Genomic DNA, 115,343 nt, shown 5'->3' with positions numbered 1-115,343 from the left:
GCACGCGCGGTGGGCAGGCCAGCGACCACCATCACACAATCACCGATTGTCTTGATCTTTTCGCAGCCGTATCGTTCCGAGAGCCGATCCGCCGCCTTGAAGAAGTAATTCAAAATTGCGAGTGTCGTTACGGCTCCGACGCTCCGCGCTCGTTCTGTGAAACCGACTATGTCGGCAAAAAGCACACTCACTTCTGCATGGTTGTCAGCAATTTTTTTGTGCGCCTTTAGCCGCTCCGCGATGGACGCCGGAAGAATGTTGAGGAGCAGGGTTTCGGCGCGATGGTATTCACGCGCCAATCCTTCCTGGCTCTTCCTCAACGCCTCGTTCGTCGATTGTAATTCCTTGTTGAGTTGACGCTCCCTCTCTTGAAGGAGGGTCATTTCATAAGCCTTTTGTTGAAGCCGCTGCCTATTGTCGCGTTCGGCAGTGGCGTCAAGAAAGAGCAGCCACACGCAGCCATTGTCAGCAAAAAAATGAAGGTCAGCGACACGCCCGCTGGGCAGTTCGACCATGGCAATGTGAAACGGAAGCTCCGGGCAAGGCAGCAAACCTTCCATGAATTCAAGCTGCTCGGCAACACGCTCGCCAATGCGAAGCGAGGAGAGCCCGTAATGCTCAACATTACCGCCCTTCGCAGCCACGCAAAGCTGAGGGTCGATTTTCAGATACGCGACGGAGTTCCCATTGTAGAAGAAATTGAAAATCCAACTGCTAACTTCTTTGGGCAATCCGTGCATGGTCTACTTGGTTACCATCAAGGCAAGTTGACGAAACGCATCATCGACATTCTCACCCGAGAGTGCACTCGTGAGATAGATTTGCCATCCACGCTGCCTGAGTTCGTTGATATCACCATCCGATATTGCCCACCGATCGGCCAGGTCGGATTTGTTGATCAGCACTACGAACGGCATTGCGCCGAATTCGGCCTCGGCCCGTTCGCGCAGCGTGAGCGCCACGGCAAGTGTCGCAGCGCGGGTTCCATCGACGACTAGCACAAGCCCGGTTGCACCTCGAACATAGCTGACGCGGAATGAGCCGATGTCGTCTTCGCCGGCCAAGTCCCACAAAATCAGATCGACGGTTTTATCCGGGAGTGCGACATTCTTCTTGTCGATTTTCACTCCCACCGTGGTCAGGTAGGTTTCTGAAAAAATGCTTTGCACAAACCTGCGAACCAGGCTCGTCTTTCCGACGGCGAACCCGCCCAGCATGCAGATCTTTCTTTGCACCATCTTGGGCTCCCCTAGTCCAGGTTTACCGTAATCGAAACCCGGCGATTGGTGGAGCTCCCGGCTTGACTGTTTTCAGGCACCAGCGGCTCAAAAGTGCCCGCGCCCCGAACCAGCAGCAGTTCCGGAGCGACGCCGCGTTTGTTGAGAAGCGCACGAACGGTCTCGGCGCGGGCTGCACTGATCGACGCGTTGGCCGTCTCACGGCCAGTGGCGTCCGAATGCCCGGTCAGCATGAAGCGCGCAGCTACGCCTGACTTGCGGGCATTTTGGGCGAATTCCTTTATCTGATCCGCCAGCCTGTCGAGAACCGGCAGCTGCTCTGGTCCCGGCACAACTTTGCCGGAAGAGAAGAAAATGTCGGTCGTCTGGATGGCCTCTCTCAAATAACTAAGTTCTGCAAGGTTCAGCTCGCGCAGCTGCGAGACATCCAGAACCACTCCGTCGGCCGAAAGCTGTTCAGCGGCGGCCTGCGCCCGGTTGATCCACGCAGCAGGCGCCTCCCCCACGACTAGGATGCGACCTTGGATGATCGAAAGCTGAACCGATTTCGGCGGGGACAGCGACGCCGTCAGCCGCTTCACCACGAACTTTGGATCAAGGCTCTGAAAGAATTGCCACTGTGAATGAACGCGGGCAGGATCAACCTGCGTTCCAGACAGCAGAGCTTGCGGGTCGGCGGCAAGCGGGTCTCTCAGACCGGAAATGTAGAACTGGCCGCCCCTAACCGTTTGCTGAGCGACGATGATCCCCGGTTGGGCCTCAAGTCGCGACACATAATACTGCCAGTGCTCGGCCTCGCGTGCTTCGGGGCTCACATCACGAACCCTGGAGATGTCGAATTCCGGTCCGCCTACCGAAAGCTGTCGGGCCGCGGCGCGCGCCCGATCTATCCAAGTGTCGGGAGCCTCACCCTCGGCAACAATGCGATTATCGACGATCGAAAGCCGAACCGATTTCAGCGGATAAAGCGACGCCGTCAGCCGCTTCAACACGAACTCCGGTTCAAGGCTCTGATAGGATTGCCATTGCGAATGGACCTTGCCGGGATCGACCTGCGTTCCCGACAGCAGGGCTTGCGGGTCGGCGGCAAGCGGGTCCCGCAGGCCGGCAATATAGAATTGGCCATCGCGTATATCTTGTTCGGCAACGATGATGCCCGGCTGGGTCTCCAGGCGCGACACATAGGCCTGCCAGTGCTCGGCCACGCGTGCTTCGGGGCTTACATCGCGGACCCTTGAGATATCGAATACCGGTCCGCCTGCCGAAAGCTGTCGGGCGGCTGCGCGCGCCCGATCTATCCAGGTGTCAGGAGCCTCACCCTGGGCAACGATGCGCCCATCGACGATGGCAAGCCGTACTGACTCCGGCGGAGCCAGCGACGCCGTCAGCCGCTTCAGCACGAACTCCGGTCCAAGGCTCTGATAGGATTGCCACTGCGAATGGACCCGGACAGGATCGAGCTGCGTTCCCGACAGCAGGGCTTGCGGGTCGACGGCAAGCGGGTCCCGCAGGCCGGCAATATAGAATTGGCCATCGCGTATTTTTTGTTCGGCAACGATGATGCCCGGCTGGGTCTCCAGTCGCGACACATAGGCCTGCCAGTGCTCTGCCGCGCGTGCTTCGGGGCTTACATCGCGGACCCTTGAGATATCGAATACCGGGCCGCCTGCCGAAAGCTGTCGGGCTGCTGCGCGCGCCTGATCTATCCAGGTGTCGGGAGCCTCACCCTCGGCAACGATGCGCCTATCGACAATGGCAAGCCGTACTGACTCCGGCGGGGCCAGCGATGCCGTCAGCCGCTTCAACACGAACTCCGGTTCGAGGCTCTGGTAAAATTGCCACTGTGAATGGACCCTGCCGGGATCGACCTGCGTTCCCGACAGCAGGGCTTGCGGGTCGACGGCAAGCGGGTCTCGCAGGCCGGCAATATAGAATTGGCCATCGCGTATCTTTTGTTCGGCAACGATGATGCCCGGCTGGGTCCCCAGTCGCGACACATAAGCCTGCCAGCGCTGCCCGGATTGCCATGAAAGAAAGAACCAACCGCCTGCCAGAACCAACAGCAGCAGGCCCAGGCCCACCACCAGCCACGGAAATCCCTGGTTTGATTCCTCCTGCTTCAGCTCGACGCAAGTCTGCAGCTGCGCCTCTATGCCGGCCAACTGCGATCCGTCGCCGTCAAACTCCATTAAAGCCTGCGAGTAGTCCTCATGGACACGGAGCAACACGTCGCGAACTATGTCATGCAATCCTTCTGGGGGGTTTCCTCGGATCACCGACACCAGGGTCGCGAACGGTCCTACTTCTGACCAGAGACGAAGGTCGCCAAAACGAATAGTGTCCAGGCCGCTCTGCTCCTTCTCGTTGAATGAGTCTTTCACAAAGTCTTGGATTGCACTCAGCATAGAAGAGATCAGTTGAGGATCTTCGCTCGTCGCATTGTCGGCAGCTACATGCGCTATCAATAGCCCAGAAGTTCGGTTAATGAGAAAGACATGTTCAACACGATAAAGAAGAGAGTGCTTAAGAACAACTTCCGAGAAGCTGGCTCCGGTTCGCCAAGCCTCAATTCTCCATTTGAGCCCGTGCCAGGTAAATAGATGTCGTAGAGTTTCATTAAGCGACTGAAATGTCTGATCGATCTTTTCCCCGATTGACTTGCGAATTGCCGGAAGAAACACGGGGTATAATATATCGGTCAGCGTGCGCGGGCTCTTCTGGATCGACCGTTGCACAGCCCTTTCGACAGCCGGCGCAAGGGCCTCACCGAGTTGCGCATGAGGGGCTCGTGCGGCCGCACTGGGAAGCACGTCGCCCACTGCAGCGGCAAGCTGCTCCGGTTCGTCGAGCAGATGCGTAACTCGTGAAAGCTCTGAAATTTCGCGGCTGACCAGCAACTGGCGCAGCGTTTCCATGCGAGGATCGGCGGATGGAACTCCGTCGAGTCGCGCACGGTAGTCCGGATCAACGTTCCGGGCAATTTCGATCAAAAGACGGGCCAGAGCCTCGCGATCAATCTCTGTATCGTTCGAGGCTGTTCTATGCGGAAGGCTGATTGGGTCGACGGTCGACGTCAAATCCGATCAACTCACTTTCCAGCTACGGTCCGAGTTGCTCTTGCTGCCGACGGGATCCTGATTCAGACATTTTGCAACCTCGACAAACAGGCCGGCCAAAAGATTTCGGTCGGTCTTGACGTTGCCGAGATCGGAAAACATTTTTTCCATCAGCATCTGAATGGCTTCATTCTTTTGCTTGATTTCCTCACGCAGCAAATGGTCGTTTCGATTTATCCGGTCGGCAATTTCGCGCTCAAGCTCATTCAATTGATCCGATAATGCGCGCACCTGCTTTTCAAGCGCCTGATTTTGTTCGCGAAGATTTCGGTCAATCTCCTTGTCGGCGTCGGCTCGCGCGTCTTTTTCGTTCCGCAACTGCGCCGCAAGCGAGTCGATCTGCTTTTTCGCATTTGACTCGTACATTTCAAGATTGCGCTTGGCCTCCGATTCGACATCCTTGAACCGCTGCAAGACCCGTTCTTCAAGCTTGGAAAAGCGGCGGTCATAGTCCTGCATCTGGTTGCCGAACAGCAGATCACGTATCTTGTCGACACCTACAGCGTCGCCGGGGGTCCCGCTCTCGCGAGCCTGGCCCGCCATGAAGGCGAGCCCGTTGGTGTCTGCATTACTTGTCAGATTTCCGTCCGCTTTATTTGCCGGAGAAGCGGTACTCGAAGATTCCTTGGCCATCCCTATACCCTTCATTTAAACAGCTACCAGCGTGCTAATTTAGCAACTAGTAAAGATGTCAGCAAAATACCCGGCTCGCAAGCCGGAATCTTCTCCGCATAAGCCGGTCACGCGTAATTTGACATGCGGCTCGAGCTCCACAATCTGCCCAGCGAACAGACCCTTTTGCGTTTTATGCGCGTAGATTGGCGGCGCCATGGATCCATGATCAACAACTGCGGCGCGCTCGCAGTTCGGCCGCGGTTCCGATTAGTTCGATCAGGATCAGCTTGCCCTCGCGTCTTCGCCCGCGATCATCCTTTGTTGCCGGGCGGCGCAGCAACTAAGGCACGGGCATGAGCGCTTGCCATTCAAGCCTGTCTTCAGGTCTTTTTTTGCTACCTAATCAGCCCCGATCTTGACAGGGCAGTGCGGCCATCCGATGCCGTTATCCGGTTTTGACATTCGGTGACTCTCCGAAGAAGACGAAAGCTCGATGATCCAGAATAATGCTACCGCAAGGCGGTGTGGTATCGATGTTCAATGTCGAGCAAAACATTCGGCACAATGCATGCCGGCATCCGCCGGCAGACCTACCGGATATTGATATAGTTATGGTCGACGATGGGCTCGAATGGATCGGCATCGATCGTGCCGACCTGCGCCGACAAAGATCAACGCAACTTGTTCTACCTGTTGCGAGCCGGGCGCGGGTGAGACACGTGGCGCATATTCCATTGGTTTCGATCGTAGTTCCTGCGCACAACGCGGAGGTAACGCTGACGCGGGCACTCGATTGCCTTGTCGATCAGGAAACCGCGGATTGGGAGGCGATCATCGTCGACGACGCCTCTACGGACCGCACCCCCGCGATCATCGCCGCTTATGTGGAACAGGATGCCCGATTTCGCGCCTTGAGTTCTTGCGCGAATAGCCCCGCCGGCGCACGTAACAACGGGATTTCGACGGCGCGCGGCCACTGGCTGATGTTCCTGGATGCCGATGACTGGCTGGATGCCAGCTTCCTTACAAAAATGCTGGCTGCGCTGAAAACCGCTCCCGATGCAGTAGCCGCCTATTGCGGTTCGCGGCGCGTGATGCCCGATGGAGCGCTCACCCCGGCGAGCATCGCGCCCGAGGTCGCAAGCCAGCCCTTCGAAACGTTAGCCCGCCGATGTGCCATCGCCACTCACGCGCTGCTGGTCGACCGGGAAACAATAGTCGAATTGGGCGGTTTTGACGTGTCGCTGCACAGCTGCGAGGATTGGGATCTATGGCAGCGCGTCGCACGTCAGGGCACAAATTGGGTGATGGTCGACGAGCCGCTCGCCTTTTGTCGAGCCGGCCCCAACGCGCTCACCCGCAATTCGAGGCAGACGCTGGCAGACGCGGAAAGCATTATCGCCCGCGGCTTTGCCACCGACCCGAGGGTCAAGCACCCAGCGCCGGCGCATGCCAATGGCGCGATCTCGGCGGGCGGCCGCACCGCTTCCGAAGCACTGGCGTGGTTCGCCCTGTGGAACGCTGCGTCGGATTGCGGCAGCGGCGGCGGCTCGATCAACCCGCAATCCCTGCGCGCGCTGCCGGCAAGGCGTAAGTGGGCGCGCGAGATCGCCAAGGTGACCTTCGACGGCCTGATGGTAGGAAGCCTATCGGTGCCAGCCCATATGGCTGCCCGGTGGGACAGGTTTGGCGGCGCCATCACAGAGTTGATCATCGAACTCGGCAAGGTCTGGGGCGACCCGGTTGCGGGTCGTCGCGTCCAGTATCATCTCGAGCAAATGCTGCTCGACGCCGACGATCTTGCCGCTCCTCGCAGGCTGGCGCGCACTTTCGGAATTCGCGTCGACGCTCGAAATCCAACGTCGACCGAGCTTTCGGAAGAAATCGATCAAATCTATGCCTACCTGATGATGGATGGGCAGATCGGGGCTATCGTACAGTTCGGCGTACTCGGGAAAGTGACAAGGCGCCATTGGATTGAACTGATCCTGAATTTCCTACCACAAAAGGACGACGACGCCGACACATCAAGCACGCTGGCAGCCGAGGCACTGTCGACGACAACGGAACGCCGGCCTGATCCGGACAGCCACTTCGGTAAACTCGCGCAATTGATGTCGGAAGCGCGGGAACTGGTTCGGTCAAGCGCTGACGCTACGCAGCCGCTTCCAGCGCCGCGCCGTGCACCCGCCTCGAGTGGCCACGACAAGGATCGTAAGTCGTTCTGGAATCGGTATTTCGCGACCGAGGATCCCTGGAGCTACAGCTCGGCCTACGAGCAGGAAAAATATGAGCGGCAGCTCGAAATTCTGCCGGCCGGTCCCATAGGACGGGCGCTTGAGCTGGCCTGTGCGGAAGGCCATTTCACGCGACAACTGGCACCCCGAGTGGGCCATTTGACCGCCACCGACATTTCCGCCGTAGCCATCGAACGGGCGCGCGCGCGCTGCTCGGGCCAGCCGAATGTCGAATTCAGTGTACTGGATTTTTTTGCGGACACGCTGCCCAATGAGATGGATCTGATCGTCTGTTCGGAAGTGCTCTACTACCTAGAAGATCTCGCCGGGTTGCGGCGCATCGCCAAAAAATTCGTTGAGGCACTGGCGCCTGGCGGCAGTTTCATCAATGCACACGCATTCGTGCTACGCGACAATATTGAAAGGACGGGCTTCGACTGGAACACTTTCGGCGCACAAACGATCTCGCAAACCTTCGCAGAGACCGAAGGTCTCGTCCTTGCGCAATCGATCCAGACCGAACTCTATCGAATAGATCGCTTCTGCCGCCTGTCGCCGGATTACGTGGCGACGGAGCCGGTGATTGATCATGTGCCGGTCCGCGCACCCATCGGCATCGGGGTCGCGCGAAACATTGTCTGGGGCGGGGCACGGGTCTTGCGCCGCGCCGTCGCTCGTAGCGAGCGGCGGCAACGTATCCCTGTCCTCATGTATCACAGCGTCGCCGATGAAGGTCCGGCCGCGCTCGCCCGTTTCCGACTCACGCCCGCCGCATTCGCGAGCCAGATGGCATGGCTGCGCGCCAATGGCTTTCACGCGATCATGTCCGAGCAACTGGAATTGTCCATCGCCAACCGTCAGCCTTTCACTGGCCGCCCGGTGCTCATCACCTTCGATGACGGATTCCAGAACTTTGCCGACCATGCCTGGCCGATCTTGCGTGCGCACGACCTGACCGCGGAAGTGTTCCTGGTGACGGACCTGGTGGGGGAAAGTGCAAAGTGGGACGCCGTCAGCGGTCCGCCGACGCGGCTTATGGACGCCGGAACGGTGCGACGTCTCGCCGCCGAGGGTGCGTTCTTCGGAAGCCATCTGGCGACGCACCGCGCCATCGATGGTCTGTCGAGCTCTGATTTGGCCGCCGAGCTCCTGCGCTCTCGTATGTTCGTCGAACGGTGGACCGGCCGGCCAACCACGGCCTTCGCGGCACCCTTCTCTGTCACCGACCGACGGCTCGGCAGGCTGGCCAAGGAGTGCGGCTACCGGATCGGCTTCGGCGGCAGACACGGACCGGCGGACCTTAATAGCGACCCCATCGACCTTCCGCGCATCGAGATTCGCGGGGATCGCTCGCTCGACGACTTTGTTGCTACCATCGAGGCCGTGCTCGTTTGAACGGTAGACAATGTCAGCATCTCCCAAGCGCTCTATTCCGCACCAGGCGTGAGCGACCCCTTGCCGGGCCACGCATTGTCGCTTTCGATGCGCCTCTTCGAGGTGTAAAGGGCGATGCAACTGTCTATCGCGTTATGCGGGGATAGACGCACACGGTGATGCTTTTGGCTGCCCTGATGTGTATAGCCTGTGTGAGGGTCCCAGATTTCCATCACATAGCCTCGGCCGGCGATGCGCAACGCGGCATACGCGCGTTCTGCTCTATCGGAAGCCGCCGTAACGCCCAGCGTCTTTGAATTGCGGATCACATGACTGATTTGCGTGACCACACCCTACGCAATTGTCTAGCTTGAACGGTGGACTCTTGTACCACAACATCGGCTCCTTCAACCTAGGAGCAATGGCGGGCATAGATGTCGTTGCTTGCCGATTTGACCGGAAGGTTAACAGCACGATGCGTCTCATCATTCGACGATTGGGAACCAGGAACCTGGCGCGCCCGACACAACCTCTCCGACACCTTGGCGCGATGTTCGTCCTGGTTGCCAGGCAGCTCATCTTTGGAACCGCCCTCTTGTTGGCTGGTCCAGCGCAGGCGCAGGCGCCGGCGACCGTCCCGCCTGAAAGGGTCAAACAGCTATTCGAACTGCTCGACGATGCGTCAGTGAAGGCCTGGATGGCCGAACAGCGAAATCAGGACGCCGGGTCAACGAGAGCGCCTGCCGGGGCAGGCGCTTCTCCGGCCGACGCATCGTCCGGCGCCGCGGCCGCATCAGGCCAGATGAATACGATGGCATCCTCGACGCTCGATATGATCAGGGATCATATCGGAAGAATCGTGCGAACTTTGCCCCTGCTGCCGGGTCAGTTCGCGCGCGTTCGGGCAGAGACCATGGAGGATATGTCCAGCAAGGGATCTGCCGGGGTACTCTTGCTGATTGCGATGTTCATCGCTGCCGGCCTGGCGCTTACTTGGGCAACGTACAAGTTGAGCCGTCCATTTCGTCTCTGGATTATCGCGCAACCGAAGGATACGCCCGTTGGGCGGGCCAAGAAGATTGGTGGCCGCACGCTTTATTCCAGCATGCTGATCGTCTCGTTCGCACTGGGCAGCGCCGGCGCGTTCATGCTGTTCGACTGGCCAATGCTTATCCGCGAGATTGTACTGACATTCTTGATGGCGGCAGTCGTTACATGGGGGGTGCGCATGTACGTCATGGCCATGCTCGTCCCTTCCTTCATGAACGTCGACAACGCCGTCGAGGTTCGTGCTTTGCCAATCACCAACGAAGCGGCTGACCATTGGTCCTATTGGCTGCCCCGGATCGTTGGCGTCTTCGCCTTCTTCGCCGCCGCGTTCATCCTCTTGCCAGGTCTCGGCATCGATCAGGACGGAATGATGGTCCTGTCGCTTGGCGCCGATTTCGTGCTGCTGTTGCTCGTGCTGCTGGCCATTTGGCGTCGGCCAAGAACGCAGCGAGACGGTGCGCGCCACAGCGTTCACACGGAAGCGACATGGCTGTTGACAGCTTATTTCCTCGTCCTGTTTCTGCAGCGCATCGCGGGCCTTTATGTATACTTCTGGTTTACCTTCGCCGCACTCTTCCTGCCTTGGGCAATCGTGACGACGCAGCGCGGGGTTAACTTCGTCCTGCGACCAGGTTCGGTAGATCTTGGCCGGCCTACGATCCCGGCGGTGGCGATCGCTGTCATCGATCGCGGAATCCGAATGATTTTCATCCTGGCGGCGGCTTACTTTCTAGCGCGTGTCTGGGGCCTGGACATGCAATCCATGCGCGGCAGCGATACGACGACGACCTTCATATTGCGCGGCCTGATCAATGTCGTGGTCATTGCCCTCGCAGCCGATTTCGGCTGGTCGATCATCAAAGCTTTGATCGAACGAAAGCTGGGCATCGAAACGGCACACCCTGTGATCGGCGACGAAGAGGTCCCGATGCTAGATCCGCAGCAGGCGCGGCTGCACACGCTGTTGCCGATCCTCCAGAACATCCTGCTCGCATCGATCATCGTGATGGCAGCGCTTATGATGCTCGCCTCGCTGGGTATCCAGATTGGCCCACTGATCGCTGGCGCCGGCGTTGTCGGCGTCGCGGTGGGCTTTGGCGCACAAACCATCGTCAAGGACATCATTTCGGGCGTGTTTTTTCTGCTCGACGACGCGTTTCGTGTCGGCGAATATATTTCCTCGGGCAATTACAAGGGTACCGTGGAAAGCTTTTCCCTGCGCTCGGTGAAGCTGCGCCACCATCGGGGTCCGCTGTTCACGATACCTTTTGGGGAACTTGGGGCCGTCCAGAACCAGAGCCGTGACTGGGTTATCGACAAATTCAACATCACCGTCGGCTATGACACCGATATCGAATTCGCTCGCAAGCTGATCAAGCGGATCGGCCTCGAATTGGCGGAAGATCCCGAGTTCAAGCACTGGGTGCTCGACCCGATCAAGATGCAGGGCGTACAGGAGTTCGGCGAGTACGGCATCGTATTGAGGGTCAAGGCCACAACCAGGCCGGGAGGCGCCTTTGGTATGAAACGCAAATTCTACGTACGCCTCCGCCAGGTCTTCAAGGAGCAGGGCATCGAACTCCCATTTCCGACCGTCCACGTCCAAGGGCTGCAGAATCCGCATGAGGCAGAGAACGCATCTTTGGAGATTACACCCGCGGTGAAAATGGCCGTCGCGCAATCGCACACCATTCGTCGCAGAAAAAAAGCCAGCACGACGGAATAGGAAAGAGCGCCGTCACCGGAGCGACGTCGGGGATCGCCACTAAGCGGCAGGGTTCGTGCGCGCCTCGTGCAACCGGCAATCCTGTCTCCACAGCGCCGCCGGCGCCGACGCCATGGCGTCCACGAGTTCGGTCGAAGGAGCGCCGTTCCCTGGCCGAGACATCGCGGGGAGGTTTGCAGGTGGTTGCTTATATCGCATCCCATGAATGGATTGAGACGCGCCAAACTTGTGATCACCGGATCGTATTGGCAGTGCGGAGGGAGCTAGGTTACTACCTCATAGCGCGGAACGGAAATCCGATAAGGGTCGATCCGGAAGAATGGGCAAATCGATGGGGCGACGCCAGCGCTCTGCGCAAAACGGCTATTGAGGCTGGATTCTCCAAGCCCCTTTTGCCAGCGAAACAGGATGAGCAACCGATTGCCGCCCGCATGGGCAAAGCACCTCCGCACCCCACCCTCGCCGAAGGCGGCATCACCGAAGGCTGCGTCATCCAACGCGCAGTCCAAGGCAGGCCCCCACCGCAGCCACGCCGACGACTTGCTTTTACGGCAGGCGCTCGAGTTGCAGCAGGCCCGATGTCTGTCCGAGGCTGAGGAACTGTGCCACAGGGTCCTTGCTCGCACGCCCAACCATCCGCTGGCCCTATATATCCTGGGAACGCTCGGGCTCGATTTCGACAACGAAAAGTCACTGCGGTACTTTGCTCGGGCGGTGGCAGAGGATCCGCAGAATCCCTACTACCATCTTAGCCTCGGCGAGACCTATTTGAAGGTCAGCGAATTTACGCCGGCGATCAAGCACTTTCAGTACGCCCTGGACTTGAAGCCGGATCTGGTGGAAGCGCTTTGCGCCTTGGGCGATGCCTACAATGCGTTTGACAGGGGGGAGATGGCGCTGCCGCTATTCGAGAAGGCGCTCAGGATCGACCGAGATCATCCCGTAGCCCGGATGGGGTTGCCCCGCGCGCTCGCAAGCCTCGGCCGTATGGACGAAGCCGCGGTTCATCTGAAAGAGGCAATAGAACGGCGCATCGCGGTACCGGCTGCCCACGATGCGCTTGTACGCACGCGCAAATTCGCTGAAGAGCCGCCAGAACTCGGGGCAATCCTGACGGAGCTTCAAGACCCGGGCCATGGGCCGGAGGGAGCGGCAGCGCTCCATCACGCCGCAGGAAAGGTTCTCAACGACCTCCGTCGCTATAAGGATGCGATGGATCACTTTAAGAAGGGGAATGAAGCCGGGGGCCATACATTCGATCTGCAATCTTACCGTCGCTGGGTCGATGGCATGATCGCAACCTTCACGCCGGAACTGGTGGCTTCAAGAGCCGCGTACGGCAATCCCTCGGAGGCGCCTGTATTCGTCGTCGGCATGCCTCGTTCGGGCACGACATTGACAGAGCAGATCTGTGCCAGTCACCCCAATGTTCATGGCGCTGGCGAACTCAGCAAGCTTAGACGAATCGCCAATGGGATCGGCCTCTCGAACCGCTCCAACGCGAACTTCAGCGAATTGATCGCATCGATGACTCCCGATCTGACCAGGACTGTGGCCGACGAGCACCTTGCTTATCTGCGCGAGCGGGCTCCCGACTCGCTGCGAATTGCTGACAAGATGCCTCACAATTTCGAGCTGATTGGCCTGGCTGTCCTTCTTTTCCCCAAAGCGCGTATCATTCATTGTCGTCGCGACGCCATCGACAATTGCATCTCCTGTTTCGTCCTGCAGTTCAATAAAGGCCACAGCTACAGTGCCGATCTTGAGACGCTGGGGCTTTACTACAGGGAGTATGATCGTTTGATGCGGCATTGGGACAAGGTTTTCCCGGGTCGTATTTTCGAAAATCGCTACGAGACGTTGATCGAAAATCAGGAGGAGCAGTCGCGCCGGCTCATGGATTATCTCGGATTGCCGTGGGACGATGCCTGCCTGCGCTTTTTTGACAAAGGCGGCTCCGTAAACACCTACAGCAATTGGCAGGTCCGCCAGCCGATCTATACGTCGTCCGTCAAGCGTTGGAAGAACTACGAAAGCGAGATTCATCCGTTGATCGAAGCCTTGGGCGATCTTGCTGAGATTTGACCGGTAGTGCCTGATGCTGCGCGCAGCTTAGGTTGCACCCAATCCCGCCGGCGTACGCTTTCCGCCGATAGACCAGCCTAACAGGCTTTCCTCAGGCTTAACGCCGCGTTCCGTCACCTGTCCTGCCGGCGTATCTGGCCACAAAGCCTCCCGCCGTTTCGCGCGTCGCTTGCCAAGCAGTTCTTGCTTCCTTCTTTCCTTTCGCTGCGAGGATTTTCTTCCCCCGTCTGCAAGCGTGGCAGCAGGCGGGCGGCCATGCCATCGGCTGTCCGAAGTTCCATGCAGACGGCATGAAAAAACCCGGCGGTTGCCCGCCGGGTTTTCGATTTTAATTAGGCAGCGCCTGTTAGAACGAGCGCTGGAAGCGAAGCATGCCGCCGATTGCGTCGTCATCGCCAGCAGAAATACCGGTCCAGTTCGACACGGAGTCGTCGCCCAGATGCGAGTAGTCCACTTCGGCCGTGATCGTGAAGCCGGGAACGATGTCATAGGCAACGTTCGCGGCGATGCCGATGTTCTTGCCTTCGTCATACGACGCCTGGAGGTTGAACGAGGTCTTTTCGTTGAACTTGTAGGTGCCGCCGCCCCACACAGCCCAGTTGCCGCTCCACGGCTTATAGAAGCCGCGACCGCCAGCCGGGACCGCCCAGGTGGTGTCCGTCAGGTTGTCGTCGGAGCCGTAGCCGCCCATGATGAAGAGCGAAATCTGGTCGGTGGCGTTCACGTCCAAGCGAACCTTGCCGGAGACTTCTTCATAGTTGCTGTCGTAAGCGATGACGCCAGTGACCGCGCCCCAGCCCTGCGTCCACTTCACACCACCGACGACATGCGGAACGTAACTGTCGATCGTGTCCGAGCCCGAGCCTTCTTCGAGAGAGACGACGGCCGAGAAGCCATTGCCAGCGTCGAAGTAGTACTGCACGACGTTGGTGTCGAAACCGCCATAGGGAATCAACGTATCCTGGATGACGTTGCCGGCGTAGCCGATGAACGTATCGAACGCCGATTCGTCCTTACCAACGCGGAGACCACCGAGCTGGATCCAGGCGAAGTTCAGTGAGACGGTGCCATTGTCAGCAGGGTTGAGGGCGTTGACCGCAGGGAGCGGACCCGTGCCATCGGGATCAACGAGTGCGCCCGCATCACGGTTGTTGTTCTGGAAGTTGAAGCGGGTCTCGGTGTAGGTCTTCAAGGTGCCGAGTTCGGTTTCCTGACCGGTCCAGGTCTTCAGCGCGAAACGGGCATGCTTGTAGAAGGTGTCGTTGCTGCCGCCGTCCTCGTGATCGGCGCTTGTCGCACCGTCGAACGAACCGACGTCGCCGACGCCGATGTCGTAACGGATATAGCCGCCGATGCGCAGGCAGGTTTCGGTGCCGGGGATATAGAAGTAGCCAGCGCCGTAGACGTCGCAGATCTTGACGTATTCAGCGGGTTCCGGCTCGGCGACGACGACGGCGTCGGCGGCGCGCGCACCGGAAACTGCGAGCAGAGCCGCAGCGGAGCCGAGGAGAAGGCTCTTGATGTTCATTTTCTGACCTCCAGTCAAAAGTTAAAAAACGGGTCTGGGTATTCTTTGCTGAAGGACAGCGTTCCCTGCCCCATCCCCACTACCGAAAAAGATGCGCACTGCGCCGCTCCTTCGAAATTGACATTACCCATGAGCCGGCGGCGTTCAACCACGATCGTACCGGCGCATGGACAGTTCGGCCGCTATCCCCGACCTGTGTTGCAGAAACGTCACGATTTGGCCTCACTTGGAAAGCTCTCGTTAACCATTGGTCTCCTCACGACCGCCTGTGTCGGCCGAATCCGGCGCTCGGCCGACCGGATCAGGGCAAGGCCAGGGGCTCATCTGCCCGGGAATTGCCGCGGAACCGCCCCACCCGAGGAAGGCTGGAATGTTCGGCGCGCTCACCTTCTCCATATTTCTCCATATAATGACACGGCCTTGTTGATTGTGCCGGCGCTTTTCTTTATCCAGCGGCGCAACGCAGAAGCGGCCGAGTGGTCGAAGGCGCTGCCCTGCTAGGGGAGGTTCAATCTTTTGGTTGATCCGAAACTCCCGACCACTTCCGCAAGGCTTACAACATGGGAGATCTCGAGAGCCTGCACGAGTTCCGCCGCCAGAAAGAGCGGGCGGGACGGATTCGTTTTCTCGAGAGGGATGAAGAAGCGCGGCTGTTCGCCGCCATCAAGAGCCGCAGCGAGGATGCTTACAGGCTTTCCGTCTTCCTGGTCGATAGCGGCTGCCGTCTCGGCGAGGCGCTCGGGCTGACCTGGAACGACATCAATAAACATCGCGTCAGTTTCCAAACCATCATATCCGGCCGCAGCCGCACTATTCCGATGACCGAGCGGGCCAAGGAGGTGACCAGGCTGCCTCCGGACGGACGCCCTCGGCCGAAAGGCCCCTTCACCAAGTTGAGCAAGGCACAGTTCGGTGCCATATGGAACGAGGCTAAAGCCGAGGTCGGACTTGGCGCCGACCATCAGGTCGTGCCCCACATCCTGCGTCACACCTGTGCTGCGCGCCTCGTCCAGGCCGGCATCGACATCAGGCGCGTGCAGATGTGGCTGGGTCATCAGACGCTATCGATGACGATGCGCTACGCGTATCTGGCCACCAACGATCTCGATGGCTGCGTCACTGTGCTCGAAGGGCTACCGGCAGCGCAGGAGATAAAGAACGAATCCGGGTCATGACGAAGGTCTCGTCAGGGGCCGCGCGCAAAAGCGCCAGCGACCCCGCGTCTTTTCACGGAGGTTAGGTCGTGCTCGAACAGTCAAAACAATGTAGGCCAAGTATTAATTCCAAGCAACGTCAACAGCCGGCTCATTTTCACTGGCCGCAACGGCACCAATTATGCATCGTGTTTGCCTTCTATGAGCTCCGGAATGCTCTGACGTCCTATGTCTCCTCGGCTAAACAGGGGTCACGCGACTTGGGTCGCATTTGAAGAGGTAATTTGCATGGTCACTAGGCGGCGATTCTCACGAGGTGGAAACCTTGTTAAGCAGGCCAGCCGACCAAGACTAGAAAATACGGTGGCTGCCGCCGTGTCGAAAATCCTTTTTGAGCACGATCCGACGATCGGCAAGCCGGCCCTTAGAATTGCCGCGAGATTGGCAGGGTATATATCTTCAGCAATCAGTGTTCAAACTCAGGCTGTTCAGCGAGCCCTCCCAACTATCGAGGATGATGTTGAAAACCTCGCTCAGATATTTATCGGGCATATAGTGGCAGAGGCACAAGGCCGATTTGATCCACGACTGCAGCGTTTCAAAGCGGTACCGCCACCGGCGGTCCCCCAGGCGCCTCTCAGTGCGGCGAGTGATTGGGCGGGGCCGGTAGCTGGGCCAACAGTGATAGAAAGGCATTTTGGGATACCGAGGTCGACGCTCTTTCGGTGGCAGAAACGCGATGAGGTGATCGCACTTAAATCTGGAAGCAGCAGGTTTGTTTTTCCATTGAAGCAGTTTGTCGATGCTCGCCCTGCAGATGGGATAGCCGAATTGATCGCCATGTTTGGCGACCATCGGCTTGCCTGGAGATGGTTGATGGCGCCGACGGACAAGCTTGGCGGGAACTCGCCGATAGATACTCTGCTAGCTGGCAAGCTCGCGAATGTTGTTGCTGCCGCGCGCCTAACCTTGGAGGAGGCACCTGATGTTTAGCCCCGCCGTTTGGTGGCGGTCGTTCAGTTGACAATTTGGCGCAACGCGACATTACCCTAGGCGGCTGCCCGCGGCCCGTCGTCTCAATGGCGACCCTTCCAGCCAGCCATTCTCGACAAGCAGTTGGACAGCCTAGCCATTGCGCCCTCCTCCTGACGAAGACTTTGGTACGGTCAAGCCGTCGGCGCCGTGCCGTGCCGCTCGCGCGCGGTCTTGCGGATGATTTCCGCGATTTCCGGGCTGCTGCTGCATAGCATCTGGAAATCCGCCGCGTGCAGCGACAGGAGTGAGACAGCCGTTGCGGCGCTGACGGTCGCCGTACGCGGTTCGCCGCTCATCAGCGCCATCTCGCCGAAGAAGGCGCCAGGGCCAAGCTCCACTGGGTTCGACATCACGACGCTCACCCGCCCCTCCACAACAAAGAACATCCGATCCCCGGTCTCGCCCCTTCGGCAGATCACGGCGCCGGCCGGCAAACTACGAGGCCGTAAGGCGCGCACGATCTCGACCAGCGCGGCCGGGCCGAGCTTCTGAAACAACGGCACGGCGGCGACCAACTGCCAATTGCGGACGAAATCCTCGCGACGGATTTCTTGATAGAAGCCGGAGGCAAGAATGCCGGCCCACAGCGCGAAGACGCCGATGCCACACATCATGACCGCCCCAGCGAGGACGCGGCCGGCGAAACTTTGCGGAATGGCGTCGCCATAACCGGTGGTGGACAGCGTGACCACCGCCCACCACATGGCCTGAGGGATGCTGCCGAACTTTTCCGGTTGGATGTGGCGCTCGATGACATAGGCCGCGAGCGCGACACCGAACAGAACGACGCCGAAAAGCGTGGTGACGCCGATCAGGTTACGCGCTTCGTTGGCCAGCACCCTGCCCAGTACCGGGAAGAAGGTCGAGTCGCGCAGCGGTTTGAGCAGCCAGATAGCACAGTAGAGGCTCCGGTCGGGCGTGCCTTCGAGCAGAAATGCAGCGAGTGGAACCAAAACCGCGAGCATATCAATGGCGATTGCAGGCGTCCTGTCCCGAAGGTCTCCCGCCCAGTGCTTGATCAGAGTCTCGGCCATCTGTAGGAGATAAGCGCCCCAAATGACCGCCAGCACGGCAGTCAGAGCCAGCCTGCTTCGTGCGGACATGTCCGGCATGGTGAGCGCGGCCACCGCCAGCAGCCCAGGCGCAGCTAGCACCGCGTTTAGCGGTGCGTGAATTCTCAAGAAAGGCAGGACCGACATTCTGTCCCCACGAGCGGATGCTATTCCTCCAGAATAGGATGCCTTCAGGGCAAGCGCAAAGGTGGCGCTTTCGCTGGGATGTTCATCACGAGGTGAACTCAGATGGCCTGAACGTGAACCGACAGGCCGCAACCGAGAATGGCCCATCCGGGCATTTGCAATAGGTTTGAACCGTTCGAAGGAGCCGGGCCGACGAGCTCAAGGCCGTAGACATGCCCGGCTCGAAGACGGCGGCATGTCGGCAATGGCGAGGGTGCCGGCGGCGACACCCAAGAAGAGTGCTCCGATCCGCCTGCATGAGGTTCCCTCCCGCCCTTCGCCCGCTACCCAAAACATGTGCGGCACCACAAGCGGCAGGAAGGACACTCGAGAGCCGCATTTAGGACGCGACGGCAACTGCATGGTTGCGAAGTTGCGTGCGCCCAAGCTACCGGGGCCGGTGAGTCACCGCAGAGGCAACTCAAGGAGGCACCGTCGTGATCTTGTGGCTTCGATCCAGCCGCCCTGAGCGGACTCGAGGGATACAAAGCGGTACGATACATGAGATCCGATTCTCCTGCGGTCGTCCCGCCCAGTTCAGAATGAAGCGGCCTACCTTGACTTTGTGGTCCAATGACTGAGTACCCGCGCCTCAAATACAGTATGCAAGCCGTTCGCAAGGCAGGCGATCGGCTGGCAAAACCTATGCAGCTCGGACAAGACACCACTGCCGGCCAGTACGTGGACACGATGCGAATCTTCTCAATCGCCAATAGCTGGCGCGACTCGCACTTTCTGCCGATGCGGAGCGTTCGATTCTCTGTCGGTCACCACATCAAAGCCCTGCGATTGAAGGGCGACATGGCATCGCGTCCAAAGCGTCTGGCATCCATTTGTCGGAAGCTTCGAGAGTCCACCACCAATTTGGACACCATGAACGATATCGGCGGCTGCCGAGCGATCATGCCCGATATCAATAGCGTCCGCTTGCTTCTAGAATCGCTGCGAGACAAGTTCCCCCATGAGATGCACTGTCGGGAATTTAACTATATCGATGAGCCGAAGCCGGACGGCTATCGAAGTCACCATATTGTTTTCCAGTACCGACCCAGAGCTGCCCACACCCAGGCTTTCGAGGGACGACGCATCGAACTGCAAGTTCGGACCACACTTCAGCACTCATGGGCAACTGCAGTTGAGGCCGTCGGGCTGTTCCAGCGCCAGGATTTGAAGCACGGAAACGGGGAGCAGGATTGGCTACGTCTTTTCCAGCTTATGTCGGCGGAATTCGCCCAGGTTGAGCAGTGTCCAATTCGTGTCGGTGGTCCGGATCGCGATGACCGAGTGCGGGAACTGCGGGATATCAACAGGCGTATAGGTGCAACAAGTATACTGGCAGATATCACGAAGCTTACCCTCCGCTCAGAGAGCCTCGTACAGCCAACGCGACATTTTCGGCATCATTTGGTGCAATATAGAGCGGATCGGAACGTTACGATTCAATCATTCCGAACTCTCATCATGGGGGCGCGGAAATTGGAAGAAATAGAGAAGAAAATCGCGCTAAGGGGAATTGATTGGACGGTTTCCTTGGTCGAGGTGGATAAGGTGGAACAGCTTGTCGACATATACCCGAATTACTTTGGGAACGTTTCATTGTTCGCCCGCAGTCTGAAATCCATATGCTCGGGAAAGTCACTGTCTACAGAATAGCCCACACCGGATGGTAGCTCCGAATGAACGCCCGACTATGGTTGGCCAAGCGTCGCTTTCCGTTTGAAGGAGCCGGACCATTGGCCTTCCTCGACAGTCTCCTGGGTCTGGTCCGAACGGACAATCTCCCGAAACCTCACACCTATTTCAGCGTTGCCAGCACGCCTGCCGCTGACTGCAGGTCTGCTGTCTCCAAGCCTTCCCCGAATCGCGCGAAAATCGGCAGGAGAAGAGCCCGCGCCTCCCTGTGTTGTCCCCGAGCGGCCAACAGGCAAGCAAGGTCGACAGCGGTCCGCAACTCCCATGCCCGCGCGCCTTGACGATCACTGAGTTCCAACGACCGCCGAAAACACATTTCGGCCTCTTCGTCGGCGTCCGGGCGCGGGGCCGCCAGAACAAGGGTTCCCTTTACGCGCAGCAGTTCCGGCATATAGCAAAGATCGCCGCTTGCCTCGACGTCACGGATCGTCTCCTCGATCAGTGAAAGTGCCTCCGCGCATCGGCCCGCCGCAGCCAGGCCCAGAACAAACGCGATATTGAGCGGCGTTGTGAGCAGTTCGTAAGGCGCGGCGTGGAGCTCGGCAAGGCAGCGTCGAAGGCCTTCGACACCGCTGCTTGGGCTGCCGCGACGAATGGCGATCTCCCCTGTGAAGCCGCCTCCCAGGGCGAGATAGGGCCCGAGAGAATGAAATTCGGCACGAGAGAAAAGACGATTGATGTGTTTCTCTGCGAGCTCCAGCTTGCCGGTCCAGAGGAACACGGAAATCGCCCAGACAAGTGCTATGGAGAGAGACAGGGGATGTTTCAGGACTTCCGCCTCCTCAATCGTCAGCAGCGCGCGCTCCGCGGCCCGATCAGGATGGCCTTGCAGCCACAGTGTCCTTGCCAAAATCGATCCCGCCAGAATCTTGCCGTCAAAGCCGAGATAGTTCGTCGTGGTTCGGTTGGAGTGCGGCCCGTATCGCAACGCCGCTTCGAGCGCGGTCTGGGCACGGCCGAGCTCTCCGCTGAGGTGAAGCGAAATCCCCATCAAGGAATGCGCCAAAGTGGTGGAGACCGAATCCTCAAGCGTTCCGGCAATGACGGAACAGCGCTCCGCATAACGCAACGCGGTCCTGAACTCTCCCGTACGCAGGTGAAACATTTGCAGCGGGCCCAGAATCCGAAGCTGATCGAGCGCCTCGCCACGTCGGTCGGCAATGACCAGGCTTCTGTTCAATGCCACGCGCGCCGCATCTCTTCCACCACGCGTGAACATCAGGGAGACCCCAACGGCTGCCTGAAGATGCATCTCCTCCAATCCGCCTCTAGTCGCATCGTCAAGAGCCACAACCGCCTGCGCCGCCCAGCGATGACATTCGGTGAGCAAGGACATCGACAGAAAAAAGGGGGCCGCCGCGGCAGCCAGACGGACGCCGAGGTCAGTGTTCCCGTCAAGTCCGAAGCACCAGTCCAGAGCCGCTCGCACATTGGCAAGGCCCGCTAGGTGAAATGACCGTTGTACGCCGCTCGACAAAGTAGGCCACTCGGCTCCTGTCTCCTCCAGCCAGCGCAAACAATGCGTCGCGTGACGCGCGGCCAGGCTCGCGTGCTCGGCATCGTCGACGTCGAGCTGAAGGGCGTAGGCCCGCGTCGTGTCGAGCAGGCGGTAACGCATCGTTGCCCCGGCAGGCCTTACCGCTATCATCGACTTGGCGACCAGGCTGTCGACAGCGCCAAATACGAGTGCGTCATCGACGGTTGCGCTCGTGACAACTTCCAGGGCGGCCTCGATGGAAAAGTGGCCAACGAAGATCGCCAACCGGCGAAGCAGAAGACGCTCGAACTCCGACAGCAGTCCGTAGCTCCAGTCCAAAGTGGCCTGGAGGGTCTTTTGCCGCGGCGGCGCGGTACGTTGTCCCGGCCACAACAGCGTCAGCCGTTCGTTGAGAAGTTCGGCGGTTTTCTGCAGGCCATAAGTCGCAACCCGTCCAGCCGCCAGCTCAATCGCGAGCGGCACGCCGTCGAGCTTGCGGCAGATGCCGGCAACGATGGCGGCATCCGCATCCTGGAGATCAAGCCCGGCACCGCTCGCGGCGGCGCGTTCCAGGAACAGCTGGATCGCAGGGAAGCGGCGCGCAGTGAACGCGGTGAGTTCCAGATCGCCAGGCGCGCATGCGAGCGGCTCCAGCTTGTAAACGTGCTCCCCTTCGACTTGGAGGGGCTCGCGGCTCGTTGCCAGCAGGTGGACTTGCGGTGCGGCGGCGAAGATGCGGGCCGCCAAGTCCGCCGCGGCGTCAATGACATGCTCGCAAGTGTCAAGAATCAGGAGGATCCGCTTGTCTGCAAGGTAGGCGAGCAGACTGGGGGTCGCGTCTTCGGACTGAAGAGACAGCCCTAGCGTCGAGGCCACGGTCGTCGCGACCAAGCCCGGATCACTCACCGCCCCGAGATCGACGAAATGCACGGCACCCGAGAATGCTTCGATCAGATCGTGGCCCACCGCCACAACGACAGCGGTCTTGCCGACACCGCCCGTGCCGACGGTCGTGATGAAACGCGTCTCGGCCAGTTGAGTTGAAAGTCGGACAGTATCGTCAGTCCGGCCGACCATCCGGATCAGGCGGCTTGGCAGATTGGCTTGCGGATAGCTGGCGACGACATCCCTTTGCCCATTGTCTTGACCATCCGATCGCGAGACCGGGGCCACAAAGCAGTAGCCGCGCCCCGTCAGAGTGGCGATGTAGCGCGCGCCGTCCGCGCCATCGCCCAACGCCTTTCTGAGGTTGGCGATTTGAAACCGCAAACTGCCTTCTTCGACGGTGACGTCGGGCCACACATGGGCCAGCAGGTCCTTCTTGCTGACGATTTCGTTGGGGCGCGCAGCCAACGCTGTAAGGATGTCGAAAGAGCGCGCGCCCAGATTGACAGGCACGCCTTGGCGCAGCAGGAGCCTCTCGCCCGCGGTCAGCGTAAAGGGACCAAACGATATCCTGTCGCTCGTCTGCGCGACTATCATGGCATCATTCTTTATTGCTTTTTGTTGGCTGGTCAGACGCGGTTCCAAGTCCACTACCTATGTAGCAAAAAGTCGATTTCGTGGCCCCGAGGGATGATTGGGGCAGGTCAGGAAAGCAGCTCAGGCCAGTTCCGGCACGGGCGGCACTGGCGAGCGCTAACACCGCATCATAGTGTATAACGGGTGCTCCGGGCGATCTCTCTCTATGTGTGGAAGCAGCAAGAACGTTTGCTGACCGGCCCAGGGAGAATGATCATGCTTGCAGTGTCGCTGTCGCTCGTTCCGCAAAACTTGCTTCGGCCGCAAGCCTTTTAAGTGCGTTTTCCACGCTAGTGGAGAGCGAAGCCACGCGCCAATTTCCAAAGTCGAATTCAAAGCGCCCTTTTGTGAAGGACCCAGACATCATGACCCAATCTGAAAAGCTCCTGTATACCGCCAAGGTCCGCACCACTGGCGGTAGGGACGGCACCTCCCGCAGTTCCGACGGTCGACTGGACATCAGGCTTTCCACGCCCGGCGGACCGGGCGGCGGCGCCAATCCGGAGCAGCTGTTCGCAGCCGGCTGGTCGGCCTGCTTCGAGGGCGCAATGGCAATTGCCGCCCGCAAAATGAACGTCAGGCTGCCCGCCGACCTCGCAATTGACGCAGAGGTGGATCTGAACACTGCCGACGGTGCCTTCTTCCTCGGCGCGCGCCTCAATGTGAGCGTACCCGGGCTCGACCGCGACGTTGCCAAGGCTGTTGTAGAGGCAGCACATCAGACCTGCCCCTACTCGAAGGCCACGCGCGGCAATATCGAAGTCGCAATCAGCCTCGCTTAGCTACCGATCACACCGATCGATCTTGCATGCCACTCTCGGCAAAATGTCATCACGACAAGGCGGTGCACCAATGAACGCGATCAAAAACCCGGAAGAAATCAACCACCATCGGCGTCGCCTCTTCGGCGTTGCTGCCGCGACAATAGCCGCGGCACAACTTGGCGCGATCGGGATTGCGGAGGCGCAGGGCGACGGGTCCAAAAGGACCGCCTTCCCCATGCTGAAGGCACGGACTTCGTTCTCCTCAATGAAGCAGATCGACGCGGATCTGCTGAGCGTCGGATATGCCGAGGACGGTCCTGCGGACGGCCCGCCGGTGATCCTCCTGCACGGATGGCCCTACGACATTTACAGCTATGTCGATGTCGCGCCGCTGCTTGCCAACGCAGGGTACCGGGTCATCGTGCCATATTTGCGCGGTTACGGTACTACGCGGTTCCTGTCGGACGCGACACCCAGGAACGGTCAGCAGGCGGCGCTTGCGTCCGACATCGTTGCGTTGATGAATGTGCTGGATATCCAGAAAGCGGTCGTCGCCGGCTATGACTGGGGCGCGCGCACAGCCAACATCATCGCCGCGCTCTGGCCTGAGCGCTGCAACGCCATGGTGTCAGTCAGCGGCTATCTCATCGGCAGTCAGCAGGTGAACCAGGCGCCGCTGCCGCCGAAGGCCGAATTGCAGTGGTGGTATCAATATTACTTCGCCACTGAACGGGGACGGGCGGGTTACGAGAAATACACCCGCGAATTCACGCGCCTCATCTGGGCGCTCGCCTCACCAAAATGGGCTTTCGACGATATAACTTTTGATCGCTCCGCTCCCGCGTTCGACAACCCCGACCACGTCGCGATCTCTATCCACAACTATCGATGGCGACTCGGTTTGGCGCCAGGTGAGCCAAAATATGATGGCTTGGAACAAAAGCTCGCGGCGTTTCCGGCGATCGGTGTACCGACGATTACGATGGAGGGCGACGCCAACGGCGCGCCGCATCCGGATCCGGCAAACTACGCCAAGAAGTTCTCCGGGAAATACGAACACCGGCTGATCTCAGGCGGCATCGGTCACAACCTACCGCAGGAGGCTCCACAGGCCTTTGCGCAGGCGGTCATCGACGTCGGCAAGTTTTGACAACCTGTCAAGCGGCTTTCCGATGAAACCTGTCCACCGCCTGCGGTGTGTGGTTGCGACCATTGCGTAATCCGTCTTCGCAGCGATGCCGGATGAATATTCCGCAGCCTAGGCGGGTCGGCTCGCCGCAGTCTTAGCCAAAGAACTCTCTAAAAGATCCAAATTTTTAGCCCTGCGAGCATCGCAATGGCACCACACAAACAAAACCATCGAAAGGATATGTGAGTTGAAAAGACTGCTCGCAGGTTTGGCAATCGCCGTGTCCGTATCAGGCAACGTTTACGCGCAGTCAGAGAAGCCAGCCAACGTTCAGCCCACCATTGTTCTGGTTCACGGCGCGTTCGCCGACTCATCGAGCTGGAACGGAGTTGTCAAGATCCTCGAGAAGGATGGTTACCCCGTTGTGGCCGCTGCCAACCCCCTGCGAGGTGTCGCCACCGACGCTCAATATGTTGCCGATATCGTATCCGGCATTACATCGCCTGTCATCCTGGTCGGACATTCCTACGGCGGCTCGGTCATTAGCGAAACCGCCGATGGCCATGCAAATGTCGGGGCGCTCGTCTATGTTGCGGCGTTTGCACCGGAGGTCGGCGAGACGGCCGCCGCGCTTGCGGGCAAGTTCCCAGGCAGCACTCTTGCGCCCACGCTCGCTCCACCCGTTCCGCTGTCATGCGGCGGCAAGGATCTCTACATCCGGCAGGAGAAGTTCCGGGACCAGTTTGCAACCGATGTTTCCATCCCCGACGCAAAGCTGATGGCCGCCACGCAACGGCCTATCACGGAAGCGGCACTGAACGAGGCCCAGACTGCGGCGGCGTGGAAGACGATCCCGAGCTGGTTCATCTACGGCAACAAGGACAAGAACATCCCACCGCAAGCCTCCGCCTTCATGGCCGAACGAGCGCACGCGCGCGAGACCGTGGTGGTCAAAGGCGCCTCGCATGTGGTGATGGTTTCGAACCCTGAACCGGTCGCTCGGCTGATCGAAAAGGCAGCAGCGGAGGCATCTCGATGAAAGCCGTCGTGATGAACCGATGGGGCGGGCCGGACGTCATCGAGTTTCTCGATACGCTCGAGCCAACGCCAGGGCCGGGAGAAGCCCTGGTTGAAGTCGCTGCGGCTGGCGTGAACTTCATGGACACGGGCGTAAGGCGCGGACTTGCCTGGACCGACGTGCCGGATCCGAAGATTTTGGGCGTAGAAGGCGCTGGCCGCGTGATCGCGGTCGGTGATGGGGTCAGCGATCTTTGGCCGGGCCGTCGTGTCGCCTGGGTGTATTCGCCGGGGAGCTATGCCGAGAGGACCGTGGTACGGGCCGATGCGCTGGTGCCGATACCGGATTCAATCGACGATCGCACGGCGGCGGCTGTGATGATGCAGGGCCTCACAGCCAGCCATTTCGCGACGGATTTCTATCCCGTGCAGCCCGGCGACATCGCGCTTGTCCATGCCGCTGCTGGTGGAGTCGGTCTGCTGCTTACCCAGATGAGTATTTCCTAATGGAAGGGGGCTCCCAGGGACGCGACACAATGGATGGACATTTCGAACTGGAGCTAGCTAAGGCCAGGCTGAGCGTGAGCCAAGCTGAATCCGACCTGAAACGCCTCGAGCGGATAACGGACAAGCGCTATGGCGTGGGCATCGATCTCGCCCTCTGCGACACAATAAGAGGCGCCCAGCGGCGTGTCGGCGAAGCAAGAGCGCACCTGACGAGGATCAAGGCCGGCAAAGCCTGATCTCGCATTAGAAAAGCAAACGCCCACTGGTGCGAGCCAATAGCCAGTCACGGACGACGGTCGCCCGCATTCGATCAGCCCTGGCTTCTGGACCCCTCATATGGAGTGGCCTGTCAGGCCTGTCGGGGTTTTGTTACCGCCCCCTACGGCTGGGTAGTGCCTAAATCCGAACGACCCTATGCAGCCTTAAGCGTATCCGCTGGCCTTCCGCATAGGACAGCGCAAAAGATTCCAGTATAAATGACCGGGTGAGTTCCCGGTCTTTCTCAAGCACGCGGACGAACCATTCTCCGCAGGCCTCGAACACTTCAATGCAAGGCAGAGCCTTGCCGTTCAGCATCACGACAACATCATCCATCACAGCTCCCTTGAAAGCAACGCGCAACGTCATTTCTACACGTCCGTTGAAATCTGTCTTTCAATTACAAAAGACATACAACTTCGATTCTACAGTGTGCCGGACTGTTGAGGACATAAGGCGCTGCTGGTGGGCCGAGATTTACCCGCGCTAAGTTGAGTCCAGCTTCTGGATCCGGCCCTTTTCGATGTGGAACGCCCCGCTGTTCCCGCCTTGGCGTTCGAAATCCGACTGAATTTCGTCCCATGTGCCAAGATACTGGCCGCACTCGGCGCAGTTGATCGGCGTTGAAGGTTGAGCGTCTCCAGGAATCTGCAGGCGGATCGTGCCGCAGTATGGGCATTCCAGGAGATGGTCCAGGTACTTACCGGCCATGGTTGCTTCCAATGCACTCCGCACAGAGTTCTAGCGAGAAGAGTTCAAACGCAAGGATGTTGTCCCGCTCCGGCGCCGAAAAATTTCAATCGCTTAAGGGGCACGATTATCATATGTTAATCCCTGAAGCGCCGAAACGGGACGCGACGATGACAGGTAAGAAGCCGCCGCAGGACAGCCTCATCGAAAGGCTTATCCGAGAGACCGGGATAGCGAGGCGCAAGCGACAGAGCTTGTCCTGTTGCTGGGCAGAGAGTGGAATTCGCTCGTTCGCGAGGCGAAACTCCTTCTGGGCGAAAAATAGCATGCCGGCCAGTTCTGATTGTACATGCGAGGCTCGACGGAAAAAGCCCGCCGGCCGAGCCAGCGGGCAAGGGTCACTTGGGAAGGCCGCTGGAGTGGACGGCCCGATCCCGAACACTCGTGTCCGGTAAATGTTCCATAGCTAAATTAGTCCACCAACAGTCCAGCTTGCAGTTAGTCGCGATGGTGACCTTCGCCAGCAAGTCTCTGAACAATACCGTCGCAACGGTGGTGTTCCGAACCCGTCGGCCACCAAGGGGGACGGCGGCGGCGCGGGCGTGAGGCTGCGGAGAATCTGGCGTGATCTTCAGCAGATATCAGGCGGGCGGTGGCAACGACATGCCCGACCCGGCAGTACAGACGAAAGTCGCTCGCACTTGATCAGCGCTGGCTTCTCACATCACACGTTGCTCAGGCCGGATACGGCTACCTGGGCAGCGATGCTACCCAGGCGTTCGCGCTTCTGCAGTTCTGCCTTTTCATCGGCCTTCTTCACGGTAACTCTCCCCCGCGTTGTCCCTCAGCGTAAAAAACTGGCTTTGTCGACAAAGCTTGTCAAGCAATGAAATGGCCCGCTGCCACGAGGGGAAAGCAGCGGGCCGGTGCGCCACGGGCGGGGAGCATGAGTATGGCGCCTGTGGGTGGAACTTCGGCTAATCCAACTTGTTCCGGAAGGATATGGCTCATGGTGCGCGATTGGCCAACCGACATAGTGAGCTGATCCGCTCAGCATATTTGTGGCGGAGAGTCCTTGAATGGCGGCGCCGCTGTCGCCCATGGGAGACGGAAGGCTGCTGACGTTCCAAACGTGAGATCTCTTACCTCAGTATGAATACCCGGCAATTAGCATAGGCGGCAGGATCATCATCACCAAAAACTTTGGTGACGACATGATGGGTATGATCACATGCTCGCCTTCTTGATGATCATCGTCGCCATGGACAAGCGTGATTGTTCTTTGCCGAGTCCACGCTGGGAGCCGCCCCTGACTCAGCATCTGGTGGCGGGGCTGGCGACGGCTGCACCGACTACATCAGGCGGCCACCGGTGACCGCAATGACAGCTCCGGTGATATAGCTTGCGCCTGCCGTGGCAAGCAGAACGTAGGTGGCCGCCAACTCGGCCGGATGGGCGGGGCGTCCGATGGGCGTGTTGCGACCGAACTCGGCGACCTTTTCCGGTGGCATCGTTGAAGGGATCAGGGGAGTCCAGACGGGGCCGGGGGCGACGGCGTTGACACGGACGCCGCGCTTGGCGACCATTTTAGACAGTCCCTTGGTCAGATTCACGATAGCGCCCTTGGTGGCGGCGTAGGCCAGGAGCTGTGGGGACGGATCGGCTGCCTGGATTGACGCGGTGTTGATGATGCTGGCACCATTGCCCATGTGCCGCAATGCTGCTTTTGACAAAAAGAACTGGCTGTAAATGTTCGTCCTGAACGTCTGATCCAGCTCTTCCGCAGAGAGCTCCGCAATATCGTCAAGCGTGGCTTGGTGAGCAGCGTTGTTGACCAGGATGTCGACTTGCCCCAACTGACGCATGGCCGTCTCGACTATGTCTACGCAATGCCTTTCGTCCCCGACGTCGCCGGCAACAAGAACGGCACGCCTGCCCGCTTTCTCCACCCAGTCGGCCGTCTCGCGCGCGTCGTCGTGTTCATTCAGGTAAGACAAGACAATATCGGCACCCTCCCTGGCAAAAGCAATGGCCACTGCGCGACCGATCCCGGAGTCCCCACCCGTGATAATAGCCGTTTTGCCTTCAAGCTTGCCACTCCCCTCGTAACTGTGCTCCCCGTGATCGGGCCGCGGGGACATTGCGTTCGTCTGGCCCGGAGCACGCTGCTGTTGCTTCGGCAGTTTCTCTTGCAGGTCGAGGGTGTCCACATCAGAGATCATATTCATTCGTCTCCTTAACCGCTGCGCCCAACCACTCGAAGACCGGGATGTTCCACTGAGCCGTCGCTTAAGGACTTCAAGCGCAAGCGCCGGCCGCCCCCTCGCATCCCGTTACCATCTTCGCAGAAGGCGGTTGCACGCGCGAATACCTGGCCACGCGCTGGTCTGTCTGGCGGAAAGACTGGCGGCGCATCCAAGATGCTATGAGCAAATTTTTGGGTGCATTGCCAGAAGCCGGCACGATGAGGGCGTGCCTGTCAGGATCAGACAATTTCAACCCTAGGAAACACACAAAAAGCTCGCTGATCAGGGTGCTGGTCCACGAATATCTGCTTGCCTGCCTCACGCTCAAGCGCGTCTTGAGTGTCACGGTAGTTTCAAGAAAGTTCACGCCCTGGCTTGCCAAGCAGTCACCGCGATGGATGCGGCTCATGCCAAATCAGCTCCGCTGATCCCAATGTCGCCGTCAAAGATCTTCGGAACAGTCGTGCCCTGAGGTCGAGCCCTGTTTCTCTCGGCGTCCAGCAATTCATACTCCCCAGCTAAGCCGTTCATGAACAGCTTGAGTAGGTGTGCAGCCAAGCGCTCCCGCTGTGGCGACTTGGACGCGACACCGCGCTCGTTACTGATCGTCTCTGGAATGGCTCCAAAATTCTCTCCACGCACCGGAACATCGGTCCGCCGTTGCGGTTCGACAGGCAGCGGACACAGTCGATCCAAAGAAGCATCGGCCCGCTTACGACAGGCGCGAGGTCCCACCCCTAGATCTTGCGGGCAGAGGAGCAAGCTATGCGGGCGTTGGTCTGGCACGGCAAGGAAGACATACGCTGCGATCAGGTTTCCGATCCGGAAATTGTGGATGAGCGTGACGCCATCATCAGGGTGACGAGTTGTGCGATTTGCGGCTCCGACCTTCACCTCTACCATAATTTTGTGCCGGCCATGCTGCCCGGCGACATCATGGGCCACGAGATGATGGGGGAGGTCGTGGAGGTCGGGAAGGGAGTCAACGGCGCTCTGAAGAAAGGCGACCGGATCGTCGTGCCGTTCACCATAATCTGCGGCGAGTGCGACCAGTGCAAGCGACAGAACTTTTCGGTTTGCGAACGCACGAACCGTAAGAAGAATCTCGGTGACAAGGTGTTCGGGCACACCACCGCGGGTCTGTTTGGATACACTCATCTGACCGGCGGCTATCCCGGGGGACAGGCGGAGTACATGCGGGTGCCGTTCGCCGACGCCACGCACGTGAAGGTGCCTGACAGCCTTACCGACGAGCAGGTCCTCTTCCTCGGCGACATCTTTCCCACAGGATGGCAAGCCGCGGCTCAGTGCGAAATAGAGCCCACCGATACCGTTGCGGTGTGGGGCTGCGGCCCAGTTGGGCAGATGGCGATACGCAGCGCCCTGCTGCTCGGCGCGAAACAGGTGGTGGCGATCGATTGCCTGCCGGAACGGCTGTCGATGGCCGCGGCAGGCGGTGCCATAGCCATCAATTTTGCCGAGGAAAGTGTCGTTGAACGGCTGCAGGAACTCACCGGTGGGATGGGTCCTGAGAAGTGCATCGATTGCGTCGGCATGGAAAGCCACGTCTCGCTGGCCCAGCCCGATACCCTCTACGATCGCGCAAAGCAGTTGATGCTGATGGAAAATGATCGACCGCACGTTCTGCGTGAGATGATTTATGTCTGCCGGCCGGCCGGCGTGATCTCGATCCCCGGCGTCTACAGCGGGCTGGTCGACAAGCTCCCGATGGGACCGGCAATGAACAAGGGGCTCACGTTCCGCATGGGACAGACCCATGTCAACCGTTGGACCGAGGATCTGTTACGCCGCATCGAAGATGGCCAGATCGACCCGTCCTTCGTCATCACCCATACCGTCGGGCTTGAGCAGGGACCCGAAATGTACAAGGTGTTTCGCGACAAGCAGGACAGCTGCATCAAGGTTGTACTGAAACCGTAGGAAATCGTCATGACCGTGGTTGCTAAAGTTTCCAACATCACCCAATCGCCTGGCGATCCCAAAGTCCTGAAGGCTGGGCCGAGTGTGGTCGGCGCCTCCGACGGCCTTGCCCGCAAGCTCGGCTGGTTCAGCATCGTGCTTGGTGCCGTCGAGTTGCTTGGCGCCGAGCGGATGGCCGGCGCGCTCGGGATGAGCGGCAAGGAAGGGCTGATCCGCGCCTATGGGGCGCGAGAAATAAGCAGCGGCATACTCTCGCTTTCGGTGGACAAGCATGCCGGGCTGTGGAGTCGGGTGGCTGGCGACGGCCTGGACATCGCGACATTGCTGACGGCGTATCGGGATGACAACCCAAAGCGCGACAATGTGGGCCTTGCGCTTGCCATGGTCGCCGGTCTTGCACTGCTCGACATCATCGGTGCGAAAGGCGTGACCGGGCGCCACTCACGCAACGGAACCAAGCCGCGCGACTACAGCGATCGCAGCGGCTTTCCCCGAGGCGCTGCAGTAGCCCGAGACCTTGCCCGCTCGCAGCGCCGCCGGGAGGCCGGCGCAGCCTGACAGAGTTGCCGAGCCCGTGGCGGCATGCGACCCGCGACAGGTCGTGTCCCAGAGGGGGTTGGTCTCGGCGACCCTACGTTGATAGAACAGGCTGGGCCGTGATCATGACCGTCGAGTGGCCGTTCTGTGCGTCAGAAGCATCGGGGCACGGTAGCCCGCAATGTGTTCGGGCGATCCTCAGGCCGAGCCGCTTTCGGGCAAGTCGGTCTCTTCCGCCACCTCTTTTCGCAGATCTCGGCGCAAGCGTTCCGCTTCGTCGGAATTGTTTTCGTCGTCAGTCCGCTCAAGTTCGCGATCGATCGTCTCGCGCGAGCCTTCCACCGGATCCTGTTGCGGAGATGTTTTCGGGCCGGTTTCCATCTTGCCTTTGTTCGGAACGGCGCAGTCGAGAGATTTCGACATCTTTAGCTTCCCTTCGTCTGCCAACATGACCGACATTTGGAATGAGTATCGTCGGACCCTGCCGAACCGGATCGTCGATGATTTGTTCCGGGCTAAACCCCGGTTTCGTTTTGCCCGTCCGCATCAGGCGATGCCCCTCCCCCGTTCCAAGTTTCGCTGAAATTCCTGTGTTTGGCGCCACCGTTGCAACGGAACTACAGCCGCGCAGAGTCGAACCGGTGAAGGCCCCGCTGGTCAAGCAGACCGATGCGGGTCCGCCTCAGCATCTCGCTGCTTGAAAGCGAGTTGTGGAAAGCTGGCAGTCGCAGGAACATTTGATGGCGTTCAGGGTATCAGCTAACAGCCTATAAAGCCCGCCTCGCTGGACTTGAGAGCGTGCTTGCAACCTATGCACCCATCGGGCGTTGGACAGCAACAGCTCGGGTGATGCGCAACGCACCAAGTGATTTGCGGGAAGCAATATGGCTGACAGGCGCTCAATCAGAACTCCGCTGGCTCGAGTGCGGGGCCTTGGATCGGCTAAACATGGAACCGAAGCGTTCATACTGGAACGGCTGACATCTGCTGCACTGTTGATCCTGGTCATTTACATCGTCGCGGTCGTTATCAGGCTGATCGGAGAGCCTCGAGATGTCGTCGTGCGCGTCATCGGGTCGATCTATGTCGCACCCGCCTTCATCGCCTTCATTTTGGTCAACTGCATCCACATGCGGCTGGGCATGCAATCGATCATCGAAGACTACTGCCACGCGACCGTGCTGAAATCGGTTCTGCTGATCGCCAACTGGTTGTTTTGCTGGGCGGTAGCCCTCGTCAGCTGTTTCGCCGTGCTCGTGATCAGCTTCCGATAGGCGGAGGTTCTCCCTTCAAGATCACGGCCTGCGCGACGCGCCTTCCAACTCAGCACCGTCCCGTCACCTGTCGCGCGCGGCAGCCGCCATCATTCGATTCTCGGGAGCTTGTCCCATTGATGGAAAGGGGGTGGAGAGGTCAACTCCCACTCCAATGTGGTGGCTCCTGCTCCCCATGGGTTCATGCCGGCCGCCCTTCGCCGGGAGAAAGCCTCCAAGATGCCGAAGAGGAAAACCACGACACTCGCGGCCGACAAATATGATCCGTACGATGAAATCATGTTCCAGCCGGCGAATGCGTCGGGATAGTCGATATAGCGACGCGGCATGCCCGCCAGGCCAAGGAAGTGATGGGGGAAGAAGACGAGGTTGACACCGACGAAGGTCGTCCAGAAATGGATTCCAGCCAGAAGCGGGTTGTACAGATAGCCCGTCATTTTCGGGAACCAGTAATACCAGCCCGCGAATATGCCGAAGATCGCTCCGAGCGAAAGTATGTAGTGGAAATGCGCGACGACAAAATATGTGTCGTGCAATTCACGGTCGAGGCCGGCATTTGCGAGTTGGACGCCCGTCACCCCGCCAACAGTAAAGAGGAATATGAAGCCGAGCGCCCAGAGCATCGGCGTCCGCAGGCTGACTGAACCGCCCCACATAGTCGCGATCCAGGAGAACACTTTTATCCCGGTCGGCACTGCGATCACCATTGTCGCGAAGGTGAAGTAGCGCTGAGTGTCGAGGCCTATTCCGCTTGTGTACATGTGGTGTGCCCAGACGACGAAGCCGATCGCCCCGATCGCCACGATTGCGTATACCATCCCGAGATACCCGAAGATCGGCCTTCGCGAGAAAGTCGAGATCACCTGACTTACGATGCCGAAGGCGGGCAGGATCATGATGTACACTTCCGGATGGCCGAAGAACCAGAAGAGATGCTGGTAAAGCAGCGGGTCGCCTCCGCCGTCCGGCGCGAAGAACGTGGTTCCGAAATTGCGGTCGGTCAGGAGCATGGTGATGGCGCCGGCCAACACCGGCAGAGCTAGCAGCAGCAGAAAGCCGGTGATGAGGATCGACCACACAAACAGGGGCATCTTGTGCAGCGTCATCCCCGGCGCGCGCATGTTGAAGATGGTCGTAATAAAATTGATAGCCCCCAGTATAGAGGAGGCACCCGCAATGTGCAGCGACAAGATAACCAGATCGACCGCGGGACCGGGATGGCCGGAGGTCGACAGTGGCGGGTAGAGAAACCAGCCGGTCCCGGAGCCATAGCCGCCCGGCACGCTGGGCACGAAGATCGACAACAAAAGCAGCATGAATGCCGGTGGCAGCAGCCAGAACGAAACGTTGTTCATACGTGGGAACGCCATGTCGGGGGCGCCGATCATGATCGGAACCATCCAGTTGGCGAAGCCGCCGATCAGGGCGGGCATTACGGTGTAGAAGATCATGATCAGCGCGTGGGCCGTCGTGAAGACGTTATAGAGTTGCTTGCCCGCATCGATGGCCTCGTCGCCTTGATAGCCGTAGATCATCGACGCCAGTCCGGGGAAAAACTGGATCCCGGGTTGCTGCAGCTCAATTCGCATGCTCACCGACAAAAGCATACCGATGACGCCCGCGAGGAAAGCGAAGATCAGATAGAGTGTACCGATGTCCTTGTGGTTGGTCGAGAACAGCCACCGGGTAATGCCGCTTGGCCTGTGGTCGTCGCGACTGCCCGGATCTGTTGCGATATGTTCACTCATGACCGTCTCCGCTTGGGCCGTCCGTCAACCAGCACCGAACCGTGCTGGCAGTTGAATGTTCCCCCCACAGACCTGCGTCTGGAACATTCAACGGAAGCCATGGTTTGGCTCAGCGCAGCATCACCCTGCGGAGGAGGATCAGCATTCATGCTGGCGATAATTGCTGCGGCAATGGTTCTGACGACGGTGGTTGGTGGGCTGATATCCGCCTTCTCGATCGAGGCGCGTCACGGCCTCCACGACCCCACGCTAGACCAGTCCACGCCTACGCGACGGCCCACCCCGGCCTGGAGGCAGTGGTCCTGACATGGATGCGATTGCCGAGACGTTCGATCGGAGAATCCAAGCAGGGTGGCTGCTGCTCGGCTTCGCGCTCGGTGGGTTTCTCGACGGCATCGTCCTGCATCAGATCCTGCAATGGCATCATCTTCTCTCGGGCCTCGCCGACCCGGCGGGCTCCAACCTGCGCTTCCAGATCATGGCCGACGGCCTCTTTCACCTTTTCATGTATGTGCTCGCGGTGGCCGGCGCAGTGCTGCTTGTGGCCGCGAGGGCGGCCGGCGCGCGGCCTGGGACCACGACTGAGATCCTGCGGGTTGCCTTGGTCGGGTTCGGCGTCTGGCATATTTTTGATGCCGTTTTGTTCCATTGGCTGCTAGGGCTGCATCGGATCAAGATGAACAGCGACATGCCGCTCGCCTGGGATATGGCGTGGCTCGTCATCTTCGGCATTGTGCCCCTTCTTATGGTGGTGGTGCTGCCCAACCGCGGCGGACCGGCACGCGGCGCGTCGGCAGCGCTTACCAGCATCGTCTTGCTTGCAGGATTGGCAGCGGGCGCCGGCCCGCTCTTCAACGGTGCCGCCAATTCGGTCATCGTCTTTCGGGGCGGCATGGAACCAGCGACGATGATGCGGGCCATTCAAGTCGCCGACGCCCGTCTGAAATGGGTCGACGGCAGCGGCACCGTCTGGGCGGTCGACCGCGTCTCGTGGCGCGGGTTGGTGATCCTTTACGTGCGCGGCGCCCTAGTCGTCAGCACGACGCCAATTATTGCCGGATGCCTCGCCTGGACCGATCCCGCCGGAGCGAGCCCTGACTTCAGATCGCTGCGAGCCATACCTGACAGCCTATGACTTTCGAACCGGACAGGAAGCATGCAACTCGCCAAGAGCAGGCATGGGCGAATCTTGAATTCGCGCATCGTCGTGGTCGGCAGTGGCTTTGCCGGTCTGAAGGTTGCCAAGGCGCTCGGAAGGCGGAGATCGGGGGTGACGATCATCGACCGCCACAATCACCACCTGTTCCAGCCCTTGCTCTATCAGGTTGCAACCGCCGCCCTGTCGGCGCCTGACATCGCCGAGCCAATCCGCAAGATACTGGGCCGCTGTCCCTCGGTTCAGTTCCTCTTCGGCGATGTCGCTGAGATCGGCACCGAGGGCGGGATGCTTGTGCTGGCCGATGGAACCACGGTTCCCTATACATACTGGTCCCGGCAACCGGTTCGCAGCCGTTTTATGTCGGCCAGGACAGCTGGGCTCAGGTTGTCCGGGCTTGAAGACCATCGAGGATGCCGGCACGATCCGGTCGCGATTGCTGCTGTCGTTCGAGCTTGCGGAACGGATAACCTATCCAGTCGAGCAATCCCGGCTAATGACGATCGCCATCATCGGAGGCGGCCCGACCGGCGTGGAACTCGCGGGCTCGATCGCAGAACTCAGCCGGCACACCCTGGCGCGCGACTTCCGTAACATCCGGCCGGAGAAGACAAGCATCATACTCGCCGATGCCGGCGACCGTCTGCAGCTGGCGGATTCTGCGCCTGGAAAGGCTCTGCGTCGAGGTCGCCCCTCGGCAATCGCGTCGAGGCGGTCGAAGCACAGAAGATCACGGTAGGCGGCAAGGTCATCCCGGTGGCCTTGACGCTCTGGGCCGCGGAGTGGCCGCTTCGCCGCTGGCGGCCCGGCTTGGTTTCGGGCTCGACCGCGGCGGCCGGGTGAAGGTTGCATCCGACCTGCAGGTAATCGGCCGTTCCGACATCTTCGCGCTTGGCGACGTGGCGCTGTTCCTCGACGAGAACGGCCAGCCATTGCCGGACCTTTCACAGGGCGCCAAGCAGGAGGGCGAGCACCTCGGCAGGGCACTGGCACGCCGGGTGGATACCGGCGAGGCGTTGCGGCGCCAGGCTGATCGCCGAGGAACGGGTTGAACCGGGTTCACCATCGTCGCCCGTCGCGGAACAGCCAACCCCGAGAGAGGCGTTGCCAGGGATGCGGGCGCCCTCCCCGGCATTGTCCGCGCGCCACCATGAGATTATAGCGCGTGCGTTCGGGGGCTCACCGGGCTGCGCTCAGGGTTGAAAACCAGCCTTCAGCGATCTCAGGAGACGCCCGGCAAACGGTCGTGGTTCAAGAGCCAGCGTGAAAATGCCGGAGGGGTTGAGGAGGGTTTGCGGCCTGGACACCGACAGGGCTGTTTCCCACCCCCAGCTATCGAGCAGCGGGTAGATGGAGTAAGCAAGCAACGGGACGCCAGCCGATGCAGCCGCAGCGCATTCTAGCAGCATCTCCTGGTGCCAGCGCGCGCCATAGTTGAAATAGGGCGTTCCGGTTTCGGTGACCATCATAGGCAGGTGGTAGCGATTGTAGTAGTCGGTGATCACCGCCTCGAGGCCCGCGCGCGCGCCTGAACTGACCTCGCCGGCATAATTCTGGGGCTCGGCACTGAGGTGTTTTCCTTTCGTGTCGAAGTCCTCGTTGTGAGCGTAATAGTCGACCCCGAAAACGGTGTCCCTCTTCATCGTTACCTTGAACTCCCTGTTTAGTTTTCGATGCAGGTCCTGGACTTCCTTCAGCATATGCAGGACCCGCTGCAGGCTGTCCTGCAGCGGCCGGCCGGTCGCCGGGCTGCCGTCGAGATAATGCTTGATGGCCCAATCCAGGGATGTGCGCGACGAGGGCGCGGTCGCGTTCCATTTCGCGAGGTGCTCGGCGGGCGTCATTAGCTCCAGCTTTTCGAAATCCGCTTCGAGCAGCCAGTCCTCTCCAAGAATCAGGTCGCTGCCGAAAAAGCGTATGTGCCGGTTGAACTCATCCCATCCTGGCTTGAAGACCGCTGCCTCGGGGTGGATGTAAAGCATGCGCCGTTTGCTTGGCGCCAGTTCCTCCTCTATGGCAAGCCGCGCCAGCACGGCGGCCTTGGCGACCTGCACGGCACGCTCGATGTAGTAGGTGGTGTGCAACGGGCTTTGCCAACGCGGAAATGCCCCGTTCCACATCTCGCTGTTGAAGCCGATGGTCGTCTCCGGCTCGTTGATCAAGGTCACTGCCTTGATCCTTGGGCCATAGCGATTGATCGCCGCCCGCGAGAAGGCGGCGAAATAGGCTGGCCAGTCCTGATTGAGGTAGTAGCTGGCCCGGCCCTTGGTGCGACCGTCCGGTCCGGCGACCCGGAACCGATCCTCGATGCCGAAATGGTGCAGGTCGAGGCTGACCCGCAGGCCGGCGCGGTCGAGGTCGTCGATCAGCCCGTCATGCGCCAGCCAGGTCTCGTCCCGCTCCGGATCAATCAAGTGGTTCGAGAGGCCAAGCCTGACGTTCAGGATCCCGAGATAAAGCAGACGGGCAGCTAGGACACGCCGCCGCTCGTGGTCAAAGAGGCCTTGGTCGTCGAGGGAATCCCAGCGGTAGCTTTCGTCGCGGGTCAAGGGATTGCCGGATTCGACACCCGTCCAGAGGAAGCTCTTAAGCGACGGCCGCCCATATATCTGCACGTATAAGTCGCTAGTCGCCGCATTCCGCGCGCGCTCGTCGGCTGATGGCGCAACGACCGGTGTCACGGCGCGACTGATCAGGGTCGACTCATTGAACTGGGCATCTACCGATCGCGGCTCCCGGTCGAGTTGCTCGACAAGAAGGGTCTTCGCTCTTGCCCAGTTGATGAGCGCGGTGTCCGTGTCCCCGGCAAGCGCTGCCCAGCTTTGGGCGAGACTGATAGAAAACAACAGGAGCAACGCGGCGGCGGAACTCAGGCAGGTGTCCGACGGAGCCAGTTTAATGCCGGATGATCGTACGGGCATGGTCTTTCTGCTGCTCACTTAGGCCTCAGGACTTCAGGTCCCCGGGCCGAACTGCAACCTCGCCGCTAAGTTCCTCCTCCGGCAGCGCTTCGATGTGTCGGAATAGTCGAGGGTTCGTGATTGTGCGCGCCAAAGCCGGAGCCTTATTGACGTTCCGTACGCGCTCCGACCATCGCCCTCGATCGGCCGCTCGAGGAAGGCCTTCACCTTGCCGTCGATCTCCTCGCACAGCCGCGAGACCTGGCTCTTGGAGATGCCGCTCATCCCGATGGCCTTGACCAGGTCGTCAACCGATCGGGTCGAGATGCCTTGCACATAAGCTTCCTGGATAACGGCGGTCAGCGCCTTCTCGGCCATGCGGCGCGTTCGAGGAAACCCGGGAGGTAGCTTCCCTTCCTGAGCTTCGGGATGCGCAGCTCGACCGTGCCGGCCCGCGTCTCCCAGTCCCGGTCGCGGTAGCCATTGCGCTGGGCGAGCCGCAGCGGGTTCTTCTCGCCATAGCCACTCCGGTGGCAGCCCCAACCTCCATTTCCATCAGCCGCTCGGCGGCAAAGCCGATCATCTCCCGCAGCAGATCGGCATCCGGGGTCTTCTCCACGAGCGTGCGCAGGTTCATCATGTCGTCGGTCATCGGTGGTCCTTCCGAAGTGGGGTTGGTGTCAACAACCAAACTCTACCGGAAAGCGCCGATGACCACCGACACGCCGCTCACTCGCTACAGCGCTACTAACGGCGCGCTCGTGAGTGGCTTCGTAACCGCCGAGCTACACCACCCGATGGGACACGACCCGACGACACGAAGTTCATTCCAGAAATCGCGGACGCGGCACGCAACCATCCACAAACCTCCGCGGTGCCGGAGCGGTAGCACCGCAGTGTCTGCATCCGGCGTGACGGTCGCGCCAGGATTATCTCAGGGCAGCGCTCCAACGCCGGTGTATTGCAGCCACTTGCGCGTGTTTGCTTGGCGTCCAGATCAGCTGGGTTGCTACCCTTATTGTTGGCTCTGCCCCTCGCTCTGCCTGCAGTACACCCGCCGCCGCAACGCTTGCTATTGTTCGGCGAGTTCATCCGGAGGGACTGAGCGAACATGTTTCATGGGCGCTGGACGTTTTACGGCTCGATGCCTCGCCTAAACACGGGCGAACGGCTGCATGGGACGTTCGGCCGGGGCCGCTCTGTGAGTACCACCTCAGCACGTCAGGAGATAGAGCTGCCGGCGCGGTATGCCGGCTGCAAACCATAATTCAACATCACTGCCAGCATCATTTAATACATCGTGCGGAACATCCGCGCGACGGCGAGGTTTGGCTGGCACTGAACGCCTCTCATAATATTTCTAAGGACCAAGATGGATATCGATCTTCAGCGTAAAAACAACCACAGGCTGCCACAAATCCGCAGAAGCTTATTGTGCTTCTCTCACCTTAGATGGAACTTCGTTTTTCAAAGACCGCAGCACATTCTAACCCAGGCAAGCCAATGCTACGATGTATTTTTCTTCGAAGAGCCGATTTTTACGGAAGAAACCACTGCCTACCAGAAAAGCTATACGAGCACTGACGGGGTGACGGTGGTCGTGCCGCACATTCCCAGACATCTCAACGGACCGCAGATCACGCGTGCGCAACGCAAGCTGGTTGACGGCTTGGTGGAAAGCCTCGAAGCAACGCCAGCACTGCTGTGGTACTATACGCCCATGGCCCTGCCTCTCAGCCGGCACATTTCCGCTGAGCTTTGCGTCTACGACAACATGGATGAGCTTTCGAGCTTCCGCGCGGCGCCGCCCCGGATGATGGCGCTGGAGCGCGAACTTCTCAGGCGCGCCGATGTCGTCTTCACCGGTGGTCAGAGCCTTTATGAGGCCAAGCAGCATCGTCATCGCAACATCCACCCATTTCCAAGCAGCATCGACAAGGCTCATTTCGGCAAGGCCCGCCTTGCCGGTACGCCGTCTCTCGATGAGGACAGGATCCCCGGCCCCAGGCTTGGTTTCTTCGGCGTCATCGACGAGCGCATGGATCTGGACCTGGTGGATCGCATGGCAGCCTTGCGGCCGGATTGGCAGTTCGTGATGATCGGCCCGGTGGTCAAGATCGACCCGGCAGACCTTCCGCGCCGGCCGAACGTTCACTGGCTGGGCGGCAGGGATTACAACCAGCTTCCTCATTATCTGTCCGGGTGGGACGTCGGCATCATGCCGTTCGCCAGGAACGAGTCGACCCAGTTCATCAGCCCGACCAAGACCCCGGAATTCCTCGCCGCCGGCGTACCGGTGATTTCGACCTCGGTCCGGGATGTTGTCCGGCCGTACGGACAGCTCGGCCTGGTCGAAATCGCGGATACTGCGGAGAAATTCATAGAGCGTGCCGAACATCTGCTGGCTCGCCCGAAGGATGATTGGCTGCGAAAGGTGGATCGACACCTGTCGGGCATGTCCTGGAGGTCGACCTGGCAGGAAATGCTTTCGCTTATCACGGAGACGCGAGAGCGGCGCACGTCCGGTCCCCAAGCGATACATGCGTCGGAGAGCAGCTATGTTTGATTGGCTGGTTGTCGGCGCCGGCTTTGCCGGGAGTGTGCTCGCCGAGCGCCTCGCCTCCCAGCGGGGAGACCGGGTCCTCGTGGTCGACCGGCGTCCGCATGTCGGCGGCAATGCCTATGACTGCTACGATGAGGCCGGCCTGCTGATCCATAAATATGGACCACACATCTTCCACACCAACTCCGAGCAGGTCTTCGATCATCTTTCGCAGTTCACCGAATGGCGTCCGTATGAGCACAGGGTCCTGGCCGAAGTCGACAAGAAGCTGGTGCCGGTCCCGATCAATCTCGAAACGATCAACACACTGTACGGGCTGGATCTGACGCCGGAGCAGCTCGAGGAGTGGTTCGCTGCGCGCGCCGAGCCGGTCGAGGAAATCAGATCGTCCGAAGACGTGGTGGTGAGTCGTGTCGGGCGTGAGCTCTACGAGAAATTCTTCCGCGGTTATACCCGCAAGCAATGGGGCGTCGACCCCTCGGAACTGGACAAGTCGGTGACCGCGCGCGTGCCGACCCGGACCAATCGCGACGACCGCTATTTCACTGACAAGCTTCAGTACATGCCTGCCGCCGGCTATACTCGCATGTTCGAGCGCATGCTTCATCACCCGAACATCCAGGTCATGCTCAAGACCGACTATTCGCAGATGCGCGAAGAGTTCGCCTACAAGCGGCTGATCTTCACGGGACCGGTCGACGAGTATTTCGGCTACTGCTACGGCCGGCTGCCCTATCGCTCGCTGCGCTTCGAGCACAAGACGCTGCAAAAGGAATGGCACCAGCCGGTGGCCGTCGTGAACTACCCGATGGAGCACGACTACACGCGCGTCACTGAGTACAAGCACCTAACGGGTCAGCAGCATCCCTGGACCAGTTTGACCTTTGAATACCCAACGGCGGACGGCGACCCCTATTACCCCGTACCGACGGCGGAGAACGCCGATCGCTATCGGAGGTACGAGGCCCTGGCGCGTACCACGGAAGACGTCTGGTTCGTCGGCAGGCTGGCTACCTACCGCTACTACAATATGGACCAGGTCGTCGGTCAGGCCCTCGCCACCTACCGGAGAATCGAAGCCTCGGTTCCCAGTGACAACCGCGCCCCTCTTGAGACCGCGGTGTCCAAGATGAGCGGCATTCTGCAAGCGATTTAATGATTGGCGGCGACGATGCGGACCGAGACCATGCAGGCCACGCCGGAGATCTGGGGAGGCGTCGAGTGCAGCATCATTCGGTTGAGGAACCGATGGCGTGACGAATTATCGGAGACGGGACATGCCGGCAGGCTGGACGATCTGGACCGCATCCGGCAGCTTGGCATACGAACGCTCCGGTACCCGCTGCTGTGGGAATCGATCTCGCCGGACAATATCGAAACCGCCGATTTCGCCTGGCACGACAAACGGATGCCGCGGCTGAAAGAGCTAGGCATCGAGGTCATCGCCGGACTGCTACACCATGGCAGCGGCCCCCGCTACACCAATTTGCTCGATCCGGCTTTTCCCGAGCTCCTGGCTCGGCATGCCCGGCGCGTCGCCGAACGCTACCCCGAGATCCGCCGCTTCACCCCCGTGAACGAGCCGCTGACCACAGCCCGTTTCAGCGCTTTGTATGGACATTGGTATCCCCACCGCCGGCACTTGCCAGATTTCGCACGAGCGCTGATCAACCAGTGCCGCGGTGTGGCGCTTGCCATGCGGGCGATCCGCGAGGTGACGCCGCACGCGGCTCTCGTCCAGACCGAGGATCTCGGCAAGACGTTCAGCACGCCATTGCTTGGTTACCAGGCGGATTATGAGAACGAACGCCGCTGGCTGACGTTCGACCTGCTGTTTGGCCGTGTCGAGCGCAGCCATCCATGGTTCTCCCGCCTGATCGATCATGGGATACCGGAGCAGGAGCTCCAGGCCTTCGTCGACGAGCCCTGCCCTCCCGATATTGTGGGGGTCAACTACTATCCGACCAGCGAGCGTTTCCTTGACCACCGCTGCTCCAAGCTCCCAGCTGGAGCCTCGGTCGGCGGCAATGGCCGGCATCACTATGCCGACCTTGACGCCGTGCGGATGCATCTTCCGCTTGGGTCGGACGGGCCGGAACCCCGCCTGCGCGAGGTCTGTGCGCGTTATGACCGGCCGGTCGCCGTAACCGAAGTTCACCATGGCTGCAGCCGCGACGAACAGCTTCGCTGGCTGAACGAAGTCTGGAGCGCTGCCAATCGGCTCGCTGGCGAAGGCAAGAACATTGCCGCCGTCACCGTCTGGGCCCTGTTCGGATGCGTCGACTGGAACAGCCTGCTGCTGCGCAAAGATGGAGCCTATGAGGCGGGAGCCTTCGACGTCCGCAGTCCATCGCCGCGCATGACCGCCCTGGGAAGTGCGGTACGGGAAATGGCCGGCGGCGCCGGCCTGAAGCATCCGGTTCTCGACAGCCCCGGCTGGTGGCGCCGGGACACGCGGTTCTTCAGCCCACCTTTCGAAACCACCGCCGAACGCAGCGGGGGCGGAGACGCGCGCAAGGTGCTCATCCTCTGCAAGGATGCGGCGCTGGGTAGCGCCTTTTGCCGGATCGCTGCCCACCGGGGGCTGGAATTCATCGCTTTTCCCGCCAATCAGATGGACATCACCGACCCTCATTCCATGCGCCGCCTGCTGCTCAAGTATCGGCCTTGGGCCTTCGTCCACGCCGCCACTCCGCAAGGGGGCGAAGCGGGTCCTGTCGGCTCGATTGGGACGGGCAACGGGCCGGCGGATGGCGCGGTGCTGGCATCTGTCTGTGCCGCCGCCGGTGTTGCGTTGATGACCGTGACGTCGGATGCGCTGGTCGGCAAGACGCTCACCGACCGTTTGGTCGAGAGCAGCCCCATCACCCCGGCATCGGGCATACGCAATCTCAACGCGGCAGCCGAAACGATGGTGATGAAGCATCATCCCGCCGCGCTGGTCATCCGCACGAGCGCCGTCTTCGGACCCTGGAACACCGCAGACGTGCTTTCGCAGCTGCTGGATGAAATCGCAGCCGACCGTTCGCTCCGCTTGCCGGCGGACGCAGTGTGCTCCCCCACTTACCTGCCGGACCTGGCTCACGCCGCGCTCGACCTGTTGATCGATGGCGAGACGGGAATATGGCACCTCGCCAATGACGGCGCGGTCAGTTGGTCCGATTGGGCAAGAGAGGTCGCCCAGTCGGCCGGTCTCGATGCGCGCCTGGTGCTGGGCGATCATGGCCGCGGGGTCCTCGCCCCTGCCGCCCTGGCAAGCGAACGGGGTCAACTCATGCCCTCCCTGGCAAGCGGCATGGGACGCTTCCTCCGGGAGTGTGATGTTCGCTGGAACAAGACCTCGGCTGCCCTCGGCAGCTGAGAAAGCGACTGAAGTCCTAGAGGCCGAGATGAGAGAACCGACAGCGTTTAACAGCTTTTTCCTTGGTGGATTCGAGTGCTCGAGCCATCGCCGGGCCGATGGCGTCCGCCTCGATCTGCTTCGCGCCACCAGCCATGACGAAGCGTCCGAGACCGACTATCGCGAACTCCAGCGTCGGGGGATCCGCACCGTGCGCGACGGGCTGCGCTGGCACCTCGTCGAGAAAGAGCCCGGCAACTACGACTGGTCGAGCTTTCTGCCAATGCTGCGCGCCGCCGACGCCACAGGAACACAGGTGGTTTGGGATCTCTGCCACTACGGATGGCCCGACCATATCGACATCTTCTCACCGGAATTCGTCGAGCGCTTCGCCCGCTTCGCGGAAGCCGCAGCCCTGGTCATCCACGCCGAGATCGGCTCGGTGCCGTACTTCTGTCCGGTGAACGAGATTTCATACTGGTCATGGGCGGGTGGCGATACCGGCCGGATCAACCCATTCGCGAACGGCCTTGGAGGCAAATTGAAGCGCATCCTGGTAAGAGCCGCCATCGCTGCCATAGACGCGATCCGACGAATCGATTCCCGGGCCCGCTTCATCACCGCGGAACCGTTGATCAATGTGGTCGGCTATCCTCACGATGTCGAGCATCAGCTCGAGGCGGAGCGTTACAGGCTCTGTCAGTTCGAAGCGCTCGACATGCTTGCCGGGCTTCAGGAACCGGAGCTGGGCGGCCGGCCCGAATACCTCGATATCGTCGGCTTGAACTTCTATCCCGACAATCAATGGCTTCTGCACGGCCCGACGATCCCGTTCGGACATCACGCCTACAAGCCTCTGGCCGACATGCTCGTTGAAGTCGCACAACGCTACAATCGACCCCTCTCGATGTCCGAAACGGGCGCCGAGCGCACGGCCAGGCCATCGTGGGTTCACTATGTCGTGGCCGAAGTCCTCGAGGCCATGCAGCGGGGCGTCCAGATAGAGGGAATCTGCCTCTATCCAATCATCGACTACCCCGGATGGGACAATGGACGGATGTGCGATGTCGGCCTGCTCGGCCCGATGGGGGAGCACGGCAGGCGTCCAGTTTGCAAGCGCATGGAGGATGAATTGGCCGAGCAGAGCCGAAAACTGCTGGCGCTTCAGCGCGAACTCACGTCAGGGCCATATGCCGGAGGGACCTATGCGGTATCTGAAGCCACAAGCAAGTAGCCCGCTGCCTCCGTTCCTGGAGGGGTCGGCTGCCTTCATAAGGCATTATGTGCGCAGGCAGCTGCCGCAATTCATCATCCTCGCCGTGCTGGTGATATCGGCCGCGTCCTGCGCTGTCGCCATCCAGTACGTGATGAAGGTGCTCGTCGACGCGATGGCGGGCCCACGCGAAGGCTCGGCCGCGCAGACAGCGCTCGCCATTTTCATCAGCCTCATCGCGGTGGAGAGCATCCTCTGGCGTCTCTGCGGCTGGCTCGGCTGCAAAGCGACGCTCGCGATCGGCGTTCAGATGCGGCTCGACCTGTTCGACTTCCTGAACGGTCAGCCGATGAAGTACTTCGCCGAGAACCTTGCGGGCTCGCTTGGCCAGCGGGTTACCGCGACCGCGGGCAATTTCGGCGCCCTGACCAACATCGTCATCTGGCGGGTCGCGCCGCCGGCTGTCGACTTCATCGGCACCGTCATCGTGTTCACGGTCGTCGACTGGCGGATGGCGGTGGCCCTGGCGTCCGCGGTCGTCGTTATCATGGGCGGCCTGCTTGCCTTCGGGGAACGTGGAAAGCACCTGCACCGCACATATGCATCTTATGCGAACGAAGTCGGTGGAAGCCTGATCGATGTCATCACCAACATGTGGTCCATCAAGGCGTTCTCAGCCCGGTCACGCGAGCACGCAAGGCTGGCGGCGAGCTTTCGAGCCGAAGCCGATGCCCAGCGTGACAGCTGGATGTACACGGAAAAAGCGCGCCTCATCCACGACATTGCACTTTGGGTCATGGCCGGCGGCATGCTCGCCTGGGCGGTCCGGCAATGGAGCCGGGGGGAAATCACGCCCGGCGACGTCGTCCTGGTCAGCGCTTTGACGTTCCGCATCCTTCACGGGTCCCGCGATATGGCGTTGTCGCTCGTTGACATGGTCCAGCATTTCGGCTTCATCGAGGACACGCTGCGCATCATCGGCCAGCCGCAAACTGTCGTCGACCGGCCGCAGGCGCCGGCCATTCGTCCGCGTGGCGGGGCCATCGAGTTCCGGCAGGTGTCCTTCACTTACGGCTCCGATGTCGAGGCGATCCACAATCTTGACCTGTCCATCCCCCCTGGTCAAAAGGTCGGGATCGTCGGTCCGTCCGGAGCGGGCAAGTCGACGTTCGTCCACCTGCTTCAACGGCTCTACGACGTTCAGGGCGGCCAGATCCTGGTTGACGGTCAGCCGATCGCGTCGGTCACGCAGGATAGCCTTCGCGAAGCGCTGGCCGTGGTGCCGCAGGAAATCCTGCTGTTTCACCGGACCGTCATGGAGAACATCCGGTTCGCCCGGCCTGAGGCCAGCGATGAAGAAGTCCACGCCGCTGCCCGGGCCGCTCACTGCGAAGCCTTCATTTCAAGGCTGCCCGAGGGCTATGACACTCTGGTGGGTGAACGGGGGATAAAGCTCTCCGGTGGGCAGCGGCAAAGGATCGGCATTGCCCGGGCGTTCCTGAAAGCCGCTCCGGTGATCGTTCTCGACGAGGCCACGTCTGCCCTGGATACAGAGTCCGAACTGGTGATACAGGCATCGTTGGTCAAGATGTTCCGCGATCGCACCGTGATCGCCGTCGCGCATCGCCTTTCGACGCTCTCCAGCTTCGACCGCATTCTGGTGATGAATGGAGGGCGCGTTGTCGAGGATGGAGACGCGGCGGAGCTCAGAGCTCAGGGCGGTCTATTTGCCCGCATGTGGAGGCTGCAGGCCGAAGGCCTCACCCTCGACGCGGCTGAATGAACGGCTTTTAGGCGAATTCAAAGCATGCAGCAGACCCTATAGCATTCGATTGTAAGGCAACCCCGCATTGCTAACCCCTTCATGAAATCAGAACACCAAACTCAAACCGTGATCCCGCACCGGTACCTCAAACGATGCGCCCGAGTTCGCTTACCACCACCATCTCACGTGCCTTCGGCAACCGATCGCGCCGACCGGGACCAATCGAGGCGCCGTTGAGAATGCGATCATTGGACGGTGGCCTGGACTTTGAAAGATTGGCTCTCAGCTGCTCGGCGGGATGTTCGGGTTGCTGCGACCGTGTTGGGCCAGCATGCTGGTCGCAGGCCTCGCATCGGGTACTTAAGGGCCGGGTCTGATTCCAACTCTTATCCGGTGCCGAGCCGATGGATCCGATGGCACCAGCGACGTTGCGTCCCTATATGAATGAAGGCCCCCCGAACGGGGCCGACCGGCCCCTTCACTTCAGAGCCAGCTCGCCGTGACCTTGCCTGCCACTGCTGAACAATCCCGAGGCGCCCAGATGCAGCTTCCCTCCCTACGCAACAGCTATGCACAATTGCCGGAGCGCTTCTTCGCGCAAGCGGGTCCGAAGCCGGTCTCCGAACCTCGGCTGATCCACTTCAACCGACCCCTCGCCGGGGAGCTAGGGCTCGACGCGGACCAGCTTACCAGCCCGGACGGAGTGGAGATGCTTGCCGGCAGCAGATTTCCAGAAGGGCTGCAGCCAGTAGCCTTGGCCTATGCGGGCCACCAGTTCGGAAATTTCGTGCCTCAGCTCGGCGACGGTCGCGCCCTCCTGCTTGGCGAAGTGGTGGACGTGAACGGGATCCGGCGCGACATACAGCTGAAGGGTTCGGGGCCGACGCGGTTCTCGCGCAACGGTGACGGCCGCGCCGCACTGGGTCCTGTCCTACGTGAGTATGTGGTCAGCGAAGCGATGGCGGCGCTGGGCATTCCGACGACGCGAAGCCTGGCGGCGGTGCTCACCGGCGACCCCGTCCATCGCGAGGTCCGGCTGCCCGGCGCCGTGCTGACACGAGTGGCGGCAAGCCATATCCGGATCGGCACCTTCCAATATTTCGCCGCGCGCCACGACACGGAGGGGCTCAAGATCCTCGCCGACTATGCCATTGATCGTCACTTCCCGCACTTGTTAGGGCAAGCACGGCGGTACCGCGCTTTGCTGGACGCCGTGGTCACAGCACAAGCGGATCTGGTGGCGCGCTGGATGCTGGTCGGCTTCATCCACGGCGTCATGAACACCGACAACATGGCGATCTCGGGCGAGACCATCGACTATGGCCCATGCGCCTTCATGGACGCCTATGACCCCGGCTCGGTGTTCAGCTCGATCGACCGCGTCGGCCGCTATGCCTATGCCAACCAGCCTCGCATCGCCACATGGAACCTTGCGCGCCTTGCCGAGACGCTGCTGCCGCTCATGAGCACGGATGAGAATGAAGCCGTCGCAGAAGCCGAAGAGGTGCTGAGGTCGTTCCAGCCCTCCTATGATGCCGTGTTGCAGCGCGGGTTCCGCAGAAAACTCGGATTGCTGACCGAGGCGGAGACGGACCTGCAGCTCGCGGCTGATTTCCTCGATGTGCTGGCTCGCGGCGAAGCCGACTTTACGCTCAGCTTTCGACGCCTAGGCGACGATCTCGACGCCTCGGAAGGTCAGGGCACGGCGCGGCAGCTGTTTAGGGATCCAGCCGCATTTGACGCCTGGTCGGTGCGGTGGCGCGAGCGGATCGCCAGTGAAACAGCCGATACAGCCACGCGCCGGGCGGCCATGCATGCCGTCAATCCCAAATTCATCCCTCGCAACCATCGCATTGAGGCGATGATACAGGCGGCGCTGGGCGGCGACTTCACACCCTTCGATGAGATTCTGAGGGTCGTGAGCTATCCCTTCGATGAGCAGCCGGAAATGGAAGGCTATGCTGACCCGCCACGCCCCGATGAACGCGTCCTACAGACATTCTGTGGCACATGAGACATTCATGATGGCCGTCTAACATGTGCAAATGCGGAAGCCCTTTTCGCATGCTATCGTTGTGGCAGTTTTCGGAAGGGTCCGACCTATGACAATTATAGAATTAGCATTCGAATTGCTGGCACGGAAGCTAGTAGACCACACCGGAATATCGGACGAAGATGCTCGTGACCTTGTCGCAGCCATGGGCGCTGACTGGTCATCGCTCGTGCGGGCAGCGAGGGTGATGAAGGAGATTTAGGTCTTTCAATCTTTCGGCAATTAGCCGCAGGCCATGGAAAAGGCCGATCCTCCCGATCGGGTCCCGGATAGCATTCTTTTGGCCGCTGCAAAGTTGCAAGCGGGTTCCGGCAAGATTGTAAAGGAGTGATGGGGGCCGACGCAGCGCCCGAGAGCTATCGCGCGGCCCCAGTCGCGAACGCCGCCAGCGTGATCGCATCGAAACAGGCGCCGGCAAGTTGAGCCTTTACTGTTGATCCAGCACCCTCCAGAACCTCTCCACGCCGCAAGGTGGCGGGCTTTTCGAGTTGGAACTTGATCGGCACCGCCCCACGCCGTACAAAAGGTCCTCGCGTGACCGCGCCGCATTCAGTCCGTTCCTTATGACCCGCGCGCCTGGGGCTTCAGATAGACTGCCAGGCAACAACTACAGATCCCCAGTCCGACGATCGGGTAGCTCAATGCCAAGATAGCGGCGAGCCCAAAAAGGCTGAGCGTAATCATCGCACGTAGGCGCATGAGCCGCCGCACTTGTGGTGACACCTCGTCCTCTGGCAACGGATCAATGAGTTCGCGGATCAACAATAGATATGTCAGGTTAACCAGGAAGAATACGGTCGCATAGAAGGCGACCGGCTGCGGTGCCAACTCGCTTACGGCCATCCATGCCGTGGCCAGGGGGAGCAGCGAGACTGAGAACAGGTGCGCGAAATTGTACCACATTAAGGACGCCGTGCTCTCTTTCGCGTAGCGCAAGAGATGATGGTGGTTCGCCCAGACAATCGCAATGAAGAGATAGCTTACACCGTAGCTAAGCCAGGTTTCCCATGATGCCAGAAGGGCTTTGAGAGTCGGCGCTTCCGGCGGGCGCAGGTCCAAAACTAGAACTGTGATCAGTACGGCGAACACGCCATCGGAAAATGCGTTCAGCCTTTCCAGGCCAGGTGAAGGTAGCACGTGCGTCCCCATTTTATTCCTGAGCTAATGCTAACGCATTCCAGTCGCTGCTCAATAGACACCCCGGCTTCTGCGCCGCTCCGAAATCGTCTGGCTCGACGTCGGCCGCGATCAGACCGAGGATTCTTCCGGCTGGATCGAGTTCTTTCCCGACAAAGGGATTTTGGTGACCTTGCGCGGAAAGACCGGCTGGCGCGAGGTCGAAATCGGCCGCGGCTCGTCCGATGCCACTTGCCCGGTTGTCGCCCTGCAGACCTGGCTGAAGCTCGCGCGGATCGCCCATGCTCCCTCTTCCGGCGCGTCACCGGCCAAGGCAAGACGGTCGGCGCCGAGCGGCTCAACGACCAGGAAGTGGCGCGACTGGTCAAGCGCACCGCTCTGGCCGCTGGTGTCCGCGGCGACCTGTCCGAAGGTGATCGCGCGACAAAATTCTCGGGCCATTCCTTACGTGCAGGGCTTGCCTCCTCGGCTGAAGTCGACGAGCGCTATGTGCAAAAACAACTCGGCCATGCCTCGGCTGAAATGACGCGCCGCTATCAGCGCAAACGCGATCGTTTCCGTGTCAATCTCACCACGGCATCAGGGCTGTAGGCGGCGAAAAGCTCCGCCCCTGCCCTTCGGATGCCTAGACTGCGTTATCGCCAGGACAGCTGGTCCTTCGGCAGCCGGCCGCTCGGGTCGAATACGGTTACCTTGTGAGGCAGATCCGGACCCCAGTTCCAAAGGACGAGGTTGCGATCCTCAATCTCTGCGCCCGGCGCGAAACTTGGGACCACAATGCCGGCAATATTTCGAGGGCGCAACCGGTCGTAAATGGACCAGGACGCCGGGCGCTCTCCGTCGCTGAGAGCCGTTGCCCAGGCGCAGGCCATCTCTTCGAGCGTCACAGAAAACTCTTCCCTCCCCTCTTGCGTTGTCAGATCGGCAATGTCGTCACAATCGATCTCATAGGAGCAAAGCACGCACGGATCGATACGCTGTGCGAAGCCCTGGTTGGCTTCCTTGATCGCAGTCATGATGGTCAGTGCCAGATAGAGTGCCGGCACGCCTTTGGGATTGAATCGGGCGCCTCGGCTCGCCGCTCCTTCGCCGGAAGTCGGCTTGAATGCCCAACGTGGATCGTGTGCGCGGTAGCAGGTTCTGACGAACCTCACGCAAACCCGCCAACGGCCATGTGATCGAGATAATCACGGACCGCTGCTGCCTTGCCGTCCTTCACCAGCGCCTCAGCGGTGCGTCCCCCAAACGCTGGAAGCGGCTGAGCCCGGTACCAAGCCATCGCCTGCTCCTTGCCGCCCGCCCAATCCGACACGCGGCTGATGATCTCGAGCATTTCCCGTAGACGCCCCTGGGTCTTTACCGTGGCGCTACGCTCTGATCGATAAAGGGTCTCGCGCGCAAGACCGGCGGTCTGGGCTAACTGGCCTTTGGACATGCCAAAACCGTCCGCGACCTGCTCGATCGCAATCTTCCCGTTCCGGTCCATATAGGACAAGATGAGAGGTCCGTTCTGCTCGGGTATCTTGAGTGCATGGGCCACGATATTCACCATACCATATCGAGAGTCATATTTCCTGTGCAAAAGGTATGGCAGTTCTCGACAACTTTCAAGGACTGAACCAATTCAAGCTGTTGCCAACGCCTAGCGCGCACGCGGATCAAGCCGACGTGCGCGGTCGAGGCAGCAAGTTCGACGTCGCGCCGAAGCCGCCGACTGGAAGGAGTTTCGTGCCTGCTGTCGGCATCAGTCGTTTGATCCGCTGCCGCCAGACCCACAGATCGTCGGCCTCGACATCACGGCCAAGCCTCGGGATCGGCCAGGGACAAAAAGTCGGTGCCGACCATCAACCCCGGCTGTGTCGTCGCTGACCTGGACTATACACAACGCGGTCAACTGCTCGACCGGACGACGGGGCAGCGCCACCGTGCTCGCCGGCATCCGTAACAAACACGCCTCGCCGCCCGTCAAGGCAAGCCATCCTGCGCGAGGATCTTCTCGCTCTGAAAACGCTCGACGGCAGCATGCTGCGCGATCTGCGCGACCGCGCCATGCTGCTTTGGGCTCCGCTGGTGGCTGCGCCGCTCCGAAATCGTCGGCCTTGATGTTGCGCGAGGATGGGCGCGGCTAGGTCGACGTTTGCCCGGACAAGGGCGTGCTGGTTACGTTGCGGGGCAAGACCGGCTGGCGCGAGGTCGAAATTGGTCGTGGTTCGTCCGACGCCGCCTGCCCGGTCGTCGCCCTGTAGGCTTGGCTGAAGCTGGCCCGTATTGCGCATGGCCCCTCTTCCGGCGCGTCACCGGTCATGGCAAAACAATGGCGCCGAGCAGCTGAACGCTCAGCAGGTGGCGCGGCCGGTCAAACGCGCGGCCCTGCCGCCGGTGTGCGCGGGATCTTTCCGAGCGCGTGCAAAAGCGTTTTCTGGCCATCCGCTGCGCGCAGGCCTCGCGTCCTCGGCGGAGATTGATGAACGCCATGTGCAAAGGCAGCTAGCCACGCCAGCGCCGAGATGACCCGCAAGTACCAGCGGCGTCGCGATCGTTCGGGTTAACCGCACCAAGGCATCCGGGCTCTGAAAGACCGCTCTCGATTGTTCGCTGCCGTGAGGCGGTCAAGTGCTTGAGGTGATGACAACACGTCGTCGAGCAAAGCAATCGCTGCGACCAGACTGTCGGAGGCCGACGCTTCGTAGCCGGGCATTATCATCAGTTGCGCAATGGCGCGACTGACGAATTCCGGGTTGGGCTTTTCCATTCGCTCTTTGGTGCGAGCGACCTGTTCGGGAAGCGCGCGTGGGGCGTTGAGGTTCTCGCCCAATTGCGACCGGCCTGCAGCGGCGATATCGAAGATGTCGCGCGGGTTGGCTTGCGATCCGCGGTAATAGACCTTCTTGGTGATAATTTCCGGAATGGTTTCAAGACGCACCGTCCTGCCTTCCACCACACGGGTTCGAACGGGCATCGTTGTCAGCGCTCCGGCAACGATGAAGTCAATCTCGCCTCAAGGGCGAACTTCTGAAACCGAAGCCAGTTCCCAGATAATCAGATGGCAGTAGCTGCTTGCAGGCGAAATCAGTGGACTCGTCCTCCGTCTACCCGTCAGCGATGAGACGTCGAGTCAGGCCGACCAGCACGCGTTCATCGCCCCTCCCTGTTGAGATCTTGCATGACCAAGCAAACGCGTCCGCCTCCCTAACCCCGCGTCGGGCCTTGTCTGCCACACTTCAGTTGTCCGCGGACAACCGCCTGTCCGTCCAAGGGCTAGTCGCGTTTGAGGCACGTATTCCGGTGTCAGTTTCGTTCTGGAACGCTAGCAGCGCACGCTGTCTGGCTACTTCCCCTATACGGCGGTCAAGTGTAATTGCGGCGGAACGGGGCACGGGCTCTCACGAAGTGAGTCAGGGTTTCCCATGAGCTGAAAGCCATGGTTTTCAAAGCGCGAAGCCAGCCGGACGGACGATTCGATTAAACTGGACTGGAATTGCTATGCGCTGAGCGCTAGGATTGACAATCGTCCCAATGGTGCAAGGCGATGGACAAGGTTGCTGCGGCCCGCGAACCTCCTAAGGAGAGGAGAAGGGTTCGCGCGGCTCAATATGTACGAATGTCCACCGAGCACCAGACTTATTCCCTTGAGAATCAGAAGGATGCAATCCGCAGTTATGCCGAGGTCATGGCGTACGACATCGTCGCCACCTATGAAGATCCCGGCCGTAGCGGGTTGCACATACAAGGCCGGCCCGGCCTCAAGAAGCTGCTGTTCGACATTGAACACGGACTCGCCGACTACGAGACGGTCGTCGTCTACGACGTGAGCAGATGGGGCCGGTTCCAAAGCGTCGATGAAAGCGCTTCCTACGAATATCGATGTCAGATGGCGGGTGTACGGATCGAGTTTTGTGCCGAGCAATTCGCGAATGATGGCACCGTCGGATCCGATGTACTCAAGGCCATAAAGCGCAGCATGGCTGCAGAGTACAGCCGGATGTTGTCACAGAGGGTCTTTTTGGGCCAGGTGAGGATGGCCCGCATGGGCTTCCACGTAGGCGGCATGCAGGGGCTCGGACTAAGGCGTCTGATGGTTGACCAGTTCGGACAGCCCAAACTCATCCTCGCCCGCTACGAACACAAGAACTTCCAGACAGACCGGGTGATCATCGTACCGGGGCCACCGGAAGAGATAGCTACTGTTCGATTGATCTTTCGCCTGTTCGTCAGGTCACGCAAGAACGAACCTCAAATCGCGAAATACCTGAATGCCCGGGGGATCCTGAACGACTTCGGCAGGCCTTGGAAGGCCTATGGCGTGCGCCGTGTCCTGACCAATGAGAAATATATCGGCAACAACGTTTGGAATAGACGCTGCACCAGACTCAAAACCAAGGCTGTGTACAATCCTCCGGATCAATGGGTCAGGGCGGACAACGCCTTTGAACCTATCATCAGTCGCCAACTATTCGACAAAGCACAGCAGACGTTAAAAGCGCTCTACCTTCACATGAGCGACGAAGAGATGCTGTCAGCCCTACGAAAACTCTACAAACGGCATGGGAAACTGTCGTCCGACATCATTAACGCAGCGCCCGAATGCCCTTCGGCCTATCGCTACAGCGCGCATTTCGGGGGCCTGCTCGGTGCATACAAGCTGATCGGTTGCCTGCCGCCCAGAAAGTTTCATTTCATCGAGATTGACAGGCGCCTCACGGCTATCCGCCATCGCGTTATGGAAGACCTGCTCGTCGCGGTCGACAAGGCAGGCGGCCGCGCTTCCCAGGACCCTGAAACGGAGCTCATCCGCATCAATGGCGAGGTGACCGTAGCGCTCGCGATCGCCCGGTGTCGCGTTTCGCATTGTGCCTATCCCCGCTGGTCTTCGAGGGCGGTGCGAGAGGCCATGGCGGATATTTTCGTCTTGATCCGCATGCAGCCGGGCAATCTGATCATTCGCGATTACCTGATCGCTCCGATGCATGAAATCGTGGGGTTCAAAGGAGATTTCCATGTCAACAATGGAATGAAGCTGGATGCGTTTCTTTTCCGATCACTAGATCCGCTCGTTGCGCTGGCTGAGCGAGCATTCGTAGGGAGCGCCGCATGAAGGTGCGCCGCGTAGTTTTAGGCTTGGAAGCCGCCGACCACATTTTGCAAAATAACCGCACAAGACACGCAGCGCTTTTGGAAAAGATGCACGAGCCCAACAGATGGTTCACCGGTCCATGGCTGTGCAAAACCTATCAGGCTGAATGCCAAAGAACGCGGGACATGATCGCCGAAGCGAGTATCTCTCGGCATCTGTTGGAGACGATCACAGAGGTGTTTCGACATCCGATTAAGCAGGAATCGTTCCGTCGCCTGCTATCGGCCGAAAGCCTGGCCTCTGTGCCGAAGGCCCTAACCGAAGGGCCTACTTTGAACCTGCTCGCGGACAGTTCAGCGCCAAGGCCGTTGGTCAATGGAGTTTCTCCCGAGGCTCTCGATCTTTTGCAGGATTGGAATGTGCCTCCGCAGGTCTTCGCGTCCTTGCGCAAGATGGTTCCGGAAAGGCAGTTCAATGCGGCAAGGCTCATGATCGCCCTGAAGAGGATGGGCTTCCACTATGCGCAACTCCTCTCAACGCTCACTCCGGCGTCGCAGTTGGCGGATCCCTCCGTGCCGAGAAAGAAGTTTGTCGGGGTGACAGCCGATCAGCTGGCCGCCATGGAAACTGAGTTTGATTTGCTGAACGAAGAATTTCTGTACTGCGCAAGCCTTCGTGGCACCTGGGCGCTGGAGTTGATGGCGGCAAGGCTCTATCTCGACCGTCTGATGGAAAATGCACGGGTGGTCAGACACCTTGCGCGGGATTTCCCGGAGCAGCTCGGGAGGTTCCAATCGATACTGGACATTCCAGCAGGTGGGGAAGGTTTGACGAGCCAACCGGTAAAAACCGGGCTTAGGCGCACGCATTTCGTCTTTTGAGCTGGCGCCTTCGGGCAAGATGCAGCCCGCTACGTATTGACGTTCGCAATTGACACAAATTGGGAAGGCGGTTTCGAGACACCCTTCGCCCATTCGATCTGGGCAGCTACTCCGATGGCAGCGAGCTCAAGGAGCGTGATCTTGACCGATGGCTTGCACCGGTTGCAGTCGAATTTCAGCTTCAACGGATCAGCGCCGCCGCCATAGACCATCATGAGATCGGCCGATCTGCAGTAACGGACATTGCCGCAACTGCATTCCACCTTCACAAGCATATTGTGCCGGGTCGCCTTCCCCAGCGTGTCGATCGGATCGTGCGCCATGAGAACAGAAAGGGAACAAATTCCTTGCCCGTCAAGCGGTCTTATGGAATCTTTCCGCAGATGAGCGACGAACCAATCAGGCTTCCCGACGCATAACGCCCGTGCCGCGCGAGCGCGCCAGAGTGCTAGGGCACCTGTGCGAGCACACGGGTTGCGCGAAGCACGGAGGATTCGGCTTTGCTCGGCCTCGCCAGGATCCGCATTGGTTCTGTTTCGAGCACCGAGATGATGGGGAGCGCTATCTCTGAAGGAGGAAACCATGGCAGATAGACCACCGTATATGCCCACAGGAATTGGCATCGGCATGCTGAGGGACGACGAAACGAAGATCGGCGTCCTGATTTTCGAGACGGCGGAAGGCAATTTCGACTTCGCAGTCAACTTGCAGGCTGTCGACGTCATTCGGAAGGCGCTCAGCAAAATCGAGACGCACCTCACGAACGGCAAAATCTCGGACGTGGATTAGCCGGTGAAACTATTTTATGCCCCTGACGTTCTTGCCGTCTCAGGTAGGTGGGCAGGTGGTGCTTGGCAGGATTCAGGAAGTTCGGGTGCCGGCAATGTCTCGGCGCCGGCAAGGTTTTTCAATCCGCGAAGTGGCTGAGCTCAAACGGCACTTGTTGCCCGCGCGGAGTGCACCGAGCCGGGTGCAAAGGGTCTACGATCAGATGCCCTATGTGTCGTGGCAGCGGCCTACAAAGTCCGGAAACTATACGTCGAACAGATCAGTAGGCCCGCGACCGATCTCGTCGATGATATCGGGGGTGTTGTTGCGCGGCGAACCCACCTTGCTGTCGATCGGCCACATCTTCATCAGATCGGACGGAAAAGGCTTCATCAGGTCGCGAGGGTCTTGCTCCGGCCCAAGCCAGCGCATGTAGTCGGCCGGCGCCAGGATCACCGGCATGCGGTCGTGGATGGTCGCCATAAGCGAATTCGGTTCGCAGGTGGCAATGGCAAAGGTCCGCACAAGTTCGCCGGTGACCTTGTCGGCATACTCTTCCCAGATGCCCGCCATGGCGAAGGGCTCATCAGACTTCATCGCGATGGCGTAGGGCTGCTTTTTCTTCCCCGACGCGTCCAGCTTCTGCCATTCGAAATAGCCGTCGACCGGCACCAGGCAGCGGCGCGCATTGTAAGCCTTGCGGAACAAGCCATTGCTGGCGACGGTCTCGCAGCGGGCGTTGACAGGTGGCGGCCGCCCGCCACCATCCCGAGCCCAACCGGCGACCAAGCCCCAGCGCGCCGAAACAAAGCCGGCCATGCTGGTCGACAGCTCTTCGCGGATGATGATCGGGTAGGTCAGGCTCGGCCCGCCATTCCACAGCGGGAAGCTGTTGCCGAGCCGTTCGACCTCACCCGGATGGGCGAATTCAAACCGACGAAGATGTCGGGGATTGTGGTCTTTACGAAAACGCGTCCGCACATGCACCAGAGATAAGTATCCGAAAAGCAAGAGTCTACTTCGGGACGGCTATTCGATCGCGCCACCCTCCCGATTGCTGACAGCCTCCGCCATGACGGCGAAGACGCGTCGGCCGATCGGTTCGCTTCGCAATCGGCCTAGGAATCGCTATAGGTCACGCCGTAGCGGGTTGATCCGCTCGTATTTGCACTCATGCTAATACTAAGCCATGATCCCTTTCTGCCGGTGGGGGATCGCCGGCATGGCCCGGCTGGCGGCCCCCAAAGCCCTAAGTATACCCCCGGCAGCCGGGCCGCCCACATCAATTGCTTGACAAAGGCGAGATGGTCGCGCGCGGCGCTGGTGTGAGGCTGAAAGCGAGGTGGCGGCGGGACATACAGTGGCGGCTAGTAAAACTCTCTGCCTACTGGTGAGCGGGCAGCGGCCCTTTAGTTTCGGTGGTGGAGGCCCACCGGGCTGCAAATGTGCCGTTCGCAGCCGGCCCCGATGGTTAGCCGCCTTTGCACGGATCAACGACTTACTGATTCGTAAGGAACATCCCGACGTCAGCGACGTTTGCGCGGATGGCTCTCGTTACCGGGTTCGCATCCGCAGTGGCGGTTCTTTTTGTCGTCCTGCTATTCACGCACGCAGCCCGAGACCTTCATAGCTCGCCAATCTATCACAGGCTGTGTCGCCGACTGCGCCGAGCCCGTTAGCGCTTCATCGGCTTAGGGGTGATCTCCTCGGTTGCCGGCCCCAGGCCAAGCACACCCCCGGCAACTGGGCCGTCCACATCAATCGCTTGAGGAAGGCGCAGGCCGCACAGGCCCGGTGGTATTCCACTGGATGAACTCGACTTCCTTCCCCGTCACTTCCCGCACGGACTTCAACAGCGCATCATGCAGGGTGCGCGTCGCGTGGTAATGGTCGCAGTGTGGCGATATAAACGGCTTTATGATGCTTTTGTGCAGCGCTTCCGCCGCCATGAGAAAGCGCTCGATTTCAGCCTGGGAAAGCTGTTTTGATGGTTTGGACCTAGCCATTGGCAAACTCCGTTTTAGGGGGTTCGCCGCAACAGGGAGGATTATATTCCCCTTCTTTGAATAGTTGGCAAGCCCTATCGTCAATCGGCCAAGCTGGCATCGCGGTGCTGCATCGCCTCCAGAATGACTTCGAAGGCGCTGCCGACTTCGTCGGCGATCTCCGCCGGGTCGATGCCGTCGCGCTCGGCCGCTCGCATCGCCTCGTTGGCGAGGTCGCTCGCCGCGATCGGATCGTCCGTGATCGCATTCGGCAGATGCTCTGCCATTCACCGGTCGAGGAAATTGGTGCCGCGTGTGCTCATGTGGCCCTCATCCGAACAATGTAAGCGAAGGTCCGCTTCTCGCCCTTCAACTCCGTGACACGTAGCCAGTTTTCTTCCTGGCGCCGGAACGTGACAGGCATCCCAACCTGTGCCTCCGCCGCTTTGAAAGGCAACTGTGCTGTGACTATGCTCGATGACATAGCCGATCCGGCGGCCATGACCTCAACCCGATACTGCGGCACCCGATCTCCCCGCGATTGTTCCGCAACCACGATTCAATCAGCTTTAGCTAAAATAGTTCCGGAACATTTAGCACGGCCGGATGTTGCCACCCGCATGACAAAGCTATCTGACCTTGGCCCTCCGGTTCCCGGCAAACTGCATGGAGGGCAGCACATTGAAGAGCATCTTCACTACTACAACTGCCCGCACTGCGGTCAGCGGGTCGATCAACGCGATCTGCGGCAAGTCTTCTGGCATGAACGGCCTGGTCATGAACCGCTGGAGCCGGATCCTGAGGCGAAGGTGATCGAATTTCCAAAGCGGAATGAGAAAAACCCGCCGGCGTGAGCCAGCGGGTCTTGAACACATTCGGCTGATCTCAGGGGACCGGTGGCGGTGGCGGCGGTACCGATGGACCGGGGCCTGCCGTTACAAACGAAAGTCGTTCGCGCTTGGTCAGAACGGGCTTCTCGTAAGTTTTCATCGCGCAGATCACGTCTTGCTCAGGCCGCTGGGCTGCGATGCTGCCCAAGCGCTCGCGCTTTTTCAGTTCTGGCTTTTCGTATGTCTTCTTCACAGTGGTGCTCCTCGCTTTACCCTCGGGAGGGAAAGTGCCTTGCGTCCGTGCTGTCTGTCAACAGCAAGCATGCCCTGTTCGGGGCAAGCTGATCTATTCTTTTAGCACCGGCACGGAAGGGCCGGGGCCGATCGCCGTGACCGCCGAGAGACGTTCACGCTTGGTGAGAACAGGCTTATAATAGGTCTTCTTCATGTGGGTGTTCCCCTCGCTTTACCCTCGGCGGCGAAATTGCCTTGCGGAAGCGAGTGTTGTCAACCAGAAGCCCGCGCCCCTCGGCAGAAAAGCGCGGGCCGACCAAGTTTGCCCTTGGCCAGCAGCGCGAAGGAACGTTGGAGTGCGCTGCGTCGGCCCAAACTTGCATTCGATTAGGCTGTTCCAGCGAAAAGCAAAAAAGCCCGCCACCTTTCGGCAACGGGGCATTGTCTTCGGTGTTTGCGGCGCCCTTGCTAGAATGAAAGGTCACGGGTAGCGTCCGCACGCGAGCAGACGGGCGCGGAAATGAACTATGTAAATGTGGTCGTGTTTGTGATTCCGGCTCTGCTCGGCCTTCTTTCTACAGCCTTGCTCGGCCCAAGATATGGAATGTTGGTAGGCGCCGCGCTCACGCTGATAGACGTCTTGGGTTTCGTTCCAATCATTCCAACCCAGCACGTGTTCGAATTCGAGTTGGGGTATGGGATAGCTGTCGGCCGGATATGGCTTGTCACCCCATTTGGGATACGCCAGCCCCTGCTTTACCGCCAAGAAACGCGCGCCCGGTGCCAGATTGCGATAGAAGACGTGCGGCTCGAAAAGGATGATGGGCCGCCCCTGGCTATCGAACCCTTGACCGCGTGTTTCAACGTCTAGGAAAGCATGAATTTCGTCCTCTCCTACTCCGATGGTTGCGCCGAGCTTGGGCAAATTAAATTCGTCAAGGCGCTTGGCAGCGCCCCTGAAATTGGGCTCCATGGTGTTTCCCTCGGTGGAGTGTGGGATTGCTTAGGGCGCGAGAATGACGGACGGGTCGAGGCCCAGGGCCTGGACGAGGCCAACGGCGTCGGGATCGTCGCAATAGACGGATGGGTGGTCCGGCGCGAACCAGCGGACGAAATAGACCGGGTTCGCCGTCAGTGCCGCTTATGCGTCACCCATCTTTCCGGCGTCGATGATGCGAGCCTGTGGACAGTGGATTTCGGTACTGTTGGTGCACTGCCGGCACGGCACTCCATGATGTACCGTCCCATGTCTGGCGTGCGTCGTCTGCGCTGAAGAAACTTCAACGGGACCAGGCGGCGGCTCCGCACCGTCGAAAGCACCTGTGTACGCGCATTTGCGTCAACGAAATATTTTGTCATGATCTGAGACCATTCTGTGAGGACAGGTAAAACGATGAGGTGGGTTTTCAGGGGGAAAGAACACCACTGATGTCAAGATTGACTATCTGGCTGCGGAAGAGACGCCATCCATTGCCGAAGCATGCTGAAGTCGGGCGTTGGACTGGCGGGATCGAGGACGGCAGAAAGATTTTTGGGTGCGAACCAGACGCCCCCTTCCGCATTGGGTCATTCTGTTCAATTGCCGATGAAACGGTCTTCGTGTGCAGCGGCAATCATCCAACAGATTGCGCGACGACCTGCTACATCCATGAAAAAATGCTTGGAAAGCCTAACCCTGGAGGACATGGCGGCAAGGGCGGCATCAAGATCGGCAACGATGTCTGGGTCGGCAGAAGAGCACTCATTCTACCAGGAGTGACTATCGGCGACGGTGCCGTCGTCGCTGCGCATGCGACTGTGGTCAAGAATGTCCCGCCCTATGCCATCGTTGGGGGAACGCCCGCCGAGATCATCCGATACCGCTTCCCCAATGAGATCATTGCCAAGATGCTGGCCATTGCTTGGTGGAACTGGGATGATGAGAAAATTCGACAAGAGGCCGACGCCTTAACGGGACCTATTGATGATTTTGTCGGCTACCACTTTAAGCCCACGCCCGTACAATAAGCTTCCAGTTCGCATTGGTGATAGCTGCTTCGCCTGTGGTATTGAGCCTGCTCAGCGTGACATGCGCCCCCGACGCGGATGTTGATATTGGTTGCGCATCGAATGGTTATGCATTCAATGCTTGGGCAGAAGAAAACAAGCTCTGGACTCCTGAGACGTAGTTTTCCCATTATTTACGTGGGGAAAATCAAATGAAAAGACTGCAAGCTCTTGCGAGCACCGCGCTGTTTCTGGCCGGTTGCTCAACCACTCCTGTTGTATCTGATGGCGATCTCACGGCAATGAATACCGTGGCCTTGTGCCATACATTGGCCTCCACGGACGAACAATATCGAAGCAGAGTAGCGGCCCTGCTAGTCCGCCGCGGGGCGACGGCGGACAAGTGCATGCGGCTTGTAGAGGCCGACAATGCGTAGCGACTGGAATAGCGCGGCCGTTGCTGTTGCGGCCAACAACGGCTACGGCGGGGGATATTACCGCCCACCTCGCACGGCCTACGGCGTGGCCTGGGATCAATTCTATGAACAGAACTATGCGCTAATGTGGCGGTGCCGGGACAAGGCCACCGGCCGGTTCGTCGACGACTTCTATTGCAATGGGAGCCCATGATCGACAGCACTTGGCCAGGGTGGTCGGCGTCGGGGACTGCTATGGATCGATCTCGCTACGACAATCAATCCAAACAATGGCGCAAGCGGCAAGGCGCACAGCGGCGGCGGGCGCGTCTGCTGGCAGGCGCGCCGAAACGGCTGGTCCTCTGGACGGTTGCCGCAGTCGCCGCACTGACCGCGCAGTTCGTCATGCAGCGCGGCGGTGATATGCCCGATGTCAATCTATCGAACTTGATCGGCCTAAAGCCGGATCGCTGGGGTCGCGTCCGTCATAGATGGCGACACAGCCACCATCTCCGTCGACCTGCAGGGTTCCGGCCCAGATGAGCGACCGGTCGCTCCGCCGTTCGGTCCGGCGCATAGACATAGGTGACGCCGGTGGGTCGCTCCCGTCCCATGTTCGGTACCGGGGGCGCCTCGACGCGCGCGGTCGACGATCTCATCAACGCCGCGGACAAGAGCGGGGCAGGCAGTGCCGCACCGATGCTGCAGGGATTTTACGTTGGCCGCTCCCTTACCAACCAGTTTAGCAGGTCGGACACGCGTGCTTTGGCGTCCTCTCGCGCCGGGCAGATCGCGTAGTAGCCATAGCCGCTTTCGATGATGCGCCGAAAGGGGGTGACAAGCGTGCCACTTTCCAGATCCTGTCGTGCAAGATGCATGTCGCCCATCGTGACGCCATAACCGCTTGCCGCTGCCGTCATCGCGAAATCCTGGGTGTCGAATATCTGGTTGCGCACCGCCGTCAGGTCATAGGCGCCCTCGGCCTGCAGCCACAGCGTCCAGTCGCTCTGTCGCGCATTGGAGTGCAGCAGCACGCAGTCGGCCAGGCTTTCGATCCGCGCTGGGTTGCCAAGCGAGGTGGCAAACGAGGGCGAGCACATCGGGGTCAGTTTTTCGGGCAAAAGCAATTCGACATGCATGCCCGGCCAATGGCCGTTGCCATAGAGGACCAGCAGGTCGATGTCGCCGGTCCCGAAGGTCGGACGGGCGAACCAGGCAGTGTCGATCGTGATGTTCAGATCCGGATGGCGACCATGAAGGTCCGTCAGTCGAGGCAGAAGCCAGCGCCGGGCGAAGGTCGGCGGCATGCGCACCGTGAGCGACCGCCCCCTGGTCCGTGTTGCCTCGAAGGAGTTGCGCAGCGAGATAAGCAATCCGTTGACGATGGGAACGATCGCCTCTCCTTGCTCCGTCAGCACCACTTTGCGCGTGTGGCGCTGGAACAGGCTGCAGCCGAAGTAATGCTCGAGCTGCTGTATTTGGCGGCTGATGGCGCTCTGGCTGAGATTGAGCTCGGAGGCAGCCAGCGTGAAGCTTCCGGTTTCCGCGACGACGGAAAAGGTCTGCAATGTCTGCAGCGGCGGCAACCGATTCTGTTGGAACGCCAGTTTCAAAACCATTCTCCGCGATGGACCCGTCATTAAACAGGCGTTCTCGCGGAGGTAAATAGCTCGCCTAATTACCCGAGCATGACCCGCAGTTCGGCCGCGGCGCGGCGAACCTGCACGGGTGCGGTGCCGCCGCGATGGTTGCGGCTGGCAACGGAGCCTTCCGTCGTCAGGGCATCCACCACGTCCTCCGAGATAATGGGAGCAAAAGCCTGCATGGCAGCAAGCGGCATCGCGGAAAGTGTAGCGTAACCCTGGTCTCGTGCCGCGCCCACGATCGCGGCCACCGCATGGTGGGCATCCCGGAAGGGCATGCCGGCGCGCACGAGATAATCTGCGAGGTCTGTCGCTGTCGAATAGCCTTTTTCCGCAGCCGCGCGCATGTTGGCGGCCTTGACCTTAATCGTCGGCAGCATCTGCGTCGTGACGGTAACCGCGCCACGCACATTCTCCAACGTATCGGTCAGCGGCGGCTTGGATTCCTGCTGGTCCTTGTTGAAGGCGAGAGGCTGAGATTTCATCAGGGCCACCGACGTCGTCAGGTTGCCGATAACACGCGCGGCCTTGCCACGGACAAGCTCGGCAAGATCAGGATTGCGCTTCTGCGGCATGATCGACGAGCCGGTGCAGAACTGATCGCCGAGCTCTATGAAATCGACCATTGGCGTACACCACAGGATGACCTCCTCGGCAAAGCGCGACAGGTGGCCCATGATGACTGCCCCGGCCGAGCAGATATCGACCACGTAATCGCGATCGGACACCGCGTCGAGCGAATTGCGGAAGGCGCGCGAAAACCCGAGTTGCTGCGCGCTGAAATCAGGATCAATGGGATAGCTTGTTCCCGCGAGCGCCGCGGCGCCCAGCGGTGACACGTTGAGGCGCTCGCGCGCCTGGCCAATGCGCTCGACATCGCGGCTGAACATCTCCGCATAAGCCATCAAGTGATGGCCGAACGTAACCGGTTGCGCGATCTGAAGGTGGGTGAAGCCCGGCATGATCGTAGCCGCATGGGGTTCCGCGAGATCGACGAAGGCGAGGATAAGCGCCTGCAACTCAAGGCCGAGCGCTGCGAGTTCGGCTCGTGCATAAAGGCGAATATCCGTCGCGACCTGGTCATTGCGCGAGCGGGCGGTGTGAAGCTTCTTGCCGGCGTCGCCGACCAGCGCCGTCAGGCGGCTTTCGACGTTCATGTGGACGTCCTCGAGCTCCTTCCTCCACGCAAAAGCACCGGATCCGATTTCCCCAGCGATCGTGTCGAGACCGACCTGGATGGCATCGTGGTCCGTGGGCGTCAGGACGCCTGCGCGCATTAGCATCCGGGCATGAACCTTGGAGGCGGCGACGTCATAGATGGCGATGCGCTTGTCCTGGTCGAGGCATTCGTGAAAGTCGCGAAAGTCGGTCGAGACTGCCTCCTTGAAGAGGGGCGACCATGTTGCGTTCGAAAGTGCGGACATTGTCATCTCACGGTTGGAGCAGGTTGGTGAAAGGGCGGACATCGGCGACGGCATCGATGCCGAGGATCTCATCGCGGAGCGCGGCAATGCGAGTTTCCGGCAGCACTGCGCCGGCAAGGTTGGTGTATTTGGCAATGATGCGTTCATCGCTCAGCGGATTGAGCAGTCCGCCGAGCGGATCTTCCACCTTCGCCGAGAACGCGCTCCCATCAGGGGTACGGATATGCACGGACGGCTCTTCCTCATCGCGCATCGCCTGGTCGACGCGAACCGTCACACGGTCCAGCCATTTGCCGATCGCTGGATCACGCCAGGCTTTCTCCTCGAGCTCGGCCAACGAGACCTTGCCGTAATGCAGCCGCGCCGCGACCGCATAAGGCAGGCTCATCTGCGCCTGCGCTCGCGAGGTTACAGTCTTGTGGCCGCACATGCCGAACTGGAAGCCGCTCATCTCGACGGAGACCGAAGCGACATCCGAACTCGCCAGCCCGTTGTCCCCGAGCATCAAATCGATGGCGTCGATGGCTGAATGCGTGCCGCGGCACGTCGCGTGCGGTTTGATTGAGCAGCGGTTGAGCCGCCAGTGCTGGCCGAAATCGCGACTGAGCTCTTCCGGCGCCGCCCGCACGTCACCGAAGGTTCGGAAAAATCCGCCCCAAACATCGTTGAAAGCCGAAATTGGCCCGCGAAAACCGGACCGAGCGAGCCGGGCCGAAACGTAGCCGCCCTCCGCGGCACGGCCGGCGTGAAGCTTCTTGGCAGGGCCGCCATCATGGATGAAGGCCCAGGTCCCGCCCGAATAGGAGAGCGCGCAGCCTAGCGCCGAGGCTATGCCGTCTCGATCCAGCCCCAACAGTGTCGCCACGGCCGCCGCAGCGCCGAAGGTCCCGCAGGTGCCAGTAGAATGCCAGCCTTTGCCGTTGTGGGTTTCATAGCCGCCGCAGGCCTCCAGGACGCGGCGTCCCACCTCATACCCAAGCAGCACCGATTTGAGGAACAGGCGACCGTCCACCGCCCGTCCGGTCGTCTCGAGTGCTGCGATGACGGCCGGCAGGACGACGGCGCCGGAGTGGTCGCAGCCGCCGGAGTCGTCCAGTTCGAAGGCATGCGCGGACACGCCGTTGATGAAGGCGGCGGAGCGGGCGTCGGTCTTGAGCGGCAGTCCCCAGGCGCTCGCCTCTCCTATGTCGCCCTTCAACCCAAGTGCGTCGACCGCGAGCTTCGTCTCGAGGGATGTCGCGCCCGCGATCGAAACGCCCACCGTGTCCAGGATATGGAGCTTGGCTTTTCGCACCGTGTTTTCAGGAAAGTCCGAAAAGTCCGTGGCAGCGAGTTTGTCGGCAAGTGCAGTCAGAATGGTTTCAGTCATCGACGCCCTGCTCCTTGCGGTAGGCGTCGAAGACCTGGATCGGATGATCATTCGCGACGGTCGAGCCAAGCGCCTTCTGGCGCTCCGCTATCTCGGCTCCAGTCGCCAGCCACACATCGTCGAAGCTGAGGATGTGACGCAGCAGGTCCTCGACAAGCGAGATGCGCCCAGGTGTTCCGCTCCATTCCGGTCGAAGCTGGATAACGTAGCAGAGGCCGAAGCGGCGATATGCGTCGAACTCGGCGACCCAGTTGTGAAGGACGCCTTCGTAGTCGGGTATCCGGCCCTGCCCCTTCGGAAAGGCGGGCGCGAAATTGAACTGGAAATAGGGCCGGTCTTCCAGCTCGATGTGAACCGGAATTGCCACAAGGCCGGACGGATGAGTGTAGGGCACGTCGTCGCCATTGAGGCTGGCCGACCAACTGTAGCCCGCTTCCATCAGAAGTCTGTCGAACCCTGGGGGCCAATTGCCCTGCGGCAGGCGAAACCCGGTTGTGTGCCTCCCCGCCAGCGTTTCCAGTGCGTCCCTCGAGCGCTTGAGGCTGTCGAGCGACCGGGCAGGCGTGAGCGCATCGTAGCGATCGAAGGCAAGACCGCTGCTTGCGATCTCGTGCCCCGCATAGGCGATCCGACGCACCAGGTCGCCATGGCGATCCGCCGTTTGGGCGTCCAGGAACCAGCTTGCCTTGACGCTCGATGTGGCGAATGTCCGGCAAAGCCGTTCGACGCCACGGGTTGCGCCGAATTGCCAGACCGACAGGCTCTTCGATCTGTTGGCAAGATCGGGAGCGGCGGCTATCGCGTCGGCTCCGTCGTCGAACGGCACCGCGATCATCACGGCGCAGTTTTTGCCCTTGGGCCAGATTGTAGGCTGTGGCGTGGTCATGGCGTCGGCTTTCGATTGTCGGCCTCGGACCAGCGTTCGATCCACCAATGGGCGATGTCGCCGAGACGGGCCGTCCAGACGCTGTCGCCTTTGCTGGCGATCACCTTGAACAGGCCTTCGAGAATGGAAAGACGCCCTGGCTTGGCGCATACCTTCGGATGCAGGATCGTCGTCCAGCACAGCCCTTCGCGGTGATAGCCTTCGAACTCCGCGCACCAGTTGCGCTCCACGACGCGATAGTCTGCAATCCGGTCAAGCCCGACGGGGAAATCCGGCGTCTCCGTGTAGGCAAGCGCGGTGTAGTCGTCGATGTCCCAGCGCGCCGGGACTTCAACGAGCCCGGGACCCTCATCGGAAGGATGGAAGTAGGGGCGGTCGTCGCCGCGCATGGAACTCGAGTAGATGACGCCGAAATCCTGGAGAAGCGCCACCGTTTCGTGGCTCCAATCGCCCGATGGTGTTCTGAACCCGATAGGGGTCACGCCGAGCCGGTCGCGAAAAATCCGGCGCGACCGCGCCATCACGTCCAGTTGCTGCTCCGCCGTGAGGTCAATGAACACCTCGTGGCGGTGACCGTGATAGCCAACTTCGTGCCCGCCGGCCACGATGCGCTCGCACCGGTCGGTCCAGTGCTCCACAACCCAGGTTGGGATAAAGAAGGTGGCCCTGAGGTCATAGGCCGCGAGCAGGTCGAGTAATCTCGGCAGCGCGCGCCATGGGCCATAGGCGCCCTGCGTGAAATAGCGCGGGTTGCAAAGCAGCGATCCGTCGAGCATCGCGTCTCCCGTCGGCCCATCGACGTCGAAAGCGAGACCGACTGCGGATTGTCTTCCGGCTGGCCAAAGCGAACCGATGATAAGAGGCGACTGCGGCATGGCGTGGTCATTCTGTTTGGGGATTCATCCGCGCCCGGCAAAGCCGGGCGCGGATTGTGAAAGACAAAAGCTCTCCGCTCCGGCCGGATGACCGGTCAAATCGCGAAGTGAGGAGATTTAGGTGCGCCTCGGTGCTTACTTCACGCCGTTGATGACGGCCTTCGGCACCGCGTTGTGCACCAAGCCCCACTTCTTGAGCATGGCGTCGTAAGAGCCGTCCTTGATCAGTTCGTCTAATGCGCCGGCCACGGCATCGCGAAGGCTGGTATTGTCCTTTTTGAAGCCCATGCCGAAGGTATCGTTGCTGAGCAGGGGTTCGCCGACGAGTTGATAGGTGTCCGGCTCGAGGCGGATCTGGTAGGCAATCGTTTCGATGCCCTGCACCACGGCGTCGTAGCGGCCCTGCTTCATGCCGAGACGGGCGGCGTTGGAATCGGCCGTTCCCTCGAACTTGATCGCAGGCTTACCCTTGGCCACGCAGTTGGCGTCGCTCCAGCCGGTGACGTTTTCGCCGAAGGAGGTCGAACGGCTGCCGGCGACGGTCTTGCCGCAGAAATCCGTCGTTTCCTTGTATTGGGCGGCGTTGGCCTTCATCGTGAAGAGGATTGGGCCACTCGTTATGTAGTCGACGAAGTCCATGCTGGCTTGGCGCTTCACGTTGTCGCTCATGCCGGAGATGATCATATCGCCGCGCCCAGTCTGGAGCCCGCTCTGCAGCTCCTGGAATGCGGAGGTGACGAAAAGCACGTTAAGGTTGAGCTTTTTGCCAATGGCGTTGATCAGGTCTACGTCGAAGCCATCCAGCGTGCCCTGATCGGGATTGACGAATTCCATGGGCGGGTAGATCGGGTTCGTCAGGACGCGCAGTTCACCCTGGTTGACAAGGTTAAGCTTGGTGTCGGCGTGCGCAGCACCGGCCGCGACCAAGGCCATCGCCGAAACGGCAATGCGTATGAATTTCATGGCTTTTTCCTCCTGAAGGTTGTTTTTCAAAGCACCGCAGAGATGAAATTCTTCACTCTGGGATTTCGTGGATTTTCGAGAATCTCGGCGGGTGTCCCGCAGTCGACGATGCGACCGGCGTCCATGAACAGCACACGGTCGGCCACCTCGCGGCAGAAGCCCAGTTCATGCGTGACGACGATCATAGTGGTGCCGGACGCCGCAAGCTCCTTCATCACGCTCAGCACCTCGCCGACCAGCTCCGGATCGAGCGCCGAGGTGGGCTCGTCGAACAGCATCGCTTTCGGCTTCATCGCGAGTGAGCGAGCGATCGCCACACGCTGCTGCTGGCCTCCCGACAATTCGCCCGGGTAAGCATCGGCCTTGAGGGAAAGCCCGACGCGGTTGAGCAGGGTCTTGGCTTCATCGATGCAATCCCTCTTGGGGCGTTTCTGCACTCCCACCGGCCCTTCGACGATGTTTTGCAGCACCGTCTTGTGCGGGAAAAGATGGAAACGCTGGAACACCATGCCCACGGACTGCCGCTGGCGGGCGATCTCGCTTTGGCTCAACGGATGGAGTTTGTTCCCATCACGGCGGTAGCCCACGATTTCGCCCTCGATGGCGACATATCCAGCATCGATCTTTTCAAGCTGGTTGATGCAGCGCAGAAAGGTGCTCTTGCCAGAGCCGGATGGGCCGATGATGCAGACGACCTCGCCCTTGGCAATTGCAAAGTCGATGTCTTGCAGGACATGGAAAGAACCGAAATATTTCTGCAGACCGACAGCCGTGATCAGCGCGTCCATCACGCCGCCTCCTCGGTGAGAGGTTGGCCGGCGGGCTGACCGTGGCCGCCCCAGCCTTTCGAAAAGTAGCGCTCTACGAAGATCTGGCCAATGGACAGTACAGTGACGACGACCATGTACCAGATGGCGGCGACAATCAGCAGTTCGATGACGCGAGAGTTGACGTAGTAGACGTCCTCGACGCTTCTCAGCAACTCGGAATATTGGATGACGCTGGCGAGCGACGTGAGCTTGACCATGCCGATGGTTTCGTTGCCGATAGGCGGAACGATAACGCGCATGGCCTGCGGCAGGACGATCCTCAGCATAGCGCGTACAGGCGTCATACCAATTGAAAGGCCGGCCTCGGTCTGGCCCTTGTCCACGGCCAGAATGCCGGCGCGGACCACCTCGGCGGTATAGGCGCCTTGCTGGATGCCCAGCCCAAGGGACGCGGCGACGAAGGGCGTCATGATGTCGACGGTTCGAAACGAGAACAGTCCCGGAATTCCGATCGTGGGAAAAATCAGCGCGAGGTTGAACCACAGCAGCAGTTGCAGAAGCGCCGGCGTGCCGCGGAAGAGCCAGACGTAGCCTATCGAGACATTCCTCAGCACCGGATTGTCCGACATACGCACAACGGCGGCCACCACGCCTAGCACGATGCCCAGCGCCATGGCGCAGAATGTCATGATAATGGAGTTGACGACGCCCTTGAGCACGCTTGGCGAAAACAGGTTGGTGCCGACATAACTCCAGGCAATGTCGCCGACCCAGAAAGCCCTGACGAGCATCGCAAGCAGAACAATGACAAAGAGACCCAGGATTTTCGTCCCAGTCTTGCGTCGCGGCACGATCACGAAATGGGCCGGTTCAGCGCTCCCAATTTCACGCATGATGAAGGTTCCCCGAGGCTCAATCGCCTCGTTTTTGTTTTGATGCCCAAGCGTAACCATGCGACCACGATCGCCGCAAACGAGATATGAGCATGCGATTTATGATGGATTTGCATAAATCCGTTGCGGCTCGTACGGCCGCGAACGTGCAGCGATTGTTGATCGTCGTTCACCTGATGAATGTAAGAAATCGGTGTCGGACCTACTTTCTCTGGTGGGCGGGACACAGACCGCCCTTTCACAGCATTGAGCGGCATGGCCAAACTCGGAATCGTCCGATCCCGCACCGAAGGTAAACAGCGCTTCTATGCCTGTACGTCGGAGCAGGCGAAGATAGTGGTTGGCTTTCTAAGCGACATCGCCGAAAGCGAAAGACTTCCTCTGCGAAAAAGATCGGGAAAGGCGCCATCTTGTTGTCCCGGCTAATCGGTGGGCGCCAAGCCGCGCCGCCAAGTGTGCGAGTCTACCTCCTGCCAAGTCTCTGAAGAGCCGCATCGGTCGGCTGCTGGCCAGACGCCGCATTTACGTGCCGATGTCAGCCCACGCGTGTTCATTCTCGGCTGTTGGCATGGGTTCTCCGAGCAAAGTACATGGTTGTGGACATCGCCACCGACGAAGAGAGTCATAGGTCGTGGGCGTTCCAACACGCCTGATGATCTAATCGGAAAGAACTTCGCGTTTCGAGCAATCTGGGCCCGTACGCTCGGCTTCTCCTTTGCACAAAGGATAACCGCTACCGGCAAGCAGTTCGCGTGAACGCTGAATATTGCGCCGCCCGCCTTCGACGTGAGCACCACGCGCAAGCGTGGCAAGACGCTCCTCTTCGGACGCGTTGGTCGCGCGCGTCCGACAGGTCTCAAGCAGAAATCTGATCATTGTCTCATCTGCTTTGGTGCCCGAAAAAGTTTTCGCGAGGTTGCGAGCTTGCTTGTCCCATTCGCATTCGGGGATGTCGCCCGCTGCGATATGACTTTCAGAGCGTTTTTTATGACGTCGAAATCAAAGGCTGAGATCAGGGGACGCTTTTGTCTCATATGCTTCTCTCCGCGTGTCCGACGAAGCTGCCGAAGAGTGGATTGGAAGCACCAACTACAAACCCTAGCCCGTCACCAACTTGGCGCATTAACCTGCGTTAATGACCACTCCGTAACTTCTGCCCGTGACCAGGAGCAGCGCGTTCGAAACTTAGCTAACATTTGGAGCTGCCCTGAGAGTAGGCGACCGACGCCGGGTTGGGGGGCGGGGTACACGCCGGTCGCCATCAAGGATAGGGACCATGAATTCAGCAAACTGCGTTGCGATTGGTCCTTGAAGAAATAGAGGCGATTCGCACAGAAATTGCAATTGGCCCTAAGCGCTCCTGTTGGCCTCAGGTCCCTTTCGGGCTGTGCCGTTGCCTTTTAATGGATCGCTTTGCTGGCGATGCTGGGTCGCCACGCCGGCCTGTGCAACCGCAGGAACATTCCCCGCGCTGTGGAGTTCGACATCTGTCGATTGCCCAATCAAAGCACTGGAACGGAGAGAGCTCGTCTCGGCTGACGCCGGGCGGGTTTTCCAGCATGGCCAGGACGGTCATTCCGGTCCAGCGATCATAGCGATCACAATTGCCACCCGTCGATGTACTTCTGCACGTCGAGCGAAATGGCTTGCGCGGTGATCGGCGCCGCCCACGAAACGAGGGCAACGCTGACCGAGAACGAGATCAGCAAAGCGAAGGCGGTCGCGAACAAAATGTGGTCCCTCATGGAAGCACCTGTTAACCGACGCCAATCCGGTTCGTTCATTCACGATCCGTTAGCCTGTATGTCGTGGTCTCTCCTTCCTTAACGAGCCGTTGGGAACTTTATGCGTCATCGTTTGCTAAGCGCGTCAATGGCGGGCAGGCTCTGCCATCGGCCGCCGTTTATGCGGGTGCAGCCGACGATAAAAGTACGTGCTCTTGCCCGTTAGGGCGGCAATCCACGCTTCGCAACCATGTCTTGAAGACCCCGACTCCTGAGGATTTTGGGCTTTTATGGCCATCGATGCATCACGTCGAAATGGCCCTCAAAGCCCGGCTGGGAGATCGCGTATCAGCCGATCGAGCATGTCTATTTTCCCGAGACGGGCATCGCGTCGGTTGTCGCCGCCATGACCGGAGGGCGGCAAAGCGAAGTCGGCATCATCGGCCCACATGATCGAGCATGAACTGCTGATGGCGGTAGCGGCGCCGCTCCTTGTCGCCGCCTGCCCCGGCGCAGCCCTGATATGGGCATTGCCGGCCGCACTTCGCCGAGGGACGGGAAGGCTCACGCACGGCAGGATTCTCCAGGCGATCTGGACCGTGGCCATCCGCCCCCTCAACGCAACCGTCATCCACGGTATCGCGATCTGGATCTGGCACGTGCCCGTCTCGGCACAGCCCTGCTGTTCTGGTGGGGGATTCTGCCGCGTTCCGGCCGCCAGCAGGCCTATGGCAGCGCGGTCATGCATCTCTTCTTCACGTCACTGCACACGGGTCCGACCTTGTGGTCCGACCGGCGCGATCGTGGTCGCCACGAATCGGACATGGCGACCGGCGGCTTGGAAGCGCGCGCCATTCCGATCATGATCGCGAACGGCTGCTCCGGATGCCATACGATCCCCGGCGTGCCGGGGGCACAAGGCCAGGTTGGTCCGCGCCTCGATTCCAGCCTTGCCGACCGGGTCTTTATCGCCGGCATGCTGGCGAACAATCCGGAGAACCTGATCCGCTGGATACGAGCGGCCAGGGAGATCAATCCGCACACGGCAATGCCATCGACGGGGATCACAGAGCAGCAGGCGCGTGATATCGCCGCCTACCTCTACGCCCTGAAATGATCAGCCCTCGCCGCCGCGCCGCGACCACAGGCCGCGGCCGGGGTCGTAGCCGACCACTGCCGCCAGGAAAAACACGACGAGGCAGGCGAGAACGACAAGGGCGGAAACGGGATCGAAGCGCAGATAGAGCGTGAAGCGTATCAGTTCGACCGCCGAACTGAACGGGTTCCATGCGGCGATCGTAGCCAGCACCGGCCCCGCCTCGGCGAGCCGCCATATAGGATAAAGCGCCGTCGAGGCGAAGAACGTCGGGAAGATGACGAAGTTCATCACGCCGGCGAAGTTCTCCATCTGCGTCGAAACGGACGATACCAGCAACCCGAACGCGCCCAGCATCAGGCCTGACAGGACCAGCGCCGGAAACACGGCGAGGTAGCCTAGAAACGGCGGGCGCACGTCCCAATAACGCGCGATCAGCAAGAACAGATAGACCAGCGGCAGACCGACGATGACGCTCGCCAGCAGCCGCGCGGCAAGCAGATACCAGCGTGGAAGCGGCGCCGTCAGCAACAGGCGCATGCTGCCCATCTCACGGTCGTAGACCATCGCCAGCGAGCTTGCCATGGCATGGAAGAGCAGCATCATGGCCGCCAGCCCGGGGACGACATAGACCTCGTAGAGCACGTAGGTCTGATAGGGCGGCGTGATTGACAGGCCAAGCACCGAGCGGAAGCCGGCGGCGAAGATGGCGAGCCAGACCAAAGGCCGTATGATCGCCGAGAGCAGCCGGCCGCGCTGCCGAAGCGTTCGCAACATCTCCCGCCGCAAGATGCCGTCGAGCGCGCGCAATGCGTGGTGGACTTTCATGGCGAGCCCGTCAGTACGGCGAATGCCCCCGCGATGGTTTCGACATTAAGCTCGGGCGCGATGCGATCCGCGCCGCCGGCCCAGCATACCCTGCCCTGATCCAGCACCACGACATCATCGTCGGCCGCCACCTCTTCGAGGAAATGCGTTGCCCACAGAACGGCAATGCGACGCTCTCGGCAAAGCTTTCTCATATGCTGTTCAAGCGCGCGCCGTCCTGGCACGTCGAGCCCGGTGGTAGGCTCGTCGAGCAGCAGCAGGCGCGGACCATGCATCAGCGCCCGTGCGATCTCCACGCGCCGGCGCTGGCCGCCGGACAGCGCGCGGGCGGGATCGTCGATCCTGTCCAGCACCTCCAGGCGGCTGAGTTCCTCCCTGGAGCGCTCCTTGCTCAGCTCCGTGGGAAGCCCATGCAGGGCCGCATGGTATCGCAGGTTCTCGCCGGCCGTCAGATCGAGGTCGAGAGTCGGCAATTGAAAGACGACGCCCATTTGCGCGAGCGCGGCGGAAGGATTGGCATTCATGGCTTGGCCGAAGACCTGCACTGATCCTACGCGCGCGTGGTAGAGACCGGTGATCAGCGAGAACAAGGTCGTCTTGCCGGCGCCGTTGCGTCCAAGCAGGATACACATCTTGCCTTCAGCCACCGCGAACGAGACGCCCTGGAGAACCCGCCGGCTTCCGAAACTGTGACCTAGATCCTCGACTGACAGGGCGTTCATGGGCCAATCACGACGCCCCACGGACCGCGCCCCACCGGCAGTGATCTCACCACCTCCTGATCGTGAAGGTTGATGAAGGAGATGTCGCCCGAGTTGCCGTTGGCGCTGATCAGACGCTTCTGGTCGTCCGATAGCGCTACATGCCACGGACGCTGGCCGACGAGATAGAGGCGCCGCACCGCCAGCGTCTTGGTGTCGACCTCTGCAACCCTGTTGGCCGGGCCGAGCGCCACATAGGCGGTCGTGCCGTCGCGCGACATCTCAATGCCAACCGCTTGCACCCCCTCGCGCCGGATACCCGGCACCTCGAATTCGATCTTGCCAGTTTCAGCGCGTGTAGCGGTATCGAAGACGGCGACGGTGCCCCGGATTTCGGACGACACCCACAATTGCTTGTCGTCCGGCGAAAACGCCGCCGCGCGCGGCCGCGTGTCGACCAGCAGATTGTCGATGAGCTCGAGTGTGCCGGCATCGATGAGATGAACCATGCTCGTCGTCTCCGAAGTGCAGGCGACCGTGCGGCCATCGGCGCTGACTGCCATGCCTTCTGGTTCCACGCCGACGTCGATGGTGCCTGTGACCTTACCTGCCGCGATATCGACGACCGAAACCAGATTGTCATTTTCATTGGCCACGAAGAGCCGCTTGCCGTCCGGATGGACAACGAAGAATTCCGGATCGGCGCCCGAAGGCAACCGACCAACCACCTGCCGTTTGGCGAGATCGATCACATCGATGCGGTTGTCGTCGCCTTCGGCAACGAATAGCGTCTTCTTGTCGATCGAAAGCGCCATCCCGCGCGGACGCCGCCCGACATCGATGGTTGTCTGCAGGGTCATGGCCGCCCCGTCGACGACCGCGACGGTGTTGTCCTGTTCATTGGAGACGTAGATCGTCTCAGCCGAGGCGGGAGGAACGAGAATCAACATTGCAAGGATAAGATCAATCAGAACTTGCATGTGCTCTCCTCCAGATCGATCCCCAGAGTATCGAGTGGCGTTCGCTGGTGCAGGAAACCCGGCTGTGGCGAGTTGGAGACGAGCAGCCGAGGGCCCGCGATCAGGACAGGCTGGCGCATCTGGCCGTTCCACGGACGGAAACTCAGCCCCTGTCCTTTGAATCCGGCGAGCAGGAAATCGTTGCTGCGGAGATACTTTCCGATCGCAATCGGATCGAGGCTGTGCAGGCGCGTTGCCGCCTCGCCGATGCTTCGCACGGCGAGCCAGGCGGCGTAGTCGCTGGGCAGCATCCAGCGCCCAGCCTGCTTGTGGAAGCGATCCTGGAGTTGCGTGGCACCCCACTCTTCGTTGACCGCGCTCCAGCCGGTCGCGACGAGACCCTGCGTCCCGGCGACCGGCCGCGGAAATGCGGTTCGGCCTTCGAGATAGGCGCCAAACTCGTCCGCCTCGTCGGCAACGACGAGCACATCATAGTCGCTGACCTGCGTGGCAGCGGGAATCTCGGTCTGCAGCGTGACATGTCCTGTGTCGGCGCGCCCGTTGGCCGGCCTGAACGTCCAGGGCTGGTCGATGGTGATCTCTGCTCCGAAACGCGTCGCCGCGCGTCGAAAGGCGACCGCCATCGCCCGGTCCTCGGGATGCGCCCCGACCAGCAGGAACCAGTGCTGCCAGCGCTTCCAGACGAGATATTGCGCCAGCCCGTCAGCGAGCATCGCGCGGCTCGGAATGGTGTGTAGCACGTTCTTGCGGCAATCCTCCTGGCGGAGCCGCTCGTCAGGAGCGCGACTGTTGAACAGCGTCATCCTCTCGGCGCCTGGAGCGTCGCTCGCCTGCAGCAAACGGGCGGCATCGAGATCGGCGATGAGGAAGCTGATGCCGGCGGCCGCGAATTCCTTGACCGCTTCGGCTGGCATCTCGCCGGGCTTGAGGGTGATTTCCTGCAACCGGAATTGCTGACCGAGAAAGCGGCCGGTGCTGGCATTGTCGGCGATGCCGAGCCGGGCACCTTGCAGGCCGTCGTCGGTGACGACCTCGTCCAGTGGCCCGAGCGGTAGAGGCGGTTTGCGCTGTTCGCCGAGATAGCCGATCACCATCGTCTGGGGCTCGCCAAGCCCGGGCGCGACCAAAGCGAGCAGCACGAGAAACGTCAGCGCCAGCCTCATTCGGCCCAAGGCGGGCAAGCCAAGTGGGACGTCAAAAATCGGCATGTGCGCTCCAGGATGGAAGCGACCCTAATATTTTGGACAAAGGAATGTTCCTGGATTCCAACAAAGTGAGCCCGCCCCATTTCCGCATTTGGGGCGGGCTCCATGCCTTGGACCGGTAGAGGGAGGACCGACCCCGACCCCAACTGCTGGAAATCCGATCGTTCCTTGGCCGCGCTCTTTCCCAAGTCGCAGCCGGCCCCCTGAGCGGCACGCCTGCTCTCACCGCTTCTCGCTTGCGGCTACCGGCGGGCCAGCGCCCAGCTGGTCTAGCTTTGCAAGCGTTTCAACTCCATCAGGAACGATCATGAAGCGTGGCGATGCTCCTTCTCGGCACCGGTCGGTCGACGGTGCTTTTGACCGGTCACTACGACACGGTGGCAACGCGCGATTACGGCGCGCTTGACATCTGGCCACCCGGCCTGAAGCTTTGACACGCGCATTGCGCGATTCTTTGGCGGGGACCGATGCGCCAGCCGCCCGACTAGCTCGGGCCTTTGGCATGCATCACTATGAACGCACGAGGCGTGACCGCATTCATATTTGACGATCGGATTACCGGTTGCGGCTCGACATTTCACGCCTGTTCGAGGAAAGTTAAGGCTGGTTCATTTGGAAAACCGGGCTGGTGATGAAGGAACAACTGAAGCTGCATCACGTTGTATCCTCCAAGACAGGTAATGGCATCGATAGCGTGACCGGCCCGTTCGGCTGGCGCAAGAGGAGAACGCGATGAAGAAGATCTGGAAGAAACCGATCATGTGTCAGGTCGCCGCCGGTTTAGAGATTTCGCGATACCTGCCCGCAGAAAATCCGCCCAAGAAGTAGGCTGCAATTGCATGTGCCCTTCAACGGCGGCATGCAATGCCTTGTCCGTAGGAAAATTGAACGCGGTTGCTTTTGAGAAGGTCCTGCTAGTTCCATAGGGCTTCGGAGCGATGGTATGCTCGTGAAGATCATCGGATCGGCGGCGGGAGGCGGCTTTCCGCAGTGGAATTGCAATTATCGTTTGAGCCGCGCGGCTCGCAGCGGGATGCCCGGCGTTCGTCCACGAACCCAATCATCCATTGCCGTGTCGGGTGACGGGGCAGGCTGGGTTCTCTTCAATGCGTCGCCCGACATTCGCCAGCAGATTGCGCAAACGCCTGAACTGCAGCCGCCAGCCGATGCGCCGCCGCGCTCGACGCCTATCCGCGCCGTGGTGCTGACCAACGCCGACGTGGACCATGTCGCCGGCCTGCTCAGCCTGCGTGAACGACAGCCGTTCGCAATCTATGGAACAGCACAGGTGCTGGAGACGCTGGAGGCGAATTCGATTTTCAACGTTCTCGATCCGTCGATCGTATCTCGGCGCCTGCTGGGGCCGACGGGCGAACTGGCGATCCGCGACGCGTATGGCCGCGAAACTGGCGTTGTGGTCGACAGCTTTCCCGTACCTGGGAAGATCGCGCTCTACCTCGAGCAAAAGGCCGATCCCAGCGCCGATTTCAGTTCCGACAGGGGTGACACAATCGGAGTCCGCATCACTGCGATTGGCAGGTGCGGCGCCATCTTCTACATTCCGGGCTGCGCGCGCATCGATGCCGCCCTGCGCACTCGTGTTGCTGATGCCGCCTGCCTGCTGTTCGACGGCACCGTCTACACGGACGACGAGATGATTATTGCCCGCGTCGGCCAGAAAACCGGCGCGCGCATGGGGCACATCGCAATCTCTGGAGAGGAGGGCTCGATTGCCGGCTTAGCCGATGTAAAAATCGGCCGTCGTATCTTCGTCCATATCAACAACACCAATCCTATTCTCGACGAGAATTCCGCCGAACACGCGGCGGTCAGAGTGGCTGGTTGGGAAGTCGCCAGCGATGGGATGGAGATGGAATTTTGAGCGATTTCCACGAGGCTGCGAAAGATGGCCTGTCCAGGAGCGAGTTCGAAGCCGTGCTGCGGCAGGTCGGTGAAGAACGTTATCACAACCGACATCCTTTCCATCACAGTATGACCAGTGGCGCTCTGTCGAAAGCCGAAATGCAGGCCTGGGCGCTCAACCGTTATTGCTACCAGGCCGTCATTCCGCGCAAGGACGCCATGATCCTGGCGCGTGCCGAAGATCCGGCGTTTCGCGCCGCGTGGCGCAAACGCATCGAGGATCACGACGGCGACCACGGCTGGAGCGGCGGCATCGCGCGCTGGCTGCATCTGGCCACCGCACTGGGGCTCGACGCCGAAGCGGTCAGGAGCGAGCGTCTGGCGCTGCCGGCGACCCGTTTCGCGGTGGGCGCCTACCTTTCCTTCTGCACCAACCGTACGCTGCTCGAGGCGGTCGCATCGTCACTCACGGAGATGTTCTCACCCCGCATCATCGGCGAACGAGTGCCGGCGATGCTGGCCAGATACGACTACATTACGCAAGACACGCTGGCCTATTTCAGCTGGCGGCCCGAACAGGCATCACGCGACGCGGACTTCGCGCTCGCCTACGTGCTAGAACATGCCGACACGGCCGAACGTCAGCAGCAGGCGATCGATGCGCTGGTGTTCAAATGCGACATATTGTGGGCGATGCTCGACGCACTTCAACATGCCTATGGCGCGCCTGGAAACATACCGCCCGGCGCCTTCCGCCCGAAGGCGGCCTCATGACGGGACTGCGCGAAAGAGCCATCGTGTCGTTGCGATCGGCGCCGTCACTGCCGAAGCATGTTCGCATCCAGTACGACCCTGTGCGGCGGGCCTTCGCCGTGCTTTCGCCGGAGAAAGTCTTCTGGCCGGACGAGGTCAGCCTCGACATCTTGCGCCGCTGCGACGGGAGATCCACGGTCGGCCACATCATCGCCGACCTTGCGGCCGACTATGACGCCGGTCAGGATGCGGTAGCGGCCGACGTCATCGCCTTCCTGCAGGAATGGTCGGACAAGCTTCTGGTGAAACTATGAGCGAGCCTCTCCTGCCTCCGATCGGCATGTTGGCGGAACTGACGCATCGCTGTCCGCTGCAATGCCCTTACTGCTCCAATCCGCTCGAATTGCTGAAGGCCAATCGGGAGCTCGACACGCGGACCTGGCTCGATCTGTTCTCGCAGGCCGCCGATCTGGGCGTTCTCCAGGTGCACCTGTCCGGCGGCGAGCCGACGCTTCGCCGCGACCTTGAGCAACTGATCGCCGCGCTTTCGTCGCGCGGTATCTACACCAACCTCATCACCGCTGGTGTTGGCATTGCCGAAGGCCGTATTGAAGCCTTTGCCGAAGCCGGTCTCGACCACCTGCAACTGAGCTTTCAGGGTGCCCGTCAGCCGACCACCGACCGTGTCGCCAACCACAGCGGCAGCCACGAAAAGAAGCTGAAGACGGCACACCGCGCCCGCGCGGCCGGGCTGCCACTCACCATCAACGCACCGATCCATCGTCACAACATCGAGGAGGTACCCGAATTCATCGAACTGGCTCTTTCCTTGGGCGCCGACCGGCTCGAGATCGCCAACGTGCAGTATGCCGGCTGGGCGCTGGCCAATCGCGATATGCTGATGCCCGAATGTGGCGCGATAGACCGGCAGGCGGACATCGTCGCAGCCGCGCGCGAAAGGCTCGCCGGCATTATGAACATCGATTTTGTCACGCCGGATTATTTCGCCACATATCCCAAGCCATGCATGGGCGGTTGGGCACGCGACGCGCTAGTGGTTACCCCGGACGGTACTGTATTGCCGTGTCACGCCGCGCAGACGATTCCTTCGCTTCGCTTCGAACGTTTTGGAGCGAAACCGCTGGCCGACATCTGGTCCGCTTCACCCGCATTCAATGCCTTTCGCGGCACCGAATGGATGCAGGAGCCATGCCGAAGCTGCGAGCGGCGTGAGATCGATTGGGGCGGCTGCAGATGTCAGGCGTTGGCGATTGTCGGCGATGCCGCTGCGACAGATCCGGTCTGCATCAAGTCGGAGGCACACGCGCGCATGGCTGCGCTGGTCGAAGAAACCCGGCGCAACGTCGCCAATGCCGTGGGGGACGAAGCTTTCATCTATCGCCGGATAGGAATCGTGAATGACATTGCGTGACATAGGTCCGCGGAACGATCTCAGGAACTCGATGTGAACCAACGCCGGTCCTTCATAGGGTCACGCAGGGCGACGCCAGGATCACCGTCATCCGGGGGTGGATGGTCGCCATCCGATGGTTCGGCTCGTTCGGGCGAACGCAGCGCTCTCAGATGTCTCTGCGCTTCAAGCCACGCGGACAGCTTGGCCGGCTCGAGCCTTCTCTCTCCTAGGTGCAGGCCCCGCACCTCGCTGCCCCCTGGAGCACGCGTTTCTCGCGCAGAAACGATGGCCACGCGGCGGGTTTGCTTGATGCGGTGCCATGGCGAACCCTACTCGTCTATTCGAATGACGCCAGTCCACACAGCCACATAGCGATCGCCTTCGCCCGCAGGATAGGCAGATAATCAGTAGCGCCCTCTCCTCCTCTCTCGGCTAACCGTCGCGGCTTGAGTGCGGCTGCGGGTGAGTCCTGTCTCTCATTGCAGTCGTGCCGATCTCTTCCCCGTCGCGCATTGGCGTCGCAAGGCAGGTCGGAGCTTTATGTCGGTCGCTGAGGTTGGCTCGTAAAGACGCGCCAGTACCTCATCAGGATCCCGGTCAGGTTAAAGGTTGCGTAGTAAGACGCCCGCCTCTTGAACAGCCAATCTCAGCTTAGCGGTGGGCGGGACGCCGCGCCGGACGGCGGCGTTCGCGGTAACGGCGCGCGCTGGCGGTTCAAGCGCTGTTTCGGGCCGTAAGAAAAACTGATCCTGCAAACCGGACTTTAGAGATGATTAAATTAGCAATATTGCGCATTGCGGTGTAATTTTGTGTTGCAGTGCAGCATGCCGCCGTGACTCACACTTCCAGGTTCCCCGCACGACGGCGTAGTCGGCAGAGCCATCGAGGCCAGGGGGTGCGTGTCGCGGAGAGGCTCGCCGGGCGCCCGGTTACAATGCCTGTATAGCCAATTGTTTGCGGAGACAACAGAGGCCCATGATCAAAGACAATGCCACGGTGGGCGTCGTGGTGCCGATGTTCAATGCGGAACGAACGATTCGCGCGACCCTGAACAGCATCTGCGGGCAACAATACCAGGCGCTGGACATTGTCGTCGTCGACGACGGGTCGACGGACCTTTCTGCCTCGATTGTGGCCTCCTATGCTGAACAGGATAGCCGTATCCGCCTGATAACGCAGTCGAACGGCGGCGTTGCGAATGCGCGCAATCGTGGAGTTGCTTCCACCGATGCGGAGTTCCTGGCGTTTGTGGACGCCGACGATCTTTGGGCCCCATCCAAAATCGCGCTTCAGATGTGCACCCTACAGCAAGGCGGCTCTTCGGCAGGCCTGGCATATTGCTGGTTCGCCGATATAGACGGCGACGGCCGGGTATTCTCATTGCATAACCGGCCCGATGCCGAGGGTCGCGTGCTCCAACGCATGTGCAGGACGAATTTTGTTGGCAACGGAAGTTCAATGCTGGTCCGACGCGCCGCGTTCGAGCGAGCGGGAGGCTTCGACCCTTCCTTGAGGGCCAGGAACGCACAAGGCTGCGAGGACCTGCTGATGTGCCTCAGAATAGCCGAAAGGTACGAGTTTCGCGTCGTCCCTCAGTACCTCGTGGGTTACCGGATGACGAACGCCAACATGTCGAGCGATGTCATGCAGATGCTTCGTTCTTGTGAAATTGTCCTTGCCGAGTTTCGCCAGAAGTACCCGCAGTTCGGGGACGATCTCGACGATCATCTGATCGACATGCTGCATTGGCTCGCCGTAAGAGCCTTGATCTCCGGGCGGCTTTCGGCAGCGTATGGCCTGATGAAGAAACTCTTCCTTATGGAGCCAGGGACGGCGATTTCTCGCCTGCCAAGAATGATGGACATTTATTGCCGTGCCAGACTGGTCCCTCGGTGGGTCAAAATCCGAGTGAAAGGGATGCGAAACAAGAACGCCGAGTTCCAACCCCACTACGCAGAGAGCATCTGGTGAGAATGGTCGTGCGATTGCGGCGGCTCTTTCGCCTGGCGGCGGCGCCAGCCTGGGCTGGGCCGACCGTGGTGGGGCTTGGACTGGTCGCAGCGGTTCTGGAAGGTACGGGTCTCGTTCTGTTCATTCCGCTGCTGCAGAGCCTGGGAGCCTCGCCGCCACAGCCCGGCAGATGGCAGCCCGTCTTTGACAGGCTCCTGTCGCCCATCCCGCATCATTACCTAACCGCCTTCCTGGTCGGAGCGCTTTGCGTCAGCATCGTCCTAAAAAATGCGGTCCATCTCGCCAACACCTGGGTAACCAGATACATCGACGGCCTCGTCGCGCACCGGTTGCGATCCAGGGTTTTCGATCAGACGATAAGTTCGTGCATCGACTACCGTGTCGAGAACAGGCGAACGGACATCATCACGACAATTGCCAACAATACCTGGAAGGTCAGCCAAGGGCTGAGCCTGGCCTACCGGTTGATGATCTGCCTTTGTACATTCGTCGTCTTCGTTTTCTTGATGCTGTTGATCTCGGTCCGATTGACCTTTTTTTCGATGATTTTCCTGCTTTTCGGAGCAATGGCCATTCGCCTGGCCACGCGGCGCGCTGACGAGACCGGCAAGGCCGTCGTCGAGGAAAACAAGCAGTTCGGCCTCAGGATGTGGGAAAGCATCAATTCATTGCAATTGATCCGTGCCTTCGCACAGGAATCGTACGAGCATGACCGGTTCGTTCATACATCGGACAGGGTAAGGCGTCGTCTGTTGAGGCTCGACATGCTTTGGGCGACCCCCGGGCCTGTCTCGGAGATCTCGATCACGATCCTGATCGGTGCACTGGTTCTCATTGCCGAATCCGCAAGCATAGGAATCGCGGCTCTCGCCGCTTTCCTGTCGCTGCTTTATCGTCTCCAGGGGCCCACACGGGAATTGCTGCAGTCGAAGATTGCGCTGGACGGGCTTGCGGGCGCGATTGACGATGTGGACGAGTTCCTGCGCACAACGCAAACGCCGTTTCTCAGCCAAGGCTATCTGCCGGCGCCTGCACTCAAGACGGCCGTCGAATTTCGCGATGTCTGCTTTCGGTATGCGCCCGATCAGCCTTTGGCGCTGCAGGATGTGTCTTTCAGGATCCCCGCCGGCAAGACCACGGCAATCGTTGGCGAGTCGGGTGCCGGCAAGTCGACCGTCATGGCCCTGCTCTTTCGCTTCATGGACCCGACGTCGGGGGAAGTCCTTGCCGACGGTATCCCGCTCTTAGGTTTCGAGTTGCGCAGTTGGCGCAAGCGGCTGTCGCTGATGTCCCAGGAGGTGTACCTGTTCAACGACACCATCGCGGCCAACATCGCTTACGGCGATTTCGACGCCGGTGAGCACGAACTGCGCCAAGCGGCCCGCATTGCGAAGGCTGACGATTTCATCCGCTCGCTTCCGGAGGGCTACGAGACGCAGATCGGCGACCAGGGAATGCGCGTGTCAGGGGGCCAGAGGCAGCGGATCGCGCTGGCGCGGACCATACTGCGCAATCCCGACATTCTCCTTTTGGACGAAGCCACGAATGCGCTCGACGGCGAGACGGAACAGGCGTTCCAGATCGCCCTCGAGCAATACTCGCACGATCGCACCGTGGTTGTCATTGCGCATCGCCTGTCCACCGTCCAGGCCGCTGACCAGATCATCGTGATGTCCAAGGGACGGGTGGTCGAGATTGGTTCGCCGGATCAACTTCTGAAGCGAGCGGGCCATTTTTCAAAACTTCACGAGTTTCAAAACGGTCGTGTTGCCATGGGTGCGAACTAAGGCGATGGGCTACAAGATTGCCGACATCGAACTGTCAAGTCCGCTGGCCCCGATTGAGCTTGCGCCAGAGCACGACGGCATTGGTCTCATTGCCCGCTGGCAGGGCCGGCTTGTCGGCTTTGAGATGATCGCGCTCGCCTCCGCAGCGATCCTGTCGGCGGAGCGACTGAAATCCATTGCCGATGAACGTTTCGCCGATCGCATCCTGGTTGAGAAGATGGATCAGGAATTGCTGCGCCGAAGACCGGTTGGGCAATTGCCCCTGCCGAGCCTCTCCATCGCGATATGTACGAAAGACCGCGCCGAACGTCTTTCGAGGTTGCTGGCTTCGCTCGAAAGCATCCGACACAGAACCGCTTTTCCGAGCGTCGAAGTCGTCGTGGTGGACAATGCGTCGGTGGATTCGTCCACGCGCGAAGCAGTCGGGGGCTTCAAGGACGTTCTCTATGTATTGGAACCGAGGCCCGGGCTTGATTTTGCACGAAATGCCGCTCTTCACTCGGCCACCGGTGGCCTGATTGCCTATCTTGACGATGACGTGGTCGTCGACCGCAACTGGCTTGACGGGCTTGCCAAAGCCTGCCGGGCCAATCCCGGTGCCGGTGGCTTTACGGGTTTGGTGCTGCCGCTTCGCCTGGACACCGAGGCCCAGATCTTTTTCGAACGAAGGGGCGGATTTGGCCGCGGCTTCAGGCGCAACGAATTCCACAACACCCGATTCGACAATGCGCTGCACCCGGTAGGGTCTGGTATTCTCGGCGCCGGCTGCAACATGGCTTTCGACCGCACGCTGCTCGTATCGCTGGGCGGTTTCGACGAAGCGCTCGATACCGGAGCACCGCTGCCTGGCGGTGGCGATCTCGACATTTTCTATCGCGTGCTGCGTTCAGGCCGGCCCATGATTTATGAACCCGAGTATGCCGTTTACCACGAGCATCGCGAGACTATCGACCAATTGAGACGGCAATATTGGACATGGGGACTTGGTATGATGGCCTTTCTGGTCAAAAGCCATCGGACCGACGAAGACCTCAAGGCAAGGCACCGTGCCATGGTTTGCTGGTGGTTTTTTGATCGGCTGAAAGCGCTGGCACGGGCGGCGCGCAAGCTTCAAGGTCGTGATTTTCGTTTCGGCATTGCAGAGTTGTGGGGCGGAATCTACGGCCTGGCAGGCGAATATGATCGCTCACGTATCCGCGTGCAGAGAATCCGGGAGCAGAACCGGTGAATGGCGACGCCTTCCGTGTCAGGCAAATCGATCTCGGTTCCGTCTGTGCGGACGCCGATGCGGGAGATACCCCTTCCCTATCGGTCTTCTGGTGGAAGGACTTGCCGCTGGGAATGCGAGCGTCGTTGCCCGACGAATTGCCCTACAGCGAGGCACGTCTGCGGCAGTTCGCGGCGGAATTTTCGGCAGCACAATTGGCCGCCCGCAGCACCCCGCTGGGCGCCCCCTTGCGGGCTACCTATGAAGGATCGCCAAAATCCGCGCTGTCTTTGACCGCGGCGATCGGTGCGGAGGACCTTGTCGACCGCCTCGATGACCTCGCGGCTGCGTCTTCCGCGTCGGCCCAGCACATCTCAGTCGTAATTTGCACGCGCGATCGCGGCCCCGCCCTGGCGGAGTGCCTTCAAAGCATTGCAAGGCAACGCAGCGCCCCTGGCGAGGTCATCGTCGTCGATAACTCCCGCGACGCCAACGCTCGTCCGGTATGTGTCCGATTCCCTGACGTCCGTTACGTTCATGAGCCGCGCCCCGGACTGAGTGTGGCCCGAACCGCCGGCATCCGAGAAAGCCATCAAGACATCATCGCGTTCACGGACGACGACGTCGAGGTTCATGCTGGCTGGACTGCCGAAATCGCACGCGCCTTTGAAGAAAGGGACGTCGAGGCCCTGACCGGCCTGGTGCTGCCAGCGCGGCTCGATACGATCGCCCAACGCAGTTTCCAGTTCGACATGGGCGGTTTTGGGACCACCTTCGTGCCGCTTCTCTTCGACCGCCGCTTCTTCGAAGAGACTCGGCCAAGCGGAGCGCATGTCTGGAAGATCGGCGCCGGGGCCAACATGGCCTTCCGGCGATCAGCCTTCGATCGGGTTGGCTCGTTCGACGAGCGCCTCGGCGCCGGTGCTGCCGGATGTTCCGAAGATTCGGAGCTATGGTACCGGCTGCTGGCCACAGGAGGGACTTGCCTGTATGAACCTCGCGCCGTTGTCTTCCATCATCATCGCCGCGACTGGCCGGGCTTCAGACGGCAAATACGAGCCTACATGAAGGGCCACGTCGCAGCTCTTGTCACGCAATATGACAATTTTGGCGATCGCGGAAACATCGACCGCATCTGGAAGCAGCTGCCCGCATATTTCTTGAGAACATTCGTCAAGGCGCTTTTCGAAGGCCCCCCCGGCAGGACCAGTATCCTCGCGGCGGAAGTCGAAGGCTGGCTGGCGGGTCTTCAATTCCTCGTCCGTTTCGGCTGGCGAAAACGGCGAACATCAAATTGGCTGAGGAACAAAACCGATGATCAGCAAGGCCCCGCTCGGACATTTTCTGTCCCGGAATCCGTTTCCAAACGCTCTGACGGACGGGCTTTTCTACCGTGAGAAGATGCGCGCAATTCATCGCGTCGCGCCCACGGCGATCGACGGGCCAGGCCGGATACTGGAAATTGGAGGCGGGCGCAGCGGGATGGCAAGTATCCTCTATCCGAATGCTGAAGTCGTTAACCTCGATCTAGATCCCGAGTTGGGCAACCACCAGCCAGATTGGGCGAGGTCGACCTTCGTCTGCGGCGATGCCTGTGACCTCCCCTTCGCGAATGACAGTTTCGACGTGGCGACGCTCTTCGACGTGCTTGAACACATCGAAGATGACCGTAGTGCCGCACAAGAGGCCGTGAGGGTCGTGCGCCCAGGCGGGTATGTTCTTGTCTCGACGCCACATGCGGAGTGGCATTACCCTTATTTCCGCTTCATGAAGCCCTATTGCCCGCATGAAAGCGAACTGATGCAGGAATGGGGTCACGTTCGGCGCGGCTACCGGGATCCCGAACTCGCAGCGCTCTTCGACAGTGCGCCGGAGCGCCGCGCCACATTTATCAACCCGGTGACGGCACTCTTTCACGACATCGCATTTTCTCGTCTCGGACGCCGTCGCCGCAAGGTACTTTACGCTCTTGCGGCGCCGATAACGGCTGTGGGGTATGCACTGCACCAACGCTCGACACGCGGCACGGAGACGGCTTTTTCCTGGCGCAAATGAATTTTTGGGGCATTAGATGGGCCGCCGCTCTTCCCTCGTCATCGCCCTCTTCCCATGGGGCGACGTCGTGGAGGAATTCCTCGATCCGATAGGATTGCGGCTTAAGGATTTCGTCGAACAGATGACTGGCGGCTGGCTTTTCGGTTACGCCTCCGCTCTGCAATTGGCCGGGCATAGGCCGGTCATCGTGTGCGCTTCCGAGCATGCTTCGCAGATAGAATGCCACTACCATGCCGGCACGGGCGCGCCGATCTGGATCGTTCCCGGCGCGCGTGCGCGTCAAGGTCACTCCGCAGCGGCTCACAGTCTGCGGCGCTGGTCCGCGACGCCGCTCCCGGCATTCCGGAAGGTGCTCGCCCGATCGCAATGTGATGCAATTCTCGCTCAGGAATATGAATATACGCGGTTCGATGCGCTTGCCTGGCTGGCAGTCCGTATGCGGATTCCGCTCTATGCAACGTTCCAGGGCGGCGACCGGACGCTCTCCTGGATAGAGGCGATCGCCAGGCAGGCTTCTCTCCGTGCCTGCAGCGGACTGATCGTCGCATCGGCAGCGGAGCGTGAACGCCTCGCCAAAGCTTACCCGCACATGGCGCTCAACATCGCAAATATCCCCAACCCCATCGATTGCGGAGAGTGGATAGCAATCGAGCGTCGGCAGGCGCGGCAAGATCTCGGTTTGGCGAGCGGGAATTTCATCGTTGTCAACCACGGACGCATCGACGTTCGCCGGAAGGGGCTCGATGTGCTCCTGAACGCATGGTCCCTCTTTTCGGGCGATGCTTCGTCCGAACTGGTTATCATCGGCTCGGGGCAGGACCGAGACGTTTTTGCCAGGCTGTTGAGCGAGGCCGCTCTACCCAATGCGAGATGGCTTTGCGACTACACCACGGACCGGGCTTTGATACGGCGTTGGCTTTCGGCGGCGGATGCCTATGTCACAGCGTCCCGCACCGAAGGTATGCCCGTTGCGCCGTTGGAGGCGATGGCCTGCGGCCTTCCGATCGTTGCCACCGACGCACAGGGCCTACCCGACATCTTGGCAAACGGCGAGGCATCCGGCGGCCTCATTGTTCCAAGGGACGAGCCGGCGGCCATTGCACAGGCGCTGAAGAAACTTAACGACGATCCGATTATGCGAGAGCGCCTCGGACAGGCGGCGCGAAAGCGGATAGAGGGAAATTTTTCGCTCGGCGCGGTTGCTGGCGCACTTGATCGCTTGCTGACCGCGCGGTAGCCCACATGCGCTATATTTTTTCCAATCGGCTGCGATACCAAGCCAGTGCTGTCTCGACGATCCTGTCGATGCCCGATTGTTCGGGCACCCAACCGAGTTCCCGCTCGGCCTTGCCGGCCGCGGCAACAAGCGCTGGCGGGTCGCCTGGCCTGCGCGGCCCGTAAGCCACCGGAAGCGGTATCCCCGAAGTCCGTCTGACGGCGTCGACCAGTTCGGCCACCGTTGTACCGGCTCCGGTTCCGAGGTTGTAGACGTGGACGCCCTTGTCCCGGAGAAGCTTCTCCCCTGCCAGGACGTGGGCGCGCGCGAGATCGACAACGTGGACGTAGTCCCGCACGGCGGTTCCGTCGCGGGTATCGAAATCGGCTCCGTTGATGACGAAGGTGCGGCCTGGCCTCACTGCCGCCTCTATGGCCAGCGGGATGACATGTGTTTCCGGTTCATGCTTTTCGCCGATTTCGCCGTCGGGGTCGCATCCGGCCGCATTGAAATACCGAAGCACGACCGCATTGAGGCCACGAGCAAGCGAGATATCCTCGACCATTCTCTCTATGATGAATTTGGACCAGCCGTAGGGATTGATGGGCGACTGCCGATGCGTTTCGTCTATCGGAGACCGCGTCGGAATCCCGTAAGTCGCGCAGGTGCTCGAAAAGATCAGCTTGTCCAGGCCGGCCTTCAGCATTTCCTCGAGCAGGACCAACGTGCCGAAACTGTTGTTTCGGTAGTAAAGCTCCGGCCGCTCGACTGACTCGCCAACGTAAGCGTAGGCAGCGAAATGCGCCACGGCGTCCGGCCGATACTGGTCCAGGGCGGCCCCCACAGCCGCCGCGTCGGAAATATCGCCTTCGATCAACGGTCCCCATTTCACCGCGTTGCGCCAGCCGCGCGAAAGGTTGTCAAAGGCAACAACCGACCATCCGGATTCGGCGAATGCCTTGCAGCAGTGCGACCCGATATAGCCGGCCCCGCCAGTGACCAGGACCGTCTTCATTCGGCTGCGGCGGGCCGAATGTGCCCAGATGAAACCACGTCCTCGAAATACGCAATGGTCTTGGCAAGGCCAGCACGCAATGCAGTTCTTGGCTTCCATTTGAGTTCGCGGGAAGCATATCGGATATCGGGCTGCCGCTGCTTTGGATCGTCGACGGGTAGCGGCGAAAATCTGATTTTCGATCGGCTTCCGGTAAGTTCGATCACCAGATTTGCGAGCTCGAGCATCGTGAATTCCGCCGGGTTGCCGAGATTGACAGGACCGGTGATATCGTCGGCCGTCTGCATAAGGCGTACCAGACCGTCAATGAGGTCCTCGACATAGCAGAATGAACGCGTCTGCTGGCCAGTGCCATAGACCGTTATCGGCTTGTTTTGCAGCGCCTGCACGATGAAATTGGAAACGACCCGGCCGTCGTCGGGACGCATCCTTGGACCGTAGGTATTGAAAATACGGGCTACCTTGATCCTCAGCTTGTGCTGTCGCCAATAGTCGAAAAACAGGGTCTCGGCACATCGCTTGCCTTCGTCATAGCAGGAACGAGGGCCAATCGGGTTCACTCTGCCCCAATAGTCTTCCAATTGCGGATGCACTTCGGGGTCGCCATAGACTTCGGAGGTGGACGCCTGCAGAATCTGTGCGCCAACCCGCTTGGCCAGGCCGAGCATATTGATCGCGCCATGGACGCTGGTCTTGGTCGTCTGGACGGGGTCGGACTGATAGTGGACGGGGCTCGCCGGACAGGCGAGATTGTATATTTCGTCAACCTCCACGTAGAGTGGAAATGTCACGTCATGACGAATGACCTCGAACGATCGATCATCAAGGAGATGAGAGACGTTTCTGCGGCTTCCTGTGAAGAAGTTATCTGCGCAAACTACCTGATGGCCCTCAGCAAGGAGCCGCTCGCACAAAAATGAGCCCAGGAAACCTGCGCCGCCTGTCACCAAGATTTGTTTCGCCTGCTGCATTTTCAGGGTCTCCGGCTTAATCTTAGACATGACTAATATAATAACCTGACGCAGGGCCATATGCCACCGGCCTGCTTTCAATTTACGTTACGGGCAAGACATTGTTCTCGATGGACCAGGGGCTACGATTATCGCTCACAGGCGGCCGGAGCGTCCTATTTGCACGCCAGGGCAGCCCTTCTGCAGTCAAAGCTGGACATCAGGCTTTCCCCTTGATGGGGCGCCTGCTATTTCGAACGCGTTCACAGAAAGTGCCACGCGTTCGGACAGCTGATTAGCGGATCAAGGTGATGAAGAGCGACACACTCTCCTACCCTCCACGTGGCATGTCGCGGGATGAAGCTGCCCGCTACGTCGGCGTAGGCGTAACAGAATTCGACCAGATGGTCTTGGACGGGGGATGCCAAAGCCAAAGAAAATCGACAGTCGTGTGATCTGGGATCGCCTTAAAACTGGAGGCTGCGTTCGCGGATCTGCCCGGCGAAGATGACGACAATATCGTCGACTTTTCTCTTGAAAGGGATTCATCGAGGGCAATAGTCTGGTTCTGCCATGGAACAGCGTCTTAACCCCAGGTGTGTCCTCCTATAAGGATCGTCATGGGAAGTCGCGCTGGCGCTACCGCGCCAATGAGCGCCTGGTGCCGCTGCCTCCCCGAACGAGAGAGGTTTCAAGGAAGCTATCGGGCTGCTGTCGAGGGTGCAAGATCCGAAAAGGGCCGGTTGTCACAATGCCGGGCTGCTTTGCCAGGAACGTTCGGAGTAGCCGAAAAGAGATTGAAGGCATCGGTGAAGTGGCTCGCTCATGATGGCAGCACGAAATTCAAGAACAGCCGCCTGATCGAGGAATTTCTGGCGCTGCGGGTCGTCGCGGGCCATCCGCTGACATGGCGCGACGTGCCCGTTAAGAACTTGCGGCGCGGCCACGTGAAGAGCTTCTAGGGCACTTCATCGCGACACCACACAAGGCCAAGCTCCTGCTGGTCGCGATACGCAAGCGCGTCTATGTCGCGAAGAGACTGGACTGGATTGAAATCGATCCTACCGCGGCAGTCGAGTGGCGTCCTGCCTACACGGGCTGGAAGGCTTGGCCTAATGAAGCAATGCAGAAGTATGAGCAGCGCTGGCCGCTGGGTACGGCTGCGCGCACCTGTCACGGGCTGGCGCTCTGGCTAGGCAATAGCGCTGGTTTTGTAGCGAGGCCGAGGCGAAGGCCGCCGGATGGTGACGAGCAAGGCGATGACGAAGGAGGGCAAAAAACCTAGCGTCTGGGATAGGCAGCGGTTCGCAACACCACAGCCCTGTTGAATGGCTGGATCGATGAGCTGCGAATCACTGCGGCGCGCTACCGCCGCGCCGGGGGTCGCCGTAACAGCATGAAATCATAGTTGATCCTTACGCGGCTCGATTCGGCCGCGTTAACGATGGTTGTTCGGGTTTGTTTAAATCGCAGCGCAGAATGTCATCGCATGTGGAAGATCAACCCGATTTGCGCCGCTCTTCTGCTGACGCCTCTCGCTTTCGCTGTCGCATTGTTCGTGCTCGCCACAATCTCAGACCGGACGCATCCCCCTCAGCCTGATCCCAGGTTCACGTCGTCTATTCGATAGGGGAGGATGCACGCTGTCGCGCGTCTCGTGGCCATACTGTGATTCTTGTGTGAAAGATGACTGCGGTATGCGGATGTTCAGCCGCGGCCATTGCCAATTTTAGCGGACCGCGCACTAGTCGCCAGCATGGTGGCTGGACACGTTGAAATGGTCCTGTTTGAGCAATCGATCGCCGATAGCGATGGCTTACAGCGACCGTTTTCCGACAGGGTGGCCGATGCTGCGGATAAAACGGCGGGATCTGTCTTGTTCGACGTCCGCATCGATGGGGACGCCAACATTCAGCGGATGGCCGCAATAGGGTACGGTGAAGCGGATGCGGCGATAGTCGTGCTCGAGAAGGGTGGCCGCCTCAGATGCGCGTTAGTAAATGGTGACGCTTCTCATTTCGTCGCCGAACTGGCTGCTTGGGAATCTTCTCCGCTGAGGGAGCATGTGCGCGCTGAGTGCCGCGGAACCGCAATGATCCTGCTGGCTAAGCTCCGCAGTTCCGGATACTTCAAATAATCAGCGATTCACCGAGCTGCCGCCCAAGGGGTTGCGTAGCCGTGACATCCATATCCAGACTTTATATCGGCAACGTCAAGGTCAGGAGGCGATAAGGTGAAACGCCGAATTTCTTGCCCGACTCAGGATCGCAAGCCGTCCCAGAGCGTTACAGGTGGAAGGTCGTGACGACGCAACTGCTGGAACAGGGGAGACGATAATAGCAGACAACAAATTCGAAGCGAGGCGCCGCAGACCGTCGGCAGGTCTCCAGCGGTGAAGGCTACGAGGGCAATTATTTCGCGCGCAAGTACGTATCAGCCGAGAGCAGGCCGAGGACCTGATTACGCGAGTCGGCAACGATCGCGACATGCTTAATGGCGCGGCGGAGAAAACGAAAATAAGCTGGGTATTCGGAATGACGCATCGCACAGTTCGGTCTGAACAAGGTCAACTCAAGTGAGCAAGTCAGCTTTGCGTCGGCCCACAATCAAAGGATCTCTATCTCCCGGTGCGAAGCCGGCGTCCGACGGCGCAGCCAAACTCGCGCCGCCGGCATTCCGGCCGGTCCAGCTCGCAAAACTGGTGGACACGGTTCCTTCCGGCGACCGCTGGATCCACGAAATGAAATACGATGGCTACCGTATTCTTGTCGCTGTGGGCGGCGGCGAGGCGCGCGCCTATACGCGCTCCGGTCTGGACTGGTCGGACCGCTTTCCCTCGATCCTGTCCGAGGCACGCAGGCTTAACGTTCGCTCCGCCCTCATCGACGGAGAGGCTGTCGTTATCGACACCGAGGGGCGATCCAGTTTCCAGGCGCTGCAGAACGCGTTGAAGGCTGCTCCCGCGAGCATCGATTTTTATGCCTTCGACCTGCTCCAACTGGACGGGGAAGACCTGACGAGACTGCCGCTTCTGGAGCGCAAGGGGAAACTGGAGACCATCCTGCCAGCGAAGAGCCCCATCCTTCGCTACTCCCATCATATCCAGGGCCGGGGGGAAGAATTGCTGAACCGCTTCTGCGGCGCCGGCCTCGAGGGGGTTGTCTCGAAGCTGGCGGATTCGGACTATGTCGGAGCCCGCGATGGAAGCTGGCTGAAGATCAAGTGCATCAAACGTCAGGAATTCGTGCTCGTCGGCTGGACCCCGTCAGACAAGGATCGCGCCTTCCGGTCGCTGATCCTTGGGGTCCATGATGGCGGAAAGCTGCGCTATGCCGGCAAGGTCGGGACCGGTTTCGATGCTGCCGAGATGGCCCGTCTGATGAAGACCATGGCGCCACTCGAGCAGAAGGCCGCCACGGTCGAAGCGCCGCGGGCGGAGGTTCGCGGCGCGCACTGGCTGCGTCCCAGGCTTGTCGCCGAGATCGCCTTCACCGAGATGACCAATGAAGGAACACTGCGGCATCCAAGCTATCTCGGCCTGCGCGAGGACAAGAAACCGGAAGCGGTCGTGCTCGAGACGGAACACCGCACAGCGACACTGCCGCCGCCGGCAACGACAACGACAACGACAACGATCGCGATTAGCAATCGCGGCCGCGTGATCTACCCTGAATCCAACATCACCAAGGGTCAGCTTGCCGATCATTACACCGAAGTCGCCGGGATCATGCTTCCCTGGGCCGGCAGCAGGCCGATCAGTCTTGTCCGCTGCCCACAGTGCCGAGCAAAGAAATGTTTTTTTCAAAAGCACGACGCGGGGAGCTTCGGCGACAAGGTCCATCACGTCGGGATCACCGAAAAGGATGGTCACGATGAGCCCTATCTTTACGTCGACGACGCCGAGGGGCTTGTGACCTGTGTCCAAATGGGAACGATCGAGTTCCACGGATGGGGAGCGCGCATCGAAGACGTCGAGAAGGCCGACCGCCTTGTCTTTGACCTGGACCCGGACGAGGGATTGGATTTCGAGGCGGTTCGCGCTGCCGCATTCCAGTTCCGCGACATGCTGAAATCCCTTGGGTTGACCACCTTCCCGATGCTGACGGGCGGCAAGGGCGTGCATGTAATCGCGCCGCTCACGCCGCGAGCTGAATGGCCTGAGGTGAAGGGCTTCGCCTCAGGCCTTGCACAGGCGGTCGCGCAGAGCGACCCTACCCACTTTACGGCCGTGTTGTCGAAGGCCAAACGCAAGGGACGTATCTTCGTCGACTATCTGCGCAACCAGCGCGGCGCAACGGCGATCATGCCTTATAGCGCTAGGTCGCGGCCAGGAGCCCCGGTCGCGGCACCGGTCACCTGGGCGGAGATGAAGACAATCGATGCGCCCTCCCATTTCCATGTCGGCGATGCGCCCGAGTTGAAGAAGCGCGCCGCATCGAAGGCCCTCGCGGGATGGGGCCGGGCCGATCAGTTCCTCCCGGATCTATAACGCCATGAAGATCGCGACCTACAACGTCAACGGCCGCCTCCCGGTGCTGCTGCACTGGCTGGAAATGGGCCAGGCTGATCCTGCAATTATGGTGCTGGGCGGCAAGAAACAGGACTGGATGCCAGAAGGCTGCGGAGACGCTGTTCCGGCGCTCAGTGGAATTGGGATGGGATGAAGCCAAGGGCGGCTTCTTCTACACGCTGGACTGGCCCGACAAGCCGGCATTCCGGTTCAACCCCTGGTGGCCGATCGCCGAGGCCGCGGGCGCGGGCTCCTTTCTGGTCGAGCACCGCCCGAGGGCCTTCCATGAACAATGGTGCCGGCGCATCTGGAACACCATCGCCGTGGCCTATATAGACCGCGAGCATGGCGGACGTTCGAGGAGCTGGATGAGGGATTGCAGCCGGCGCATTCGCTGTTCGGCAAGGCCGACTTGTACCACGCGACTGCAGGCGTGCGTGACACCGCTCTATCCGGCGCAAGGGAGCCTAACGAACGTGATCAGCAAACGACATGACGATCCCCCAACAAAGATTTCTTAGCCCGTACCGCAACCGCAACTCACCGAGGCGGCTGTGACTCGAATCAGGACCACGGCGCCTTTACTCTCTCCCGACATCACAACTCCTCTGGAAGAACATGTTTATATTTTTGCAACATCTTTTACGTTGCTTGGCGCGGCCGGAAGGGGCTATTTACAGAACGAAAGCTTGGCCTTGCCTATCAATGCCATATGGGCGGTAGATCATTGTTCATGAAATCCAGCATCGACCACCTTCCTCCCCCGAAGCAGCGTGAGCTCAAAAAGGCAGTCGAGCTACTGCTTGGGGAGTTCGATGACGCTGTGAGAGGAGGAACCGCCGATTTCAAGAAGCGCGGGCGCATTCTGAAGATCATACTCTTTGGATCCTATGCCCGCGGCGGCTGGGTCGACGAGCCGCATACCAAGAAGGGCTACCGTTCCGATTTCGATCTGCTGGTGGTGGTCAACAATCGAAAGCTGACCGACTTCGCCAGCTATTGGCAGCCTGCAGCCGACCGTATGATGCGTGAGATCAATACGCCCGTCAGCTTCATCGTCCACTCGCGCCGGGAGGTGAACACGGCACTAAGAGAGGGCCGATATTTTTTCGTAGATATTCGGCGTGATGGGATCGTGCTGTATGAGCTCGACGAAGAGGCCCTCACGAACCCCGTCGCTTCGGGGCCCGCGGAGGCTTTTCGACTGGCGGAGGACTACTACACCGAGCGACTCCCGCAAGCTAGAACGTTCGCCGAAGGGGCGGACTTCTTCGCCGCCAGAGGAAGGCTCAAGGAGAGCGCGTTTCTCCTTCATCAATCCATCGAGCAAGCGTACGCGGCATTGTTGCTAGTGCTGACGAACTACAGCCCCGCCTCTCACAACTTAAAATTTCTTCGGAGCCTCGCCGAGGATCAGGTCCAGGAACTTGCCGAAGCATGGCCTCGTGACCAACAGCGCTTCGTCGCCTGGTTCAACGTTCTTAATGAGGCTTATGTGAAAGCGCGCTACTCGCGACATTTCGAGATCACGAATGAAGCACTTCAATGGCTCGCAGAGCGCGTCTCGGATCTTATCGATCGGATTGAATCAATATGTCGATCCCGACTTGAAAATCTGAAAAAAGAGGCAAGCACCGCAGCTCAGGGCTGAGAGCAAGGCAGTCTCAATTCCAGACTGCCCTTTTGTGCAATTTTCGGAGCACAAAAGCGAACATCCGGCATAGCTTACGTGTTTCCGATGCTACAGCTCCGGTTCCATCCGGCGAACCGACGGTTGGCTGAAGCGGAATGTGCGCTGTCGGAGACATTTGCCACAAAACCGGCCTTGCATGAATCACGTGAGGGCGCAATCAAGGACCGAACCGGCCACTGCCTCAGTCAACTTTGATGTTCATCGTGATTTTCGAGGTACCTGAGCGCTCGGCGCTTTTCCCCGTAACAGTGAAAACAAAGGTGTCCGTACCGCTGTAACCACTTTGGGATTGATAAGTGAAGCCTGATCGGCTTGTGGCACTAGCTACGCCGTGTTGAGGAGCGGAAATGATTTTCAGACTTGAGTTGTTACTGGTGCCATGGGCATAGACGGGGAACGCACATTTTTGGCCGCTATGTGCCATTGCGCTGCCGGTACCGTCCGTCCGAAATAGAACCGCAGTCGCCACGGACACGAGTCCGCGTTCGCAGGTCCCACAACGCCCGAACTTAGAAGGCTAGAAAAAAGGAGGACAGCAAACGTGTCTGATCGCATGGAGATACTTTCTGGCTGGTGTTGGATGATGTGCTGTCAGGATTTCGCGGGCTTGCGCTCGTGGGTAACTGGACCTCGTGCTTGGCATTTTCACATGTTGGAGACGCGTGCTGCCGCTGCTGCCACATCATCTCTCCTTGAACGCTTCGTTGGACATCTTAGCCAAAGGCGAGACTAGATAATCGATGATGCGACGCTCGCCGGTGCGAATTTCGGCAACCACGCTCATGCCGGAGGCGAGCGGGATGTCGGCACCGTCGACGACAATGCTGTTCTGATCGAGTTCTATGGTGATGGGGAACACAAAGTTTGGGGTCGCCCCCGGCGATGCGCCGGCGGAAGCTGTAGCCTCGTTGGCGGCTGCGACCGCATCCGCCAACTGCCGCTTAGCCTCCTGTTCTTCAATGGCTCCCGCCGCGATCCGAACGATATGGCCACGCACGGTGCCGAAGCGGGTGAACGGGAAGGCATCCACCTTGATCACAGCGGATTGGCCAAGTGTAAGAAATCCGATGTCGGTGTTGGGAACCAAGGCCTCCACCTGAAGGCTGGGTTTCACGGGGGCTATGGTCATGATCTGCTGGCCGGTGGTGAAGACTTGGCCGAGCGTGGTGGCAGCGAGATCTTGAACGATCCCGTCAACCGGCGCACTAAGCCTTGTGTGCGCCAATTGCGCATTGGCCTTGTTGACCGCTTGGGCTTCGTCATCGCCGTGCTTCTCAGCGTCAGCCAGCTTGCCAGCATAATCGGCCAGGAATTCTTCCACCGCCTTGCGCTTGTCGCTGAAAGTCTCGTCAAGCGTCGCTTGTGCCTCGGCTAGCTGTCCTGTGTCAGAAGCGAGTTGTGATTGAGATTTCTCCAGCTCCGCTTGGGCATCATAAAGGTTGATCTTGCTATCGACCTGCCTAACCACGGATTCTTGGCGCATGCAGCGGCCTGGGAAAGGGTTTCAATCAGGTCATTCTCATGACCGATGCTCATATGCAGACGCGCCAGGCTGGCTTGTCTGCCCATGGACTGCTTGTCGAGGCTCTCCAATGTCGAGGCCAAAACCGCAAAATCGGCTTGAAGCTCCGTCTGCTCGCGTTGCCGAGTTTCCGATGGGATAGAGGCGTTCCACCGCACATCCGCCGAGGCTTGGATAACTGGAACCAAAGGTGCCGAAGGCGCCGTTTGGGATGGATCAGACTGCAACTTCACCGCCAATCCCTGAATCTGCCCGATGGCAAATCGCCTGCGGGCGATCTCAGCCTGGGCTGCATAAAGTTCGCTTTGGGCCGCGTCGAGCTCGGCCCGGCTCTCTGCTGGGTCGAATTCCACGAGGAGATCGCCAGAATGAACATTCGATCCCGGCTCGACATGGATGGAAGCGAGCTTGCCCGGATCGATGGCTTCAATGACTTTGGCGTGCCCTAAGGCCTCAATTTTGCCCGGGGCAACGGCATCGACATCGAGATGGCCGATGAAAGACCACAGAATGGCAGCCGCCGTGAAGGCGCAGATAGTCATCATGAACGCGGTTGCCACTGGCGGCGTGGGTGTCTCCAGAATTTCCAGAGCGGCTGGCAGGAACTGCAGATCACGCCCCCTTATCTGGCCTGACTGGTGCGCTTGGCCGGTTCTCTCCTTGTCCGCAGTTCCCGGAGTGTGGTTCATGCTGGTCTTGCCTGCTCCATTTGCAACGTCCACAGCCCGGCATAAAGCCCCTTGGGATTGTTCACGAGCTGGCTATGCGTGCCGCTCTCGATGATCTCGCCCTTGGCCATGCCGATGATCCGGTTGCAAGGCCGCAATGCCGCCAAGCGATGGGCGATAATGAGCACAGTCCTCCCTTGCGCGATCGCATGCATATTGTCCTGAATAATGCGCTCGCTCTCGTAACGAACGGCTGAGCCGCTTGAGCGCTGCCTTGTAGCCGCCAGCGAAAATAGTCAAGCCTGCTCTGCGGTTCAATCGCAACGTTTCGGCCGCTGGTATCAGACGCCGAGTTCATATGCGCGCACAACGCGCGTGCAAAGTCCGATCTAACTCCTCAATGGGCACCGGAATCGCCAGCTGTGGCTCGTGCTTGAGGATCTCCAGGACGAGGCGTTCGGGGCTGGCTGCATCGGCCAGATCGATGCGGCTGATGTTCATTACTTAGTGCGGCTCGCCTTGAGACGCTCGGCCAGCAAGGCGATGGTTTCCCGGTGGGCCGGCGAAAGCTCGCTGAGATTGCGGTACCGCCGCTCGACATCACCTGGCCGCGCGCAATGACGGTTTCGACAGGGAATTCCGTGAGATCCGAGGTCAAGACGAGGTCGGCGCGCCGTCCGGGCGTTATCGAGCCCAGTTCACGCTCCATGCCGAAAATGCTGTGCGGTATTCAGGGTTGCCATCTCAATCGCGGTGATCGGTTTCAGTCCCTGTGCGATAGCATGGCGCACGAAACGGTTCATTCGGTCACCGCCTTGATTTGCGCCGCCACGTCGTACCAGGCGGAGCCGAGCCGCAACATGGCGCGCATGCCCTGGCGCACCCGCGCAATGCAGTCGGCCAGGCTGGTGCCTTCATGATCGTCGGACGGACCGGCGGCGACATAGGCATGGAAGGGCAGGCCGAGATCCTTCGAGGCATAGTGTCCACCCACTGTCTTGCCTGCTGCCTGCGTGGCGCCGATCTCGGCCAGCATGTCGCCATTGCCGGCGACAACCCCCGGAAAGTTCATCATCTCGCCGAGGCTGACGATGTTGGGCCACGCCATTGCTTCGCGCACATCGGCGGGACCGAGACTGGCACCGCGTTCTCGAGGCCCGTCGCGCTCGGCACGCAACTCGGCATCTGCACGAACACGTTGATCGGCAGTCCGGCCGCTTCGTCGTGCATCAGCTTGACGCCCGCCATGCCGAGGACGTTGGCGATCTCATGCGGGTCGATGAACATCGAGATAGTGCCGTGCGAGATAACTGCGCGCGCGAACTAGGTGACGGTCACCATGCCGCTCTCGACATGCATATGCGCGTCGCAAAGGCCAGGCAGCGCGTAGCGGCCCTCGCCGTCGATAACCTGCGTCGCGGGACCGACGGCATGGTCGGCATTCGGGCCGACGAAGGCGAAGCGGCCGACGGCAATCGCAATATCCATTCGGGGGATAATCTCGCCCGAATGGACATTCACCCAGCGCACGTTGCGGATCACCATGTCGGCCGGCGTGCGCCCCATGGCGACATCCACCAGCCGCGGCGCAAATTCGAACCACCTCTTGATCATCTGTTGTTTTCTCCTCCGGAGCGCGCGCCCGCAAAGGGGCGCACGACCTCGACGCAATATCTCGGCGAACTGTAGGCGGCGCGCTGGCGGTAATAGTCCAGGCAAAAATCGAGGAAGGCGGCGAACTTGCGCGACAGGTAACGGCGTCGCATGTAGAGAAGATTGATCGCAACCAGTGGCGAACGCCATTGCGGCAGTACCGGCACCAGATCGCCGTTCATGCACTCGATCTCGGTGAAGAAGGCTGGCAGATAGACGATACCCTCACCGGCCACGGCGAAATATTTCAGCATCCAATAATCGTTCGCCATGCACTGCGCGGTGGGCGTGAAGTCGACCGTTTCGCTGCCGCGCTCAAGGTGCCAGGATTGCACGCCGCTCGGCCGGCGGAAGGCGACGGCCCGGTGGCCTGCCAGGTCCGCGGGCACCGACGGTTCTCCGAATTGCTCAAGGTAGCGCGGGCTGGCGTAAAGGCAGAAGGAGGCTTCTCCGAGCTTGCGCGCAATATAGTCCGAATTCGCCGGCTCGCCCCAATGGAATATGCCGTCAAAGGGTTGGTGCTTCTCCGGCGCCAGGAAATAGCCGAGCGAAAGGAAGATCACATCGACATGCACCTGCGGATACTGCTGGCGGAAGGCGAACAGCAGTTCCGAGGTGAAGGAAGTGCCGAACTCGCCGGTCGAGCCGATCGTCAGCGTGCCGGCGATATCGTGACCCACCTCTGAGATCGCCGCCTTGGCTCCTTCGCAGCTTTCCTTGATACGTTGCGCATGGTCGAGGAACTCGGCCCCGACTCGCTCAAATGCAGTTCCCGGCCATCGCGCACAAAGAGTGCGACACCAAGCGAATCCTCCAGCGCGCGCACTTTATGGCTGAGGCTGGACTTGGGCAGCCCATACAGTTTCGCGGCGTGCGAAAGCGACTGCGCCTCCGCCACTTTGATAAAATAGTCAATCGCTTCGAAATCCATCGATCGTCCAAGAATTTGAACGGTCCGTTCAAAATTGACCTGAAACTGCCGTTTGCATGGACGACCCTAATACGACAGGATGAGAGCGCGCAAGGTGGGATTTTGGCCGCTGACAAGCTTGGTCCCGAGCCGGGCGAGACGACACGAGCGGAGATGAAGTTGTCCGATATACGCGAATTCATCCGCGCCGGCCGCGCCGAGTATAAATCGACGCTTATCGTCAGCGGCGGCACGCTGGTCAATGTCGCTTCGGGTGAGATCTATCCGGCCGACGTCGCCATCTACAATGACCGCATCGTCGCTGTCGGAGACGTCTCGGAATATCGCGGCCCGGAGACCCAGATGATGGACGCTACTGGATATTTCCTCTGCCCTGGCTTGATCGACGGCCACCTCCACGTTGAATGCTCCAAGATGTCGGTCACCAGCTTCGCCAAGGCGATCGTGCCGCTCGGCACCACTTCGATCGTGTCAGGGTTGGACCAGATTCTTGTGGTGTCCGGCCTGGAAGGCGCCCGCGAATTCCTCGACGAGGCCAAGGGAACCCCTCTCAAGATCTTCTGGGGCGCGCCATGCAAGACGCCCTATACGCTGCCGCGCTCCAATGTCGGCTACTATTTCGGACCGGACGATCACCGCGCCACCCATTCCTGGCCGGAATGCGTCGGCATATGGGAGACAGTGCGCGAATTCGTCGACACGATGGACGAGCATGTCTTGCAGGCGGTCGAGATCGCCGAAAAGAGCCGTCTGCCGATCCTCGGCTGCTCGCCGATGTGCCGCGGCAACCGGTTGAACAGCTACCTCCAGGCCGGCGTGCGCGCAGACCACGAGAGCTACACAGCGGACGAGATGCTGGAGAAGCTGCGCAAGGGCATGCATGTCGTCATTCGCGAATCCTCCATTTCGCATTTTCTCGAAGAGAACCTGCGCATCGTCACGGAGATGGGAATAGCCGCGACGAGCCGAATCAGCTTCTGCACCGATGATGTGGTCGCCTCCGATATCCTGGCCCGCGGCCATCTCGACAACATGATCCGCATGGCGGTCGCAATGGGAGTTCCGCCGCTGACTGCCATCCAGATGGCGACCATCAACGGCGCCGAGGCGTTGCGCATCGGCCAGAAGGTCGGCTCGATCTCGCCAGGGCTCGCCGCCGATATCCTGCTGGTCAAGGATATCGCGGATTTCCGTGTCTCGTCCGTGATTGCGAAGGGAAAGCTTGCCGCTCGCGACGGCAAGCTCGTGGGCGATCTTGCGCCGCCTGCCCGCAGCGCACTTGTCACCGACACATTCAAGGTGGCGCCCGTTTCGCCGAAAGACCTTTTGGTGCGCGCGCCCGGAGCAGGCGACAAGGCCGCCGTGCTGACGATCGCCGTGACGCCCGACAAGATTTTCGTGCGCACGCGGCGCGATGTCCTGTTGCCGGTTCGCGGCGGCTATATAGAGGCCGATCCATCACAGGACGTGCAGTATCTCACCGTCGTCGAGCGCTACGGCCGCACGTCCAACCGGCCGGTCGCTTTCGCTTCCGGCTTCGGACTGCGCTCGGGCGCGCTCGCCACTTCGACGGCGCCCGATGACAACAACATCGTTTGCGTGGGCACCAATCCAGACGACATGTCGTTGGCGATCAACCACATCATCAAGAACAATGGCGGCCAGGCGGTGGCGGACGGCGGTCGGATCGTGTCGTTCCTGCCGCTGCCGATCGGCGGCATCGTCTCGGACATCGACCCTGCGGAGATGGCCAAGAAAGAGCAGGAACTCGATGACGCTGCGCGCGCGCTCGGCTGTAGGCTGCCATGGCCTTTCATGTATATGTTCGTGCTGCAGATTACGGCCATTCCCGACTTTGCGATAACCGATCTCGGCCTGATCGATTGCATAAACCTGACGGTGGTAGATCCGTTGAGCCAAGCTTCATAACCGGGAACGCTAGAAAAGGGAGGGAACCATGCTGAAGAACCTTGTCGTCGCTGTTTCGCTCGTGGCCGCGACGTGGCTGGCGGGCGGCGGCAGCGCACAGGCCGAAGAGCCGACCAAGCTCAGGATCGCCGGCATTCTGTCGGCGGGCAAGGAAGCGCCGTGGGAATCTTCCTTCGTGAGTTCTATGGACCGCGTCATCGCCGCCAAGCCGCACGGTCTCGACATCGAGGTCAACTACACAGAGAACGTTTCCGATAATGCCGAGCAGGTTTTCCGCACATATGCGGAGACCGGCGAGTACGACATCCTGTTCGGCGACACCGCCTATGTCGATGCAATCGAGAAGTTGAAGGAGGAATTCCCCAACACGATGTTCGTCATGAGCGGTTCGGGCAATCGCGGCCTTGGCGACAATGCCTATTGGATATTCGTCCATGCGCACGAGCCCGCCTATGTCATGGGGCAACTGGCCGGCAAACTCACGAAGTCGAACGTCGTCGGCGCCATCTCCACATTCCCGGCCGAAGACACCAACGATCAGATCAACGCCTTCTTCGCTGGCGCCAAGGAAACGAACCCCAAAGTGAAGCAAAAGATCACCTTCATCCAGTCCTGGTTCGATCCGGCCAAATCGAACGAGGCGACCTCGGCGCAGATCGCCGCCGGCGCGGACATGGTCTACCAGATGTCGGGCGCCTTCGAGGTTTGCGAGGAGCGCGGCATAGGCTGCTTCGGCAATTATGTGGACATGTCGAAAGTGGCGCCGAAGTCGATCGTCGCCTCCACCATCGTCAAATGGGATCCGCACATCAACTGGATCATCGACGAATGGTGGACGGCAAAGACCACGAACGCCAAGTTCGACGCGCCGAAGGAACCAAGGTGGTTCACCTGGCAACTGGGCTCGGGAGACCTCGTCCTCAATCCCGCTTGGGAAGCCAAGATGCCCGACGACGTCAAGGCGCTGGCAGCTGAAACGGCCAAGGCCATCCAGGGCGGCGGGAAGAAAATCGAGCTCGATCTGAACGAGCCCAAATCGGACTAACAAGAAGGGTGTCAAGCCGGGCCGATCCGAGATGAGCAAGATACCGCGCCTGTCGGTCCGGCACCTGACGAAGCGTTTCGCTGCGCTTATCGCCAACGACGACATCTCGCTCGATGTCATGCCCGGCGAATTGCATTGCCTGTTGGGAGAGAATGGTGCCGGCAAGTCGACACTGTCGTCCTGCCTTTACGGGCTCTACCAACCTGACGCGGGCGAAATTCGCGTAGACGGCAAGACCGTCCAGCTACGCTCGCCGGGTGAAGCCATCCGCGCCGGCATCGGCATGGTGCATCAGCATTTCGTCCTCGTTCCCGGCTTCACCGTGCTGGAGAATGTGGCGGTCGGCACGGGCTCCGGCTGGCGGCTGGGCCGGGCCGGGGCTCTCTCCAGGATCAAGGCGATCTGCTCCAGCTACGGCGTCTCGCTCGATCCGCACCAGCTCGTCGGCGACCTTTCGGTGGGCGAACAGCAATGGGTCGAGATCGTCAAGGCGCTCTATACCGGCGCCAGACTGCTTATCCTCGACGAGCCGACGGCGGTGCTGACGCCTGAGGAATCGCGCCGCCTGTTTGCGATCTTGCGTCGGCTCACCAGCGAAGACCTGTCGGTCGTGCTGATCAGCCACAAGATGGCGGAAGTGATGCAATCTGACCAGGTCAGCGTGCTGCGCAAAGGCAGGCTGGTCGGAACGGTCGTAACCTCCGATGTCAGCCGCGACCAACTCACCACCATGATGGTCGGCCGCTCCGTTGCGGCGCCGGCGCGCGCCGCAGATGCGAAAGCGCCGGGCGGGACGGTGCTTTCGGTGCGCGGGCTCACGCAGCTGCGCGATCAGAGGCCCGTGCTGGACAACGCGTCTCTCGACATCGCAGCCGGCGAGATCGTCGGCATTGCCGGCGTTTCCGGAAATGGCCAGGACGAGTTGTTCGAGTGTCTCGCCGGCCTCACCCCGCCCGATAGCGGCACCATCTTGCTCGATGGCGAAAAGCTGCAAGCGTGCTCGCCGGCGATGATGGCGGCCAAAGGCCTTGGCTACGTGCCTAGCGACCGCTTCCGCGACGGGCTCGTTGCCGATCTCGATATCGGCGAAAACCTCGTCCTCGGCCAGCAATGGCAAGCGCGCTGGCGCAATGGGCCATTCATCGACGCCGCGGCGCTCGACGCGAACGCGCGCACGGCGATCGGCGCCTATTCGATCGCCGCAACCGGCCCGTCGGCATCCTCTCGCAAATTGTCTGGTGGCAACGCGCAGAAGGTCATCCTCGCCCGCGAGTTCGCCAAGGCGAACCGGCTTCTGCTGTGCAACCAGCCGACGCGCGGGCTCGACATCGGCGCCACCGAGTTCGTCCACCGACGACTCCTACGCAAGCGTGTCGAAGGCTGCGCCATCCTGCTCGCGAGCGAGGAACTAGAGGATCTTTTCGCGCTTAGCCGTCGTATATGTGTGATGTTTCGCGGCCGCATCCTTGCGGTGCTCGACACTGAAAAAGCCACCTATGACGAAATCGGCAGCCTGATGGCCGGCCACGGGAGCGAGGCTGCGGCATGACCGACTTCAACCTCGCGGAGTGGCGCCTCGAGCGCCGGCTGGAACCGCGTCCGACGGCGCGCATCGTTGCGCTTGCCTTGGCGGCGGCAGCGGCGGTTCTGGTGTGCAGTCTGCTTTTCACCGCTGCGGGCGCCAGTCCAGAGGCGGCCTTCGCGGCTCTCCTGCAAGGCAGCTTTGGCTCATTGCGCGCTGCCGGCGAAACGCTGGTCAAGGCCACGCCTCTGATCTTCACCGGCCTTGCCGCGTGTGTCGCCTTCCGAGCGCGCATCTGGAACATTGGCGCCGAAGGCCAGGTTTTTGCCGGCGCCATGTTCGCCTATTGGTTGCAGCACAACCTCGCCGGCTTCTCGCCTTTCGTCCAGATTCCCGTGGTCATAGCCGGTGGCATTGTCGGCGGCGCACTCTATGCTGGCCTTGCGGGCGTGCTGAAGACCGGCTTCTCGGTCGATGAGGTGATCTCGACCGTCATGCTCAACTACATCATCGTCTACGTCCTTTCGCTGCTGCTGCTGCGCGGGCCGTGGAGCGAGGCGGGCGCATTCTTCGAACAGACGCCGAAGGTCGATCCGGACTCGGCGCTTCCGCTGCTGTTTTCCGGTTCGCGGCTGCATTCCGGCTTCCTGCTGGCAATCGTGACGGCTGGGCTGGTTCATGTGTTGTTGACGCGCACGCCGCTGGGCTATGAGATCAAGGCTGCCGGCTCCAATATGCGCGCACTCGATGTGCAGGGCACCAACACCCGGAGACTGACCCTGGTGGTGCTCCTGGTTTCCGGCGCGCTTGCGGGGCTCGCGGGGATCTCGGAAGTCTACGGCGTGCACTACCGCCTGAAGGCGGGCATCGTAGCAGGCTACGGCTACAGCGGCATCATCGTCGCCATCCTCGGCCAGTTGCATCCGCTCGGCGTCATCGTCGCTTCGGTGCTGTTCGGAGCGTTGCTCAACGGCGCTACGCTCATGCAGATCAAGACGAGCGTACCCTCGGCGCTGATCTACGCCATCCAGGCAATCCTGCTTCTGTTCTTTCTCGCCGGCTGGGCGGCGTGCAATTTCCGCCTGCGGAGGGTCGCTCGTGCTTGACGCTCTCCTTCAGGCTGCAGTTCTGACGAGCGTGGCGGCGGCCACCATCCGCATCAGCACCCCTCTCCTGCTCGCCGCACTTGGCGAACTCGTCGCGGAGCGCAGCGGCGTCTACAATATGGGTCTCGAGGGCATGATGCTGATGGGAGCCTTCACCAGCTATCTTGCCGCCTATGAAAGCGGATCGCTGTGGCTTGGCGTCCTCGCAGCCGGCCTCACCGGCGCGCTGATGGCCCTCGTCTTTGCAGTGCTGGTGATCACGCTCAAGGTAGAGCAGATCGTCACCGGTCTTGCCATCAACCTGCTCGGCGCCGGCCTTTCCACCTACTGGTTGCGTTCCGCTTTCGCTGGCGACGGCAAGACGCCGACCATCCCCTTCTTCGCCGATACGCCGATACCGGGGCTGAGCGAAATACCGGTGCTCGGCCCCATTCTGTTCGACCAGCGGGTGCTGACCTATATCGCCTTTCTGATGGTGGCGGCGGTTTGGCTCTTCCTGTTCAGGACGCGCTATGGGCTGATCGTCCGTTGCGCCGGCGACAATCCCAAGGCCCTCGATGTGAAGGGGGTGAAGGTGGCGCCGGTGCAATATGCAGCCGTGGTCTTCGGCGGCCTGATGGCGGGCCTTGCCGGCGCGTTTCTCTCCGTCGGCCAGGCCGCGCGTTTCGTGCCGGAAATGACCAACGGGCGCGGCTGGCTGGCCATCATCATCGTCATCGCCGGCCTGTGGCGGCCCTACCCGATTTTGGTGGCGGCGCTGGTGTTCTCCTTCCTCGACGCGCTGCAATTGCAAATCCAGGGCATCGGCATCGCCTTTCCGTACCAATATATGTTGATGATGCCTTATGTTGCGGCGATCGTCGCACTGATCATCCGTCGCTCGCGGACCAGCGCCCCAGCCATGCTGGGCGTGCCGTACACGCGGGAATAGTGAAAGTCGGCTTCATTCCAGTGTTGCGACGCGGCCTACCTCGTTGGCCCTTGGCATCGACCTTGCCCGAGCCATCTGGAGCCGTGCCCCCTTGCCGGGCCAAACTCTGTGTCGAAGCGACCGGCGGCGCTGCCATCCGGAATATCGTCGCGCCGCCGCTCTAAAATTAGCTCTTTTTAGATCGCCTCGTCAGCGCCGCGCGGCCCGCGCCCCGATCGGGTGAAGTTGGCAAGTATTTGCGTAAGGAGCCAGCCGACACGCGCCAAGTGATCGTCGACACCACGGTGGAGCCGAAGAACGTCATGTTCCCGACCGACGCTAAGCTCAAGCGGGCCAAGGCGCTGCGCAAGCTCAAGACCTATCTTGGCCGCACCATTTGCGACACCTCCCGCCGGATCGCCGGCCAAGCGGAGCTCGAGGCGAGCTTCAAATGGCCGCTCTACCAGGCATCGGCGGTTCCGCAACAACGTCAGCGCCAGCGCGGCCGCAAGATCTACAGCCTGCACGCCTATGAGGTCGAGTGCACCGGCAAAGGGCAAGGCGCATGCCCCTTACGAGTTCGGCTTTAAGGTCTCTCTCGCCACCACGCTGCAGCGTTCGAAGGGCGGCCAGTTCGATCAAGTGTTTTGTGGATAGCATCGCACTTTGCTAATATTGCCGTCACTGCACTCGGCGAGGAATCGCAGCATGTCGGAGAAGGGTCGGGTCGCGTTGCCGGCGGCGCCGGTGGCAACAGGCTTTCTGGGCGGCAACGGCAACAATGCGTCCGAAGCCCGGCATGAGCGCCGTATCCTGACCGCGCTCTGCTACGACCTGGTCGGATCGACCGACCTTCTTGCCATCCTGGACATCGAAGAGTTCGAGGAACTGATATCAGCCTTCCAGCGGGCTGCGAGACAGGCGGTCGCGTCGTGCTCGGGCGCCGTCCAGGTTGAGGCCGGCGATGGTGGCGTTGCTTTGTTTCCTGCCGAAATAGACGCCAAGGACGCGGCATCGCTGGCGATCCGGGCCGGGCTCGAAATCATCGACGCCTGCAGGCGCGTCGGTTCGGACAAAGGCCGCGCCGATTTGCATGTCCGGGTCGGAATTGCGACATCGATGACCCTGATCCAAAAGGGTGATGCCGACATCGGTCATGACAATGTCACCGGTCCTGCCTTCGCGATGGCCACGCGGCTCCAGGCCATCGCGCAGCCGGATACGGTGGTGGTCTCGGACGCGACGCGCAACCTGGCGCGCCGGTCGCATGTGTTCAGCTTTAGGGGCACCCATGCGATTAAGGGGTTTGCCGAGCCGGAGCTGGTCTGGCGCGCGCTGAGTCACAAGCGCGAGGTCGACCGCTTCTTCGCCTTCGGGCGGCTGAGCAGTCCGCTCGTTGATCGCGAGGCCGAGCTTGCCACGATCGCCGAAGCATGGGACAGCGCCGTTGCGGGAACCGGCGGCGTGGTGGTGATCGAGGGCGAGGCCGGGATCGGCAAGTCGCGCATTCTTCACGAAGTGCGCCGGCGCACGCGTCACCAGCGCGCGAAACTGCTGCTCTTCCAGTGCACGCCCGGCGGTTTGCGCTCGGCGCTGCATCCGCTGCTACAGAACGTACGCGGCGATCTCGCCGGCAACGAAGGACAGCTGAGCGCTGCCGCCGTGGCGGAAGTATTCCGCGATCATGACGTCCGCGATCCCGAAATCATCGACATCTTCTCGTTCCTGCTCGGCGCTGCGGGAGCCGATCCGATGCTCAAGGAGATCGACGCCGAGGCGATGCGCGCGAAAGCCAATTGGGCGGTTCGCCACTCGCTCGAAGCCCTGTGCGCCAGCGGGCCGATCGTCCTGGTGGTCGAGGACATCCATTGGATTGACCTGACGTCGAGACAATTGTTGGCTGAGCTTGCACAGTCGGCCCGTCACTTCCGGGCGCTTGTCATCGCGACCACGCGCCCTGAATCCGGGAGATGGCTGGCAGCATCGAATCCAAGACATATCTCGCTAAAGCCGCTCAACCGCGAGCAAACGCGGCTGGCGATCGCGGCCATGTGGCCGCAAGGCAAGCCGTCAACTTCCCCGGAATTGCTCGACGTGGTGGAACGCGTGACCGGAGGCGTCCCGCTGTTCATCGAAGAAATCTGTCAGTGGATGACCGAGAACGCGGCCTCGGCAACGGATCGGCTGTCGCAAACCGCGACGCGCAGTCATGCCTCGGTGTTCGAAAGCGTGATCGAGGCCAGGCTCGAAGCGCTGGGGCCGGCACGCGAAGTCGCGCGCGCCGCGGCCGTCGCGGGCAATCGTTTTAATCAGGAATTGCTGCGCGCGCTGTTGCCGGAGCTCGACGACGAAATCATCGCAAACGCGCTGGATTCGCTGAGCGAGGCCGGGTTCCTGATCCGCGTGCGGCCTTCCGGCGTTCCGATCTATGGCGTGCGCCACGCGCTTATCCAGGAGACGATCTACAACGCAACGCTGCGCAAGAGACGGCAGGCCTTGCATCGCCGCCTGTTTGCCGCGGTGAGCCGCAACCGAAACCTGGCCGGGTGGCTGGGCACCGCCGAGGTCGCCGAGCACGCCGAGCGCGCAGGCCTTCTGGAGGACGCGATCGCTCAGTTCGTGATCGCAGGCACGGAAAGCTCGTCCCGCTCTGCAATGGCGGAAGCGAGGCAGATACTCGAGCATGCATTGGCGCTCTGCGAGCGCGTTGCGGCAGCCGACACGCGAGACGCGCTGCGGCTATCGGCAATGATCGTGCTCGGTCCCATCCTGACCGCTGTCGAAGGTCCGAACTCGGCGCCCGCCCGCAAATTGTACGAGGACGGCGTGGTGATCGCCCGGCGACGGCCGGTGGGCGAGCGGGCCAAGTGGTTCCCGATCTACTGGGGCTGGTGGTTCACGGATACCGTCATGGACGGCGAGCGCGCGGAAGTCGTGCTCAGCGATCTCAGGGATGTCGAGGATGCCGAAGTGCAACTCCAGGCCAGGCATTGCGTGTGGGCAATCGACTTCAATCTTGGCCGCCACGACCGCTGCATCGCGGCCGTCAACGCCGGACTGTCGCTCTATGAGCACGGCCAGGGCAAAGCCAATGCTGCGTTGTTCGGCGGGCATGACGCGAGGGTCTGCGGGCTCGCCCACCGCGCCTTGTCGCTGTGGTTCGTCGGAAAGCCGGCAAGCGCGATCTATTCGATGTCGGAAGCTAGGAGCTGGGCGCAGCAAACCGGACATGCCGGCAGCATCGCGCATGCCTACCTCAACGAGGCGATGCTGCATTGCTATCGCCGCGATTTTTCGATGCTGCGAAGCGTGATAGCGGATTTGCGCCACTTGACGGAGCGCCATTATATGCCCGCCCTGGCCGCCGCGGCGCAAATCTTCGAAGGCTGGTGCGACGGCAACGCCGGCCAGGTCGAGAGCGGCAGGGAAAAAATGCGGCAAGGCCTTGCCCTCCATGGCGCGTTCCAGACGCCTGAGGACGAACCGGTCTATTGCAGCATGCTGGCAGAGCTTTTGACACGAACCGCCGAGGTCGATGAGGCGCTCGCGCTGCTGGGCTCGGCCGTGGCGCAGGCCGAGGCCGGAGGCAGCCGCTTCTGGCTGGCGGAGCTCTACCGGCGAAGGGCGGAGCTACTTCTTCTCCAGGGCGATGCGGAGGCGGACATAATCGCTGCCCTCGAAAAGAGCATCGCCATAGCCGCGGAGCAAAGCGCTGTGCCTTTCCTCGTCGGTACATACGAGACCCTTCAATCATCAGGCCTGTCACCTGAACTGTCGTCGCGCTATCGCGATCGGGTCGAACGTGCGAAATCCGCTCTCGAGCCGGGCGCCGCGCTGATCGTCAATCCCGAATCGGCCGTTCGGCACTAGCCGGCCCTGCAAGAGTATCCGCGATGCTGGAGCGATATGAACGCCTGGGTCCGCCGCCCGATGAGGCGCTGGCGAGACTGATGAAGATGCGCGAAGGCTTGGGCATCACGCGGATCGCCGACATTACCGGGCTCGACCAACTCGGCATCCCGGTCGTGCAAGTGACAAGACCTTTCTCGCTCTCCAACGCGGTCGCGCAAGGGAAGGGCGCCACCCTGGCGCAAGCCGCGATATCGGCCATGCTGGAATCGGCCGAGAGCTTCTTTGCGGAGCAGGTGGCGAATTTCGACACAGTCGTCGGCCGCGCCGATCTGTTGGGCATCCCGCCCGATCGTTTCGAAAGGCATCTCCAGGGTGGCACCGCGCCCGGATGGCGCGGCAGGGAGACGGCGTGGGTAGCCGCGGACAATCTTCTTACCGGCAGCCGCGACCTAGTCCCTTTCGAGCTCGTGCACACCGCCTATGTGTTGCCTTCACTGCCCCATGACGGCATTTTCGCGGCATCGACGAGCGGTTTGGCCGCGGGCTTCGAGGAGCCCGATGCCATCGTTCATGGCATGCTTGAATGCATCGAACGCGACGCGATCGCCACGGCATACCGGACCCACGGGTTTTTCCACCGTCAACGCATCGATACCGAGACGATCGATGATCCGTCGCTCCGCGATCTCTTGGAAACCTTGGCGGCCAAGAACGTGCTGGTCGGCCTTTGGCAAGCTTTGTCGCCGTTGGGTATACCGGTGGTGTGGTGCCATTTGCTGGAGGGCGAACCGACGGAAATGGTCCTTTTGGATCATCCGGCTGATGGTTCGGCTGCCGGTTTCAGTCCCGCCGGCGCCGCGGCGCACGCCATCCACGAAGCGGCCCAGGCCCGTCTGGCGGCGATCTCGGGCGCGCG

General features: G+C 60.5%; 94 protein-coding genes and 10 pseudogenes (2 of these 104 cut by a window edge). 56 read left to right on the top strand and 48 right to left on the bottom strand.

Annotation, left to right across the window (positions count from 1 at the left end):
* The 4 genes in view from LB557_RS05250 to LB557_RS05235 are tightly spaced (at most 11 nt apart) and all read right to left on the bottom strand, a layout consistent with a single transcriptional unit that may run on beyond the window.
* A protein-coding gene (locus tag LB557_RS05250) for an adenylate/guanylate cyclase domain-containing protein (protein WP_224641728.1) crosses the window boundary here: on the bottom strand, positions 1–740 show its 5' portion. The gene continues 331 nt to the left of window position 1, outside the view; only the first 740 of its 1,071 coding nucleotides appear in the window; it begins with the start codon at positions 738–740; its stop codon lies off the left edge, out of view.
* Between the two features lie 3 nt (positions 741–743).
* Positions 744–1,238, bottom strand: a complete 495-nt coding sequence (locus LB557_RS05245) for a Rab family GTPase (RefSeq protein WP_140661355.1) — start codon at positions 1,236–1,238, stop codon at positions 744–746.
* An 11-nt stretch (positions 1,239–1,249) separates the two neighbouring features.
* Positions 1,250–4,315: an OmpA family protein gene (locus tag LB557_RS05240; protein WP_224641729.1), complete on the bottom strand. Its 3,066-nt coding sequence runs from the start codon at positions 4,313–4,315 to the stop codon at positions 1,250–1,252.
* 6 nt (positions 4,316–4,321) lie between these two features.
* Positions 4,322–4,987, bottom strand: a complete 666-nt coding sequence (locus LB557_RS05235) for a hypothetical protein (RefSeq protein WP_224641731.1) — start codon at positions 4,985–4,987, stop codon at positions 4,322–4,324.
* Positions 4,988–5,502: 515 nt separating this feature from the next.
* Here LB557_RS05235 and LB557_RS05230 point away from each other — a divergent pair.
* The 3 genes from LB557_RS05230 to LB557_RS05220 all read left to right on the top strand — a co-directional run bounded on the left by LB557_RS05230 (position 5,503) and on the right by LB557_RS05220 (position 13,441).
* The gene (locus LB557_RS05230) at positions 5,503–8,601 is read left to right on the top strand and encodes a trifunctional glycosyltransferase/class I SAM-dependent methyltransferase/polysaccharide deacetylase (RefSeq protein WP_224641733.1); all 3,099 of its coding nucleotides are present in this window, start codon (positions 5,503–5,505) and stop codon (positions 8,599–8,601) included.
* Between the two features lie 364 nt (positions 8,602–8,965).
* A complete protein-coding gene (locus tag LB557_RS05225; RefSeq protein WP_224641735.1) occupies positions 8,966–11,356 on the top strand; it encodes a mechanosensitive ion channel family protein in 2,391 nt (796 codons plus the stop codon).
* Between the two features lie 408 nt (positions 11,357–11,764).
* On the top strand, positions 11,765–13,441 hold the full coding sequence (locus LB557_RS05220; protein WP_224641737.1) for a tetratricopeptide repeat-containing sulfotransferase family protein: 1,677 nt from the start codon (positions 11,765–11,767) through the stop codon (positions 13,439–13,441).
* A 346-nt stretch (positions 13,442–13,787) separates the two neighbouring features.
* Here LB557_RS05220 and LB557_RS05215 read toward each other — a convergent pair whose 3' ends face one another.
* A complete protein-coding gene (locus tag LB557_RS05215) occupies positions 13,788–14,969 on the bottom strand; it encodes a porin (RefSeq protein WP_224641739.1) in 1,182 nt (393 codons plus the stop codon).
* Between the two features lie 545 nt (positions 14,970–15,514).
* Here LB557_RS05215 and LB557_RS05210 point away from each other — a divergent pair.
* Positions 15,515–16,144 (top strand): annotated as a pseudogene (locus LB557_RS05210) (site-specific integrase); the annotation flags it as partial.
* 342 nt (positions 16,145–16,486) lie between these two features.
* Positions 16,487–17,116 (top strand): antitoxin Xre/MbcA/ParS toxin-binding domain-containing protein, encoded by a 630-nt coding sequence (locus LB557_RS31715; protein ID WP_224641741.1) that lies wholly within the window; start codon positions 16,487–16,489, stop codon positions 17,114–17,116.
* Positions 17,117–17,289: 173 nt separating this feature from the next.
* On the opposite strand, the gene LB557_RS05200 is transcribed toward LB557_RS31715, so the two are convergent.
* Positions 17,290–18,357 (bottom strand): cyclic nucleotide-gated potassium channel, encoded by a 1,068-nt coding sequence (locus tag LB557_RS05200; protein ID WP_140504512.1) that lies wholly within the window; start codon positions 18,355–18,357, stop codon positions 17,290–17,292.
* A 612-nt stretch (positions 18,358–18,969) separates the two neighbouring features.
* Here LB557_RS05200 and LB557_RS05195 point away from each other — a divergent pair.
* Complete coding sequence (locus LB557_RS05195) at positions 18,970–20,049, top strand: RelA/SpoT domain-containing protein (protein WP_224641743.1); 1,080 nt, start codon at positions 18,970–18,972, stop codon at positions 20,047–20,049.
* 142 nt (positions 20,050–20,191) lie between these two features.
* Here the strand turns inward: LB557_RS05195 and LB557_RS05190 are convergent, their stop codons facing one another.
* Complete coding sequence (locus LB557_RS05190; RefSeq protein ID WP_224641810.1) at positions 20,192–23,047, bottom strand: ATP-binding protein; 2,856 nt, start codon at positions 23,045–23,047, stop codon at positions 20,192–20,194.
* A gap of 404 nt (positions 23,048–23,451) precedes the next feature.
* Between LB557_RS05190 and LB557_RS05185 the strand changes: the two genes are divergently transcribed.
* The 5 genes and pseudogenes from LB557_RS05185 to LB557_RS05165 all read left to right on the top strand — a co-directional run bounded on the left by LB557_RS05185 (position 23,452) and on the right by LB557_RS05165 (position 26,739).
* Positions 23,452–23,868, top strand: a complete 417-nt coding sequence (locus LB557_RS05185) for an organic hydroperoxide resistance protein (protein WP_224641744.1) — start codon at positions 23,452–23,454, stop codon at positions 23,866–23,868.
* Positions 23,869–23,938: 70 nt separating this feature from the next.
* Positions 23,939–25,000 carry an alpha/beta fold hydrolase gene (locus LB557_RS05180; RefSeq protein WP_224641745.1) on the top strand — a complete coding sequence of 354 codons (1,062 nt, stop codon included), beginning with the start codon at positions 23,939–23,941 and terminating at the stop codon, positions 24,998–25,000.
* 226 nt (positions 25,001–25,226) lie between these two features.
* Positions 25,227–26,018, top strand: coding sequence for an alpha/beta fold hydrolase (locus tag LB557_RS05175; RefSeq protein WP_224713021.1), 792 nt, complete (start codon positions 25,227–25,229; stop codon positions 26,016–26,018).
* Positions 26,015–26,491, top strand: a pseudogene (locus LB557_RS05170) (alcohol dehydrogenase catalytic domain-containing protein); the annotation flags it as partial. The gene LB557_RS05175 and the pseudogene LB557_RS05170, both read left to right, overlap by 4 nt.
* A 41-nt stretch (positions 26,492–26,532) precedes the next feature.
* Positions 26,533–26,739, top strand: a complete 207-nt coding sequence (locus LB557_RS05165; RefSeq protein ID WP_140716941.1) for a hypothetical protein — start codon at positions 26,533–26,535, stop codon at positions 26,737–26,739.
* Positions 26,740–26,899: 160 nt separating this feature from the next.
* Here the strand turns inward: LB557_RS05165 and LB557_RS05160 are convergent, their stop codons facing one another.
* The 3 genes from LB557_RS05160 to LB557_RS05150 form a co-directional block, all read right to left on the bottom strand.
* Positions 26,900–27,130 carry a hypothetical protein gene (locus tag LB557_RS05160; RefSeq protein ID WP_224641747.1) on the bottom strand — a complete coding sequence of 77 codons (231 nt, stop codon included), beginning with the start codon at positions 27,128–27,130 and terminating at the stop codon, positions 26,900–26,902.
* A gap of 117 nt (positions 27,131–27,247) precedes the next feature.
* Positions 27,248–27,472, bottom strand: a complete 225-nt coding sequence (locus LB557_RS05155; protein WP_224641748.1) for a hypothetical protein — start codon at positions 27,470–27,472, stop codon at positions 27,248–27,250.
* A 1,331-nt stretch (positions 27,473–28,803) separates the two neighbouring features.
* Positions 28,804–29,673: an SDR family oxidoreductase gene (locus LB557_RS05150; RefSeq protein ID WP_140717143.1), complete on the bottom strand. Its 870-nt coding sequence runs from the start codon at positions 29,671–29,673 to the stop codon at positions 28,804–28,806.
* Between the two features lie 789 nt (positions 29,674–30,462).
* Between LB557_RS05150 and LB557_RS05145 the strand changes: the two genes are divergently transcribed.
* Both LB557_RS05145 and LB557_RS05140 read left to right on the top strand, forming a co-directional pair.
* Complete coding sequence (locus LB557_RS05145; protein WP_140663633.1) at positions 30,463–31,638, top strand: zinc-dependent alcohol dehydrogenase; 1,176 nt, start codon at positions 30,463–30,465, stop codon at positions 31,636–31,638.
* Between the two features lie 9 nt (positions 31,639–31,647).
* Complete coding sequence (locus tag LB557_RS05140; protein ID WP_224641749.1) at positions 31,648–32,196, top strand: hypothetical protein; 549 nt, start codon at positions 31,648–31,650, stop codon at positions 32,194–32,196.
* Between the two features lie 177 nt (positions 32,197–32,373).
* Here the strand turns inward: LB557_RS05140 and LB557_RS05135 are convergent, their stop codons facing one another.
* Positions 32,374–32,634: a hypothetical protein gene (locus tag LB557_RS05135; protein WP_140663637.1), complete on the bottom strand. Its 261-nt coding sequence runs from the start codon at positions 32,632–32,634 to the stop codon at positions 32,374–32,376.
* A gap of 425 nt (positions 32,635–33,059) precedes the next feature.
* On the opposite strand from LB557_RS05135, the gene sdhD reads away from it, so the two are divergent.
* A complete protein-coding gene (gene sdhD, locus LB557_RS05130; protein ID WP_224641751.1) occupies positions 33,060–33,449 on the top strand; it encodes a succinate dehydrogenase, hydrophobic membrane anchor protein in 390 nt (129 codons plus the stop codon).
* A gap of 89 nt (positions 33,450–33,538) precedes the next feature.
* Here the strand turns inward: sdhD and ctaD are convergent, their stop codons facing one another.
* Complete coding sequence (gene ctaD / locus LB557_RS05125; RefSeq protein WP_224641753.1) at positions 33,539–35,197, bottom strand: cytochrome c oxidase subunit I; 1,659 nt, start codon at positions 35,195–35,197, stop codon at positions 33,539–33,541.
* Positions 35,198–35,504: 307 nt separating this feature from the next.
* Here ctaD and LB557_RS05120 point away from each other — a divergent pair, with 307 nt between their 5' ends.
* The 3 genes from LB557_RS05120 (at position 35,505) to LB557_RS05110 (ending at position 37,405) form a co-directional block, all read left to right on the top strand.
* Positions 35,505–36,332 (top strand): DUF2243 domain-containing protein, encoded by an 828-nt coding sequence (locus LB557_RS05120; RefSeq protein WP_224641755.1) that lies wholly within the window; start codon positions 35,505–35,507, stop codon positions 36,330–36,332.
* Positions 36,333–36,353: 21 nt separating this feature from the next.
* A complete protein-coding gene (locus tag LB557_RS05115) occupies positions 36,354–36,947 on the top strand; it encodes an FAD-dependent oxidoreductase (RefSeq protein ID WP_224641756.1) in 594 nt (197 codons plus the stop codon).
* Positions 36,948–37,135: 188 nt separating this feature from the next.
* Positions 37,136–37,405 (top strand): hypothetical protein, encoded by a 270-nt coding sequence (locus LB557_RS05110; RefSeq protein ID WP_051041272.1) that lies wholly within the window; start codon positions 37,136–37,138, stop codon positions 37,403–37,405.
* 141 nt (positions 37,406–37,546) lie between these two features.
* Here LB557_RS05110 and LB557_RS05105 read toward each other — a convergent pair whose 3' ends face one another.
* On the bottom strand, positions 37,547–39,274 hold the full coding sequence (locus tag LB557_RS05105) for a hypothetical protein (protein WP_224713020.1): 1,728 nt from the start codon (positions 39,272–39,274) through the stop codon (positions 37,547–37,549).
* Positions 39,275–39,307: 33 nt separating this feature from the next.
* Positions 39,308–39,756 (bottom strand): annotated as a pseudogene (locus LB557_RS05100) (transposase).
* Between the two features lie 869 nt (positions 39,757–40,625).
* Between LB557_RS05100 and LB557_RS05095 the strand changes: the two are divergent.
* The 6 genes from LB557_RS05095 (at position 40,626) to LB557_RS05070 (ending at position 50,148) form a co-directional block, all read left to right on the top strand.
* A complete protein-coding gene (locus LB557_RS05095) occupies positions 40,626–41,819 on the top strand; it encodes a glycosyltransferase family 1 protein (protein WP_224641759.1) in 1,194 nt (397 codons plus the stop codon).
* Positions 41,812–42,972 carry a UDP-galactopyranose mutase gene (glf, locus tag LB557_RS05090; RefSeq protein ID WP_140663645.1) on the top strand — a complete coding sequence of 387 codons (1,161 nt, stop codon included), beginning with the start codon at positions 41,812–41,814 and terminating at the stop codon, positions 42,970–42,972. The genes LB557_RS05095 and glf overlap by 8 nt, the downstream gene beginning before the upstream one ends.
* Before the next feature lie 15 nt (positions 42,973–42,987).
* Positions 42,988–45,177 carry a sugar nucleotide-binding protein gene (locus LB557_RS05085; RefSeq protein WP_224641761.1) on the top strand — a complete coding sequence of 730 codons (2,190 nt, stop codon included), beginning with the start codon at positions 42,988–42,990 and terminating at the stop codon, positions 45,175–45,177.
* Positions 45,178–45,205: 28 nt separating this feature from the next.
* Positions 45,206–46,390 (top strand): beta-glucosidase, encoded by a 1,185-nt coding sequence (locus tag LB557_RS05080; protein WP_224713019.1) that lies wholly within the window; start codon positions 45,206–45,208, stop codon positions 46,388–46,390.
* Positions 46,347–48,152: an ABC transporter ATP-binding protein gene (locus LB557_RS05075; protein WP_318013331.1), complete on the top strand. Its 1,806-nt coding sequence runs from the start codon at positions 46,347–46,349 to the stop codon at positions 48,150–48,152. Before LB557_RS05080 ends, LB557_RS05075 begins: the two co-directional genes overlap by 44 nt.
* Positions 48,153–48,675: 523 nt before the next feature.
* Entirely contained in the window at positions 48,676–50,148 is a 1,473-nt protein-coding gene (locus tag LB557_RS05070) for a protein adenylyltransferase SelO (protein WP_224641811.1), read from the top strand.
* 600 nt (positions 50,149–50,748) lie between these two features.
* On the opposite strand, the gene LB557_RS05065 is transcribed toward LB557_RS05070, so the two are convergent.
* Complete coding sequence (locus LB557_RS05065; protein ID WP_224587776.1) at positions 50,749–51,336, bottom strand: TMEM175 family protein; 588 nt, start codon at positions 51,334–51,336, stop codon at positions 50,749–50,751.
* A gap of 58 nt (positions 51,337–51,394) precedes the next feature.
* Between LB557_RS05065 and LB557_RS05060 the strand changes: the two are divergent.
* Positions 51,395–51,915 (top strand): annotated as a pseudogene (locus LB557_RS05060) (tyrosine-type recombinase/integrase); the annotation flags it as partial.
* Positions 51,916–51,959: 44 nt separating this feature from the next.
* Here the strand turns inward: LB557_RS05060 and LB557_RS05055 are convergent.
* The gene (locus LB557_RS05055; protein WP_224587774.1) at positions 51,960–52,478 is read right to left on the bottom strand and encodes an RES family NAD+ phosphorylase; all 519 of its coding nucleotides are present in this window, start codon (positions 52,476–52,478) and stop codon (positions 51,960–51,962) included.
* Entirely contained in the window at positions 52,475–52,864 is a 390-nt protein-coding gene (locus LB557_RS05050) for an antitoxin Xre/MbcA/ParS toxin-binding domain-containing protein (protein WP_411970529.1), read from the bottom strand. Before LB557_RS05050 ends, LB557_RS05055 begins: the two co-directional genes overlap by 4 nt.
* Before the next feature lie 106 nt (positions 52,865–52,970).
* On the opposite strand from LB557_RS05050, the pseudogene LB557_RS05045 reads away from it, so the two are divergent.
* Positions 52,971–53,898, top strand: a pseudogene (locus LB557_RS05045) (integrase); the annotation flags it as partial.
* Here the strand turns inward: LB557_RS05045 and LB557_RS05040 are convergent.
* Complete coding sequence (locus LB557_RS05040) at positions 53,870–54,283, bottom strand: hypothetical protein (protein ID WP_224641769.1); 414 nt, start codon at positions 54,281–54,283, stop codon at positions 53,870–53,872. The pseudogene LB557_RS05045 and the gene LB557_RS05040 overlap by 29 nt on opposite strands.
* Positions 54,284–54,853: 570 nt before the next feature.
* On the opposite strand from LB557_RS05040, the gene LB557_RS05035 reads away from it, so the two are divergent.
* The gene (locus LB557_RS05035; protein WP_224641771.1) at positions 54,854–56,419 is read left to right on the top strand and encodes a recombinase family protein; all 1,566 of its coding nucleotides are present in this window, start codon (positions 54,854–54,856) and stop codon (positions 56,417–56,419) included.
* The gene (locus LB557_RS05030; protein ID WP_015316564.1) at positions 56,416–57,279 is read left to right on the top strand and encodes a plasmid partitioning protein RepB C-terminal domain-containing protein; all 864 of its coding nucleotides are present in this window, start codon (positions 56,416–56,418) and stop codon (positions 57,277–57,279) included. The genes LB557_RS05035 and LB557_RS05030 overlap by 4 nt, the downstream gene beginning before the upstream one ends.
* A 29-nt stretch (positions 57,280–57,308) precedes the next feature.
* Here the strand turns inward: LB557_RS05030 and LB557_RS05025 are convergent, their stop codons facing one another.
* Positions 57,309–57,554 carry a hypothetical protein gene (locus LB557_RS05025; protein ID WP_224641773.1) on the bottom strand — a complete coding sequence of 82 codons (246 nt, stop codon included), beginning with the start codon at positions 57,552–57,554 and terminating at the stop codon, positions 57,309–57,311.
* Between the two features lie 307 nt (positions 57,555–57,861).
* Between LB557_RS05025 and LB557_RS05020 the strand changes: the two genes are divergently transcribed.
* Complete coding sequence (locus LB557_RS05020; RefSeq protein ID WP_140620253.1) at positions 57,862–58,068, top strand: hypothetical protein; 207 nt, start codon at positions 57,862–57,864, stop codon at positions 58,066–58,068.
* Positions 58,069–58,311: 243 nt separating this feature from the next.
* On the opposite strand, the pseudogene LB557_RS05015 reads toward LB557_RS05020, so the two are convergent.
* From LB557_RS05015 to LB557_RS05005, 3 genes and pseudogenes are all read right to left on the bottom strand, one after another.
* Positions 58,312–59,030 (bottom strand): annotated as a pseudogene (locus LB557_RS05015) (SOS response-associated peptidase).
* A gap of 774 nt (positions 59,031–59,804) precedes the next feature.
* Positions 59,805–60,053, bottom strand: coding sequence for a hypothetical protein (locus tag LB557_RS05010; protein WP_224644103.1), 249 nt, complete (start codon positions 60,051–60,053; stop codon positions 59,805–59,807).
* 80 nt (positions 60,054–60,133) lie between these two features.
* Positions 60,134–60,319 carry a hypothetical protein gene (locus LB557_RS05005; protein ID WP_224592532.1) on the bottom strand — a complete coding sequence of 62 codons (186 nt, stop codon included), beginning with the start codon at positions 60,317–60,319 and terminating at the stop codon, positions 60,134–60,136.
* A gap of 183 nt (positions 60,320–60,502) precedes the next feature.
* Between LB557_RS05005 and LB557_RS05000 the strand changes: the two genes are divergently transcribed.
* On the top strand, positions 60,503–60,886 hold the full coding sequence (locus LB557_RS05000; RefSeq protein WP_224623249.1) for a hypothetical protein: 384 nt from the start codon (positions 60,503–60,505) through the stop codon (positions 60,884–60,886).
* A gap of 31 nt (positions 60,887–60,917) precedes the next feature.
* Here LB557_RS05000 and LB557_RS04995 read toward each other — a convergent pair whose 3' ends face one another.
* The 3 genes from LB557_RS04995 to LB557_RS04985 all read right to left on the bottom strand — a co-directional run bounded on the left by LB557_RS04995 (position 60,918) and on the right by LB557_RS04985 (position 62,069).
* Positions 60,918–61,115: a hypothetical protein gene (locus tag LB557_RS04995; RefSeq protein WP_224644104.1), complete on the bottom strand. Its 198-nt coding sequence runs from the start codon at positions 61,113–61,115 to the stop codon at positions 60,918–60,920.
* A gap of 93 nt (positions 61,116–61,208) precedes the next feature.
* Complete coding sequence (locus LB557_RS04990) at positions 61,209–61,310, bottom strand: hypothetical protein (RefSeq protein ID WP_015316558.1); 102 nt, start codon at positions 61,308–61,310, stop codon at positions 61,209–61,211.
* 267 nt (positions 61,311–61,577) lie between these two features.
* On the bottom strand, positions 61,578–62,069 hold the full coding sequence (locus LB557_RS04985) for an N-acetylmuramidase domain-containing protein (protein WP_224644105.1): 492 nt from the start codon (positions 62,067–62,069) through the stop codon (positions 61,578–61,580).
* Between the two features lie 455 nt (positions 62,070–62,524).
* Between LB557_RS04985 and LB557_RS04980 the strand changes: the two genes are divergently transcribed.
* Complete coding sequence (locus tag LB557_RS04980; RefSeq protein ID WP_224587757.1) at positions 62,525–63,103, top strand: CatB-related O-acetyltransferase; 579 nt, start codon at positions 62,525–62,527, stop codon at positions 63,101–63,103.
* Between the two features lie 1,108 nt (positions 63,104–64,211).
* Here the strand turns inward: LB557_RS04980 and LB557_RS04975 are convergent.
* The 9 genes from LB557_RS04975 to LB557_RS04935 all read right to left on the bottom strand — a co-directional run bounded on the left by LB557_RS04975 (position 64,212) and on the right by LB557_RS04935 (position 74,066).
* A complete protein-coding gene (locus LB557_RS04975; protein ID WP_224644106.1) occupies positions 64,212–65,117 on the bottom strand; it encodes a LysR substrate-binding domain-containing protein in 906 nt (301 codons plus the stop codon).
* A 59-nt stretch (positions 65,118–65,176) separates the two neighbouring features.
* Complete coding sequence (gene argH, locus LB557_RS04970) at positions 65,177–66,565, bottom strand: argininosuccinate lyase (RefSeq protein WP_224592542.1); 1,389 nt, start codon at positions 66,563–66,565, stop codon at positions 65,177–65,179.
* Between the two features lie 7 nt (positions 66,566–66,572).
* The gene (locus tag LB557_RS04965; RefSeq protein WP_224644107.1) at positions 66,573–67,934 is read right to left on the bottom strand and encodes an MmgE/PrpD family protein; all 1,362 of its coding nucleotides are present in this window, start codon (positions 67,932–67,934) and stop codon (positions 66,573–66,575) included.
* Positions 67,927–68,820, bottom strand: coding sequence for a polysaccharide deacetylase family protein (locus tag LB557_RS04960; protein ID WP_224588284.1), 894 nt, complete (start codon positions 68,818–68,820; stop codon positions 67,927–67,929). Before LB557_RS04960 ends, LB557_RS04965 begins: the two co-directional genes overlap by 8 nt.
* On the bottom strand, positions 68,817–69,596 hold the full coding sequence (locus LB557_RS04955; protein WP_224588282.1) for a polysaccharide deacetylase family protein: 780 nt from the start codon (positions 69,594–69,596) through the stop codon (positions 68,817–68,819). The genes LB557_RS04960 and LB557_RS04955 overlap by 4 nt, the downstream gene beginning before the upstream one ends.
* A 234-nt stretch (positions 69,597–69,830) precedes the next feature.
* Positions 69,831–70,628: an ABC transporter substrate-binding protein gene (locus LB557_RS04950; RefSeq protein ID WP_224588117.1), complete on the bottom strand. Its 798-nt coding sequence runs from the start codon at positions 70,626–70,628 to the stop codon at positions 69,831–69,833.
* Between the two features lie 56 nt (positions 70,629–70,684).
* Complete coding sequence (locus LB557_RS04945) at positions 70,685–71,446, bottom strand: amino acid ABC transporter ATP-binding protein (RefSeq protein WP_015316549.1); 762 nt, start codon at positions 71,444–71,446, stop codon at positions 70,685–70,687.
* Positions 71,446–72,321 (bottom strand): amino acid ABC transporter permease, encoded by an 876-nt coding sequence (locus LB557_RS04940; protein WP_224644108.1) that lies wholly within the window; start codon positions 72,319–72,321, stop codon positions 71,446–71,448. The genes LB557_RS04945 and LB557_RS04940 overlap by 1 nt, the downstream gene beginning before the upstream one ends.
* Positions 72,322–73,919: 1,598 nt before the next feature.
* Entirely contained in the window at positions 73,920–74,066 is a 147-nt protein-coding gene (locus LB557_RS04935) for a hypothetical protein (protein ID WP_015316546.1), read from the bottom strand.
* A 428-nt stretch (positions 74,067–74,494) separates the two neighbouring features.
* Here LB557_RS04935 and LB557_RS04930 point away from each other — a divergent pair, with 428 nt between their 5' ends.
* Together LB557_RS04930 and LB557_RS04925 are read left to right on the top strand one after the other, a co-directional pair.
* On the top strand, positions 74,495–74,911 hold the full coding sequence (locus LB557_RS04930; protein WP_224713018.1) for a cytochrome c oxidase assembly protein: 417 nt from the start codon (positions 74,495–74,497) through the stop codon (positions 74,909–74,911).
* On the top strand, positions 74,869–75,162 hold the full coding sequence (locus LB557_RS04925) for a c-type cytochrome (RefSeq protein ID WP_318013330.1): 294 nt from the start codon (positions 74,869–74,871) through the stop codon (positions 75,160–75,162). Before LB557_RS04930 ends, LB557_RS04925 begins: the two co-directional genes overlap by 43 nt.
* Here LB557_RS04925 and LB557_RS04920 read toward each other — a convergent pair whose 3' ends face one another.
* Genes LB557_RS04920 through LB557_RS04905 form a run of 4 tightly spaced genes read right to left on the bottom strand, consistent with a single transcriptional unit; the run spans position 75,163 to position 78,858 of the window.
* A complete protein-coding gene (locus LB557_RS04920) occupies positions 75,163–75,969 on the bottom strand; it encodes an ABC transporter permease (protein WP_015316545.1) in 807 nt (268 codons plus the stop codon).
* Positions 75,966–76,691, bottom strand: a complete 726-nt coding sequence (locus LB557_RS04915) for an ATP-binding cassette domain-containing protein (RefSeq protein WP_224642382.1) — start codon at positions 76,689–76,691, stop codon at positions 75,966–75,968. The genes LB557_RS04920 and LB557_RS04915 overlap by 4 nt, the downstream gene beginning before the upstream one ends.
* Positions 76,688–77,650 (bottom strand): PQQ-dependent catabolism-associated beta-propeller protein, encoded by a 963-nt coding sequence (locus LB557_RS04910; RefSeq protein WP_140787288.1) that lies wholly within the window; start codon positions 77,648–77,650, stop codon positions 76,688–76,690. Before LB557_RS04910 ends, LB557_RS04915 begins: the two co-directional genes overlap by 4 nt.
* Entirely contained in the window at positions 77,638–78,858 is a 1,221-nt protein-coding gene (locus LB557_RS04905) for an ABC transporter substrate-binding protein (RefSeq protein ID WP_224642380.1), read from the bottom strand. The genes LB557_RS04910 and LB557_RS04905 overlap by 13 nt, the downstream gene beginning before the upstream one ends.
* A 940-nt stretch (positions 78,859–79,798) precedes the next feature.
* On the opposite strand from LB557_RS04905, the gene pqqB reads away from it, so the two are divergent.
* The 10 genes from pqqB to LB557_RS04855 all read left to right on the top strand — a co-directional run bounded on the left by pqqB (position 79,799) and on the right by LB557_RS04855 (position 91,142).
* Positions 79,799–80,737, top strand: a complete 939-nt coding sequence (gene pqqB / locus LB557_RS04900; RefSeq protein ID WP_224642378.1) for a pyrroloquinoline quinone biosynthesis protein PqqB — start codon at positions 79,799–79,801, stop codon at positions 80,735–80,737.
* Entirely contained in the window at positions 80,734–81,492 is a 759-nt protein-coding gene (pqqC, locus tag LB557_RS04895) for a pyrroloquinoline-quinone synthase PqqC (RefSeq protein WP_224642376.1), read from the top strand. The genes pqqB and pqqC overlap by 4 nt, the downstream gene beginning before the upstream one ends.
* Positions 81,489–81,785, top strand: coding sequence for a pyrroloquinoline quinone biosynthesis peptide chaperone PqqD (pqqD, locus tag LB557_RS04890; RefSeq protein WP_224642374.1), 297 nt, complete (start codon positions 81,489–81,491; stop codon positions 81,783–81,785). Before pqqC ends, pqqD begins: the two co-directional genes overlap by 4 nt.
* Positions 81,782–82,903, top strand: a complete 1,122-nt coding sequence (pqqE, locus tag LB557_RS04885) for a pyrroloquinoline quinone biosynthesis protein PqqE (protein ID WP_224642394.1) — start codon at positions 81,782–81,784, stop codon at positions 82,901–82,903. The genes pqqD and pqqE overlap by 4 nt, the downstream gene beginning before the upstream one ends.
* Positions 82,904–83,860: 957 nt before the next feature.
* Positions 83,861–84,856, top strand: a complete 996-nt coding sequence (locus LB557_RS04880) for a glycosyltransferase family 2 protein (protein WP_140620300.1) — start codon at positions 83,861–83,863, stop codon at positions 84,854–84,856.
* Between the two features lie 2 nt (positions 84,857–84,858).
* On the top strand, positions 84,859–86,643 hold the full coding sequence (locus LB557_RS04875) for an ABC transporter ATP-binding protein (protein ID WP_224642392.1): 1,785 nt from the start codon (positions 84,859–84,861) through the stop codon (positions 86,641–86,643).
* A gap of 4 nt (positions 86,644–86,647) precedes the next feature.
* Positions 86,648–87,871 carry a glycosyltransferase family 2 protein gene (locus LB557_RS04870; protein ID WP_224642373.1) on the top strand — a complete coding sequence of 408 codons (1,224 nt, stop codon included), beginning with the start codon at positions 86,648–86,650 and terminating at the stop codon, positions 87,869–87,871.
* Positions 87,868–89,247, top strand: a complete 1,380-nt coding sequence (locus LB557_RS04865; RefSeq protein ID WP_224713017.1) for a glycosyltransferase family 2 protein — start codon at positions 87,868–87,870, stop codon at positions 89,245–89,247. The genes LB557_RS04870 and LB557_RS04865 overlap by 4 nt, the downstream gene beginning before the upstream one ends.
* Positions 89,165–89,905 carry a class I SAM-dependent methyltransferase gene (locus tag LB557_RS04860; RefSeq protein WP_224642371.1) on the top strand — a complete coding sequence of 247 codons (741 nt, stop codon included), beginning with the start codon at positions 89,165–89,167 and terminating at the stop codon, positions 89,903–89,905. Before LB557_RS04865 ends, LB557_RS04860 begins: the two co-directional genes overlap by 83 nt.
* A gap of 16 nt (positions 89,906–89,921) precedes the next feature.
* Positions 89,922–91,142: a glycosyltransferase family 4 protein gene (locus LB557_RS04855; RefSeq protein ID WP_224642370.1), complete on the top strand. Its 1,221-nt coding sequence runs from the start codon at positions 89,922–89,924 to the stop codon at positions 91,140–91,142.
* Between the two features lie 10 nt (positions 91,143–91,152).
* Here the strand turns inward: LB557_RS04855 and galE are convergent, their stop codons facing one another.
* Together galE and LB557_RS04845 are read right to left on the bottom strand one after the other, a co-directional pair.
* Positions 91,153–92,136, bottom strand: coding sequence for a UDP-glucose 4-epimerase GalE (galE, locus tag LB557_RS04850; protein WP_224713016.1), 984 nt, complete (start codon positions 92,134–92,136; stop codon positions 91,153–91,155).
* Complete coding sequence (locus LB557_RS04845) at positions 92,133–93,107, bottom strand: UDP-glucuronic acid decarboxylase family protein (RefSeq protein WP_224642368.1); 975 nt, start codon at positions 93,105–93,107, stop codon at positions 92,133–92,135. The genes galE and LB557_RS04845 overlap by 4 nt, the downstream gene beginning before the upstream one ends.
* A gap of 290 nt (positions 93,108–93,397) precedes the next feature.
* On the opposite strand from LB557_RS04845, the pseudogene LB557_RS04840 reads away from it, so the two are divergent.
* From LB557_RS04840 to LB557_RS04815, 6 genes and pseudogenes are all read left to right on the top strand, one after another.
* Positions 93,398–93,676, top strand: a pseudogene (locus LB557_RS04840) (hypothetical protein).
* 207 nt (positions 93,677–93,883) lie between these two features.
* Complete coding sequence (locus tag LB557_RS04835) at positions 93,884–94,048, top strand: hypothetical protein (protein WP_224642367.1); 165 nt, start codon at positions 93,884–93,886, stop codon at positions 94,046–94,048.
* Positions 94,049–94,842: 794 nt separating this feature from the next.
* The gene (locus LB557_RS04830) at positions 94,843–95,223 is read left to right on the top strand and encodes a hypothetical protein (RefSeq protein WP_411970521.1); all 381 of its coding nucleotides are present in this window, start codon (positions 94,843–94,845) and stop codon (positions 95,221–95,223) included.
* A gap of 438 nt (positions 95,224–95,661) precedes the next feature.
* A complete protein-coding gene (gene ligD / locus LB557_RS04825) occupies positions 95,662–97,575 on the top strand; it encodes a DNA ligase D (protein ID WP_224642365.1) in 1,914 nt (637 codons plus the stop codon).
* Between the two features lie 74 nt (positions 97,576–97,649).
* Positions 97,650–98,117 (top strand): AGE family epimerase/isomerase, encoded by a 468-nt coding sequence (locus LB557_RS31830; protein ID WP_224642390.1) that lies wholly within the window; start codon positions 97,650–97,652, stop codon positions 98,115–98,117.
* A 212-nt stretch (positions 98,118–98,329) separates the two neighbouring features.
* Positions 98,330–99,247: a nucleotidyltransferase and HEPN domain-containing protein gene (locus LB557_RS04815; protein WP_224642363.1), complete on the top strand. Its 918-nt coding sequence runs from the start codon at positions 98,330–98,332 to the stop codon at positions 99,245–99,247.
* A gap of 223 nt (positions 99,248–99,470) precedes the next feature.
* On the opposite strand, the gene LB557_RS31825 is transcribed toward LB557_RS04815, so the two are convergent.
* The 8 genes and pseudogenes from LB557_RS31825 to LB557_RS04775 form a co-directional block, all read right to left on the bottom strand.
* A complete protein-coding gene (locus tag LB557_RS31825; RefSeq protein WP_224642387.1) occupies positions 99,471–99,713 on the bottom strand; it encodes an Ig-like domain-containing protein in 243 nt (80 codons plus the stop codon).
* Between the two features lie 258 nt (positions 99,714–99,971).
* Positions 99,972–100,610, bottom strand: coding sequence for an HlyD family efflux transporter periplasmic adaptor subunit (locus tag LB557_RS04805; RefSeq protein WP_318013329.1), 639 nt, complete (start codon positions 100,608–100,610; stop codon positions 99,972–99,974).
* A 50-nt stretch (positions 100,611–100,660) separates the two neighbouring features.
* Positions 100,661–101,500 (bottom strand): biotin/lipoyl-binding protein, encoded by an 840-nt coding sequence (locus LB557_RS04800; RefSeq protein ID WP_224642361.1) that lies wholly within the window; start codon positions 101,498–101,500, stop codon positions 100,661–100,663.
* Positions 101,497–101,736 (bottom strand): annotated as a pseudogene (locus LB557_RS04795) (type I secretion system permease/ATPase); the annotation flags it as partial. The pseudogene LB557_RS04795 and the gene LB557_RS04800, both read right to left, overlap by 4 nt.
* 97 nt (positions 101,737–101,833) lie before the next feature.
* Positions 101,834–101,980, bottom strand: a complete 147-nt coding sequence (locus LB557_RS04790) for a hypothetical protein (protein ID WP_224642396.1) — start codon at positions 101,978–101,980, stop codon at positions 101,834–101,836.
* Positions 101,981–102,065: 85 nt separating this feature from the next.
* Positions 102,066–103,093 (bottom strand): annotated as a pseudogene (locus LB557_RS04785) (amidohydrolase family protein); the annotation flags it as partial.
* The gene (locus tag LB557_RS04780; protein ID WP_224642360.1) at positions 103,090–103,812 is read right to left on the bottom strand and encodes a substrate binding domain-containing protein; all 723 of its coding nucleotides are present in this window, start codon (positions 103,810–103,812) and stop codon (positions 103,090–103,092) included. The gene LB557_RS04780 and the pseudogene LB557_RS04785, both read right to left, overlap by 4 nt.
* Positions 103,785–104,063: a LysR family transcriptional regulator gene (locus LB557_RS04775; RefSeq protein WP_224642359.1), complete on the bottom strand. Its 279-nt coding sequence runs from the start codon at positions 104,061–104,063 to the stop codon at positions 103,785–103,787. The genes LB557_RS04780 and LB557_RS04775 overlap by 28 nt, the downstream gene beginning before the upstream one ends.
* 159 nt (positions 104,064–104,222) lie before the next feature.
* Here LB557_RS04775 and LB557_RS04770 point away from each other — a divergent pair, with 159 nt between their 5' ends.
* The 8 genes and pseudogenes from LB557_RS04770 to LB557_RS04735 all read left to right on the top strand — a co-directional run.
* The gene (locus LB557_RS04770; RefSeq protein ID WP_224642358.1) at positions 104,223–105,992 is read left to right on the top strand and encodes an adenine deaminase; all 1,770 of its coding nucleotides are present in this window, start codon (positions 104,223–104,225) and stop codon (positions 105,990–105,992) included.
* 28 nt (positions 105,993–106,020) lie between these two features.
* Positions 106,021–107,037: a BMP family protein gene (locus LB557_RS04765; protein ID WP_224642357.1), complete on the top strand. Its 1,017-nt coding sequence runs from the start codon at positions 106,021–106,023 to the stop codon at positions 107,035–107,037.
* Between the two features lie 31 nt (positions 107,038–107,068).
* Positions 107,069–108,586, top strand: coding sequence for an ABC transporter ATP-binding protein (locus tag LB557_RS04760; protein WP_224642356.1), 1,518 nt, complete (start codon positions 107,069–107,071; stop codon positions 108,584–108,586).
* Positions 108,583–109,665: an ABC transporter permease gene (locus tag LB557_RS04755; protein ID WP_224642355.1), complete on the top strand. Its 1,083-nt coding sequence runs from the start codon at positions 108,583–108,585 to the stop codon at positions 109,663–109,665. Before LB557_RS04760 ends, LB557_RS04755 begins: the two co-directional genes overlap by 4 nt.
* Positions 109,658–110,596, top strand: coding sequence for an ABC transporter permease (locus LB557_RS04750; protein ID WP_224642354.1), 939 nt, complete (start codon positions 109,658–109,660; stop codon positions 110,594–110,596). Before LB557_RS04755 ends, LB557_RS04750 begins: the two co-directional genes overlap by 8 nt.
* Before the next feature lie 245 nt (positions 110,597–110,841).
* Positions 110,842–111,211, top strand: a pseudogene (locus tag LB557_RS04745) (IS5/IS1182 family transposase); the annotation flags it as partial.
* Positions 111,212–111,283: 72 nt separating this feature from the next.
* Complete coding sequence (locus tag LB557_RS04740; RefSeq protein WP_224642353.1) at positions 111,284–114,445, top strand: AAA family ATPase; 3,162 nt, start codon at positions 111,284–111,286, stop codon at positions 114,443–114,445.
* 23 nt (positions 114,446–114,468) lie between these two features.
* On the top strand, positions 114,469–115,343 hold the 5' portion of the coding sequence (locus tag LB557_RS04735; RefSeq protein WP_224642352.1) for a YcaO-like family protein. The gene runs 280 nt beyond the window's last position; 875 of the gene's 1,155 nt are visible here — the first part of the coding sequence; it begins with the start codon at positions 114,469–114,471; the stop codon falls past the right edge of the window.

It is taken from the genome of Mesorhizobium sp. BR115XR7A (assembly GCF_020165315.1).
GTDB classification, from domain to species: domain Bacteria; phylum Pseudomonadota; class Alphaproteobacteria; order Rhizobiales; family Rhizobiaceae; genus Mesorhizobium; species Mesorhizobium australicum.
Note: the sequence above shows the minus strand (reverse complement) of the source record. Positions and strands in the feature narration are given on the sequence as shown.

Coding starts and splice junctions, on each gene's coding strand:
- LB557_RS05245 (WP_140661355.1), bottom strand. CDS start 1,238: ATGGTGCAAAGAAAGATCTGCATGCTGGGCGGGTTCGCCGTCGGAAAG.
- LB557_RS05235 (WP_224641731.1), bottom strand. CDS start 4,987: ATGGCCAAGGAATCTTCGAGTACCGCTTCTCCGGCAAATAAAGCGGAC.
- LB557_RS05230 (WP_224641733.1), top strand. CDS start 5,503: ATGTTCAATGTCGAGCAAAACATTCGGCACAATGCATGCCGGCATCCG.
- LB557_RS05220 (WP_224641737.1), top strand. CDS start 11,765: ATGAGCAACCGATTGCCGCCCGCATGGGCAAAGCACCTCCGCACCCCA.
- LB557_RS05215 (WP_224641739.1), bottom strand. CDS start 14,969: ATGAACATCAAGAGCCTTCTCCTCGGCTCCGCTGCGGCTCTGCTCGCA.
- LB557_RS05200 (WP_140504512.1), bottom strand. CDS start 18,357: ATGTCGGTCCTGCCTTTCTTGAGAATTCACGCACCGCTAAACGCGGTG.
- LB557_RS05195 (WP_224641743.1), top strand. CDS start 18,970: ATGACTGAGTACCCGCGCCTCAAATACAGTATGCAAGCCGTTCGCAAG.
- LB557_RS05190 (WP_224641810.1), bottom strand. CDS start 23,047: ATGATAGTCGCGCAGACGAGCGACAGGATATCGTTTGGTCCCTTTACG.
- LB557_RS05185 (WP_224641744.1), top strand. CDS start 23,452: ATGACCCAATCTGAAAAGCTCCTGTATACCGCCAAGGTCCGCACCACT.
- LB557_RS05180 (WP_224641745.1), top strand. CDS start 23,939: ATGAACGCGATCAAAAACCCGGAAGAAATCAACCACCATCGGCGTCGC.
- LB557_RS05165 (WP_140716941.1), top strand. CDS start 26,533: ATGGATGGACATTTCGAACTGGAGCTAGCTAAGGCCAGGCTGAGCGTG.
- LB557_RS05160 (WP_224641747.1), bottom strand. CDS start 27,130: ATGACGTTGCGCGTTGCTTTCAAGGGAGCTGTGATGGATGATGTTGTC.
- LB557_RS05155 (WP_224641748.1), bottom strand. CDS start 27,472: ATGGCCGGTAAGTACCTGGACCATCTCCTGGAATGCCCATACTGCGGC.
- LB557_RS05150 (WP_140717143.1), bottom strand. CDS start 29,673: ATGATCTCTGATGTGGACACCCTCGACCTGCAAGAGAAACTGCCGAAG.
- LB557_RS05145 (WP_140663633.1), top strand. CDS start 30,463: ATGCGGGCGTTGGTCTGGCACGGCAAGGAAGACATACGCTGCGATCAG.
- LB557_RS05140 (WP_224641749.1), top strand. CDS start 31,648: ATGACCGTGGTTGCTAAAGTTTCCAACATCACCCAATCGCCTGGCGAT.
- LB557_RS05135 (WP_140663637.1), bottom strand. CDS start 32,634: ATGTCGGTCATGTTGGCAGACGAAGGGAAGCTAAAGATGTCGAAATCT.
- sdhD (WP_224641751.1), top strand. CDS start 33,060: ATGGCTGACAGGCGCTCAATCAGAACTCCGCTGGCTCGAGTGCGGGGC.
- ctaD (WP_224641753.1), bottom strand. CDS start 35,197: ATGAGTGAACATATCGCAACAGATCCGGGCAGTCGCGACGACCACAGG.
- LB557_RS05120 (WP_224641755.1), top strand. CDS start 35,505: ATGGATGCGATTGCCGAGACGTTCGATCGGAGAATCCAAGCAGGGTGG.
- LB557_RS05115 (WP_224641756.1), top strand. CDS start 36,354: ATGCAACTCGCCAAGAGCAGGCATGGGCGAATCTTGAATTCGCGCATC.
- LB557_RS05105 (WP_224713020.1), bottom strand. CDS start 39,274: ATGCCCGTACGATCATCCGGCATTAAACTGGCTCCGTCGGACACCTGC.
- LB557_RS05095 (WP_224641759.1), top strand. CDS start 40,626: ATGGATATCGATCTTCAGCGTAAAAACAACCACAGGCTGCCACAAATC.
- glf (WP_140663645.1), top strand. CDS start 41,812: ATGTTTGATTGGCTGGTTGTCGGCGCCGGCTTTGCCGGGAGTGTGCTC.
- LB557_RS05085 (WP_224641761.1), top strand. CDS start 42,988: ATGCGGACCGAGACCATGCAGGCCACGCCGGAGATCTGGGGAGGCGTC.
- LB557_RS05080 (WP_224713019.1), top strand. CDS start 45,206: ATGAGAGAACCGACAGCGTTTAACAGCTTTTTCCTTGGTGGATTCGAG.
- LB557_RS05075 (WP_318013331.1), top strand. CDS start 46,347: ATGCCGGAGGGACCTATGCGGTATCTGAAGCCACAAGCAAGTAGCCCG.
- LB557_RS05070 (WP_224641811.1), top strand. CDS start 48,676: ATGCAGCTTCCCTCCCTACGCAACAGCTATGCACAATTGCCGGAGCGC.
- LB557_RS05065 (WP_224587776.1), bottom strand. CDS start 51,336: ATGGGGACGCACGTGCTACCTTCACCTGGCCTGGAAAGGCTGAACGCA.
- LB557_RS05040 (WP_224641769.1), bottom strand. CDS start 54,283: ATGCCCGTTCGAACCCGTGTGGTGGAAGGCAGGACGGTGCGTCTTGAA.
- LB557_RS05035 (WP_224641771.1), top strand. CDS start 54,854: ATGGACAAGGTTGCTGCGGCCCGCGAACCTCCTAAGGAGAGGAGAAGG.
- LB557_RS05030 (WP_015316564.1), top strand. CDS start 56,416: ATGAAGGTGCGCCGCGTAGTTTTAGGCTTGGAAGCCGCCGACCACATT.
- LB557_RS05025 (WP_224641773.1), bottom strand. CDS start 57,554: ATGCTTGTGAAGGTGGAATGCAGTTGCGGCAATGTCCGTTACTGCAGA.
- LB557_RS05020 (WP_140620253.1), top strand. CDS start 57,862: ATGGCAGATAGACCACCGTATATGCCCACAGGAATTGGCATCGGCATG.
- LB557_RS05010 (WP_224644103.1), bottom strand. CDS start 60,053: ATGGCTAGGTCCAAACCATCAAAACAGCTTTCCCAGGCTGAAATCGAG.
- LB557_RS05005 (WP_224592532.1), bottom strand. CDS start 60,319: ATGGCAGAGCATCTGCCGAATGCGATCACGGACGATCCGATCGCGGCG.
- LB557_RS05000 (WP_224623249.1), top strand. CDS start 60,503: ATGCTCGATGACATAGCCGATCCGGCGGCCATGACCTCAACCCGATAC.
- LB557_RS04990 (WP_015316558.1), bottom strand. CDS start 61,310: ATGAAGAAGACCTATTATAAGCCTGTTCTCACCAAGCGTGAACGTCTC.
- LB557_RS04985 (WP_224644105.1), bottom strand. CDS start 62,069: ATGGAGCCCAATTTCAGGGGCGCTGCCAAGCGCCTTGACGAATTTAAT.
- LB557_RS04980 (WP_224587757.1), top strand. CDS start 62,525: ATGTCAAGATTGACTATCTGGCTGCGGAAGAGACGCCATCCATTGCCG.
- LB557_RS04975 (WP_224644106.1), bottom strand. CDS start 65,117: ATGGTTTTGAAACTGGCGTTCCAACAGAATCGGTTGCCGCCGCTGCAG.
- argH (WP_224592542.1), bottom strand. CDS start 66,565: ATGTCCGCACTTTCGAACGCAACATGGTCGCCCCTCTTCAAGGAGGCA.
- LB557_RS04965 (WP_224644107.1), bottom strand. CDS start 67,934: ATGACTGAAACCATTCTGACTGCACTTGCCGACAAACTCGCTGCCACG.
- LB557_RS04960 (WP_224588284.1), bottom strand. CDS start 68,820: ATGACCACGCCACAGCCTACAATCTGGCCCAAGGGCAAAAACTGCGCC.
- LB557_RS04955 (WP_224588282.1), bottom strand. CDS start 69,596: ATGCTCGACGGATCGCTGCTTTGCAACCCGCGCTATTTCACGCAGGGC.
- LB557_RS04950 (WP_224588117.1), bottom strand. CDS start 70,628: ATGGCCTTGGTCGCGGCCGGTGCTGCGCACGCCGACACCAAGCTTAAC.
- LB557_RS04945 (WP_015316549.1), bottom strand. CDS start 71,446: ATGGACGCGCTGATCACGGCTGTCGGTCTGCAGAAATATTTCGGTTCT.
- LB557_RS04940 (WP_224644108.1), bottom strand. CDS start 72,321: ATGCGTGAAATTGGGAGCGCTGAACCGGCCCATTTCGTGATCGTGCCG.
- LB557_RS04935 (WP_015316546.1), bottom strand. CDS start 74,066: ATGAGGGACCACATTTTGTTCGCGACCGCCTTCGCTTTGCTGATCTCG.
- LB557_RS04930 (WP_224713018.1), top strand. CDS start 74,495: ATGATCGAGCATGAACTGCTGATGGCGGTAGCGGCGCCGCTCCTTGTC.
- LB557_RS04925 (WP_318013330.1), top strand. CDS start 74,869: ATGGCGACCGGCGGCTTGGAAGCGCGCGCCATTCCGATCATGATCGCG.
- LB557_RS04920 (WP_015316545.1), bottom strand. CDS start 75,969: ATGAAAGTCCACCACGCATTGCGCGCGCTCGACGGCATCTTGCGGCGG.
- LB557_RS04915 (WP_224642382.1), bottom strand. CDS start 76,691: ATGAACGCCCTGTCAGTCGAGGATCTAGGTCACAGTTTCGGAAGCCGG.
- LB557_RS04910 (WP_140787288.1), bottom strand. CDS start 77,650: ATGCAAGTTCTGATTGATCTTATCCTTGCAATGTTGATTCTCGTTCCT.
- LB557_RS04905 (WP_224642380.1), bottom strand. CDS start 78,858: ATGCCGATTTTTGACGTCCCACTTGGCTTGCCCGCCTTGGGCCGAATG.
- pqqB (WP_224642378.1), top strand. CDS start 79,799: ATGCTCGTGAAGATCATCGGATCGGCGGCGGGAGGCGGCTTTCCGCAG.
- pqqD (WP_224642374.1), top strand. CDS start 81,489: ATGACGGGACTGCGCGAAAGAGCCATCGTGTCGTTGCGATCGGCGCCG.
- pqqE (WP_224642394.1), top strand. CDS start 81,782: ATGAGCGAGCCTCTCCTGCCTCCGATCGGCATGTTGGCGGAACTGACG.
- LB557_RS04880 (WP_140620300.1), top strand. CDS start 83,861: ATGATCAAAGACAATGCCACGGTGGGCGTCGTGGTGCCGATGTTCAAT.
- LB557_RS04875 (WP_224642392.1), top strand. CDS start 84,859: ATGGTCGTGCGATTGCGGCGGCTCTTTCGCCTGGCGGCGGCGCCAGCC.
- LB557_RS04870 (WP_224642373.1), top strand. CDS start 86,648: ATGGGCTACAAGATTGCCGACATCGAACTGTCAAGTCCGCTGGCCCCG.
- LB557_RS04860 (WP_224642371.1), top strand. CDS start 89,165: ATGATCAGCAAGGCCCCGCTCGGACATTTTCTGTCCCGGAATCCGTTT.
- LB557_RS04855 (WP_224642370.1), top strand. CDS start 89,922: ATGGGCCGCCGCTCTTCCCTCGTCATCGCCCTCTTCCCATGGGGCGAC.
- galE (WP_224713016.1), bottom strand. CDS start 92,136: ATGAAGACGGTCCTGGTCACTGGCGGGGCCGGCTATATCGGGTCGCAC.
- LB557_RS04845 (WP_224642368.1), bottom strand. CDS start 93,107: ATGCAGCAGGCGAAACAAATCTTGGTGACAGGCGGCGCAGGTTTCCTG.
- LB557_RS04830 (WP_411970521.1), top strand. CDS start 94,843: ATGGTGGCTGGACACGTTGAAATGGTCCTGTTTGAGCAATCGATCGCC.
- LB557_RS04815 (WP_224642363.1), top strand. CDS start 98,330: ATGAAATCCAGCATCGACCACCTTCCTCCCCCGAAGCAGCGTGAGCTC.
- LB557_RS31825 (WP_224642387.1), bottom strand. CDS start 99,713: ATGGCACATAGCGGCCAAAAATGTGCGTTCCCCGTCTATGCCCATGGC.
- LB557_RS04800 (WP_224642361.1), bottom strand. CDS start 101,500: ATGAACCACACTCCGGGAACTGCGGACAAGGAGAGAACCGGCCAAGCG.
- LB557_RS04790 (WP_224642396.1), bottom strand. CDS start 101,980: ATGAACATCAGCCGCATCGATCTGGCCGATGCAGCCAGCCCCGAACGC.
- LB557_RS04775 (WP_224642359.1), bottom strand. CDS start 104,063: ATGGATTTCGAAGCGATTGACTATTTTATCAAAGTGGCGGAGGCGCAG.
- LB557_RS04765 (WP_224642357.1), top strand. CDS start 106,021: ATGCTGAAGAACCTTGTCGTCGCTGTTTCGCTCGTGGCCGCGACGTGG.
- LB557_RS04760 (WP_224642356.1), top strand. CDS start 107,069: ATGAGCAAGATACCGCGCCTGTCGGTCCGGCACCTGACGAAGCGTTTC.
- LB557_RS04755 (WP_224642355.1), top strand. CDS start 108,583: ATGACCGACTTCAACCTCGCGGAGTGGCGCCTCGAGCGCCGGCTGGAA.
- LB557_RS04740 (WP_224642353.1), top strand. CDS start 111,284: ATGTCGGAGAAGGGTCGGGTCGCGTTGCCGGCGGCGCCGGTGGCAACA.